Here is an 82792-nt window from a genome sequence, read left to right on the forward strand (position 1 = left end):
TGAAATATCGATGGACCACAAAGCGATAAATATATATTTTTATATTTGTTTGCAGCGTGTATGGCATTATCATAAGTTTCTATCAGGCCTGAATGGCCAAGTATAATAGTTGCTTCAGGGTATCTGAAGGCCAGGTTGGCCACCTGCAGTGTTGATGCGTAAGGGGGACTGCCGTCGTGAAATAGTATAGGTAGGTTATGTTTTATGCATTCTTCAGTAATAAGTGATATCGATGGGTGCGTAATAGGACATCCTTGAAGCCAAGTATGAAGTTTTAAGCCTTTAAAGCCGTAAATTTCCACGCACCTTTTTATTTCGTCCAGGGTTTTGCAACCATAATTAGGGTTTACGGTAAAAAAGCCTATAAACCTTTTTTCATTCCTTTTGCAAAAGTCATGTAAGGCCTGGTTAGCCTCTCTATACTCCCCAATTCCATAAAGGCCACTGGTGGGACTTACCCATATCTTTTCTACTTTACTTTCATCCATTAATTCAAGGGTTTCTTCTACTGTAAGGCCTGGCAGATCTCCATTCCTGAATTTTCCATCTGTCATGTGTACGTGAGTATCTATAATCATATTCCATCACCCGCCTATCAGTTCCTTAATATTTTTATAATATTTTTATAGAAAATCTTCTCCTGTACTTGCTCCGGTAGCTTAAGTTCCAGAATCTTCTTAATTTCATGAGTCTGATGGGATCTGGGCATATTTGAACCGAATATTACCCGGTCTTCGCCGGCAGCTTGAATTAGCCCCAGTATTGCACTGGATAAATTATGTGAGGTATCAAGGTAAATATTTTCCCGGGATTTAGCTGCATAGGCTGTGTCTGTCCAGAAATCGGTGTTCCCTGAATGGCCCATAATAAAATTAACTTTGGGGAAATCATCTGCCAGCTCAGCAAGCTGGAAAGGTTCGGAAGTAACCATGGTGCCTGTATGAAAATATACAGGCACCATATATTCTTCAACTACCTTTATTAAAGGTTTAACAAGGTCACTATTCAGTATGAACCCCTGTAATTTGGGGTTTAGTTTCAACCCGCGCAATCCTTTATCAAGATATTTTTTTAATATTTCAACAGCCTTATCAAGATACCACGGGTTAACTGAAGCAAAACCAATAAATCTGTCCGGATACTTATTAACTAGATCCAGTATATACCTATTTCCTTCTTCATTATATACAGCTATATACTGCTCTATAGGTACAATAACGCACTTTTCGACCTCATTTTGGTCCATCAGCTCAATCAGTTTTTCAGGGTCAAGCGCTTTTTCAAAGCCTTTACCTACATGTACATGGGCATCTATTTTTTTCATATTTTTTATTCCCCGCATATAAATATTTTACTTAAACATATTGCCTTAATCGACATGTTTCGACATATTTCGGGTGGTGCCAGGCACCTTAATTTCCCACAGATATCCACTGCGGTAAGGGTTATCATTCTCACAGGCATAGAGTACTCCATCCTTTGTCATAACAACATGATGGACCTGGTAACATGCCTCTCCATCCTGGTCTATTACATCACCTATAAGCTCATACTTGGTCTTCATGAAATCAAATTTCAGCACTTCACATTTTCCGTCTCTTCCGGTAACTCCATAGGCACAACCATCAGGCCCCACTGCCATTGATGTAAGCCTGCTTCTCCTATCCTTTATTGGTGTAAAAAGGTACATGGATTTCCCTGTCTCAGGGTCTATCCTATGAATAGAACCATTTTTCCCGCTGGCATACATATACCCGTCACCAAGGTTAAAAAGGGCTTCCATTTTTTCGTAACCATATAACCCATCTGCCCTGGTTAAACCGGTATCTAAAAATTCAATTTTTTCCCCCCCTGCCGGAACTCTAAAAAGCCTGTTTGCGTCTTCACCCGCATAAGGCTGCCATGCTCTTGTAAGGCACCAGGTTCCCCAAAGGTTCCCTTTATCGTCAAGTTCAATATTTTCTCCCTGGGCCATGCCTGATATTCCAGTTCCAACCAGCCCGAGATTTTTAACCTCACCTGTTTCCATATTATAAGTTATCAAGTATTCCGGCGGAAAACACTGGCAGTACATGAGATCTCTTTCCTGATCAAGGACCGCAGCTTGTATATATACGTGGGGCATTGGGGTAGCAATTCTTTCAATGTCACCCGTCTTTGGGTTATATTTTATAATAGCACCCCCCGGAGCTTCCCATTGTTTATCAACACAATGAAGAAGTGCAATTGCCCCATAAATGCAGCCATCTTTTTCTCTTTTAAAAAGGGCACGGTGGAACTTGGCATCATATGGTTTTGCTACCCTGCTGTACCCAAGATCCACAAATTTTTCTTCATTACGGTCATACGCCATAAAGATTCCATTTTCATCAAATGTTGTTATCCCTAAATAAACCCGGTTATCATCTTCGTTATAATAGGCACAATCCATGCTTATCCAATCCGATCTCCATTCAGGATTGTTTTTAAAGTCATCATATGTCCATCGGCTTAGTACATTGGAAAACCAGCTTTCCCCAAAATGTCTATCCTTTAGTTTCAAAGATTTTATTTGCATAAATAACCTCTCCTTTAATTTTTATTTTTTTGCCTTATAATGCCAGGCATACTTATCATCCTTATCGGCAAAGAACCTATAAAACTCTTTTTTCACCGGCCAATTTCTGATTTTATCCAAATTATTTATGCACCATTCTATTGATGCTGGTTCACCTTTATCATCAGTGCCTATGAAGCCCTGTTCTAATTCATCAGGATCTGCCAATCTCCATTTTCCATCAACAAACACTTCTGCTACACGATGGCAATTTAATTGTACTAATCTACCCCTCCATCCTGCTGCCTGTGCCAGTTGCACAACAACACAGGCTTGATGGCCACAACGGCCTTCATGAAGCAGTAAAAGTTCGAGGGCATCTGTCACCATTCCTGCCAACCCCCAATCCCCGTCCATAGTAACCTGCAGAGGATTACACCAAACTCCCAGGTACTTGCCAAAGGCAACGGCTTCATTATATGCTTTCACAGCCCAGGGTTTTTCCAAGTCTTCAGGATACGGCTCACTCTGTGTAGCTAAAGAATCCCCTTTAAGTCCTCTGAAGACCAGGTGAGCATCTTTTTCCATAGGTTGCTCGGCTGGAGGATGAATCATCATCCTTTGTACAAAAAAAACAAGGTTCTTAAAACGCTCAATATCATTTGTAGTGTCTTTCCATATATGGTTAATTATATCCTTTAATACCTTATCTCTATCAACACCCTCCAATTGTTTCCTGACGAAATCAAGCTTTTCAGTGCGATACCAAAGTATTGCTTTAAGACTCGTATCATACATGTCTTTTCCTTTACCCATACCTTCGGGCAAAAACCAGGGTTTGATATTACTCCCTGGTGGTGTCCATTCAGGACTATAAACATAATCAAAATCAAAGGTAAACTTTTTTCCCACTAAAGTAACCTCCTTTATTTTATATTGATTTCATTAAAAGCACACACAAGTATGGAAAAACTCAGTACAAGTCATATTGCTGCATTCGACATGCTTCGACATAATTCGGGTGGTGCCAGGTACATTATCCCGTATACATCCAATTCCGGTATTTCAATACGCAAATAGTCTCCATTATCTTCTGCTAGAAGCTTTATATCCTCTTTACCGGGACTCATCCATATAATATCACTCACCTTTTTCTTGGGTTTTATGTTTACTAAAATTCCTCTCCTGGTAACCGGGTGAATAAAAGGAAATACATTAACATACCTGTTCACAATATGCACAGCCTCACCATCTTCTAAAATAGTATGGTTAAGAGAAATCAAAGGCATATTCTTTTCCATATAAACTGAAGGGTTGACAAGAGCTTTCTCCACCGCTAAAGCATACTCACAATCTGGTTTTCTATACCCTGAATGTATACCAATAGGTTTCCTTTTAACAAAATAATCTTTTTCTACATTGTCATTAAAATGTTTCCATCCATTACCTCCCCACTTTTTATTATAGGGTTCAAAATTTTCATCAAATTTACAGCATATACCTGAACTTATAATTTTTCCACCAGAATTTAGATATTCTTGTATGGCATCAAACCAAACTCTAGGCATTATTTCAATGTTTGGTACAATAATTAGCTTATATTTTTCCAACCTTGTGGAATGTTCTTCCTTCTCTACAATTAATATATCATAGGGCAAATTCATATCTTCCAAAAGGGCAGCGCTCATTTTTGAAGGACTTATGGCTTGTGATGACCAGAGATCAGACCTCCAGGAGTAAAGAATGGCAATATCATTGGCGTCCTTCTCTACAGCATAAATATCACGGGCATGTTTAACATAAAAGTTTCTCATAATGGCCTGTGCTTCCTGAAGCTTTTCATCCTCACGTATATGAAAATCCCAGAACTCTGCTTGACCACCCATTGCCCTGCCTTCAGCGCTTAGTACCTGGACCATGCCGGCTACAGGAGCCGATTCAACTGTGCGGGTAACAATATACATGCAGCGCTCACCTTCCCCGATAGCAGTACCGAGACGTAAACTAAAAACATTTGAAACAGGAGGAGCAGTATACCCTTCCTCTGAAAACACCATGTCAAAAACTCCTGACAGGGCTACAGCGCTTTGTTCGGGGATGCCTACATGTCCATTGGATGTAAAAATAATTTTTCTACCTATTTCTTTTTCAAGGCGGCTGCGTATCTCCCTACAAAATTCCACAGCTTTTTCAATACGCCATTCCAAATATCTCATAAACCTTTTGTTATCAACCCGCACCAGATCTTTAGGTACCTGGTTATATCCAATATAATCAAACACTCTCATATCGCCAATTACCGTTTCCTGAATACCCATATCGTCAATAAGTTCACTTCCAAACTTTTCTTTATATGCATCCTGGCAATATTTGCAACGACAATGTATAAATGGAGTATTATTATCAAGAAATACCCCATCGGCACCGGTTTTTCCTACTCGTATTATCAAACGTTCTACAAGAAAATCCCGCCATCCGGGTTTATTTAAACAGGCAAATCTTCGTCCTTCATTATTAAAGGCCCAGGCAAATGGAACCAGTTCAGCAGCCATGGCTTCTATTTCATCCTTTGAAAATGCTCCTTCATCAAAATTGTTTTCATTCTGATAAACAACTACCGGGATACCAACTGCATGTAATGAATCATTATACTCTTTCTCATTACGTACACTTTCCAAAAGCATTTCATTTCTTGCAGGTCCTTTGAAACCCAGGGTACCCTTTCGCCCATAATTATCCATGGCAGTATGATACAGAAGATTACAGGGACGATTTGCAATAGATGGCCCAACAGGCTCTTTTCGTGCTTCATTTATAGTGCTGTTAATATCAAGACTATAGAGCATTGTTCCTCGCCTTAATATTTTCCTGTAATCATCCATAGTTGGGAAATTCCCATCATGCCATAAATCAGGAGATAATCTTAACCCATTATCAAATATTATATCTTTCGTGTCTAAAGGCACGCGTCAACCCTCCATTTCATCAGACTTACTATTTTAGTGAAATTCCATTTACGAAACCCTCATATTAAAAATATAATTTACTGTTTTACACTATTGGAATATCTCTTCACAATTCACCTCTTTAATGGTGTAGTCAGGGTATCCGGAAAAATAGATAAACCTTTTTTCTACAGGCAGAAACATAACACCATAATCAGTATATAATCCATCCTCCCCCTGCTGTCTTATAGCTCCCTTAGAGCTTCTGTCATTGAGAAACATCATCATACCTTCCTCAGTTTTTGGTATAGAGCTAATCAAGGATAGAGCATTCTTATACCTTTTTATTCCATTTGACAATATAGGTTCCTTTTGGGCTGGATTTTTAGCAGCCAGTTCCGAATCCAGTATGTGATTTGTATGAATTAGAAAGCCTCTATCTATCGGCATTATTTCTGCCATACCATTTCCTGTTTTTTCTATTAACGCCATCTCACCCTTTGCATCACCCAAAATAAGGCTGAAACCATAATAGCTCAAATTGATACTCTTTAAGTATGACACTGCTTCTTTAACTGTTTTACATCGTGGAAGTATTGTATGAAGGGCATCAAGAGACATAAACCCATCTTCCCCCGTTTCAACCCCAGGTATACCGGTCATGCCCATCGCCAGGCCGCACTCATTCATTCCCGCAGTAGTCCATATGCTGCCTGCAAAATGGAAATGTATATGTTTATATCCCCTGTCAGGGTGTGTAATCTCTAAAATATTTACTCCTAGCTCTTCTTTGTGGATATCATCGGTCTTGCCTAATACAGGCCTGTTTTCCCGGGTATAAAATCCAATGGAGGTGCAATTTTGAAATTTAGAAAGAAGGCGCCAGGAAAGTATAGCCTTAAAATAGTCATTTTCCGGGATGTTAAGCCCTGAAGCTATTCCACAGCATTCTTCATACCCTTCCGGATAGACTCTTTGGAAAGCATTTTTACAGCTATTTAGTATATCTTCCAGCCTTTTTACTTCATATGCCTCTTCAAGTTCCTGGATTTTTGGGGAAATCCATTTCATAGCAATTGCTTTACAAGATTCTCCTTGCTGTCTTCCACGCTCAAAAGGGGAGCCTTTAGTTTTAATTTGAAGCAATGTCATACACTCCTTTTTGAAATTTTCTTTTTTAATACTCCTTAAAAATTATAACATACATATACCAATTTGTAAACTATGGTTTTGCAAACGGGCGCATTTTCAAATTTTGAAGAAAATGCTGGAAGTAACATTGCGGAAAGTCTTATAGAGCCTGTTAATCCGACGAGGGATAAGCAAATCAACTGTATGAGCAAAATAATTACATTAAAATATTATTAAATTCTATTCAAATTATTTTGCGAGTTTGATTTGCCCCGAAGTGAATTTACAGGCTCTTAAGACTTGGAGCATTTAGTTACTGGAAGCATTTTCTTCATAAAAATAAAATGCACTCTTTGCAAACTTAACAACGCCTGCACTAATCAGCACCTTATTCTAATAAAGTGTGCCCTGGACTTAACAAAGGGATCCATATATTCTCCACATCTCTCTGTAAAAGAACCAAGTATCAGTCCATCTCTTGATACTTCTCTGCAACCTCCTGTAGCATAAATAGAATATGGATCATCAACAAGCTCCTCACTTAACGCATAATCCTCCCAGGTCAATCCGTTATCATAACTGACAATACAGCCAATTCTTTTTCTCTGTTTTGCCACATAGTATAAAGCCTCCTTACCCGGTCGCCTGTCTACGGCAAAAAATCCGTCAAATCCTGCAAGTCTGACTTTATTGCCACCAAGTTCATGTGCCAATATTTCATGGTCTTTCTTCCCTCTTGCAATATCATACCTTATATAATGCTGTTTCCCATTATAAAAATCATCTTTTGGTAGTTTAAAATCCGGATGTGGACTCGCCCTGTACATGAAATGCAACTTGCCATTAACTGCAATAAAGTTGGAAAGCCAGGTATTTAAATCAAATTCTTCATCCAAAGTGATTCTATCACCACCGCCATCTGTATCACTTAAAACCGGAAGCCTTATTTCCGTGCCATCCATGCGCTTCCATGTATAGCCTCCGTCTTCGGATTTCATATAGTATATGCTTAAATAATGGAATGTCTTATGCATATTTGTGGTCCAGGCTACGTGCAATACACCGTTTTCATCCATAACCATATGCGGATACTCAAAGGAAGCTGTTTTACCAATCTCAACTATTTTTGCAGAGTATTTAATATTCCCCTCCACATCGATAGCATGGAAATCGCCGTTGTTAGGTATATAATATAACATCCTTCTTTTTTTATCGTAAGCCATGGCAAATTTCCCACCTGCAGTATTCGGAATGGTTATGCAAAAAGGGTTTTTATACTTTTCTGATGCTTTAAAAATCATAAAACACGAGTTCCATTTCACAAAGTCGGGATATACAAGATACAGGTTATTTTCTTCATCTGTTTCTAATGGAGCAGGGTTTGTGGGATCTATACTATCATAAATAACATGGAAAGTGTCTCCCTGGTCAGTGCTTCTTAGAAGTCTCCAATTCTGTGCTGTATACTTTTCATTTCTTGACCTTATATAAGTAAGAAATATACCGTTTTCATTACTAACAATTTTTTGATTATGGCTCTGAAATGTAGCAAAAGCTGTAGCTTCCTGGTCGAAGCATATTACATCAATTTTTTTCAATTCACATTTAGACATAAATTATATCCCCTTTTTATTTCAACATCTATCTTACGCTTCATATTATATATTTAAACAGTTCATTTATATATAAAATTTCTTAACAGGGTTAACTAATTTCCCTATATCTCTTGACTTTTTATAGCTTTAATAAAATCATCAACATCATAAACAAAGCCAAAACCTACGGCTATTGTCCATAAGGCAAGTTCTTTGCCTAAACCTAACCTTGCAGTTTCCTTATTTTCTACCGCAGTGACCGCCTCACGTATAGTTGAGCACATTATTCCATGTCGATACAGGTGCATAAACCCACCGCTCGAAAACTGGATACACCAGTTTATATTGTAGCCTATATAGATTAGATGATTGATGCCATAATGTTTACACAGCTTAAAAAGCTGTTTTTCATCCAGAACAACTTCTTCATCGCCTTGGGGTTTTTCTTCTTCAGGAAATGCCGATATTTCAGCCATAACCTTATATGATTCAAGGTTGTGTTTACCGGGGAAGCCATAATCCCTTTTAAATTCCCTTAAACGCTGCAATACCGGATCTTGTTCCACCTGCTCAAAACCGGTGCTTTCGCCTACCAAATCTAAAACCTTTTTGTACCCTGCATAATCTTTACAGTACGAACTTCCCGCAGCAACATGGAAGAGTTTCATCCCCGATTCTCTTATTGCTTGTAATAACCCGGGCATTATATTTTTTCCAACATTATACGCCCTCGGTATATATTCGCATGCCCTGAACACTCCTGGAACCTGTTCCATTGTGCCGTAATTTATTGCATGCATAAGCACGACTGCAGTTTTATCCAGGTTTAGCTCCAGGGTCTCTTTTCTCCAGCCGCCATAACCTTCACCAGGTACTTCAAGGGAATAGTCTGCATCAAACTGCTGATAATAATATGTTGGAAGTTTTATAATTTTCATGAGTCAAATTCCTCCTCTTTTCTTAAAGTCCTTTAATCAATATTAAGGCTGCCCTGTAAATTATTTTCTATTTTAGAGCAGCCCTTAAAGCGTTAACCTAAGCGTCAAGAAATATTTCACCTATATAGGCTGGAGCTTAAATTAACGCAAATGATATTGTTGCGTAGCAAATTTGCTTCGCAAATTACTTTTTAGACCTTTCATGTTGTGCTTTTACAATGTCCATAATCTTTTCAATACCCATTTCCCGCAGTTTTTTACCAAATTGTTCATAATTTTCAAGGGGTTCGTCACCAATTATGAATTTAATCTTCATTTCTTGGAGGTAGGTATCAAGGTCTTTACTTACTTGGCTAACTATCCTGTCTTCTTCCTGTGTACGCCTTACATACATCCATGACTGTAATGGTTCTAAATAATTCATTATTTTGTCAATTTCAACCCTGTCATCAGCTAATCGGTACTTATTTGCTACTTTCATACTTTGCCTGTTGGATATATTAAGCCAGCAGCCTATAGACCATAAAGTATCTTGCGGACTCAACCCGTCAGGATTTTTTAGTACAAAATCTGTGTACTTGTATTCATTACCTTCAATTTTATACGATAGGTTTTCAATGCCGTAATTGATTAAGTTGAAGCCTTCTTCACTTGCCCATACAAAATCAAAGAACTTCATGGCCACTTCCGGTTTTTTGCAGAATTTTGTTATTTTAGCTGCTCCGGTCTGGTAATTAAACTGTTTGTAGAATTTTTGCCTTCCATAGGGTCCTTCCAGTATTGCTATTGTATATTCCGCATTTGGATCAGAAGCCTTAACCTGGCTGTACAACCAGCTTTTGCTCCATGGATACCAGGTTATACCTCCTACTTGATTATTGCTTAGACGTGCTACTAAATTATCATAAGACATATTGATAATTTCCCTGTCAAACACATTTTCCTTCCACATCTTATTGGCAAACTGCAGATAAAGCTTCCCTCTTTCCTCTAAATAGTCATACTCTACTTCACCATTATCATTTATACTATAGAAGCCCTGAGACATATGCATATGCCAAATATTTGACAAAAATTCAAAATAATTACTGCTGCAAGCATATACCTCATCTTTCTTGCCATTACCGTTTGCATCCTTTTCCTGGAAAGTCTTTAGAGCTGCCAGGTATTCTTCAGGAGTTTTCGGCACAGGAATATTCAATTTGTTAAGCCAGTCTTTTCTTATCCAGTTTGCCTCAAGAGAAGGAAAATCATCCAAAACATATGGAAACTCATACATCTTGCCGTCCTCAAAGGTCATAAACTTCTTAAGCTCGGGTCTTTCCTTCAGAAGCTTAACAATATTGGGAGTATTATCACCTATAAGGTGGTCAAAGCTTATTACCAGCCCCCTGTCTATAAGGTCAACAAGATTTCCTCCCATGATTATATCCTCGAGTTGTTGCCCTGCCGCATATTTAGTGTTAGCTACAGTATGAAATTCAGACGCTGGGAGGACAACCCATTTAATTTTGATATTAAGCCTTTTTTCGATTTCATCTATTACAGGTAGTTCTCCTGAAGCATAGCTTTTTGGCGTATACCAGTTATCCCATGTAAAAATGCTTAATTCCTCCGGTGGAGTCTTGGTATCTCCTCCTTTATCAACAGCTGTTTTATCCCCAGCTTTTTCCCCATCCTTCTTGGAACATCCTGTAAATGATAGGGAAAGAATCATAACAAGACATAGTAGAATAACTAAAAGTTTTTTCATGATTTTTTCATCCTCCTTAAGATTAATAAATTTTAAATTTACGGTTAAATTATCTTGTTACAATTGCTGTGTTCTTTTCACCCCCTTTCAGTTCATATGTACTATTCCCCCTTTCAGCGATAGCCAAATTATTAATTTTTACCCCTTGATTGAACCTATCATAACCCCTTTTACAAAATATTTCTGAAGAAAAGGGTACACACAAATGATAGGTAATATTGTAATAATTATTGAAGAATACTTGAGTTGTATACCATACGCTGCCCTTTCGTAACTTGAACCGGGTAAATCTCTTTGTACTTCAGCTGAAACCTCAATAAGTATACGTCTTAAGTAAATTTGTAATGGATGCTTACTCGCATCTGAAATAAATATCATAGCAGAGAAAAAGCTATTCCAGTGTCCAACCGCATGAAAAAGTATTAACACAGCCAGTATAGCTTTAGATAGTGGAAGGTATATGCTTGTTAGTATTTTTAAATCACCTGCCCCATCAATTATTGCCGATTCCTCAAGGCTATCTGGTATTGACTGGAAAAATGTCCTAGTAATTATAATATACCATGCGCTTACAGCTCCCGGTATAACTATTGCCCATCTTGTGTTATACATCCCAAGCGTTGAAACTAATATATATAGAGGTATTAAACCTCCTCCAAAAAACATTGTAAAGGATATCATTATCATGAAGAAGTTCCTATGTATGAACCGCTTTTTAGACAAAGGATATGCTGCAATAACAGTCATTATAACATTTATAGTTGTTCCAACAACTGTATACCAAATTGTATTATAATATGACTGCCAAAACATCTTATTTCTAAATACAATTTTAAATGATTCCAACGAAAATCCCTTGGGTAAAAGTAATATATTTTGCTTCATTACTTCTTCTACTGAACTTATCGACATACTAAAAACATATATAAACGGATACAAAGTTATAAAAGCAGCAAAGCTTAGTAAAATATAAATAATTACTTCAATAGCTTTATCAGATAACTTTTTCATTCTCCTCCTCCATTCTTACCATAGAGATATTTCGCTTACCTTTTTACTTATTTTGTTTACTGTTATTAAAAGTATAAAATTCACTACAGAGTTAAATAAGCCTACTGCACTGGCAAAGCTGAACTGTGCATTAATAATACCTGCCCTGTAAACATATGTTTGAATAACGTCTGCAACCTCATAAGTTGAAGGGTTATACATCAATATTATTTTTTCAAAGCCAACATTCATCATTTGTCCCAGAGATAAGATCAACAGTATAACTATTGTGGGTAATATTGAAGGTATAGATATGTTTACAATTTTTCGAAATCTTCCGGCCCCATCTATTTCTGCAGCCTCATATAAATTTGGATCTATTCCGGATAATGCCGCTATATATATTATTGAACTAAAACCAAAACCTTGCCAAATTCCCGATGCCACGTATATTGTACGGAACCACTTCTTATTCATCATGAAATGGATAGGCTCATACCCTAATTTCTCTAATAATATATTAATAATCCCGCCACTTGGAGATAGAAAATTAACTATCATACCAACTACTATAACAGTAGAAATAAAATATGGAAGATAGCTCGCGGTTTGAACAAATCTTTTGAAAAAACCATTTCCGACTTCATTAAGTAATAGTGCAAATATTATGGGTACCGGAAAGCCCCAAATAAGGCTGTAAAAACTAAGCAGAAACGTATTTCTTAATAAACGGAAAAAATACACGGATGAAAAAAATTCCTTAAACCACCTAAACCCTACCCAATTTTGAGTTAAAAAATCGTATAAATTTGAAAAACCTTTAAAGTCTTTAAAAGCAATTAATATTCCTATCATAGGTAAATAATGAAATATCACATAATATATAATAACAGGTAAAAATATTATAAGCAATTGCTTGTTTTTCCCAAGTCTTTTAAAATAAGTATCTTTTTGTGTTGCATTAAATTCTTGTACAGATTTTCTTAATGCTATTCTATTTTGCATAATGATGCATCCTCATCCTTTCCTGTTATCTGGGCAAAAAGAACCCTCCTACGGCTAATGAAAGGCTAATCATACCTATATACCTATTATTAATTCACATCTCAATCATAATCATAATATCTTATGGGAAAAATGTAAACATACTATTAATTTTCGGCATACATTTTTTTACTTCAGGCCTGTAGTCTCGTTTTTAAGCAGTTGTTCTCCCTATATTGAACTGGTGTTTTAAGCTCATACTTTTTAAACACCCTTCTAAATGTAACATCATTTATAAATCCAACTTCTAAAGCTATGTCTTTAATAGTCAGGTTTTCAACGGCTAATAGCTGTTTTGCCTTTTCTATTCTTTTCTTGTTAAGGTATTCTGAAAAATAAAGGCCTGTATTTTCTCTAAAAAATCTACTCAAATAAGAATTTGAAAGGCCAAATTTTGAAGCACAAAGATTTAGGGAAAAATTACTATCAAAACATTTCTTATCTATCTCATCCAGTATGTCTTTAATAAGTGATTGTGCAAAACTCTCATTCTTGCTCTTTATTTCTTCACAAATCCCTCTGTACATTTTTTTAATATAATCCATCATTTCTCCAAACGTATTCAACAGCAAAAGATCCTGCGAAACTATACTGTTGTCCAGGTTAGACAGGTTTAATTCCTGCAAAGCCTTTAAAGCAGTTGCTTGAAGATCATAGAACAAGAATCTCGCAATTGCCAAATCCGGATTTTGTTTTTTAAGGTTCTCTTCTATTATACTGTCAAGAATTTCTTCTATTTTATCAAAAGCAGCAGACTTTAAACCTTCTATCAAAGCAAGCTCCTTATCAAGGGGATAGTAATAATGCAAGTTAGTTTCCCTATTACATATTTCATTATAAGCAATAACACTGCTTTTACCTTTTATAAGTTTGAAGTTCAAAGCTTTTTGGGCTTCTTCGTATGATTGATTTATCCCTTTAAAAATATTATAAGTGTTTCCTATACCTACAGTAATTACAATATCATACTTGTCTTCTATTTCTTCCTTGATTTTTCTCAATATCTGGTTTATATTGGGCTGCTTAACTACAAAATCAGAATCTAGCAAAGCAGACGAGTTGTTAATATTCATAAGTACTGCTATTCTATAACGTTCCATCTCAACAACATAACTTGTGCATTTCAGGGTAATTAAAACACTTTCCAGCATCTCTTTTATAATCAGAATAATTTCAGGCATAACACAGTAGTCCTTTTCATTATTTGCTTTATTATAATTCTCCTTTTTATAATACTCTATTTCAAAAATAGAAACTTTATAATAACTGTACGGTAGAGATATTCCATACTTCAAAAAAATATCTTTCTGGTCTGTGTTGTATTCTACATTTCCCTTCAGTAAATTTATAATAAGATTATTTTTTTGAATATAGTTATACTTTTGCATTTCAAGCTGCATCAAATTTTTCTCATTTCTCAACTTTTTAATACAATTCTCAATAACTTCAAACTCCGATCTACATTCGTGTTTCGAATAACTATAATCGTCGTCTTTTAATATTGTAAATATAATTTTTCTTAGTGGGTCAAGAGATTTTCTTGTAACAAGTAGTACCATAATTAATGCAAACACTATAGCTGAAATAAATACAGCAGTAAATATTTCCTTGAAGTACCCTGCTTTTTGCGTTATTAAGCTCAATGGTACTACAGCAACATATTCCAACTCATTTATATCCGATGGTATATGATATATTATATAATCCAGCCCTTCTATTTTATCCCTGAAAACATTAGTACTTCCCGTATATAAGTAACAATTGCTATTACCCTTAAAGTAAGGCAAATTCCCATGAGATACAACAATTTCATTCTTTTTGTTTAAAATATATATATTAAAATCACCTTTTGAATTAAAACTATTTAATAACTCAATTATACTGTTTGTTTTGGTAAGAATAATTAATGATGCAGCATAACACTTATTATACTTATACGAAGATGCAATACCCTGGATATATGCCATAGAATCGTACCTGCGTCCAAGATACGTAACTTTAAGATTCGAAATTATTTGAGAATCTTTATCGTTTTTTTGTAAAACATCTAAATTAAGCATATCCTTGTTTTCAATTTCAAATATATTATTAAAAAAGTATTCTGCTTCTTCTTTTCCGGTAGGAGTAAGAATTAAACTCTCATTGTCCAAATACACAAATATTTCATCTATAAAACTGTTCACACTTTTAAAGGAAGCCAGTTCTTCAAACATAGTCAGAAAGTCTATCATACTAATTCTGCTGTAATCTATGCCTTCTCTCATATGTATTACTTTATTAAAAAGCCTGTTTCCGCTCAATTGCATATTTAGCTTGTTAAACTCTTCAAATCTATTATCGATACTATTCTTAATACTGTTGATCAAGGTTAAATGAAACTTTTCAGCTTCTTCTTCAATAATTCGGACTGCTGTATAATATATCATTAAACCTATTATGGAGATTGTTATTATGGACAAAGTAAAGTACGCGGTAAACTGTTTTATGAATGTTTTTTGTCCATACAGCTTTTTATAAAGCATCATAAATACCCCCTGAACACCCCTCTGGTCCCCACTTCCAAAAACAAATAAAACACATTAGTACGTTATTAACATATCTAATATCAAATTTTTTAAAAACTATTAGCTATACTACTTTTTATCACCTTACTTTTATAATAATATGTTAGTTTCTATCTGTAAACATATAAAAATTTCCAACATACAATATTTTTATTAAGGCCTATTTAACTGTTCCTTTCTTAAATAATATTTACTAATTTAAGAAAATTAATGCTTAATATTTTTACCTTATCCTCCTCACTTATATTCGAAAGTACAACATTTCCAAGCTGGTGGCAAGGGTCAAAAAATGGAAAGTCGCTACCAAATACTATTTTATCAGCACCAAGAAAATCAACTGTTTTTTCAAAAGCTCCCAAATAGCATCCCGATCCGGCTGTATCCAACCATACATTATCTAAATCCCGTATTGCTTTTAAGATTTCGAGTTCCTGATTTCCATCCCATGCAGACCCATAATGGGCTTGTATAAATTTTATATTATAGTATTTGTCTGCAATAGAACGTAAGTTTTGTGCAGAACCCCATGAGTGGTTCATTATCACCAGTTTTCTTTGGTGTGCAAATTCATATACAGGTATATACTTCTTGCTGTCTGCCGGACAGTCACTTAAGTCAGGATGTAGTTTGATTGCAGTCATATTGAGTTTATCAAAACACCTTTCAAGTTCAGGTATTACATCATTTTGTTCAAAAGGATTGACGCACGCATAGCCTAAAATTCTTCCTTTTGATGATTTTATTGCATCAGCTACCATATCATTTCCATACTTATAATCCACTTCCAGCCCTGCGAGAGAGGAAACACAAATTTTTTCAATTCCTACCCTGTCCATGGTTTTTAATATACCTTCAGCACTACTGTCAGGAATGTTAAACAACTTATAATACCCCAGGTGTCCATGAGCATCTATTATCCTATACTTTCCTATAATTTCCCGTATTTTATTTGGCATCAAAATTAACCCCCTCCAGTAAATTCATGAGGTTTTTCCCAGCTATCATGTCTCTTTCATCTTCTTTAATATTTGCCAGACATACCATTGCAATGGGAGGGTTTGGACTGTAAACAGGCATCCCTGTGCCGAAAATCAATCTACCGGCGCCAAAGTTCCGCACCATCTTCTCTATCCCGTTATTAACAATGTAATATGATGTTTCTAGATACAGGCTATCAAATTTTTTAAACAGAGGATATATATATCTGTCAGCCTTAACACCCATCCTTACTAATACGAAAGGTAATGCCGGGAAGGTTTCACAAAAGTTTTTGATTTGTTCCCAGTTTATTTCTTCAGACCAATGTCTTATTGAAAAATCTATAAACACTGGAATTTTCCTTAATTCAAGTTCAGAAAACAGGTCTTCCCACACCCAGGTATAAAGGGATATTCCATGAAAAGCAGGGAATATCCTTACTGCCCTTATATTATTATCAGCGAGGTACTTTACGAATTCTTCCGGAGAAAGAAATTCTCCCGTATGATGGGGCATTGCTACAGCACATGGGATCAACCTGTCATAGTTTTTAATTTCTTTAAGAAGCATGTCGTTTCCTGTTTGTATATGGCTGTATTTAGCTAATGAGCCAAAAACAACGCATCGTGATATTCCACTTTTATCCATAAAACTAATAAGATCATTTGCTGTGTAAAAACATATACCAGTATTTTTTTTCCATTGTCCCAACATACAATTACTATCAATAAACTCCATTGGCATAGTGCTTATTCATCTCCATTTTTTTCGTATTCATCGAATTCATTGTGAACATGATCTATTCCTTTCTTTAACTTCCTTTCTTTAACCCACCTGTCTATATCGGGTAAATCAAAGTATTTAAGCATACCGGGGAGTATAATGCTCATGATATCGTACCTATCATAATAACGTGATTTTACCAAACTTGTAAAACTTCCTATACCTTCAACTACTTCAAGATCTTTAATGCTTTCATTAAGTGCTGCTGCAAGCTGAGCATATAAACCCTGACGTCCATAAGCATATAAATGTACATCCCCTTTTTTTATCCCCGGGAACTGCTGTACTACTTCAATAGCTCTCAATACATCGTATGTCCTTAAGGTTGCCATGCTATCACCCAACCACATGAGATCATTAACCAATTTGAATATAACCCCGTAAAAATCAAGGGGCGGCATAGAACGGAAGGAATTAGGTAAAATGTTTCCTACTCCTGATGTATCAAGAACCATTACAGCTCTTCTTAAGTTACAAGTGTCTCTTATCCATTTTATATGAGGTTGTATTTGGGTAGTACCTCCATCCCATACAGCAATAGTTGCAGGAAGATCCTCTCCAATAAATTGATAATCTCTAAACAAAACTCCATAGTTAAATATACCCTCTTGTGTCCACCACATGCTTGCCTGCACAACCAATTCATCAACTTGGGTAACCATTAAATGACGACAATTATATTCACATGGTTTCCTGTTATAATAGACTTTTTCCTTTAGCCATTTTATGGCCATTTTTCTGCGTTGATCTTCAGGTATAGTTTCCCGCTGCTTCTCTATTTCATCAAGGCGGTTACAGTTCCCATGGTATATAAACCTTGCACCCTGCATTTCACCGCGGACCTGACCTGAGTTTGTACACCATAAACGGGAAGACTCTATTGGTCTTATTTCTTCATCTTCCTGTAATATAGGTAAAGTTTTTCTGCTTAGAAGATGCTTTGAAAAAAATTCTGCCGCTTTTTTGGCCATGGATTGAGTATACTTATGCGGTGAATTATCTTCAAACAATTCTATATTATCAATTTTCCCGTACATCTCCCAGAACCGTTTAGCTCTTTCAACTGTCCACCTGGTCCCTTCAATAGGAAAATAGTCGGATGTTGCCGCTAACACAAGAACAGGTTTTGGTGCCATGGAAATAATCATGTCTTCGTGATCAAAACCGTATACAGACATTCCAGGCCATATGTGTTCCGCGTCAGCAGGCCCCCCTGTATATAAATGAGCTATTCTGCTAGTTATAAACGTTGCAGGAGCTGCTGCAGCAATTCTTGGATCACATATCATCATGAGAGCAGTTTGTGTCCCTCCTCCTGAATTACCAGTAACTCCTATCTTGTCGGGATCAACTTCAGAGCGTGTACAAAGGTAGTCTATCCCCCTCATGGCATCGTGCAAAAAATAACGGGCACTGGCATCTCCTACAGGCCAACATTGTATCCCCGCATAATCATGCTCATAAATTCCCCATCTTACTGTTGTGCTATTAATAGATTTTTCGTAGTAGCTGAACCGTTCACCCTGACCTATTGGATCTTGTGCCAACACCACTAATCCTGCACGTACTAAGTATTGGCATACAATCTGATATTCATCTTCGTGTTTTGCCCGTTCATGATGCCCGCAAAGAAAAAGCACTGCACCTACTGGATATTCAACTCCATCCGGTACATAAAGATTTGCTGTTACAAATACCTTCGGCCGAGACTCAAATATCACTTTTTCTATTCTGAAACCATTACAATGTATGACGCCTGTTATTTGCGGGTTAAGAGGTGTGTCACTAGGAGGAAGGCCTCCCAGTGACTCTATAAGCTTTTCTCGTATAAAAGCTTTTCGTTTCTCAAGCTCATCTATGTTATTGATTGCATCCCGGATGGCATTACCTGTACTGGCTGCTTCTTCAGTCAGTTTATATATAACAGACCGTAACTGGTCTTTTACATCATAAAACCCGATACTAGGTGAATACTGTTCCAGCTCCTGTACTGTCATTTTTCTTTCTCTCCTCTTTTAAGCAAATTCGCTTCGATCCCGGAACTATATCAGGTTTATACTCCTTCCGCTTCTAGCTACATCTTGGGTTTCAACACCATACTTCTTCTCATATTCCTTTAATTCATCTACATTCCTTACAACCTTGTGGTAGGCTTCAATATACTGGTTTAAAAGCTCCCTGCATGGCTTTTCAAATCTTGGAGCCATCATAAATGCATGCTCTCTAAGATATTCTGTATTGGGAAGGCTTACCTTCTCAGTAGGATATTCCACTTTTACATGAGGACATCTCCCGGGGCAACCCTTTCCATAAGGTGTCTTTTCAAGAAAGAGAGGCGCTTCATGCAGGCGTCCGTATCCTATTGCTCCCACTACCACGCCTTCGGCTTTTAATGCTTTTAGGAAAGTCATTAATGACACTCCTTCAAGTTTAGTCTCATCATACCTGGCATAGTGATAACTATGCTGTCTTACGCCTCCCGGATATGTTCTCTGAGGGATAATACATTCTATATCCTTTATACCTTCCTCCAGATACCTTGCATTTTCTGACCTTATTGCATTTTTCTCATCAAGATATTTTAATTCGGTATTGACTATTGCTATACCTAAAGGATGTACCCTGTGCTTAAATCCTAATGACGTAGTATACTTCCTGTATTCCGAGTCTTCCGGAAGTCCGCTTACCCGTTCATAATGTCCTAACGCTACTGCCCTTTCGTAATATTCATGGTTATTGGTTACCAGCACGCCTCCTTCACCGGCTGCCAGGGTCTTGCTCCCCTGCAAGCTGTAACATCCTACATCTCCAATTATGCCTACTTTCTTACCCTTCCACATTGTACCATGAGCATGGGCACAATCTTCAATTACACGCAAGTTGTTTTCCTTTGCTATTTTCATTATCTCATCCATGTTTGCCGGATTACCCCATACATGGACTACCATTATCGCCTTTGTCCTGGGAGTTATTTTCCTCTTTATATCTTCAGGGTCAATACAATGAGTGTCAATGTCTACATCACAAAACACAGGTATCCCATGGGATGCAACAATAGGAGCTACAGTAAATATCCAGGTAAAGGAAGGTACTATTACTTCATCTCCAGGTCCAACCCCTACCGCAAACAGCGCTTCGTGGAGAGATGATGTCCCGCTGTTTACAGCTAATGAATATTTTGCCCCGATGTAGTCTCCAAAGTTTTTCTCAAATTCCCTTACAACCGGGGATGTGGAAATTTCACCTTTTCTTAATAGTTCTACTACTGCATTTATTGCCTCTTCAGATACCAGCGGCAGGCTTGCTGTTGATGAATCAATTTTCACTGCCTTTTCTCCGTTTAAAATTGCTAACTTAGCCATTTTCAACACTCCTCGTTAGTAGAATAACTTTTTATCGTATGACTTTTTAATACCTACTCAATAAACTTAATAATTTAATGCTAATCTCATAATACTACATCCAGCAATGTACTGTAAACAAACATTAATTTTATACATACATTATTTTCATTCATAATTTTCATTCATACTTTTATTTGTTTTAAATCAAATACAAGCTTAATTAAGCAAGTTTAGGACAATGTGCATTTTATTTTTATGAAAAAAATGCTTCCGGTAACTAAATGCTCCAAGTCTTAAGAGCCTGTAAATTCACTTCGGGGCAAATCAAACTCGCAAAATAATTTGAATAGAATTTAATAATATTTCAATGTAATTATTTTGCTCATACAGTTGATTTGCTTACCCCTCGTCGGATTAACAGGCTCTATAAGACTTTCCGCAATGTTACTTCCGGCATTTTCTTCAAAATTTAAAAATGCGCCCACGACAATTGTGATTATTGCAAAAATTAATATTATATATTATACTTGTCTTAAATTAATGTTTTTGGTTTAACATTTTTAGTTGTATTAAATAAGAGGTGCAAATATGAAAGATAAGGGTAGTTTAAACTTAATAAGGGAAATTAATACCTCAATTATATTAGACATTCTAAAAGAAAAGGCGCCCCTTTCTAAATACGATATTTCTAAGCTTACCGGCTTAAGTGCTCCAACTGTCTCAAATATTGTAAATGATTTAGTTAAAGTTGGTTTTGTTAAAGAGACCGGTGTGGGAGAATCAATAGGAGGAAGGCCACCTTTGCTTCTTGATTTAAATTTGGAAGGCGGTTTTATTATAGGAGTTGATATAGGGTCTGATAACATAAAGGCAATTGTTGTAGACTTTTTAGGGAATATAATAGCCAAATCGGAAATACAAGTAAATCCTGATGACAGTGAATTTATTGTTTTGGATAAAATAACGCTGGCCATTTCAACTATAATTGAAAAGTCAAAAAAAGATAGGTCGCTTTTTCTTGGAATGGGAATGGGAGTAGCTGGAGAAGTAGATTCTCTTAATGGTATAATTAAGCATGCCAGCAGACTTAAATGGCATAATGTTCCATTAAAATCAATTATAGAGAACTCTTTTCGTATACCGGCTTATATAGATGAAAATGTTAAACTTCTGACCTTTGCAGAGCAGTGGTATGGTGCAGGGAAAGGCTATAATAATATTGTTTGTATAAGGGTCGGAGATGATATTGGTGCAGGTATTATAATTGACGGCAAACTTTTTAATGGAAGCAGCGGCAAGGCAGGTGTCAATATTGGCCACTTGATTGTAAAAGCCGATGGCCCCAAATGTGAATGTGGAAATTCAGGGTGTTTGCAATCATTAGTTTCGAGTAATGCAATTATATTACATGCAAGAAATTTGATAAAAACATATAAAAACAGTTCACGGGAAAGAATTAATAGTACAATGAGTAACAAAACTGCTAATATATCATTATTGGAAAACTATATGAATAACCAAGATAAGTTATCTGTAGAAATTATAGCTAAATTAGCTAGAGAAGGAGATAAAATTAGTATTCAAATAATGAATGAAACCAGCAAATATCTGGCAATTGCCATATCAAACATTGTCAATTGTCTGGACCCGGAAATTGTTATAATAGGAGGAGGTATAGCTGAAGCTGGGGACGTTTTGTTTAATCCCCTTCAGGAATACCTTAAAAGCATAATTAAGTTTGCAACTCCATCCTTTAAGGTAGTGAAATCAAAACTTGGAGTGGATGCCTTTGCAATGGGTGCAGCTACAGCAGTACTTCACCAGATTTTCCAGTCACCCGGTAAGTTTATAGAAGTAAAGAATTATTAATTTTCCTAATTAATTTCCCTATAAGCCTCAGCTGCTTCACTTAAAGTAGACCCGATAAGTTTTACGCCGATTTCATTGCCAAATCTTCTAATTTCTTCTATCATTCTCTCCATTGTCTCCCTGCGGAAATTCCTGGGATCCGAATAATCAAAAATATTGTGTGTAAGTGGAACAAGGACTTTTAAGGAAAGTTTTTCATCTACTTGCCTTTTCATAACTTTCCTTATAATAAACCCATGATTTTTTGCGTCAGTAAACTCAACACGCAGATCCTGAGGGTGTAAACCGCCCCAAACCATAGTTTCCCAATCTACTGAAATAGGTATCTCTACAATATCAAGTCCACCTTCCAGCATCCTATTGTAAGGGTTTGCATAATGGACAAACAAAGGCGCCCCAGCCCAATTTGAAGCTGCTGATGTCAGCTTTCTGCCAGGAAAAGACGAACTTGAATGCCTTAAACCAGCTTTATACATTGCCTGAAAAGTATAGTCGTTTGCACTTCCAAAACCTGTCCGAACTGATACAGGACGTATACCTAGTATTTTTTCAAAGGATTCAATTGCCCTTTCCATTATCTCCAGTTGGACCTCCATTGAGTATGTTCCCATATATCCACTGGGATAACCCGACTCATCAGGGTGTAAATGTAGTGCAAGTTCATGGCCAGCTTCATGTTTTTTGATAAGAAGGTCCGGCATATACTTTATCTCCTCAGGCATTAAGAAAAGAGTTCCCTTCCAACCAACATCTTCAAGTATATTGCAAAACCCTTCTATTGCACGTTTTCCCAAATCAATATTGTTAACTTCTTTTCTGCAACTTTCACAATCTATAGTCCAGCATATGTAGAAACTCACCAAACATACCTCCTTAAACTTCTTTTTGATACATTAGTTAAGTCTCACATCTTTATAAATAGAGTCTTTACAGATAGAGACTTAACTAATGCAATCTATTATTCTACTTTCTCAATTCAGCTATAGTTTCTTTTATAGCCCAGGCAATATAGTCAAAATCTTCATACTGCATTCTGGCAAAAACAGGCACATTAAATAACTGTCTCATAATTTTAGCTGTTATGGGAGTATCATCTCCATTATATCCTCTCTCCTTGAATACTGTCCACTTATATACAGGTCTGTAGTGAATTGTAACTCCAATTTTGTATTTTTCTTTCAATATTTTTATAAACTCCTCTTTAGGTTTGCCTACCTTTTCGTCGTTAAAAAGAAGAGTATATAAATGATATACATGTTCATAACCTTCAGGCACATAAGGTGTGGTTATTTCTTCTACATCCTTTAACTTTTCACTTAAATATTCTGCAAACTTTTTCCTTATGCATGCGTTTTTATCTACTTTCTTTAACTGGGTAAGCCCAACAGCGGATTGCAGTTTTGTCATTCTATAATTGCTCCCCAATTCTACCACATCATCAACAGGACCGTATTTAAACCCAAAAGACTTTATTCTTTCCAACCTGGTAAAATACTCTTCGTTATTCGTTGTTATAGCTCCACCTTCTCCTAATGTAGACATATTTTTATTGGACTGGAAACTAAACACTGACATATCGCCAAAACCGCCAATTTTTTTGCCCTTATATTTTGAACCTACTGCATGTGCCGAATCATATATTACTTTTATTCCATATTTTTTTGCCAATCTTTCAAATCCTTCTATATCAGCTGATAGTCCTGCAAAGTGTACAGGTATTACAGCTTTAGTCCTTTCAGTTATTTTTTCTTCTACCTTTGCCGGATCCAGGTTATATGTTCTTGGATCAATGTCGGCAAATACTGGCTTTGCTCCTTTAAGTAAAATGCATGTAGCAGTACAAATAAACGTAAGCGGTGTTGTTATTACTTCATCTCCTGGTCCTATATCCAATATTTGTAATGCCAGGTCAAGTCCTGTTCCACAGGAATTTACTGCACTTGCATATTTACACTCTTCATATTCAGCAAAAGCCTTTTGAAATTCAGTTTCCTCCGGAAGACGGAAAAATCCCTTTGCTTCTGTAACACAAGGATTAAGTATCTTCAAGACAGCATCAATATCATCCTGCTCGTATATAGCACCAAGACCATACCATGGTAAATTTCTGATTTTCATAACATATGACCTCCTGTTTAAATTTTAAATTTCTGTTTAATTTTTTTTATTTATTTATTTAACTTTTTAACTTTCTCTTTATTTAATTTAAGGTAATTTATCTAAATACAGCTATACAGCTAATTTATCTAAATTCTATATCTCAACCTTTCTCCCTGTAATTGCAGATTCTTCAACAGCCGCCAAAATCCTGTTGGTTTTATATCCTTCTTTTCCGGATACAATGGGTTCTCTGCCCTCAACTATTGCGTTTACAAAATCGTTTATAAGAGGATAGTGTACATTTTGATGGTTTTGTATCATAGTATTTGTAATTTCTTTCCCAAGCCCTTTTATTATCCGTGGATTCAATTGGACTTCAATATTTTCACTATCGCATGGTGCCAGTTTTACTCTTCCTAACGTACCCAGTATTTCAAATTCATCAGACCATAACTTGCTGTTCCAATTAAAACTTGCTAAACAGTGGGCGCGGTTTTCCATTTCCATAATAACACTGCATGAGTCTTCTACTTCATAACTATGAGTTTGAGTGGTCATAATACTGCAAACAAATTTAGGCATACCAACAAGATCAATCATCATATCAAACTTATGGCTGCCCATATCCCATAAAGGCCCGCCTCCTGCTTTAGCTTTTTCAACCCTCCATGCCTTAGGGTCATTCTTATCAGGATTATACCAGGTATGGTATAAAATCCTTATCTGTATGATGTCTCCTATAATGCCTTCATTAATTATCCGTTTTACTTCTTCAAGTTTTGGGAAAAACCTTCTAAAATATGCTACCCCAAGCTTTACATTTTGCTTTTCAGCTTCTTTAATTAGTTCTTCACATTCACTATTTTTCAAAGCCATAGGCTTTTCAACAAGGACATGTTTCCCCCTTTTTAGTGCTTTAAGAGCGGGTCCATAATGCAGAAAAATAGGTGTAGCAACATACACTGCATCTATTTCCTTATCTTCCAACATTTCATCAAGATCCAGGTACCTTTTTTGCACATTATGTTTTTCTCCAAAACTGTCCAATTCATTTTTGTACGGACTCATAACAGCCAATAGCCTGCTTTGAGGCTGGCTTTTAATTGCCGGCGCAACTCTTTTATTGGAAATGTCTCCACATCCTATCAATCCCCAATTTACCATAAACTAAACCTCCTATAACAATAATTTGACTTTATAATTAATCATTAAAAAGTTAGTATCAATAGCTACCTGTTCAATGTAACGCTTTATCATGTGCTTTGTTGCAATACCTTGCCTTATTATTGCCTTATTATCATATTTCTCTAACTCTTGTAATTATTTTGTTTAACCCCCGGAAAAACTCATCGAATACACCTGCAATAGCAAGAGCAATTTCTACTTCCTTCCCTTCTTCCCATGTACCCGGCGTAAGTCTTGAAAACTCAAGAGTTGCCTCTGCTTCCGGAGGAGTAAGAATATCGGGCACAAGTTTTGGTATAATAGCATCTATATTTTCAACTTCTTCCCCACTATACAGTTTCCAGAAAACCTTGTACGGTGTCCTGTAAAACATGTTTCCAATACGTTTTAATTCGTTTTGAATTAACCATATACTATCAAAATATTCCGGAGCGTTAGCATAAAACCTTAAACGCCCCTTCATTAGCCTGCAAAACCTGCTGCTATCGAATATTAAAAGTTGTGGCTGAATTGGGACACTGGCTAATTCTTTTTTCCAATCTTCTATATTATCTTTGCTCTCCTTAGGTACTAATGTAATATAATCACGTAATATCCCTTTTACTATTTGAAGTGCTTTAAATAACCTACCCTCCAATGCGGATAATTCAGGTTCTTCATATAATTCAGGCACTTCATAATGTTTTCCCAGAGCATAAAATATCTCATCGATGACGGTTGTAACCTCAGGCTCTAAAAATACTTCTTTTGCCATTCTCAAAGATTCCAGTTTACCTCGTATTGTCCTTTTTAATACTATTGACACTGCAGATTGTACAGGTGGCGTAAAATAATGCATCATCCTGCTATGAAGCGGGTACTTGCTCTCAAAAGCACCCAGGTTTATTGCCGGGTCTATTCCACGTATATAAGGGCCATAATATGAAATAAACTTTTTTAAATGGAAGTATTCGTCTTTTTCACACCAAGGCTTTCTGGAAAATTCCATATTTGAACGTTCAAGCTCTTTTTCATTACTACACCTATATATACTCCATTGTCTGTATTCAGGGTAATATGTAAAATCGTCCGTATATTCATCCCAGGTAAGATTTATGCCAGGTAAATGTTCCAGTATACGGATCCATTTAGGAAACCTTTTGCACAGGTCTAAATGGATTTCCCCAACTGCAGTTGACATAGCACACCAGTCATCTACAGTCATACTATTAGAACAAATAAATCTTGTATCAAAATCGCTCATGCCTGGAATCAAATCCTCAAAAGTCCATTTACCGGCTATAGCTTCTATTTTGGGAATATCCCTTTTACACTCAGTATAATAAGTTTCTATAAAGTCTTTAAAATCATTTTCCGGGCATGGTTCAAAAATTATTGACAATATAGCCAAACCCCTTTATAAAATTCTGGTTACAAGATATATTACTAGTTATAAACCATATTATATTTTATATTAATAGTGTTAACTTTATTATAGTGTTAACTTTATTATATCTATTAAAAAAGTATGTGTCAATATATATAATTATTTTTTGTACATAATTTATACATAATTTTTATACATAACCTACATATCACCTTGTCATATTAGTTTACTACATCATTTTATCTGCCAGCTTCTGAGCTTCAAGAGCTGCTTTGGTGGATTTTAATGCATCTATGGTATCCACTACAGGCTTATGACTACTGTCCTTTATGCCCTTAAAGAAGTCTTCTGACATTGTAAAATTCCTGCTTTCTACCGGCACTTCCATAGGGGCTTTAGTATCGGTGCATAGAATTACTTTCGGGTCTAAAGTAAATACTTCAATCTGTCCTTTGGTGCCCACTATGAAAAATCTGCAATCACCATGCAGCGGGAAAGCATCGGGAGTAAGCCAGTCTACTCTAATAAAACCTGTGCTTCCATCGGTCATTTTGAGTAATACCTCACCATTATCCTCAAAGTCCTTAAATTGCATAAATCTTCTATTTGAATGTGCTGCTCCAATTATTGATTCAACCTCTGCACCTGTAAACCACCTGAATACGTCAATATCATGCACTGACAGGTCATTGATTATCCCGCCGTATTGCTCTCTATTAAATACCCAGTCAGGTCTTGAGGCCGGATTTAACCTGTGTGGTCTGAATGAAACACAATTAACTATTTCCCCTATTTCACCGGCTTCAATAAGCTTCTTTGCAGTATAAAGGGGAGGATTGTACCTTTCAGTAAGCATAAAATACAGCTTGGTTTCTGCCTTGTTTTTTATAAACTCCTCTATTCTCTCCAAATCCTCAATTGTGGTAACCAATGGTTTATCAGCAATAACATGTTTTTTTGCTTCCATTGCTTTTAATATAATATCCGCCTTTGTATTGTTTACAGCAGCTGTAACAATAACATCAGCATCAGTCTTTTCAAGAAGCTCATCAATATTAGAATACGCGGCGGCATTAAACCTTTCCTTTCCCATTTCTCTAAATTTGCTGTTTTCATCGGCTACGCCAACAACTTTAATGCCTTCAATTTTTAATGCTTCCTCCATAAATCCATATACATGGAAATGTGCAAGACCGGCAATTCCTATCTTAAAATTCATTTTCATCTTCTCCTTTCATTTTTCATTTATTAGCAAATTCGTTTCATGCTTATATAGGCGAGAAACTTCTTAATGCCCGGGTTAATTTAAGTTTCCAGTATTTGCTTTATTTGCTCCCTTTGTGATTCACTTAAAACAATTTTCCCAGCTTGGGCATTACTTTCCAACTGCTCCGGTGTTGACGAAGAAGGTATGACAGGACCCATGCTAGGTAAAGTGAGCATATAAGAAATTGCAAGCTGATTTAGCTTTATTCCCCACTCTTTTGCTAATTCTGCCAGCTTCCTAACTTTTTCATGGGTTATCTTGTCCTGATAAACCGATTTGTCACCCTCATCATATAGCCTGTCGCCAGGACCCACTTTTTCAATATCCAAATATCTTTCTGTCAAAAGTCCTCTAGCCAGGGGGCTCCATGCAATGTAAGATATACCTGACTCTGCCGCATAAGCTAATGTCCCTTTTTGTTTTTCATTTTCACCGTTTAAAATGTCAAACTGATTTTGTACAGCAATAATTCTGCATCTTATAGACATTTTTTCTTCTACCATCTTATACATTGATAACTGCACTGGTGTAAAATTTGATACCGCAAAATAACGTATCAGGTCCCGCTTTACTAAATCCTCTATTGCAGCAAGGCTTTCTTCTATTGGAGTAATTGGGTCGAAAGCGTGAAAATAAAGTATGTCTATGTATTCCAACTGAAGCCGCTTAAGACAAGCATAAACCGAATCAAGAATGTTTACTCTGGAGAGACGGCTATGGTTCGGTGTTATTCCATCCATTCCACCAAATATTTTTGTTGCTAAAACAATATTTCTTCTCTGGTCGGGGTTTGATTTAAACCATTTTCCTATAATCCTTTCAGAATTTCCCGTACCATTATTATAACGGTTAGCTGTATCCCAAAAAGTAACTCCTAACTCCAAGGCCCGGTCAAAGATTTTAAATGCAGTCTTTTCATCCACCCTGGATCCGTCCCCTGTTTCGGGATAACCGAATTTCCACGTGCCTAATCCAATGTTAGAAGCTCTCAAACCTGATTTGCCTATTAGACGGTAAGGCATTCCGTTAAACTCTTCGGTTGACCATGGTATACCCTGTGCCATGTTACCCCTCCTTGTATAATAGTTCTTGTACACTATAGCACTTATATAACTATTCAGTTACAAATTACCACATGAAGATAGCTTTGTCAAATAAAATTTTACTCAATAACTTAATATTTACTTTTCAATAGATTATGATATCATTTAATATAATTAAAGAGAGTTTGAGAAAAAATCAATGGAGGCAACAATGATATACTTTACATTCTTTGCATTTTCGATATTGAGGGGTCTTAATGCAATAGCTGTTAAAATGGCCCAGAAAGGGCATATAAAAAATTTGCATGATTCCATTTATTTTACTATACTTTTTTCATTTTTCCAGCTTGTTTTTATTTTCCTGATTCCTCCATGGTATAAGTATACATTCAGGCCGGATATGTTTCTATACCCGGCCTGCTTTGCCATATTTTATTTAATTTCCTACATACTGCTTATTAGTTCCCTGAAGGAAGGCCCAACATCCCTGACTAATGTAGTATACAGTTTCCAGTCAATTGTGCCTATAATAGTAAGCCTCATCCTGTGGAAAGAAAGCATGGGTGTATTTCAAGTTATAGGCCTGGTTTTATTTACTATAGTTTTGATATTATTCAACAAGGGTTCTTATAATGAAGGAGCCGAGTCCCGGAAAATAAGCCTTAAATGGGTTTTATTAGCCGGTTCCAGTACCCTTGCAGTAGGTATAGCTGTAATATTTACAAAGCAGTATATGTTGACATATGATGGTTTTATTAAAGAATATTTAATCATATATAACCTTATTGTAGCAATACTAGGTTTACCATACTTAACTGCCTTGGTCCTTATGAAAAAGCAAAACTTCCCTTTTAATAGTAAGTTTTTACTTTATACTGCTTCACCTGCCCTTATAACTGATATAACCAATATGATTTATATGTTTTACATAACAAAGTTCAAGTCTGCCTTATTTTTCCCTCTAATGAGTATACTTAATATAATTTCCGTAGTAATATTCAGCCGGATTATTCTAAAAGAAAGCGTTTCAAGGACTGCTTATGCAGGAATAATACTAAGTTTTGCAGCAATTTATCTATTAGGAACTAAATAAATTCACAATCAGTAGATTTTCTATTATAATATAAATAGAAAAATTATAGTATAATCAAGCAAAGAAAAATGGGAAAGGTGAATGCTTTTTTATGATGGCCAAGGTTAAACAAAACGACAAATATCAAGTTTTCATGAATAAAGCCAGCGAAGTATTTAAAAAGTCAATCCCTTTTAAAATTTATAATTTATCTAATAAAGAAATATCCGGAACTAATATACACACCCATGATTACATGCAAGTATGGTATGTTAAAAAGGGATGTTTAGAGCATTTAGTAAATGATAAAAGCCATCTTCTTGTAAAAGGTACTATTTTTGTACTCCCCCCTTTTGTACCTCATCAGGTCAACCTTGCTTCGGAAGAGGAGGTAAATATAATTGGCTGTGAATTTGTAACAGATTTTATTAATCAAAATATAACATATGACACAAATAACCCGTATATAAATTCCTCTCTTTTCGATTTTGCCTACCTACAGCCTTTTCTTGTATCTACTGAAGATATCAAGCCAGGACTCCTATTAAGTGGCAGCATTCAAAATAAGGTGGAATCTCTATTCGATGAAATGTTGTATGAATTTAACCATGAGCAGAAATATTTTGAAATTAACATAAAAGCAGACCTCCTAAAGCTTCTTGCCATTATATCCAGAGAATATGAAAGGGAATATATAAAACAGGGTAGTGAAAAAACCTTTGAATTGTTTGAAAAATATAGAGATGCAATAAATAAAACCATAATTTATATAAATGAAAATTACAATGAAGACTTAAGCCTGGAAGATGCCAGTAAAATGTCCATGATGTCCCAGGCATACTTCAGTTTTATTTTCAAACAAATAACAGGTAAAACTTTCGTAGAGTATAAAAATGCTCTCCGCATTGCTAAGGCAATAGACCTCATGAATGACAAAAATATGTCCATTACCGATATCTGTTATGCCATAGGATTTAACGATACCGCCTATTTCAGCAAAATATTCAAAAAAGATACCGGCATGTCTCCCAGGCAATACAGGAAGGCATTTCTCCCAAAGTAACTTGCCACAGATGCAAAGTATCTTATCGCAAGTTAACAGGGGTATATTCCGGTAATTTCTTTTCTATAAATTTTATGTTAAACTTTGCAAACCTTTGAAGGCCTTTTTCAATTTTTATTTCAGGCCAGCCGTCACCAATTAAAGGCATTGCATAACGTATAAAATCATCGGTAACATCCACGCCGTCTTTGGTAATCCAATGGGAAGGCATATATCTTACTGAGTTTGCAACTTTCTCTAAAGGCACCTTGTCAAAAACAGCTTTATAAGTAGTTCCTGGAGCTCTCAAAATCGTAGCCATCCATCCTGTCCCTTCATTTATACCTATTTCTACAGCTTTTTTCCCAACCTCATATGCTTCTTCAATATCTACTTTAGATGCATGAATAGAAACAGATCTCTGGAGAACACCCGGCACCTGTCCCGTTACATTTCCTCTGGCATTAAGTCCTACGCTATTTAGATAGTTTACTACTTTTTGGGCTACGGTTGTTTTACTGGCACCATATTCAATGTGTCCAAAGCCGTCATAAGATTCTCCCAAATCACCCGCATCGAATCCTTCGTTAACTACTACAATACAGCGTCCGGTTTTTTTAAGCTGCCTGTTTACATTCTCAGCAAGTGACTCAAGTGTATGATGGGATTCTGCCATGTATAGTTGGAGAGGTATTTCCCTATCAGGGTCGCCAAGCCTTGCAGCTGCAGTAATAAAGCCGGATTTTCTTCCCATAGCTTGTAACACTGAAACACACTCGGAAACACTTATCCCCTTATTTTCCTCATTAACATTTTGTATAAGATATGCCCAATATCTTGCAGCGCTTCCATAACCGGGCGTATGGTCAATAATAGTAAATTCTTCGTCACCTATATCATTGTCAATAGTTTTCGGTACTCCAGTTACAACAAGCTCAACACCCTTTTCTTGTGCAAGCTTTGAAACTTTACTAGCAGTATCCATTGAATCATTGCCGCCAATGTAAAAGAAATAACCGATATTATGAGCCTTTATAACCTCGATAATACGTTCAAAATCCTCCCTTTGGTTTTCTTTTAGCTTATATCTGCAGGTTCCGATTACACCGGCAGCAGGAGTATAGCGTAAAAGTTCAATCTCTTCCCGGGGCTGGGATGAAATATCAATAAGTTCCTCAAACAAGACACCCTCAATACCATGCCAGCCGGCATATACTTTACCGATATGGTCAGAGTAAGAAAAACACCCATCAATTACTCCCTGGAGGGATGCATTTATTACTGGAGACGGTCCTCCGGATTGTGCAACAAGGGCGTTCTTTTTCATTCTTCACTCCTCCTTCATATACTTACAAATAATTTTACTGAGTATGTTCTACTTTAAAGTTAACGCCTCTATTTCTTTCTACATTATAGCATAAATTTTTATCTTTTTGCTTTATCCCAAAAAACACAAACACTATGATTAAATCAAATATAAAAGTTATTAAATACAGCAATTGGAAATTGCCATACTGGGAAACCGCATTACTTATCAAAGGCAGATGTCCCAGTAAATATCCTCCCAAGACAGGAGCCAGAATTGTTCCAAGCCCATAAACTGCGCCAAACCATGATTCATAAATAGTTCTATTATCTTCCGGCATAAGGTCGTACCTATAATTTAATAAGGCAACGTTAAAACCTCCATTTCCAATTCCTGACATTATAGAGGCTATAAAAAGCAGGAAGTATGTTTGTTTAGTTAAAAAAGCATATACAAGGACCTCTGCGATTATAAAGAATGCGCCTACTCTCAATACAAATTTTATGCCCTTTTTCCACTCAATTTTACTCCAAAAGTTTGTGCTTACAATCATAAAAATATAAGACAAAACTGTTATGGAAGATATAAATTTATAATCAAATTCCATATACCTTATAAGGTATAACGGCGTATATGAAACAGAGGTAAACAATCCCAGGTAGAATAAAAGCACGAATATAAGATATTGCCTGTATTCCTTATTTTCCCACGGCTCAAAAATCTGTTTGGAGTTTACCCTTTTGTTACCATTTACCGAGTTCTCCGGTTCTTCAATGTTAATCAATATCACAGCATCAATTATAGATAAAACAAGGCTTGTCACAAATACTATAAAAAATCCGACGTAGCTTTTATTTAAAGCATCCAGAATGAACCCCATAACTATGGTAAACAATGTAAATGATATCCTTAGCCAAAACATCCTGGCATATATGAATTCCTTCCGGGTATCTTTAGGTACTGTATTCATCATCCAGACAACATTGCCGGTACTAAAAAAGCTCCATAAGATATTTCCCGTGATAACCATAATTGTCAACACAAATAATGTTATTTTATTGTTGTAAATAATAAGAGGCAAAAATATAGTTGAACAAACCAATAGGCGTGAAAGAATGTTGAAGGTTATTATTATCTTTTTTCTTCTTTTCATTCTTTCAAAAAGCAATGAAGAGGCAAGGGCTACTACTGAAGCCCAGCCTAATGAATTATTCAGAAGTCCCGTTAAAAAGTCCGAACCTCCGAGTAATACTATATATCCCGAGAGGAATATTCCTGACGTAAGGACTATTGCAGCATTTATTACAACTCCGTCAAGTATAAATAGTTTCTGGACGCGACTACGTTTCTTATATCTATTTAAATAAAAACTTCTAAATATTGTACTTACCTTGATTCGTTCTAAGTATTGGAGCTTCTCCATCTTAAAAAGCTAGTTTTCCCCCCTGCATAACTTCTCAATTGCTGACTTTCATCTCTAACCTCTTACCTCTAACTTCCAACTTCTCACCTTCCACCATTAAATTGGTACCAATTTAAGAGCATTTCCTGAGTAAATTTTGTCTAATACTTCTCGAGGAAGCCCCAGGCTGTTAAGAAACTCCTGGTGTCTATTATCAAAATAGTCTCTTGCATAAAGCACTCTATCTTGAAATTCAATTAAAAATTCTTTTGCAAATTCAGGGTCTCTGGACAAGGCATTACAGCCCGAACCTGCCGAAAGGTCACAATAAAGATTGGGGTATTTTCTTAACATATCAATAAGCTTTCCTCCAGGCAGTACTTTTCCTTTTGGATAAGGTTCCTTATCATATTTATCATCCCCGGATATATGTGCCCAAAATCCAGGGGCATGACCAAGAAATATGGTTTCAGGACAAGCCTTTATTGCCCTTTCAAAGGCATCAATTCCCCCGCCGTACCACCAATTGGGCCTGGGATATTTTCTTCCTGTATCAAATTCATAGTCTATATGTACTATAACAGGAAGTCCTTTTTCACCGCAAAACTTATATATTCTTATTGCATCAGGATTATCATACATCATACGAAGTTTCAACTCACCGTAAACACGAACTCCATAAATCTCGATTGCAGCTCTTAATCTATCTATTGCGTCAGGTTTTCTCGGATCGGGAGCAAATCCAAGGACAAACTTATCAGGTGCTCTTTCAACATAAGACAGACACCTTGCAAAGGATATGGGTCCACCAGCATTAGCTGCATCTACATTAATACAATAATTGTATGAAGGGTCATACTCATCCGGAGGGCACTCCCAGGTTAACAGCCATGTTTTATCAATATTATATTGTTTCATGTTCTCAAGAAATCTTTCAAGATTGTGTCCATGCCAATCAGCATGATTATGGGCATCAATTATCATAAATCTATACACCTCCTGATTTTATTTTTCATTTGACCAATTTTATTTCACTTGAATTCATCATTTTAATAAAATTACTTTCATGTTCTGCATAGGCTTTATATGATGAAGTACTTCCATTTGGCCTATATTCAATTTCACGCCTGAAAGGCGGTTTCAATTCTAGTAATTGGAAAGATTCTTTGTTTTCAATAAACCTTCTTAATGCCCTTTCTGCCCCTTCTTTTATTAATTCACGGGCTTTCTCAGGATGAAAATGTACTGCAGCCAGATTCCTGTTCCTGTACCCTTCAGTATCATAATTATCGCCTGTCCCAGGCGTTAATCCCCTCTTAACAGCTACTGTCTCTATACCTTTAATAAGTGCAGCAGCCTCTTTTGTAAATGCCTCATCTCCCGCAGCAAATATTGACCTTACTCCCAGGTAAGCAGCACACATGGCAAGTTGGCCAAATTCACCAACAGATATACCGTTTATCTTGTAGTCCAGTACATTAAACCACCCAGTATGGGCCATGTGAGCATATTCAGTACCTGCCTTTGCATGCTGTCCTACCCATGCTACAGCGTCAAAATCTTTAGTTAAGGTAAACGGCCAGGGGCCAGGAAAACCTCTTACATACATCGTCCTATTATCCAGCAAAGATTGTGTGATCCCCCCATATCCATGACCATCTGCCACATATATTTCTGTAGCTCCTGCTGCATAAAAGCCTTCAACAGCAGCATTTACTTCCAAAGTAAGGAGCTTCTTCCCCTCTTCATAGTACCTTCCAGCCGGAGTTACCCAATCGTCATGGTTTAAAACGCCACAAACTCCTTCCATATCAGTCATTATGAAAATTTTCATATAATATTGCCCCCTCATATTATTTGTTTTTTCGATAAAAACTTAAATTTCGGTAATTGCTTATATTCATGTCTCAATGCTTATATTAACACTGGTATCGCAATAAAGCAATATAAAAAAATTAAAAAACTGCAGGATACGTAATCGTTCCTGCAGTCCGGCTTGATATTTTGGTCATTAATGCTTTCAAATGTATTATTTGTTCAGAATTTCCATGGCCTCTGCACGGTAGGAATCCATGACATAAGGTATCTTTGTGACCTTGGCGCATTCTTCGGTCAAGGACATCAAGTCATCTCTCGACATGGAGGCTATGTTAAAGCATCTGGCGCCAGCCATCAACTGTTGTAATCCAACCTTGAGCTTATCGACATAACTGTATACTCCGATAGCACCAAGAGGAATATTCTTTATTTCAGACCCACCGACAATATCTTTGACCTTTTCATAGCAGACAAATATTTCTTCAGGCGTTGTACCGAACTCACTTACTGTCTTTGGAAGATCATTTTCCTTAATCCATTTCTCTATATTCTTTCCGACCATACCAGGGATCATAAGGGCACGTCCCATACATACAGCCTTGACAAACGGTGCACCGAGAGCCAATGCCTTGAATATTCCGTCTTCAGAGCTGAAACCACCTGCAAATGCAAGGTTTGGCACTCTTTCTCCCTTATCGTCAAGTATCTTGGCAAATTCATACGAGGCTGAATGCAGGTAAATGGATGGTACACCCCACTCTTCCATCATTCTCCACGGGCTCATTCCGGTTCCACCGGGAGCGCCGTCGATTGTCAGAAGATCGATTTTTGCCTTGGATGACCATTTAATGGCCATAGCCAGTTCACGCAGGCTATATGCGCCCGTTTTTAACGTTATTCTCTTAAAGCCCAGCTTGCGGAGCCTTTCCACCTCAGCATAGAAACCTTCCTCGTCGATAAATCCGAGACGGCTGTGGCGCTCAAATTCCTTGATGGCGCCATCTTTAAATGCGAGCTGGTTAATCGGATCGGAAGGGTCGGGAGTTACAATATACCCTCTCCTTTGAAGCTCCAACGCTCTTTCAAGAGAGTTGACCTTTATTTCTCCGCCTATACACTTGGCACCCTGTCCCCATTTCAATTCAATGGTTTCAATTCCATGTTTCTCAATAATATATTCAGCGACACCGAAACGCGTATCTTCAACATTCATCTGAATGAGAATTTCGCCATAGCCATTATGGTAACGCTTATATACTTCAATTCGCCTGTCTATATCAGGGGCTTTCCTGATTTTCATATTGTTGTCCAGTTCAAGCTCTGGATCGATTCCACAAACATTCTCACCACAAACTATTGTAATGCCTGATATGGCTGCGCCGACGGCAAAATGTTCCCAGTTCTTTCTTGCAATTTCAGTTGAACCCAGTGCGCCAGTGAATACAGGGACACTCATTTTTACCTTCGTGTCCCATCCGTATTCGGTTTCGGTGTTTACATCCGGGAATAGAGCAGTATCCGGATTTGCCTCCACTCCTTCAGGCAGTCCCCTACCTCCGAGTGCATATCCATGAATGTTCAAGTGAGAATAATCGACAGGATAGTTCTTGTCCCCACCCGCCGTTATTTCACCGTAAGGTCCCGGATAAATCAATTCTCTGCCGCGGAAAGTTGCCTTGAATACCTCACAGCCTCCCCTGCAACCGTCAACACATCTTGAGCACAGGCCGCTCATGGGAACCACACTCTTAGAACGATTGAAAGTCCTTGTAGAGTCATTTGCATTAGGTGTTTGAAGATTCATATTTATACCCCCTTGTAATTATTATGCACTTCATTATGCATTTACCTTTAATGAATCCAAACTAATAAGAAAGAAATATTTATCCTGAATTATAACATGAAAAAGTGGAATATGCAAGATTAATTTGTTGAAATTGCATTTTATATCATTCAAGATGTATCTTATATATCTTTAAAGCAGGATATATTGCAGTTGACAAAATTGTTGCAGATTTTGCAACTTATCTCCAATTTGCAAGATTTTATGCATTATGCATCATTTTCATGCAAGTAAATTATTTAACCTGGGTATCCACCTTATAAGATATATACAAGATGTAGTATTAAAAAAATTTTTATATAGAAATACCTTGTTTCGAAATTGTTATATTATATCTTATAAAACGCACGGATAAATCGTTAAAACCGTAATATTCATCTGCAAAAAACATGTGCCCAGACATTTCACCGGTAAAAACAGCATTAAGCTCTTTCATCTTTGCTTTAATTAGCGAATGGCCTGTTTTATAAAATACAGGTTTCCCGCCCAATCTCCCAATTTCTTTTACTAGTAAATCTGAATGGGCGCATTTTATTTTTATGAAGAAAATGCGCCCATTATTCGTCCAGTTAGGATTGAACCTGAACAGCTTTAAAGGCCTTTGCTCGCCATGTTCGGCATACTCATTATTTACACGAAACCTTCATCCACTTGGCATCATTGGCCTCATCGCTAGTCTTCACGTTAAGTGTTGAGCTGTCTACTAAGAATATATATGAAGTGGTTATAATTCTTGTGTGCGGATCTCTGTCCATATCTCTCCAGGTATAGTTACTGTCAAGTTTAAGTTGGCAATTTTCTTTTTCATTTTTCATCCACGTATTATGGAAAAACACCTCTCATTTTCTTTGCCTTCACAAGCCTTTCAAGAGCTACCATATATGCACCCATTCTTAATGTTGTATTTTTTTCTTTTGCCTTTTCCCAAACTTCATTAAAAGCTTGAATCATTATTTCTTCAAGTCTGGAATTAATTGTTTCTTCATTCCACAAAACAGCCTGATTGTTCTGCACCCATTCAAAATATGATACTGTAACACCACCTGCATTGGCTAGAATATCAGGAACAACAACTATTCCTCTTTCTTCAAGTATCTTATCTGCTTCAACAGTTGTAGGACCATTAGCCGCTTCTACAATAATTTTTGCTTTAAGCTGTTTTGCAATTTTCTCAGTTATCTGGTTCTCCAAAGCTGCAGGTATAAGTACATCAACGTCACATGTTAATAATTCCTCATTTGAAATACGCTTTATATTACCACCGGCAGGGTAACCTTCCAAAAGGTTTCTTCCACCATTGCTATCTATATATTTCTTTATATCAATTATATCCAGCCCGGATTCACAATACAGTCCGCCTGAAACATCACTTACTGCAATAACTTTACTCCCTAGGTTATAAAGAAGCTTTGCTACCGTCCCTCCTACGTTTCCCATACCCTGTATGGCAATTCTCGCTCCTTCTATTTGTATACCTATATGTTTAAGAATTTCTCTGGTTATATACATTACACCTCTTCCTGTAGCCTCTTTTCTCCCTAATGAACCACCAATCTCGACAGGTTTACCTGTAACCACACCATGTACGGTATATCCTTTAAACATACTGTAGGTATCCATAATCCATCCCATTATTTCCTCATTGGTGTTTACATCAGGAGCAGGTATATCCTTTTCCGGACCAATTAAAGGAAGAATCATTGCAGTGTATCTTCTCGTAAGTCTTTTGAGCTCATTCTTCGAAATTTCCCTAGGATCAACTTTTACAGCACCTTTAGCTCCTCCGTAAGGTAGATTTACAACGGCACATTTAAAGGTCATCCATGCAGCAAGCGCCTTTACTTCGTCCAGGTTAACATCCGGGTGATACCTTATCCCTCCCTTGCAAGGTCCTCTTGAACTTGAATGCTGTATCCGGTACCCTTCAAAAACCCGTATCGACCCATCATCCATTTCTACAGGTATGGAAACTTTCAACTCTCTTTCCGGGTTTTTAAGCGCCTCATAATCTCTCGGTTGAAGATTTAACATTTTCGCTGATTTTTCCAATACTTCAAGCATCTGTTCATATGCATTGTACTTTCGGTCATTCATGTGAATATCTTACCCCCTTAGAATTCTAAATTGTCTGCTAAAAAAATTTTTCTAAAAAATTTTCTAATCGAGATAATTATATTACTTTAAACGGTAATAATCAATCTTTTTTGAAAAAATTTATTCATTAAAAAAATAAGCGCCCCTTAAAATGAAAGTCAAATTGCATTTTTGCACTTATCACTTAAGGGGCTTTCTCTTATTCTTTTTACAAATGTTATAACTAAGAGATTTCCTAACTAATAGATTTCCATATACATTTCTGAGCTAACGTATACTTGCTACCGACTTTCTTATTATAAGTGAAGGTTCAAGTATTATTGAAACATCCTCATATTCATTAGATTCAAAACTTTCTAAAAGCATCTGGCAAGCCAGTTTCCCTGTCTCGAAGGCAGGCTGGTTTACTGTAGTTAGTGGTGGATTTACCATACAAGAAACTTCAATATTGTCGAAACCTACAATCGAAACATCCTCAGGTACACTGAGTCCATTATTGATAAGCTCCTGGATTGCTCCAAATGCAGTCATATCATTTACGGCAAAAATAGCGCTGGGCCTTTTTTCAAGCTGTAAAAACCTTTTTACCATTCTTTTCCCATTTTCAAATTCATACGTGGCATTTTCGTATTCCTCTTCCCTTTCACCAACTATAATATTTTCTTCCCTTATTTGTATATTATTTTTTAATAATGCCAGTTTATAACCCTCCAACGTATCTCTCCTGCTTACCTTCGTAAGGGGTGAAGTTATAAATGCAATATTCCTGTGTCCTTCATTAATAAGGTATTCTGTAGCTATTAGACCTCCTTTCACATAATTAAAACCTACCTTGCTGCACTTTAGTCCTTCAATATCCTGGTCTATGGTTACAATTTTTAATCCTTTCTTCTGCATTTCCCATAGAAATTTGCCGTTATCCCCTATAGAAGATATTATTATTCCCTTTACCTGCTTCTGATACAGTGTTTCTATGTACTTCTTTTCAGTAACAGGATCCCTAAAGGAATTGCATAGTAATATATTATAGCCCTTTTGCCTGGCTTCCAGCTCTATTCCAAGGATAATTTGAGGATAAAAAGGATTGGATATGGTAGGTATTATCACTCCAATATCCCTGCTATCGTTTTTCTTGAGCATTCTCCCCACCATATTCGGTGCATAATTAAGCTTTCGCGCTGCATCAAGTATTTTATAGCGCGTCTCTTCTTTAACAGGATACCCGCTGCCGCTAAGCACTCTGGAAACGGTAGCTGTAGAAGTACCTACTTCCTTTGCAATATCATATATTGTAGTCTTTTTATTTTCCGTTATATTTCTTCTGCCCATTGTCACTGCTCCAAATCATATACGAATCAGCATTTAGTAGTAATCGTTTACTATATTAAGTTTACATCAGAATTACTAAAATGGCAAGTAATATAACAAGCAATATAACAAGCAATATAAAATAATAAATCCATTTGAACCGGAAGACTAATTACCTCCCATACATTCAAACGGATTTTGTATTTGTGATTCTGCAACGAACTGATTCTACAACTCACAACCAGCCGGTAAGTTCCGCAAGAAGCCGTGTATATTCAACAAAATTGGGCCATGATATATCAGGAGGGACGCCATGGTCACAACCGGGTATAAATCCTCCATCTTTTAATAGTGGAGGAACCACTCTCATAACTTCATTTACCATATCCTTTCCACCCTTTGCGATAGCTCTTTTATCAATTCCTCCTGTATAAGCCATATTCTTGCCGTAAAGCCGCCTGTATTCTACTATATCATTATAAGCTGCAACTTCTATAGGATCACACACATTTATTCCGGACTCAATCCAGATAGGTATTAATTCTCCAACATATCCGTCAGAGTCCATGTCAACTATAGGACATCCACTTGCTTTTATTTCTTTAACCCAGCGTTTATACGTCGGCATAAGGAATTCACGGGTCATGGCCGGTGAAATCATACTCTTTGCCTTATATGCCATATCTTCCGATATATGAACTTTGTCCAGTTTTACCTTATTAATAAAACGGGCCATTACCTTTGAAACAAATTCAGTCCAAAATTCAATCATTTCATGGACAAAATCAGGCTCCTCAATAAATTTGATACACAAGTTTTCAAATCCAAGCCATTCCCTCAACTGCCAGAAAGGCCCATTTACATTTATTCCTACAACGTAATCCCTGTCTTTAAGCTTTTCACAGATTTCATCAAGATTTTCAGGTAAACGTCCGGTGGTATCGGGATTATAACGTTTTTTCATTTCCTCCCAGTCTTCCCTGGTTTCTACCGGAAACTTGTGCCATTTCCTTGTGACAAAATCTTTGGCTGACCTTATATATGTATAGTCATATTTGTCGGATATTTCAGTTATCGCGCCCATCCAGTCCTGTACAATATAGTGCCCGTCTTTATGTTCTAATACCTTTTCTTCGAATTGAGGAATCATCTTAAAGTCTACATTCAAATATACCCTATCAGCTTTAGCCGGTTCAGGCAAGCCCAACATATCCATCAAAGCATCGTAGTAATTTACCCCTTCAGGCAAACCCTGATTGTGCCATGCAGCTAACGTAGATTCTCTCGGTCCCCCAGGCTGTAACGGAATTTTGTCAGGGTTGCCGAAAAGCAGTGTTTCAAGGTATCTCTCCCTCTCCGTCATTTTCTTATTAGACCACTCTCTCATCTTATTCAAACCTCCTATTAGCAAATTATTAAAAAACCTTAGATAACAGGTTATTTATGTTTCCTCTTCTCTGCTAATTAGGTTATAATATCTTAAATATAAATGTCTTAACTTATATTGTCATATTTAAAAATATTAACATTTCTTGCTGTAAGAATTTTATATAATTCAGGTAATTCTACAGGTTATTCTACATGTAGTTAAAATAGAGTTAAAAATAAAAATAAGGCAGGCATTTTTAAATGACTGCCTTAGTAAACTTGAAACTTTAAAATCACGCGTGGGCAACGTTATCCATTAACTTTCTATTTAATTACACTCCGGCTCCAATGGACCTGCCAATTCTTTCAGGAAGAACAGCTTACCGGGCAACGTAGGCATAAAGCTTGATGGAACCCAAATATCCGGGCCGTATCTTAGAGTTACCCAAAGAGAAACTCCCTGCCACATCATGCCTCTTCCCAATGTACCGTCGCAACCGCCGATAATCTTATCCGATTGCAGGAATAAGCCTGGTCCGATAGTATTTGCACGACACGGTACCAATGTTGTCCTGCTCTTGAAACTGGTTATAGCATTTTGCTCTATTGTAAGCGGATGAAGTTTTGCGGCAATCCTGTAGGTTTGTTTTTTCCATTCATCTTCACAACAAAACTCTGCTGCAAAATGAGGTTCCCAAAATGCTATATGGAATACACGACCTATTCCAAATACAGTTACAAGTTTTGCACCTTCTGCTCTTAATTTTGCAATTTTTTCGGGGTATGTAGGTAAATTGTCCTTAGTAGCAAAATTCCTTTGAGATATAGGTACAGTTAAATCCCCCAAAGGACCATACAATGCCCCTTCCATTGCATTCTGGAATGCTCCTGGATTTGTAGGCTCCAGGGTATTACCTTCCGAATCACTCCATTCGTCCATGTTAAAACCGTATACATGGGAGCAATCTATGTTCCACTCCTTCAAAAAATAAACCGTCCAGCGGTACATCCCCATAGGACCTACAGGAAGGATTAAAGCAAGTTTTCTCCCCTCTTCTTTTGCCCTCCTTATCTCCATAGCAATCTCATGTCCCATCATCATATCAAAATCATAAATGTTGTCACAGGGGATCGGTGTGAAATCCTCGTTCCAAAAAGCCTGCCTTTTTATTATTTCTTCGGGTGGGTTAGAACAACATTCATCAATTTTTTTCATATCCCACCCGGCAGGGAAAAACCCCTCCAACAGTGAACCCTTAACTGTATCCAAAAAATTCATGATACAACCTCCCTTAAACATTATTTATCTGTTTAAGTCTATTATAAGGTTAAATGGGGATTATTTCAACTTGTAAAAATATTCATTTCAAACTACAAGATATTCTTTAATGTTGTAAAACTCCAGTCCCAAGTCCTTTTTATCCCATTGATTATCGGTCCCAACAATAGCACAGTTCAAAATTTTAGCTGAAGATATTATCAAAGCATCAGGCATTTTCAATCCTGTTTTACTCCTTATATTAGCAGCTTCTATGGCTATCGATTTATCAATATCAATCAAATCCAAATTGGGAAAGGTATTCAAAAAGCTTGTTATCTTATCAATTAGTAGGTTGTTACGCAGTTTCATTGGTTTAACTAAAATCTCTGCTACTGTAACAACCGATATAGCTCCCTCTACTTCTCCTTTTTCAACAATTGAGAATACTTCTTTTGAAAGGTCGCCAAATACTTCATTCCCTTCTAAAAAATATATAACTACATTTGTGTCTATCATTATTTTTTCCCTTTTTCTTAGTTCACCAGTAAGAGATTTCAATCCCATGTTTCCCTCTCTTCCTTAACATAAGCATCGATTTCTTCAACAGTATTGCCGTAGGTCCCTTTAGCCACGCTGTAATAATGCTCAACATAGTTATCCGGCTCGGGAGTAATAATGATCTTGCCATCTTTTATCTCCATAAATAACCGGCTTCCCTTTCTTACCTTAAGCTCACGACAAATTTCTACCGGTAAAGTGACCTGGTTTTTACTAGATACCCTTACACTATGCATTTATCCTTACCTCCTCTAAATATTCCTTACATTTTTATTATAAACTTTTATTAATATTTATCAATAGTTACTTTTCTTAGTTCATACTCATCCACTCCATCCATTATGGCCGTAAAGTTGTCCTTCCAGCGGTCTTGAGGCACATCCTCGGTAATACCTATAATAAACCCATTGCCTGGGTCCGCTTGTTCAATCAATTCTATAGTTTTACGCTTAATCTCTTCAAGAGAATTCAAATGCCATGCACTTGGCCAGTTTATCCATAAGACTTTCCTACCAAATATACTGCGGGCTTCTTTGACAGGAGGACTCATACCGGGGTCATAAGCTTCAATATAATCCAGATCCGTTTTTGCAATAGCCTCCATTATTATTGTGTTGTCAGCATCAAAATGACAGCCTATAAGTTTTCCCTTTTTATGCATTATCTCAGCGGCTTCATTATAATGAGGGATATAATACTTTTCAAAGTTTTCAACTCCTATTAACTGGGGTATTACATTCCCGCCATAATTGCAAAACTCTAAGGGTCCATTTGCTACAACCGGATATATTTTTCTGGCTACTTCAACCAATGCGTTATAAAGTTCAAGTACCTCCTCTCATGATATGAGTTCTGCAATAGCTTCAACTTTTGAAAAATCGGCATTTGGAGGTACATTGTCCGACATTCCCAGGATAAAGCCTTTTCTTTATGCTGATTATAAAAAAAGTGAAGAAAATGCACCATGATTTCCTTCACTTTTGTCTAATTCTTCATTCAAACCTTTATACCCATAGCTTTATACCATCTTAATAAGGTCCTTAATACGGAACATTTTCTTTTCCTTTATACTCTTATTGGCACATATACCTATCATAATGGATTTTACACCGTCATAGGAACCTGCGCAGTGATTCAACGGATCGGGAAGGTTACCCCTAAATATCATTTCACGCAATCTCTCGTCTCCTCCGCCATGCCCTCCTGATGCTTTTGGCACATCATAGGTAACTACTTCGCCTTTTCTGTTGAATAACTGAATCTGGTAAATGGACTCACGAGCTTTATGGCCACTGTGGTATTCCGCAGCTTCCAATCTGCCATTAGTACCGTTAATACTAATCTTCCATCCTTCATAGGGACTATATGCTATTAAGGAATACGTAAGAATAGTGCCTTTATTATATTTTACAGTAACCGACATTGAGTCGTAAATATCTATTTCCTCATCAAATACACACCTGTCACGGAAATATCCGTCTTCTTTTTCAGCTTTGAAATAAAACTCCTTCATATGGGGGTCTTCATGGTATTTAACAGCAAACTCACATGTCTTTGCGTATTGGCATGTGCTGCACCTTTCTCCCCTGTTTTCCCTGGTAGGTCCATAAAACCTTAAATTCCCATTAGCATATATCTCCTCCGGTTCTTCTTCAATCCACCAATTTACCAGGTCAAAATGGTGAGTGGCTTTATGTACCAGGAGTCCTCCCGAGTTTTCCATCCGTCTGTGCCATCTTCTGAAATAGTCGGCACCATGTTTTGTATCAAGGAGATATTCGAAATCCACACTCAATATCTTTCCAACTGCACCTTCCTTTATCAACTCTTTCACTCTTGTAACATAAGGTGCAAACCTGTAATTAAATGTTACTATAACCTTTTTTCCCGTCCTCTTTTCCGCCTCAAGTATTGCATTACATTTTTCATCATCAATGGTCATTGGCTTTTCAGTTATTGCGTCACACCCATATTCCATGCTTTTTATAATATATTCATGGTGGAACCTGTCTACAGTAGTAATTATTGCAACATCAGGCTTAGCTTCTTTCATCATTTGGTCATAATCGGTATAAACAGGAATATTGGTGTCCGTATTCTTTTGAATGTATTCAGCCCTTGTCCTGTTGATATCAAATATTCCTACAATTTTAGCAACATCCTTAAAGTCATTTACAAGAGGTTTGGCAAACATACCTAAAGCTCTTCCGCTTGCGCCCACCAATACATATTTTTTCATTGTTTCAACATCTCCTTTTAATTTAGGATAGTATGTTTTATTAACCTGTTCAATGTACCTTACTATTTGTCTTTAATATCTGTTTTATTATAACATAATCTTTTTCCCTTTACTTTATAAATCTTGTTCTATATAATTAAAATAATATATCAATATTGCTTTCTATATAGGAAGTAATCCGGGGAGGGGGGAGAATTATCATGAGAGAAAATAAAATGCAGGCCATTTATTCTCCGAATATTTTCGGCAACAGTTTTTATGTAGAACATGTAAAGTCACTTTCAAAAACCAGTATGAAAATTGACCACTACCATGACTTCTATGAACTATATTTTTATCTCGGTGATGGAATGCGCTATTTTATTGGAAACAAAACATATTATGTAAAAAAATATGACCTGGTTTTAATAGACAAGTTTACTTACCACAGGACATCATACAAAGACAAAGGTACTAGAGAAAGAATGTTGGTCTACGTTACTGAGGATGTGCTTAATATTATTGATGATGAGAACATAAAACAAAAAGTGATAGATTTATTTAAGAGGAAAAAAATATCTTTTTATGATAGTTTTAAAAAGCATATTTTAAATACATTTATGAATAGAATATTACCTGAGTACCATAATAACTTGAACTCTTCCATAGGTAATCTCCAGTCTAAGCTATTGCTGGTTGACCTGTTATTGGAAATTGTTGAGCTGTCAGAAAACGGCGAGGTTTTTGAAGATAATAATATTGCAAGTCCTCACGAAAAAAGAATATCAGACATAGTGGATTACATTAACTCAAATTATAGTAATCACATTTCTTTGGATGAACTGTGTAATTTATTTTACATAAACAAGTATTACCTATGCCATATTTTTAAAGATATTACAGGAATGAGCATTATAGAGTTTATAAACAGGAAAAGATTGGCTGAAGCAAAAAAGTTGCTCAAGTATACCGACTACAGCATAACAGATATTTCCGATATGGTGGGTTTTAACAGCGTTAGTCGTTTTATAAGTCTATTCAAAAAAAAGTATGATTTAACCCCTAAAGCTTTCAGGAATAGTGGTGAATATCGTGCCAAGTAGAAACGAGAATAAGTATTTAGATATTACAAAAATTAATGATTTTACTATTAGTTACCATGATAGTAAAGTTACAAGTCCGTTATCACTAGAACATTATCATGATGGCTATGAAATTGATTTTTTTGTAAAAGCAAATATTCAAATATTTGTGAAAAATATAAAATATGAAATAAATGACGGCGATGCATTATTTATAAGTGAATATGATGTCCACCGGGTTGTATACAATCTTGGTTCCCACTATGCAAGGTATGTAATTAATTTTCAAAAGCAATTTATTCTAAATCTTTTGAAGGTTTTAAATATGGAAGAGCTGTTGAGTGAAATTGAAAAAAAACAATATAAAAAACCTGTTATGACCTTAAATCAGAAAAATGAATTGGAAGAACTGTTTAAAACATTGAACCGTCTTAATAGTAGACCAAATTCTTCACAAATGCAAGATGCAAACAACAGAGCTCTAATTAAATCATACCTGGCTATTTTACTTATCCGTTTCAATGAAATATTGAAAAGCAATAAATGGATACCGGGGCTGGAAAAGAAAGATTCCCAGGTAAGGGAAATTATTCATTTTATCGACTCAAATTTTATAGAGCAAATTACCCTGGAATTATTAGAAAAAAAGTTTTATCTAAGCAGGTATTATATAAGTCATATATTTAAAGAAATTACCGGATTTTCAGTTGTGGAGTATATTCAGTACAGGAGAATAATTGAAGCACAAAAAATGCTGAAATTCACTGACATGGAAATAATCGATATAGCCCATGATTGTGGTTTTAATAATATTCAGCATTTTTATCGTGTTTTTAAAAAGATTGCAAAAGTTACTCCCCATCTCTACAGGAAATACCGTTAAAAATAACGTTAAGAATATTGTTAAGAATATTGTTAAAAAAGCAAACTCGCTTCGGTTAAGGATAAGAGATTTAAGTGGGGGGGGGGGTTAAAATCCCCCACAGAAGCGGAAGTCTTCTTGATGCTTAGGTTATTGATGTTTAGGTTAACTTCTTGATGCTTAGGTTAAAGTTTTAATCTTCAGGTTAAAATTTTCGCTCAAGGAACCTCCGGAAATTGCCTCCAAACAGGTTCTCCACATCCCTTGTTATTTCCTTTTCTTCAATAACCCATCCCGTTGCAAGGATGTCACTGTATTTATCAAATAACACATCTGCTATTATTTTCCTTGAATGTGCCCACTTATATATTAACTGGTCCAATACTCTTGCATCGGAATGCTGGGGTATAGTTCCCGTACCAAGAAGTTCAAAACGCATTCTGGTAATCTCTTCAATAAGGCTTGGGTTGTTTAAGAACCACCAGCATCCAAATATTAGCAGATTTCTGAATTTTCTCGCAGCAACACATAATTCATGCTGATTTTCCCGGGCAAGCATGGTAACCATAAACTTGTTATGAGGGTACTTAGAGCAGAGATACTCTATTGTAGATATATCACTCTTTCCAACACTGTCCCCTCCTTCACGCAAACCAGGGTTAACAAGCTTTTTAACCCCTATCATCATAGCAAAAGGTACATTCTTCTCACGGGAAACAGGTATTATGCATTCTTCAACTATTTTTGCCCTTGGCGAATCCTCCGGCACTTTAAATTCAGGAGGTAGAGAAGCCGCCATATACACAGCACCCATTTTGTCTATCCACTCTTCAAGGAAACGCCTTATTTCTTTTAAAGTAACTTCATCTAGCTCTTGGGAAACATTATAACCCCATTCTCTCATTCTGGTACAACTATATTCCCATTTATTCAATAGGGGGTCTATCCTCAAAGCTGCCTTAAATCTTGTGTCACCTTTATAACTCTTAAGCCACACTTCCCTTTCTTTATCAACAAACGGGTCATTTGTCATAATAACTTCATTTACACCGGATATTTCGAAAACCTTACCAATATAGTCCTCAAGCCGCATATCTCTAAAATACTCCCTATAGCTTTGAAGGTCACGGCCAGCTACATCAAGCCCAAGCTTGTCCAATACAGTCAGGACACCTCTGCAGGCTTCACTATATGGCGAGTTTTTAATAAAAAGCGTATCCCATATTAAATCAGCCTGTTGGGTTTTTGACATTCTCCAGAATTCGTCGTATGAAATGTCAACCAGGCGCATTGTCTCTGCTATTAGGTAATGGTAATTAATTAGTTCATCTACACCCCAAAGAAGCAAATCCCCAAAGTCCTGTGAAAACAAATGGGTATGTACGTCAGTTACTTTGACATTGTCAACTGCTCTGTCAATAGTTTTTCTTAAGTCATATGTATTTTTTATTTTCATAGTTTTCAAACCTCCCTGTCTTTGCATTTTTTATTTTTTATTTTTTACTTTTTAACTCTTTAACTAAATAGTTGTAATTTACAGGCCAATTGGAATGATCTGACTCCAAGCCCTCCTTTCCTGAGCATCCTTGCATTCAACCCGCACAATTCGATCGGTGTCTTTTATAATATAGGTTCCCTCCGTAATTAATCCATTTTCTTGGCGGTATATCCTATCCCTGCAGTAAAAAGTATCTGTCATAAAAGCAATAAACTCGACCGGAGAAGTTTCAACGTGTATTCTATCTTTAGATACGTAAATTTGCTTTATTTCAGGCCCCTGGGAACTGTAAAAATTTCCTCTTTTTATGTTTTTAATTATGTAATTCTTTTCCAGGCTTTCACTATTCACCATTATGTAGCCACCGAATAAATCCCTGCTGTAAAAATGAGTATCATCTGCTGCAAATATGTGGGGATATATTCCCTTTGATGCACATACATCTATATAGCATGTTGAATCCCCCCTATTTGACATAAAATCGGATACTGTGTTCCATATTTCAATACCTAAACATCCGTCCAATTCCATTATGTCTTTGTACGTAAGAAGAGACCAAAAAGGATGGGCAAGAATTGCCAGGCCATTATTCCGGATAATACTATCTACAATATATTGGGGAGTTAATTCCGTACCGCCTGGTTCCAATATGCTTTCTATTGAAGTTTTATCATCTAAATCAATCCCAACAATATGCCAGGCCCTTCTTGAATCATAATCGTTTATATCAAACTCTACTCCGCTTATTAATAAAAAATCTTTTTCAGTTTTTCCTTTATACAATTTCCTATGATCGGTTATGGCCAAAAAACTGTATCCGGCATTTTTATACATTTCTATGCATTCATCGGGATCAGCCAGGCCATCTGATAACTTTGTATGTGTATGAAGGTTCCCTTTATACCATTTATTATGCGTATTGAATATTTCCACCAAGCATTTCCTCTCCTTTATCATTATTCGCTTTATTATTGATTCTTTTTATTTTTCTACAATTCATTTTTTCTACAATTTATAAACTATAATACCATATAATTATTGTTATTACAATTTATTAAATAAATCAATAAATCAACTTCAATTTGCAATATGAGAGTGCAGCAGCATGTACAAATTGAAATAAGCATAAAGAATCGAGACGTTGCTGCCGTTAAGCGAACGGTCTGCTTATGAAATTGCACATGTTGCTGCACATTACAAATCGAAGCTAAATAAAAAGAGACTACCTTTTATTTTATCCAGGATAGTCTCTTTTAATTATCGCCGTTTTTATATTAACTTCATAATTGGTGTGGTATAAAATGTTATAGCAAGCAAAGCGTCACCGTCTTACATAACAGTATTATATTTTAATACTCCCTTGAAAGGGGATTTTGCCTGTGGCACTCCTCTATTACTGCAATTTGTTGTCTTACCTCCTGAGGTGTTATTTCCAGAGGTGCTCCTTCAGTAAGTGTTTTATACAGCATATTATAGAAAGCTTTTGCCATCGTGTTAAAAAGGTCTTTCTCTTCTTCCGGTACATTCCAGCTTTCTTCGTACCATTTCAGGGTTTCTCCGCAATATGCCGGCGTACCGTCGGGTTTCTCCAGGGGTTCGGTTATCAGTTGCTGTTTTGGCGCCTCTTCCTCTTTAAAGTATTTCCAATCAATATGGGTCATGGTTCCCTTCAGTCCTCCCCGTGTACCCTGTACATTATAAGTAAAACAAGGGTACGCACAACAAGAAGATATCTCCAAATCAATTACTGGACGACCTTTACCCTTTAAAATTAGTTTTACGTAATCTTCCGCATCACCGAATGTATTACATCTGTCCATTATACAATAGACTTCAGGCATTATATCCGTACCAAACAACTGAAGTGCTTGGTCAAGGGGGTGGGGGCCGGTATTTAAAAGGTTCCCTCCATAATTTTTCTGCATGCATTGCCAGTCCCATCTCCGCGCAAAACCGTTAAATGCAATGCTTATTTGAACAATTCGTCCAAGTACCCCTGAATCTATAACTTTCCTTACCTGTCTGAAGTATGGCGCAAAGCGGGATTGCTGGTAGATGGCAAACACTTTCCCGGATTTTTCTGCCGCATCTATCAACATATCTACTTCTTCAACTTTCCTGGCAAGGGGTTTTTCACATAGTACATTAAAACCTGCATTTAATATGTCAAGAGTAATGGGAACATGAAGGTGGCTTGGTGTAGCATTAACAATCAAGTCAATGTCATCACGCTTTAATATTTCTTTATAGTCTACGTACGACTCACAGCCATATTCTTCTTCTGCCCGTTTTCTTCTCTGTTCAATAGGATCGGTAACCGCAACAATCTTATACTGTTCAGGAACCTGTTTTAAGTATGCGCCATGGATATCTCGACCGCTTCTTCCCTGCCCTAATATTGCTACTCTTATAGTTTTCATAGATACCCGCCTTTCTAATTCTAATTACAATTGTTAATAATTATAATTATTTTAGGAATAGTTTTAAGCTCTATCTTGCAACCCTTTCTTTTTATTATTGTAGTAAATGACACTAATAAATTCATTGACAAATTAATAAAATACTTGGACTTTCTTATAATCCGGATTTGGTTTCCTTATAATCCAAGTCTATCCAAATGCTTTCCAATATGTCTCTTAAGGCTGGAATAATAGTCTTCTTCATATTCATGCAGTGTGCTGTATATATCATCCTTAAAAGCAAATTTCCCGTTAGGTTTTTTTGCCTTTAGTATCAGCCCGTAAGTAATATGCATAACCTGCCTTGAATCATCCTTGTCCATGAGGTCCGGAAGCTCTTCATCTTTAAGTGTGTCAATATCAGGTATTTTTGACGGGTCACCGCTTATATGATAATATTTTTTAGCCTCACAAAGATTTTCCAGAGCAAACTTGTGCATTCTCCTGTACAGGGAGGGATTTTTTGCTGCAATCACCCTTACAGCTTCAAGCCAGTTTGTACCTGCTGTCTTCAAGTGATATTCAGCCCCGGTAGTTTTGCCGATGATTGGGAATACTGCAAATTTATCACTTCCTGAATGGACGCTTATTTTATATCCAAAAGTCTGCGCTATTTTTACATGCATAGTAAACTCTTTTTTAAATTGCTCAATGTCTCCTATGTAATCAATCCCTTTTTGAAACTCTCCGCAAAACCTTGGGGCAAGGCTTGTTATTTCCACGCCTCCGGCAATTAATTCGGAAGCGACAAAATAATGGGATTCCGGTGTAGTAGAAGTCAGGGTTTCGTCAACAGACATTTCAAAATCAATATTTCTACCGCAATTTTTTATAATCCGGTTATATATATCTATTGTATATTTTACTGCCTTTAAATATACCAATACAATTTTCTTGAAATCCTCCCGGTTAAAAGTCACTGTAGTGCCGTCCTTTAGTCTGAAAGACTTTCCCGTGTATTTTGATTCAAGCCGTTGCCTTTCCCTTTCTTCAATTTCCATATATTTATTATCAACTTCAATCGGCGAATAAGCAGCAGCTTTATTATCTATATGCTCAGAACAGTCCAGGGTTATCATTGTGAACCCGTTATCAAGGGCCATTTCAACTTCTTCAGGAGTTTTCAGGTGGTCTCCGTCTGCCCCGAAACCTGACGTATATCCCTCCTGGAAAACAGCCCAGGATGCTGCACATAACACATCCTTATATGTCCGCCCTGTTAGGTTAAGTTCACGGATGGACTGCTGGGCCAGTACAGGAAACACGGGCATATTTTTTATAAGGCGTATGTGTCCTGGGGATGCAAGGCCTAGTCTATCTCCAAGACCAATAGTAGTTTTTTTGCCTTTATGATTTGTGGGCCTGGTATATGGGAACATCCTCATAATAACATCGCAGTTCTTATTATTCATGTCACATATTTTAATAGGTTTACCATTAACTGCTGTTTCAATCCCTTCAAAGTCATCATAGAAACTGTTTTTACCATATAATATTAGTGATTTCTTAATATTGTCCCGTGCTATAAACAGCCACCCGCCGGCATAAGTATTTATTGATTCCGGGTATACTCCATACTCCTGGAATTTTTCCTCTGCTTCTTTTTTTAGTTTAGTTATTATTTCTTTATGCTTTTCTTCCGAACCTGGTTTTTCTAAATCTAAAACCTCACCATCCAAAAAATTACAAAATTTTTCCCAATTCATTTTAAATCCTCCAATTCTAATCTTGTTCTAATCTTGCCACACCTGATTTTCTCGCAGTTTCTGCAACTGCAGCTGCAACAGTTTTTCCTACCCTTGGATCAAATGGGACAGGTATAATATATTCCTCACTTAATTCTTCATCGCTTACTAGAGATGCAATAGCTTTCGCTGCGGCAATTTTCATCTCATCATTTATGTCTCTTGCCCTGACATCCAGAGCTCCCCTGAATATTCCGGGGAATGCAAGTACATTGTTAATCTGATTGGGAAAATCCGACCGGCCTGTCCCTATTACCCTAACTCCTGCTTCTTTCGCTTCTTCAGGCATTATTTCGGGCACCGGATTTGCCATAGCAAATATTATCGGGTCTTTTGCCATGCTTTTCACCATGTCTCTTGTAACTACGCCCGGAGCAGATACCCCTATAAACACATCAGCGCCTTTGATTACATCCTTCAGCATTCCCTTCTTTTTATAGGGGTTGGTTACCTTTGCCATTTCAGCCTTTTCAGAATTAAGGTTATCCCTGCCTTCATATATCGCGCCTTTTGTATCACAAAGGACAACATCCTTCAGTCCTAAGTTCATCAGAAGTTTTGTTACTGCAATACCTGCAGCACCTGAACCGTTAACAACAACAGAAATATCACTAATATCCTTGTTTACTATTTTCAGTGCATTTATCATAGCTGCAAGGGTTACTACCGCCGTACCGTGTTGGTCATCATGAAATATGGGTATATCACATTCTTTTTTAAGTTTTTTTTCAATTTCAAAGCACCTGGGAGCGGATATATCTTCCAGGTTTATTCCCCCAAAACTTCCCGATATTAATTTAACTGTATTTACAATCTCGTCTACATCCTTTGATTTTATACACAGTGGAAATGCATCAACGTTGGCGAAGGTCTTAAAAAGTACACATTTGCCTTCCATAACAGGCATTCCTGCTTCCGGCCCGATGTCTCCTAATCCCAGGACAGCAGTACCATCGGTAACAACTGCTACAAGGTTCCATCTTCTCGTATATTCATAGGACAGGTTGATGTCATTCTTTATTGCAAGGCACGGCTCCGCAACTCCCGGTGTATATGCCAGGGATAGGTCCTTTTTATTAGATACTTTAACAGTACTTATTACTTCAATTTTCCCTTTCCATTCTCCGTGCAGCCTCAATGATTCCTGTTGTATTGACATGTGTTATCTCCCTTTCCTTTGTTTATTCCTTAATATGGACAATTTCCTTGCTGTTTTTCCTACATTAATCTTATCATATATCATATTTTATAATAATTCCTCCAGTTCCTGTATTCTTTCCATACCTTCCACTATTTCTATTTCCAGATCGAAATGCCGTATTTCTCCCGGTTTAATAAATTGCAGCACTCCATCTTTCCTGGCCTTTGCCCTGCCTTCTACATGGCAGTTGCATGGCTCTATACCAAGCACATATTCACCTTCTCCCATTTGCTTCCATTGAGTCATATTATACAACTGGTTTTTATTAAACCATATTGCCACGCCAAGTTGCTGTATTGGATTAATTAACGCGGCAAAAGTCCTACCTTTTTCATCAGCCTTTAAGTCATGGTAAAAAACCTGTTCATTATACCCCGGGGTAGGCAGCTGAAACTTGTTATAGCTGTCAATACCTTTAGCCGCCTCCTCATCTCTCGGGACTACATTAATTGAAGGCGCAAGCAGATAAGATTTACTGGAAAGCAGAGGATAACCAAGGTTAAAATGGTAAATAAGCATCAAAGGTTCTTCTCTAAATCCGTAATTTTCCACGGTATCATTTACGTATATTTTATTCTCTCCATAATATGTACTTATTTCCCTATGCAGTACTATATTCTCCGCGAAAACCCTCGCTTCCCTTACTTTGCCCCCGACTTTCATTACTACAGTACCTTCAATCCATTCAGTACCTGAATATACCTCCTCTGCAGGTGTATTTGATATCCTGCCGTGCAATCCCAGCTCTTCGCCTGCATCTTTACAGGGTGCACCCGCATACCTCAAGCCGCATGTAGTTAAGAGGCCGCCAAAAAAGCTCCGTAAAAACTCAAGTTTTTCCTCATTATAGTATTGTGGAGCAACTATGCCTGTTTTAGAGATATAACTTAAATTAACCCCTTTATACGTAAGGTAGGAAATATCAAGCCCCCTGTCAGGTAATACCGTGAACTCCAGGCCTGTGCCGTTTTTAACATCAACAGCTGTCACCCCGTCGGCTTTACCGCCAGTAAAACGGTAGTTCTTCACTCCAAACAGTTGCGAAGTATCTCCTATGTATTTTAAAATCTCCCTTCGGTCTAAATTATTTTTATACAATAAAACCACCTCCTAGTAAATTTTATTTGTCACATAATTCAATGTTATAGATAATTCGGTATTATAACATAATTCAATGTTATAATTACTTATTCTATTCATCATTACGCCTAACGTTGGAAATGCCGTACTCAAGGTCTGTATACAACATGGCTACTAACCTTTGCTGCATAATTGTAAGTACCGATGTTATAAAGGAAATTATGAAACTGAACATAAGATTATTAGTAGTGTATGTTGCAATAATAAATATTAAAAGCAATGGAAAGAAAAGAGTTAGGTTAAACACGACATATATAGCAAATATTTCCATCTTCCTGCCATAACTTAAATTCCTGCTTGTATTAAAAGCTTCTATAACTCCAATGTTTTTATCCAGTATATAACAAATATTAAACATAAACATAAAATAGAATACTATGCCGGGTATAATAAGCAGGAATAATCCGGTAATAATTATAGCAACAAAAGCAACGTATGCTATAATTATTTTATAAAATTTGCCGAGTACATGGTTTATGCAACTCTTAAAAGGACATACTTCTCCTTTTAATTCTTTTAAATAAGCTTCAAGGTATACTGTAGATGCAAGGTTGAGGACAATAAAGCTGATGGCGTTGTAAAGGACATTTAAGTATACGGATTCTGCCAGCATGTCGGATACTATTGTTCCTGAAAAACCTGTAAATAGAATTACAACAAATATTACCGGGGTCAAATTTTCATTCTTCAATTCATAAAACTTTAATGAGTTTAATATATAGTGCTTAATATTTCTTAAGTTTCTAGGCTTCCTGCCCTTGAACATTGCATCTACCTCCAAGTATTTATTTGCATTACTCCTTAATCAAAGAAGTACATATATACATATAAATATACTAATACAAATTTAAAGAATATTCAATCAGGAATGAATTTTAAGGGCGCATTTTATTTTTATGAAGAAAATGCTTCCAGTAACTAAATGCTCCAAGTCTTAAGAGCCTGTAAATTCACTTCGGGGCAAATCAAACTCGCAAAATAATTTGAATAGAATTTAATAATATTTCAATGTAATTATTTTGCTCAAACAGTTGATTTGCTTATCCCTCGTCGGATTAACAGGCTCTATAAGACTTTCCGCAATGTTACTTCCAGCATTTTCTTCAAAATTTGAAAATGCGCCCTTTTCAAGATATGGAGTTTGTAGAATTTGTTCAGCTAATTTTAAAGGTATTCCACTTGCCTAGGTATATACTACACCACCTTAACTATCCTGAACATATCGTCCAGCACATACCAGTTTTGAGGGAAGGGTTCTCCCAGTACCCAATAGCTTACCCCACGCAAACCAAATTCGTTTACCAGGAGGTATTTCGCCTGGACACTGCGCGCATCTTCAAACCATACCACATGCCTTACACCCTGGGCATCAGTATAATTAAAGTAAGGTGATTGTGTCTCAGTATTATATTGAATTGTCACTCCATACCTGGCTGCGAGTATAACTGCACCCTGAGGGCTTACCCTTCTTGCCCATGGTCCTCCGGGCATGTAAGGTAGAATCCAATCGTAGCCATAGAGAGGAACACCCATCATAATTTTGTTTCTTGGTATAACAGAAACGGCATATTGAATTACCTGCCTTACCAGATTTATAGGAGCTACTGCATATGGAGGTCCTCCGGACCAACCCCATTCGTACGTCATAATTATAACAAAATCAACAATTTCTCCATGAGCGCGATAGTCATGGGCACCATGCCACTCACCTGTTACATAATCTGCAGGCTTCGGCACCAAGGCTGTAGAAACTACATAATTCAAAGGATGCAATGCATCTACCACTCTCCTTAAAAAATTGTTGTACAGTTGCCTATCCCCTGGTGGAATTCTTTCAAAGTCTATATTAAGCCCATAATAGCCTTTATTTCTCATTGTAGTTATGACATTATTTATTAAAGTCTGTTGGATTGATTCATTGCTCAGTATTGTATGGGCCAGATCACTGTCAAAATTGCCTCCCCTGAAATTGGTAATTACCATCAAAGGTGCAACTCTTTGCTGTTTAGCCTCTTGCAGAATTGTCTCATCTCTAATCTGTACTACTGTTCCGTCTTCCCTTGCCTGGTAGCTGAAAGGACTTATATAGGTCAGATACCTTCCTACTTCATTTATAATTTGTCTTTCAACATCGCTTGTAGTAGGTTCAATATACCCGTTAACTTCAACTGTACCATATAATTTTGAAAATTCAGGTATTCTAAGGACCATACCCGGGTATATCAAATTCGGATTAGTTATATTGTTTAACTCTACAATGCTGTTTACCGATACATTAAATCTCCTTGCAATAGACCACAGAGTATCCCCGGGCTGTACCCTGTATGCTCTCTCTGTTGTTGGAATAACAAGTGCCTGGCCTACAACCAGATATGGTATTTGATCTAACCTGTTCACTTCACTTATTCTTTGCATACTTACTCCAAATCTTCTTGAAATCGACCATAATGTATCTCCAGGCCTCACTACATATATAGTCAATGGATTCACCTTCTTTATAAACCAATAGTTTTATTCAATAGTTTTATTCAATAGTTTTATTCTTTTAAACATCTTCATAAACAGTATATTCTCCTCAAACTAAAATGTTTACATAAGAAATAAAATGTTTTAAACTTAACCACCCTGAAATAAATTATAAAAACTTGTATAATTATTTATCGAATTTGTTGTATAATAAAAATTAATAAAACTGTATAATACAATAAAAAAAGTAAAATACCATTATACGGCAAATTATAAAAATATGATACTGGGGTGAACATAATTGAAGCATATTGTCAGTGTGAGTTTAGGTTCCTCTACAAGAGACCATAGAGTTGAAACTGAATTTTTCGGTGAGAAGTTTTTAATTGAAAGAATAGGGATGGATGGGGACTATAAAAAGTTCATTGATACAATAAAAAGCCTTGATGGAAATGTAGATGCAATAGGTATAGGCGGAATTAATATATTTTTACCTGTAAGAAACCGGACCTATACAATCAGAAGTGCACTACCACTGGTAAAAGTAGTTACAAAAACCCATGTGGCTGATGGTTCATGCTTAAGAAATACTCTTGAACCTTACGCTGCATATACCGTTAATAAAAGAGGTATTGTTGATTTTCCCGGGAAAAAAGTCATGATTACATGCGCAGTTGACAGGTATGCTCTTTCTGAAGCTTTTGTCTCATTAGGATGCAGCATTATCTGCGCCGACCTCATTTTTGTCCTTGGCATACCCTTTGTTTTAAAATCACTCGACAGTTTGGACAGGCTTGCAAGAATGTTTGCGCCGGCCATAACCAAATTGCCTTTCGATATGTTGTACCCGACCGGCCAAAGAGAAGAAAAGGTTGAAGACCCCATCAAATTTGCCCGGTTTTATCAAGAAGCGGATATAATTGCAGGGGATTTTAATTATATCAAAAGGTATATGCCTGATAACCTGAAAGGTAAAATAGTTATTACAAATACCGTCACTAAAGAAAATGTTGAAGAACTTGGAACAAGGGGTGTATCTCTCCTGGTAACTACAACCCCGGAATTTGAAGGGCGTTCCTTCGGCACAAACGTTATGGAAGCACTTATCGTGGCTATATTAGGGAAACCCGCCGAAAGAATTACAAGGGAAGAATATATAAGCACCTGCGCAAAACTAGGCTTCGAGCCAAGGGTGGTGAAATTTTGATGTGTACCTGGCACCGCCCGAATTATGTCGATTAATGTCGAATATTGTAAGATAGCTTGTGCTGGGGTTTTCCATAGACTTGTCCTGGGTTCTTCCATAATTGTCTGTGGTGCTATTATAAAGATTATAAGCCTGCCGTTCCTTAATTGGAATTGGAACCGGCAGGCTCTATTTGTTATTCGTCAGGGTATTATTCTTCAGGATAGTTCTCCCTTGGTGCATAATGGGTGTGAAGCAGTTCATGGGCCTTATGGCTTCCAGGTTCTCCTAAATACTCTTTATAAAGCCTTTGCACATGTGGGTTTTCATGTGACTTCCTTATGGGCATATTCTTGTCTTCTTCATATATTGCTTTAGCCCTTTCTTTCCTTATATCTATCCAGCTTCTGACTTCAGAAAGCTGTATAGGCTGGCCACCGCCATTTACACAACCGCCCGGGCAAGCCATTATTTCAACAAAATGGTAATCTGCCTCTCCTGCTTTTATTCTATCAAGAAGCTTTCTGGCATTACCCAATCCATGAGCAACAGCCGCTTTTAATTTAAAGTCGCCAATTTGAATTTGAGCTTCTTTTATACCTTCAACACCTCTAACATCAGTATATTCTATATCCTCATGAGATTCTCCTGTCAATATGTCTGCCACTGTCCTTAAAGCTGCTTCCATGACTCCACCTGTTGCACCGAATATAACACCTGCTCCAGTTGCTTCTCCCATAGGCTCATCAAAGGTGCTGTCAGGTAAACCTTTAAAATCTATACCTGCTTCCCTTATCATCCTGGCGAGTTCTCTTGTAGTTAATACAACATCAACATCCGGATATCCTGTAGCTGCCAGTTCCGGTCTCCTGGCTTCAAACTTTTTAGCAGTACAAGGCATAATAGATACTACAAATACTTTCGACGGATCTATTCCCATCTTCTCTGCATAGTAAGATTTTAAAACCGCTCCAAACATTTCATGCGGCGATTTGCAGGAAGAAAGGTTGTCAAGGAATTCCGGATAGAAATGTTCACAGAACTTTATCCATCCAGGGCTGCATGAAGTTATTAAAGGCAGTTTCCCACCATTTTTAATCCTGTTTATAAGTTCGGTACCTTCCTCCATAATAGTCAAATCTGCTGCTGTATCAGTATCAAATACCTTATCAAAGCCCAAATGCCTTAACGCTGATACCATCTTTCCGGTTACTCTTGTGCCAATAGGCATACCAAACTCTTCCCCGAGGGCTACCCTTACAGCAGGAGCAGTCTGGACAACTACATGGAGATCATCGTTTGCCAATGCACCCCATACCAGTTCTGTACTATCTTTTTCCCTGAGGGCACCAACAGGACATACATTAATACACTGGCCGCAAGTAACACAGGGCACATCGTTTAATGATCTATTAAACACAGATGAGACTATAGTGTCAAAACCTCTCTCAACTGTATCAATAGCCGCTACTTTTTGTATATTCTTGCACATGCTTACGCAGCGTCTGCACAATATACATTTATTAGGATCCCTCACGATTGAGGGAGAAAAATCGTCCAAAGGCATTCTGTGGGTTTCTCCATTAAACCTGATATCTTTAACATTCAATTCTTCAGCCAGTTTTTGCAGTTCACAGTTACGGCTTCTTACACAGGTAAGACAACTTCTGTCATGGTTTGATAGAATAAGCTCTAAAGTAACTTTCCTTGCCTCTCTTATAGCAGGACTTTGAGTCCTAATTACAAGTCCCTCCGATACAGGATACACGCATGCCGCCTGAAGGCTCCTGGCTCCTTTTATTTCTACTACGCACATCCTGCATGCTCCTATCTCATTAATATCTTTTAAGAAGCAGAGGGTAGGGATCGATATATTTGCTTGTTTTGCAGCTTCAAGTACGGTAAAGTTTTTAGGTACCTGAATTTTCCTATCATCTATTGTAATGTTTACCATTTCCATAACTTGCGCCTCCTTCCATTACACATTCTTAAATATGGCCTTAAATGGACATTTTTCCATACAGGTTCCACACTTAATGCACTTATCCTGGTCTATGACATAAGGTACTCCCCTTTGTCCGCTAATACATTTAACAGGGCAGTTCCTAGCACAAATTCCACAGCTCTTGCAAAGTTCAGCATTAATTACATAATGCATCATTGACTTACATACACCTGCAGGACACTTCTTGTCCCTTACGTGCGCCTCATACTCATCCCTGAAATACCTTAAAGTACTCAATACAGGGTTTGGTGCAGTCTGGCCCAGACCGCAAAGGGCCGATGCCTTAATGTTCTTTGCAAGTATTTCCAGTTTCTCAATATCTCCTTCTTCACCCTTGCCCCCGGTAATCCTCTCTAAAATCTCCAGCATCCTCTTTGTACCAATACGGCATGGAGGACACTTTCCGCAGGATTCATCAACCGTAAATTCGAGGAAGAACTTTGCAATGTCAACCATGCATGTATCTTCATCCATTACAATGAGTCCGCCCGAACCCATCATAGACCCTAACTGGACAAGCGTGTCATATTCTATGGGTGTATCAATGTGACTTGCAGGAATACATCCTCCGGAAGGACCTCCTGTCTGGGCTGCTTTAAATTTCTTACCGTTGGGTATTCCACCGCCAATGTCATATATTACTTCCCTTAGGGTTGTACCCATAGGTATTTCAACAAGGCCAGTATTATTGATTTTACCGCCTACTGCAAACACTTTCGTACCCTTGCTCTTTTCGGTACCAATAGAAGCAAACCATTCCGGACCTTTTAATATAATCACAGGTATGTTTGCATAAGTTTCAACATTGTTCAACAGTGTAGGTTTCTGCCATAATCCCTTTACAGCCGGGAAAGGAGGTCTTGGTCTTGGTTCACCTCTTTTTCCTTCTATTGAAGTCATAAGAGCTGTCTCTTCACCGCAAACAAAAGCCCCTGCTCCTAATCTCAATTCAATATCGAAAGAAAAACCGGTACCAAAAATGTCCTCACCCAACAGGCCATACTCTCTCGCCTGTTTTATTGCAATGTCCAGCCTCTTTACTGCTATAGGATACTCAGCTCTAACATAAATAAAGCCTTGGTTCGCACCAATGGCATATCCTGCAATTATCATTGCTTCAATAACAGAATGAGGGTCTCCTTCAAGAATACTTCTATCCATGAATGCACCAGGATCACCTTCGTCTGCATTACAGCATACATATTTTATATCATCCTGACTTTTAGCGGCAAATTCCCATTTAAGTCCTGTGGGGAAACCTCCGCCGCCTCTTCCTCTTAAACCCGACTTCTTTATGGTATCGATTACTTCTTCAGGTTCCATTTCAGTCAAAACTTTTGCCAATGCCTTATAACCGTCATAAGCTATATATTCGTTAATGTCCTCGGGATTAATTATTCCGCAGTTTCTTAATGCTATCCTCAATTGCCTTTTGAAGAAATCTACTTTTTCGAGAGACTTAGCGGAAGTATCCTCTTCTGTCTGTATATCACTCAGTAAAAGCCTCCTTACAATTCTTCCCTTAAGCAAGTGCTCTTCAACTATTTCTTTAACATCCTCAGGTTTGACCATTGTATACATGGAACCTTCAGGATAAACTACAACAATAGGACCTTGGGCACATAAACCGAAACATCCTGTCTTTATCACTTTAACTTCATTCTCAAGTTTGTTATTTTTTAACTGCACCTCAAACTCTTCTATGATTTTTCCTGAATTTGATGACGTACAACCAGTACCTCCACAAACTAGTACATGCGACCTATATATTTGCATTTGCAACCCTCCTTCACACATTCGCTTATTTATTCTTTTCTTCAGCTCCAATGGTATAGTCAAGACAAACCCTTCCATTTACAATATGCTCTGCTACTACCCTGGCAGCCTTTTCAGCAGTCATTTTTACATAGGTAACTTTTTCCCCTTTTTCATCAACGACTTCCACTATAGGTTCTAGCCTGCATGCACCAATACAGCCGGTCATAGTAACCTTAACATCGTTAATGTTCCTCCTCTTAAGTTCCTCTAAAAATGCATTCATTACCGGCCTTGCGCCTGCTGCTATACCGCAGGTAGCCATTCCCACAACTACTCTCATCCGTACATCTTGATTTCTTACACTCATTTGTTCAAGAGCTTTCTTTCTAATTGCTTCCAACTCAGTTATGGATTTCACTTAATACACCCCCAAATATCTCCAATATTCCTTCATTAATATACTCTTTAATCCACATAAGAATCTCAACATCATCAACCGGAATTTCCCCTAATTGTGCCTTAACTTCCGAAAGCTTAAATACAAATCTTTCTTTTGTATTACTTAACTCAAGCTCAAAGTCCAATTCAGGATTTGCAGCTATCAAATTCATCATCGTTTCGGATACATCTCCCAGAGGCAGCCTGTCTATATGCGATATCTTAAATGTTGCTGTTACACAAGTACCTCTACCCTTTTCCGATTCTATAATCAGCCCGCCCCCGGCCCTTCCGGTAGATGCTTCTAACAGAGGAATTCCCAGACCCACTTTCCTGTTCGTCCTAGTTGTCACAAAGGGATTTATTACTTCTTTCACCAGTGGTTCTTCCATTCCATGACCATTATCTTTAATCACGACCTTCATATGGTCTTTTTCTATATCGGCAAGTATTTCAATAACTATTCTTGTAGCCTTTGCCCTAATTGAGTTTTGTACTATATCCATCAAGTGCAATGACAAATCCCTCATTTATGCCAACCTTCTATGCAGGTATTTCCATTTGTTTGTATTTTTCAATAATTCTCTCTATATCTTCGGGTTTTAATCTGCCGTAAACCTCACCATTAATCATAATAACAGGAGCCAATCCGCAAGCACCGACACACCTGCAGGCTTCTAATGAAAACAGTCCGTCTTCAGTGCAATCCCCTACATGTATGCCCAATTTTTCCTGAAGCTTTTCAAGTATTAAATTTGCTCCTTTTACATAACATGCAGTTCCCATACATACCTGAATATTATATTTGCCCTTGGGTTTGAGAGAAAACTGCGTATAGAAGGTTATTACCCCATATATTTCAGAAAGAGGTACACCCAAACCTTCAGATATTTTCTTCTGTACGCTCAACGGTAAATACCCGTATACTTCCTGTGTCTCATGAAGTACAGGAATTAGAGCACCTTTTTGGTCTTTATGCTTTTGTATAATTTCCAGCAATTTCTGCTCCCTTTCATCAACACATCCGCCGCAGCATTTGCCTCCGTCCATAATTAATACCTCCTAATTAATTTTAACCGCTTTGTTGTTTTATTTACCTATTGTTTACAAGAGTAAACAACTGTAATATTAAAACAGTGTCATATACACACTGTTTATGTATGTTAAGTATTTAACAAACTATGTCTCAATTATATCAGATTTTTGTTTAATATTCAATAAGTTTTAAAAATTTTTGTATACTTGCATATGCTAAAAAGCAAATAATTTAAGGTTTTCCCAAAGGGCATCAAGTTTTTTGTATACACAAATAAAGCCTTGGAAACGTTTAAAGTTACTTATTATACTTAAGCCTGTTTATTAAGCATATGATATCCTTTTTGTCAAGTTCAATAAAAGTTTCCCGCTCAAGAATATCTCCCAGGTTATGAGCATCCGATGATTTTATAACTCTGAATTTTTTCAGTTGAGGATTTGTTTCGAGATATTTATCAAGATCACACACCCGTGACACTTCTAGGCAATTTATGCTTATTTCATTCGGAACCATACCAAGATTTGATATTATGCTGTACGAATCCCTATCTATATGGGCGGGTATCATAGCCCCATTTAATTTTTCAATTATATGAAAAGCTTCTTCCAGGCCTATATCGGCTGCTATTAGAAGCATTCTTTTTAATTTTTTTCTAATGTTGTCATTTTCGTCCACGATTATTTGTTCACCAAATATATCCTCCCTGTTTTCCAAAGGAGGCATAGCCTTGTAAACCACATCCTGCATTTTCATAGCTTTTTCAATATCAGGGAAAAGGCATACTACATGTACCTCTTCTCTAGTCTCAAGCTCCATTCCAGGTACTGCCAAAATCCCTGCTTTTTCTGCGCACTTCAACACAGCTTCTGCATTCTCTACCGAATTATGGTCTGTAACAGCAATAATATCCAGACCTTTAATAACAGCCATCTTTACAATATTATTAGGGGTCATATCATTCTCTGCACATGGCGAAAGAGAGGAATGAATATGCAAATCAATGTAATATTTCATGAGCCCTCCAGCAAATTTCATATGCGCTCATTTCTGAACTTAATACAACAATGTTTTCTTCCGAGGCTTTTTTTATAGTTGCCTCTTCTACTTTTATCCCTTCCGGTACAATTATGCATGGAATTTCCAACAATACTGCCACCGCAACTGTATTCAAGTGGGTCTGTACCGTTATCCAGGCATCTCCCTTATTTGCATGGGACATAACCCAGCTCAAAAGGTCGCACACATATACGCCGGTTATTTCTCTTTCTAATCCTTTATCTCCAGTTAACACCCTCATATTTAATTCTCTGGCAAATTTTTCAACATTCACAAACACAACACCTCGAACTTAACAACCACTGCACTAAAGTACAGGGGTTATGTCATTTTAATGGCAGATAATTTTAAAAGCTCTGGAAGCTTATTTTAACTTTGAACTTTTATTGCCATCCTTGTCCAATACAGGAGGCATTTTTGCCTCAAGTTCTGCCATCTGTACTGCTAGACTCCTTACTCTTTCTCTTAGTTTAAATATGCAGTCGGTCTCATTTGCATTGCCTCGTACAATATCTTCCGCCAATGCCCTGCAGCTCGGTGCTCCACATGCACCGCAGTCTAAGCCGGGGAGCTCATCGTTTAACTTTTCAAGGGTTTCCAGTTTCTTAATAGCCCTAGTCAAATCTTCATCCAGCTTCATGATAGGCCTGTGTTCAATGTCTCCTGTCCATAAAAAGTTTTCAAATTTATCTTCAACAATACCGGAATCAACATCAGTAACAGCTGTACCGGCAGTAGCATAAGTCCCAGTATCGGCAACAGCAGCAACAACAGCAACATCAGTATCACTGGTAATACCAGTATTAACAAGCATCTTTTCCGCTTCTTCCATATGTTTTTTTAACCTTCTCCTTGACAAATAGGCATTTTCTACAGTTAAGGGACCTCCCAAACATCCTCCTGTACATGCCAGTGCTTCTACAAAATCTATGTCTTCCAGCCTTTCATTCTCAATTTCCTCAAAAATTCTTATCACATTGTGGATACCATCAACTGCAAGGTAATTTTCTATTCCTAAAGCAGAGCTTTCCCCTCCGGAGCTGGCCCAGCGTATACCCTCCATCCCTGCTTGTTCAAGGGTTTCATAAACTTTTCCATCTTTCATGGCATCAAGTAACTTAAGGTAAATATCCTTCATGGATATTGCCCCATCCACCAACGACTTGTCCGTTTCATAGGGGGCTTTCACACTTGTAACCTTTGCAGCACAAGGAGTAATAAAAAAAACACCCACATCCCCTTCTTTGAAGCCATATTGTTTTTGGGCCTTGGCCTTTGCCATTCGTGCAGCTACTTCCATAGGAGATGCAATTCTCAAAATGTTATCAATAAGGTTTGGGAACCTTACCTGGATTAATCTTACAACAGCAGGGCAGGCAGATGAAATAATAGGTTTTTTATAATTACCTTTTTTTATAAACTTTTTTGTTGCCTCAGTTACAAATTCTGCAGCTTTTGCTACTTCATAAACGTCATCAAAACCTATAAGCTTTAAAGCAGATAATATCCTTTTTCTTGAATATGTTAAATTAAACTGCCCGTAAAGAGCTGGGGCAGGCAAGGCTATCTTATATTTAAAGTTTTTAAGTATTTCCATGGAGTCTGTTATGGCTTTTTTGGCATGGTAGGGGCAAACCCTTATACATTCACCACAATCTATGCATCTTTCTTTTATTATGCGAGCTTTGCTCTTTCTAACCCTTATAGCTTCTGTGGGACATCTTTTTATACAATTAGTACATCCTCTGCAGGTTTCTTCGTCCAGCGTTACAGAATGAAAGTAATTCTGCATTTACCTCACCTTACTAGTTAATTTATATGTATTTCAATAGTAACAGTAGTACCCTTTCCTAATTCAGTATCTATCTGAAGCTTGTCTGAATACTTTTTCATATTGGGAAGTCCCATGCCTGCTCCAAAACCCATTTCTCTTATTATGTCGGGAGCCGTAGAATATCCTTCTTGCATTGCAAGCTCTATATCCGGAATTCCAGGTCCCTTATCCCGAACCCTTATAGTGATTTTTTTACTGTCTATTTCTACCTCTGCAACACCTCCATTAGCATGGATAACAGCATTCAATTCTGCCTCATACATTGCAATAGAAGTTCTCTTAATAATATCAGGTCTAATTCCCAGTTGGTTAAGCATCTTTTTTACATTACTTGAGGCCTCTCCTGCAAGGGTAAAGTTGTCTCCCGGTATATTATAGCAAAGTTTTACAGATTCATTGTCCAATCCATCCATCCCCTCCGGTAATGCCTTGTGAAAAAAGTTTACCGCAAGCTATAAACATGGGATACTCGGTTGTCAACAAAATTATACTTCTTTCCCTTGCCATACCGATTATAGAATCTCCCGGCTTTTTACCCCTCACAAATATGATAACTTTTATATCCATCATCTCCGCTGTTCTTATTACCTGGGGGTTGACCAACCCGGTAAGTAATATGTCCTTATCACCGGCATAAGCCATAACATCACTCATTAAATCAGAACCGCAGGCAGTTTTTACATCAAGTTCCAGCTCCTGTTCTCCAGTTAGGATTCCCGCATTAAGTATTTCAATTATTTCTTTTATTCTCATACACCTAACCTCTTTTTAGCATTAAGTCAATTTGTTGTCTCCTTCTTTAGTGTAATTATAGTGTAATTATAACACATTGTTAATGAATTAACAAGCCTGTAATCTTTTTGTCAATTCTTTGAAATCCTGTTTCAGTGAAGTATACAACTTTTTATATATTCTATAGTATCCCAAATATATCTCATATAAGGAAGTATCAGCCTTTTGCCTGCTCACTACCCTAATCGCTTCATCACAAGCTTCTTGCACACTGCTGTAAATACCTGTGCCGACCCCCGCAAGCAAAGCTACTCCAAGGGCTGGTCCTTCGCTGGAATTCACTGTAGTAATATCAGTGCCAAACACATCTGCCTGCATCTGCCTCCATAATTTACTTTTTCCTCCCCCACCTGAAGCCCTTATCTCAATAGTGTCAACACCCATTTCTTTTATAATTTCAAGGCAATCTTTAAGGCTGTAGACCACTCCTTCCATGATAGCCCTTATTAAGTGAGGTTTTTCATGACTCGCAGACAATCCAAAGAATACACCTTTGGCATCAGGGTCAAGGTGGGGAGTCCTTTCACCCATAAGGTACGGCAGGTATATTAAGCCATTACAACCCGGAGAGATTCTTTCCGCCTCTTTATCCATTAAAATGTAAGGGTCTATGCCCATTAATTCTGCAGTTCTTTTTTCTTCAATACAGAAATTGTCTCTGAACCATTTAAGAGACAGTCCTGCTCCCTGTGTTACACCCATAATATGCCATGTGTTTGGAATGGCATGACAAAAAGTATGCACCCGTCCTTCAGGGTCAATACTTACTTTATCGGAGTAGGCAAATACTACACCCGACGTGCCTATAGTAGAAGAAATAACCCCTGGCCTTACTATACCGTTACCCACAGCACCTGCCGCCTGGTCACCTGCTCCCCCTACCACCGGTGTACCCTCCTTAAGACCTGTCAGGTTTGCTGCTTCTTTTACAACTGTACCTGTTATTTCCTGCGACTCATACATTTTGCCTAGCATAGATCCATCAATACCCAGCTTTGAAATGACTTCATCACTCCAGCATCTGTTGGAAATATCCATAAATTGCATACCACTGGCGTCTGTAACTTCTGTAGCAAACTCCCCTGTTAATCTGAAACGTATATAGTCTTTAGGAAGTAAAATTTTCCTTATTTTTTCAAATATGTGTGGCTCATTGTTTTTTACCCACATTACTTTAGAGGCTGTAAACCCTGTTAATGCAGGGTTTGCAGTTATTTCTATTAACCTCTCTTTTCCTATTAGTCCCGTTATCTGTTGACATTCGGCTGCACTTCGCTGGTCACACCATATTATGGCTCTCCTCAAAACCTTATAATCCGCATCCAGAAGTACTGCGCCATGCATCTGTCCGGAAAGGCCAACACCTTTAATATCTGCCGGATTGACACCACTTTTTGTTATCACTTCCTTTATTGAGGTATAAGTTGCTTTCCACCAGTCTTCCGGATCCTGCTCAGCCCAACCCACATTAGGTTGATACATTGGGTATTCTTTTAATGAACTTGCTATAGTTTGTCCCTTTTCATCAAATAAAACCGTCTTTGTACCTGAGGTTCCAATATCAATACCCAGTAAAAATGCCATACCTCTACCCCCTTTGTTAAATTTATATGCCGTCGGTTTTAGAAGCAGCTACCTCCGATAAATTCCCTTAGTATAGAATTGTTAGGTATTTCATATATATCAGTAATTGGAAGAAAATAGCTTAAGAACTCTTTTAATCTTTTTGCTTCAGAATATTCAGGGTAAGAGTCGTCAATTTTAGACAGTAATGGTTCGGCAAAAATTTTTAGCACGCCATGTTCGTATTTTAAGGAAGAATTAAACATAACATCTGCTTCTTCCTGAAAAGGAAATATATTTCTCTCTTCTCCACGTCTTACAGAAGGCCATCTTTTGATAGTTTCTACAGCACTGCTTCCCCTAAACTTATGGTCTCTTACTATTCTTCTTATTAGCCTTGTATCTGTAGTAGGCACCCGGTTATGGTCATCAATATTCATTGATGTAATAGCGCTTATATAAATTTTGAATTTATTTTCCCGGGATATGGGTGCGGTCAATTTCTCATTAAGGGCATGAATTCCTTCAATAACCAACACCTGGTCTTCTTCCATCCTGACTTTTCTTCCCACAGGTTCTCTTCTACCAAGAGGGAAATTATATATGGGTACTTCAACTTCAATACCGTTTAGCATTTTTATTAAATGGTCATTAAATAAATCAATATCAACAGCTTCCAAAGCCTCAAAATCCAACTCCCCGTTTTCATCCAGGGGTGTTTTGTCCCTATCAACAAAATAGTCGTCCAAGCCGATTATAACAGGTCTTACTCCGTTTACCCTGAGCTGTATAGCCAGTCTGTTGGAAAAGGTAGTCTTGCCTGACGAAGACGGTCCCGCAATTAGTACAACTTTTTTCATATGGTTACTTCCGGTAATCATGTCTGCTATTTCGGCTATTTTTTTCTCATGGAGTGCCTCGGATATTCTTATAATATCTCTTATTTTACTGTTTTTAACAACATCATTAAGGGCACCGACACTCTCAACTCCCAATATCCGTCCCCATTTCCTGTTTTCGTTGAATATTGTAAACAGTTTTTTTTGTTCCTTAAACTCCGGTAACACATTAGGCTGGGTTTTGTCAGGGAAAAGGAGAACGACGCCCGGTGGATAATATATTAAATCAAATAAGCCGGTATAGCCTGTATCCGGGGCCATATAGCCATAAAAATACCCCTCAAAGCCATCACAGCTATAAATAGTTACATGTGGCTTCTGCCTGTCTTCTATCAAGTGGAGTCTATCAATCCTCCCGTTTTCCTTTAATATTTCCCTGGCATCCTCAATAGGCACAACCAGTTTTCTGAAAGGCATACGGGCGTTTATAATCTCTCTCATCCTTTCTTTGATAAGCCCTACATCATTCTCTTTCAGTTCTTCATCTCCCTTTATTTCAAAATATAACCCCTTACTTATGGAATGGTTGATTATTACCTTTCTTTCAGGGTAAATGTCATTTACTGCTTTAATTAGTATAAAAGTAAGGGTTCTTCTGTAAATACGCATGCCGTCATCAGTAGTAAGGTCAATAAACTCAACTTTACAATCACCTTTCAGCCGATAGCTCAATTCTTTTATATCGTTGTTTACTTTTGCAGCAATTATGGTAGAAGTATAATTCTTTTGGAATTCTTTACTCAACTCCAGCAGTGAGATGCCTTGGGCAACCTTTTTACTGCTACCGTCAACAAAAGTAATAGTGATTGTTGTTTCTTTTTTCATAAATATGCACCTCCATATGCAGAGTTGGTTTTGGGAAGAGGTTAATGAAAGCCCGATATTCTTACTATCGGGCTTTTAATTACATTCTTTTTGTAAGTTCGCTTAAGTTTTTACCTATACTAGCAGCCTTTTCACTATCTGGTTCACAAGTCTACCGTCTGCCCTTCCTTTAATTTTTGGCATAACAGCCTGCATTACTTTACCTATATCTTTTGCCGATCTCGCTCCGGTATCCTGAACGGCTTGTTTGATAATGCCTTCAAGTTGTTCTTCTGTTAATTGTTCAGGTAAATACTGCGTTAAAATTTCAATCTCTCTTTTTAACTTTTCTATTAAATCATGCCTTCCGCTATTTTCGTATTCAGGTAAAACATCTTTCTTCTGTCTTATTTGCTTTGCTATTACCTCAATAATACCATCATCGTCGAGGGTGACTTTTTGGTCTTTTTCAACCTGAAGCACTGCAGACCTTACCATTTGGACAGCATCTTTCCGCACGGTATCCTTATCTTTTATTGCAGTTTTAAAATCTTCCAATAATTTCTCCTTAAGGGACATATTTGATGCCTCCTTATCTGTATTTCCTTTTTCTTGCAGCTTCAGATTTCTTTTTTTTCCTTACACTTGGTTTCTCATAGTGTTCCCTTTTTCTTACTTCGGCCAATACTCCAGCTTTGGCACATTGCCTCTTGAACCTCTTTAGGGCACTATCAAGTGATTCATTTTCTCTAACCCTTACTTCAGACACGTATTTCCCTCCCTCCGATGATGTGAATTGTGCTGAATTTATACTGTTTTTTATGCTATAATTATTATTTCAAACATTGCATAGCACAGTTTTATTATATCTTATTTTAGAAATCAAAGTCAATAACGCATGGATACATATTTTATTTTAATATATTTTTTGTATTATTTCTCCATAATTATTTCCAAGTCCTAAGGCTTACTTACATTCTTATATTATTTTGGGTCCAAGGGTTACTCCACCTATCAAATGGTAATGTAGATGTTGCACAGTTTGACCTGCATCAGCACCGCAATTATTTACAAGCCGGTATCCTTTTTCATAAATACCCATTTTCTTTGCCACTTCATTGACCGCAAGGTGGATATCCATGAGAATATTTGCATTACTGCTGTTAATATCCTTCATACTGGCAATATGGATTTTTGGGACTATTAATACATGTACCGGAGCAACAGGCTGAATGTCTTTAAATGCAATCACCTTATCATCTTCATATACAATTTGCGAAGGTATTTCCTTATTAATTATTTTACAAAAAATACAATCTGCCATAAAATAAAACCTCCCTAATATTCCGGATATTTACTAACCCGGTTTGTTGTCGCTTGCATCCTTATAAGCAATTATTACAAGCACAAAAAGTCTAACTATTGCACAAGTTGGCTTTTAATTACTTCAACCGCTTGTTGCAATGCTTCATCAATTCTTGACGAGTCCCTCCCCCCTGCTTGCGCCATATCCGGTCTTCCGCCGCCTCCACCCCCGATGATTTCAGCAGTCTTTTTTATAAGATCTCCCGAGTGAATGCCTTTTTTAACAGCATTCTTTGTAGCAGCAGCAACAAAATTCACTTTTCCATTATAGTCTGACGCAAGGATAATAATCCCATCTGTAAACCGGCCTTTCAGGATATCAGCCGTATTTCTTAAAGCCTCCATATCCATTCCGCTAAACTTTGCTGTAACAACACTTGTACCATTTATTACCAATGCATCTGATATTATTTCATCAATCCTGGACATGACAAGCTTAACCTTTAACTGTTCAATTTCCTTATATGCATTTTTGACCTCAGCCATAAGATTCTCAACTTTCTTTACCGAATCCTGGGGTGTTGTTTTCAGCGCTTCTGCAATGCTGTCTAAAAGTGCCTCTCTTTCCCTATAATATTTTAATGCATAATGGCCGCTTGCTGCTTCAATCCTCCTTGTACCTGCAGCGATTCCCGTCTCGCTCAATATCTTGACCAATCCAATTTTAGCAGTGGATTTCATATGGGTACCACCACAAAGCTCCATGCTATAGTCCCCTATTTTTACTACGCGGACCCTCTCTCCATACTTCTCTCCGAACAGAGCCATAGCCCCAAGGTTTTTTGCTTCATCAAGCCCCATTTCTTCCACATAAACAGGCATATCCTCCAGGATCTTTAAGTTCACTTCATCCTCTATGCGCTTCAACTCATCTTCTGAAACAGGCTCGAAATGTGTAAAGTCAAATCTCAACCTTTCAGCTTCAACCAGGGAGCCTGCCTGTGCAACATGCTCACCCAGTATATTGCGGAGGGCTTTGTGTATTAAATGAGTTGCTGTATGGTTTCTGGCAATTGACTCTCTTCTTGCAACATCAATTCTTGTCTCTCCCCTTTGCCCTTTTTCAACATATCCTCTCACAACTTTGCCATAGTGAAGATATATTCCATCCGTCGTTTTTTTACAATCCTCAACCCTAAGCAGCCCCGTTTCCGTTTCAATAAAACCGGTGTCTCCTGTCTGTCCGCCGCTTTCTGCATAAAAAGACGTCTTGTTAAGTATAATTGTTGCGCTCTCACCCTCGAAAACCATCTCTACCGGCTCATCATTTTTAAGTATATACAGTATTTCAGCTTCGCAATTAAAATACTCATAACCACAGAACCTGCTTTCAAAAGTCCTGTCAATTTTAAGGGACAGTCCCTGTCCCCATGCCGAACCTTCTTTCTTCTTCAGGGCTTCACGTGCTTTAGCTTTTTGGGCTTCCATTTCTTTTTCAAATCCTTCTTCATCAATTACAAGCCCATTTTCTTCGGCAATTTCCCTGGTCAAATCCAACGGAAAACCATATGTGTCATGAAGCTTGAATACAAGCTCTCCTGGTATCACCTTTTCGTTGCTTTTCATCATGTCCTCAATATAATCACCAAGAATTGACAATCCCTGGTCTATGGTGAAGTTAAACTTTTCTTCTTCTACCCTGGCCACCTTCTTGATGTATTCCCGTTTTTCACCGAGCTCAGGATATGCACCTTTCGACTCCATAACGACAATATCTACTAAATCGGTCAGGAAAGGCTTTTCTAAGCCAAGGAGCTTTCCATGCCTTGCTGCCCTTCTTAACAGCCTTCTTAAAACATAACCCCTACCTTCGTTTGACGGAAGAATTCCGTCGGATATCATCATGGTTATGCTGCGTATATGGTCCGTAATTACCCGTATTGAAACATCAGTCTTATAGTTTTTGCCATATTCCGTCCCCGCCACTTTACATACTGAATCTAATATGTTCCTTATAGTGTCTACTTCAAACAGGCTATCCACATCCTGCATTATACAGGCAAGCCTCTCAAGGCCCATACCTGTGTCAATGTTCTTTTTTTGTAGAAGCGTATATGAACCGTCTTCTTCTTTGTTGAACTGGGTAAATACAAGGTTCCAAAACTCTATATACCTGTCACAATCACATCCTACTTTACAATCAGGTTTACCGCACCCCTTTTCAGGTCCTCTGTCAAAATATATCTCTGAGCAGGGACCACATGGACCTGTGCCGTGTTCCCAAAAATTATCCTCCTTGCCCATCCTCACAATTCTTTCGGCAGGAAGCCCGATATCTTTGTTCCATATTTCAAAAGCCTCGTCATCATCAACATAAATTGAAACCCAAAGCCTTTCTCTTGGCATTTTCAAAACCTGGGTTACAAACTCCCATGCCCATGAAATGGCTTCTTTTTTGAAGTAATCACCAAAAGAAAAGTTACCAAGCATTTCGAAGTAAGTGCCATGCCTTGCTGTCTTTCCCACCCGCTCAATATCAGCAGTCCTTATACATTTTTGGCAGGTGGTAACCCTATTGCGCGGCGGTTTTAATTCACCGGTAAAATATGGCTTCAACGGGGTCATACCTGCGTTTATCAACAGTATGCTCGGGTCATTTTCAGGGATAAGGGAAAAACTTGGCAGCCTGAGGTGGCCTTTGCTTTCAAAGAAATTTAAATATTCTTCTCTCAGTTCATTTAATCCAATACTTTGCATTATCAAAAACCTCGCATTAGTAAACTTAACTTTAGTGCTTAACAATAATAACAATAAGTTTAACAATAATATATATTAGTGTAAATTTTGTGTCAAGAGTGGGTTGCGTTATCACACCAACGTTTCAATAGCTCTTCTCACTATAATCCTCAGTATAGCTGTCGCAGGTACTGCAACAAGCATCCCGGTAATACCAAAAAACTCCCCCCCAATAAGGACAGCCATTATTGTAGCTACAGGGTGGAGTCCAACCCTCCCCTCAACAATTTTTGGGGTGATTATAACATTATCAATTTGCTGTACTGCAACAAACAAAATTACCGTCCATACTGCTTTTAACGGCGAATCAACCAGTGCTATCGCTACTGCCGGAATTGCCCCTATTATTGGTCCGAAATAGGGTATTACATTTGCAATTCCACCAATCAAGCCCAATACCAATGGATATTTTACCTTTAACAGTATTAGTCCGACAACTTCCATAAACCCTATGATCAGTGCCGTTAGAAGCTGTCCCTGGATAAAGTTTAACAACACAAAATGAATTTCCTTTCCTGTTAACGCTATGCCTTTCCTCCACTTTTTAGGAATAAGTGAAAGAACTATAGATTTAAAGAGGTCTGAGTCCTTAATAAAGTAGTAGGCAATAACCATTGCCAAAAGAATATCGAATATTACTGTCAGCGTATCTACCAGTCCTGCCAGGGCTTTCTTTAAATTGCCAACAATATAGTTTTGGATCACTTCCGTACCTGTATCGATTTCTTTAAACATCACTTCCTTTATTTCATCAGGCAACCTGCTCTTCCGAACAGAAGAAATTATATTGTTGAATAGTTTTTGGTATTCAGAGATTATATCAGGTAATGCGTTTATAAGTTGTTTTGTATTGTCTATTAATTCAGGAACAATAAAAACAATAATAACTGCAGAAACCAGAAGTATACCCGAATATACAAGTATTATCCCTGTTGTACGCGGTATTTTCTTTTCTTCCAGCTTTATAACCAAGGGATGCACAAGGTACGAAATTACTATTGCTAGGAAAAATGGACTTATGATCCGTCCGATTTTTCTCCTGTAGTTATAAACAAACAGTAACACCAATATTAAAATAATTAATAGAATTGCAAGAAACAACAACTTCCTTTTTGACAACATGTCATTTCACCTAATAATCATAATAATATTAAAGACTGGATATATATGAAATCCAGTCTTTCTTGAGGATTTGAGAGCAAATTTTATCTCACGATTTAATTGCCAAATTACCTGAAAGCATCCACAACATCACTAATAATGTTGCCGGTTCTTCTTAAAAAGTTTCTTCCTGCCCTTATCATTCTTTTCTTATTCCTTCTTTTCATTATATCAGGCTCCATCATCATGCTGATGGACGCTCCCAATATACTCCCCACTATTAAACCTTTTGTAAATCCATTTAACATTACTGTATATCCTCCTTTTTATCAAATTTAGTACCAGCACTATGGCAAATAAATTTTACTTTCTCCGAATAATTTATTTTTTATTCCCCCACCTGTATCTATTATTTCTTCAACTGCATCATTATCAACTAATAAACCATCTTCTCCAAATTCATACTTTCCAATGAGCGGTATTATTTTTCTCCCCTCCATCAGATCTTGAAGTATTCCGTCTGATATCTCAACCCCTTCAATATTTCCCGTCCTATAATCAAATAGGACATCCTTCACTACTCCCAGCTCATTTCCCGATTTTGAATAAATTTTTGTGTCTTTTATTTCCTTTAATTGCTCACTGCATCCAATTTTTAATGTTTTTTTAGTTTTACTTTTATTATAATTTTTATTACCCTTTTTATAACGGTATTGCTCTATCCTTTTTTCATTTTCTTTATTAATTAGTATTCCATCACTACTTATTTCATTAATATCTTCAAGCATTATCAGCCCCGTACCGGATTTACCCTCCATTTTTTCAATTATAACTGCCTTTACTTGTTTTTCTTTACTGTTATAAACAACATCCTTTACAAAACCAAGTTCTTTTTCGCCAGGTATAACAATTACCGGTAAGCCAATAATTCTTCTGCTCTTTTCCAATAATATCCCCCATAATCAACTTTCTTATTTTAATCATAATTTTTGCCTAAACATAATTTTATTATTTCACATTTTAAAAAATAAATTCATATATTGGATACTTTAATATTCCTGGTATTTCGGTGTTAAGCAGAATTTAAGTTAAATGGAATTTATTTGACTGGAAGTTAAATTTTCTGTAAAATGTCTTTAAAAAGACTTCATATTAAACTTAAAAGCGAGGTATGATGTATGATAAATTCAGAATTAAATAATAAATTTGAAAGTGTTGGGGTTTTACTTCCTGAAATCTTATTACCCGCAGAAGGGGTTGATTTATACAAATGGTCAGTGATAGCTTGTGACCAATATACTTCTCAGCCTGAATACTGGGAAAAGGTTGAAAAAACAGTAGGAGACGACCCTTCTACCTTAAAGCTTATACTTCCTGAAGTTTTCCTTGAAAATAACGATGTTGAGGAAAGAATAAATAAAATAAACATTACAATGAAAAAATACCTCGATGAAGGAATATTATGCCCTCAAAAACCCTGTTTTGTATATTTAGACCGGGAAACACCCCGTGTTAAATCCAGGAAAGGCTTACTTCTTGCAATTGATCTTGAAAAGTATGACTATAATAAAGGTTCAGAAACCATGGTACGTGCAACAGAAAAAACTGTTATTGAAAGGCTCCCTTCAAGGGTAAAAATCAGGAAAAATGCCATCGTCGAAATTCCTCATATACAGCTTTTGATTGACGATCCCGGTATGACAGTAATTGAGCCCCTGTCAGAAAGCATTGGAAACTTAAAGAAAATTTATGACTTTGATTTGATGATGGGAGGAGGGCATGTAACAGGTTACAGAGTAGATGATTATGAAATAATCAAAAGGATTGTATATTACCTGGAAAAACTTGCTAGTCCCGCAAATTTTTCTATGAAATATAATACAAGCCCTGAAAAAGGAGTGCTTCTTTTTGCAGTTGGCGATGGCAACCACTCCCTGGCTTCAGCCAAGGTCCATTGGGAAAATATAAAATCCGTATTGCCTGAGGAACAGCGAATGTCCCATCCCGCCCGTTATGCCATGGCAGAGGTTATTAATATCCACGACAGTGGCTTGATTTTTGAGCCCATCCACAGGGTTTTGTTTAACGTAAACCATGAGAATTTACTTAATGAAATGCTCCACTATTTTGAGAGTTATTCGAATGTAAGTCTTAAAACATTTGTTTCAATTGAAGATTCCGAAAGGGAGCTGGAATTAATCAAGAAAAGCGCAAAGGGCTGTCACATTATCCCATTTGCTTACAGTAAAGGCCGTGGTGCCGTTATTATTGAAAAACCACGACATAACCTTGATGCAGGCACTCTGCAGGAATTTCTTGATTATTACATTTCAAAAAATGAGAAAACAAAAATAGATTATATTCACGGGGAAAACGTTGTTTCATCAATTGCACAAAAAGAAGGCAATTTCGGCTTTTACCTTCCTCCAATAAATAAACACCGGCTTTTTAAAACGGTTATTTCCGATGGGACGCTTCCCAGGAAGACTTTTTCCATGGGTGAAGCTGAGGAAAAGAGGTATTACCTTGAGTGCAGGAAGATAATATAAGAGAAACATCTTTTATTTCTGTGCGTTTGGGTCAAATCCCTGGTCAGTCGTAAAAGCTATTATTTCCTTATTTGTACAAAATCTAAGTAAGTGAAAATAAAAAACTCCTGACAAATCCAAATATCAGATTTATCAGGAGCTATTATCTACGACTACTTTCTGCCGTAAGAATTAACGACGAGCTCCATCGTCTTATTTAATTTCATAATGAATTATAACATACAGATTTTGTAAAATCAATATAAATTTTGTGTAAATTTTGTGTATAAATTTTATGCAAAGCTAACTGCGATAAAAAAATTTATTCTTGCAGACTACACCAAAAAGTGTTATACTAACTTAAAGGGATCGGGAGTTTGACAGTTAGTTGCTGAAAATCAATTATCAAAAAGTCTGAAACCCATTGAAAAATGGGCTTTTTTTATGCAAATAATCTGTCAAATTTATAAAATTTTTTTGTTGTACGGTGTTGTACTATTATGTATTTTATGTTATAATGAATGTATAATACATATGGGGGGAAGCGTATACATATGAAGCTTAATTATGATAAAAAATCCAAGGATCCCACCTACTTTGTACAGATCGGTATCCGAAACGGGAAGAAAGTTACAACTAAGAATGTCGCAAGAATCGGTAAACACTCGGAACTGCTTAAGATCACTGATGATCCTCTTGCTTACGCAAAAGAACAGGTTAAAAAGTACAATGAGGAAGTAAAGAAAAATAACAAGGTTGGTATGGAGATACATCTTGATTTCGCCCAAAAAATCAGATCAACAGATGAGGCTGCTTCTGCCAGTACATTGAAAAATATTGGTTATCTATATTTGCAAAGGCTTTACTATCAACTTGAAATTGATAAATTTTTCAATAATATAACAAAAAACAGAAAAATCACCTTCAATCCTGACCTTGTCAACAGGTTTATAACCTATTCAAGGATTCTTGATCCTGATTCAAAACTCGGAAGCTATGAAAAGCTGAATACCTTCTATGAAGAGCCTGTATTTGATTATCAGCATATCATGAGAACAATGGATCTGATGTATGAACACTACAACGAATACATCGAACACCTGTTTAAGGCAAGTGGAAAGATTCATAAACGCAATACTGCCGTCTGTTATTATGATTGTACCAATTTCTATTGTGAAACGGAAAGCCAGGATCCAGACTATGTAGACGAGGTTACCGGGGAAGTCTTTACAGGACTTCGTCAATATGGTTTTCCCAAAGACCATAAACCTAACCCTATTGTTGAATTGGGATTATTTATGGACACTAACGGTATTCCGATTTCCATGTGCATAGCACCCGGTAACACAAATGAGCAGACAACTGCCATTCCACTTGAAAAAGAGCTTATCAAAATGTTCGGAGACGAGAGGCGAAAATTCATATATTGTGCTGATGCAGGTCTGAGTTCCTACCACATAAGAAACTTTAACTCCATGGGAGGCAGAGCCTTTGTTGTTACGCAGTCAGTTAAAAAATTATCCGATGCCCTGAAGGAGGCTGTATTTAATGATTGCGATTACAGACTTCTTTCTGATGATTCCCCTGTAAGCATTGAGATGCTGAAAACCTTCGACAAAAAAGATGAAAAGAACCGATTTCTATACGAAGACAAGGCTTATAAAATCATTGAAGCAAACACTTTGCTTGATGTAGGAATTTATGAAGATAAAATTCTTAATAACGGAAAAACAAAAAAGGTAAAATCAAAGGCCACCCTAAAGCAGCACGTCATCGTTACATTTTCAAGAAAAAGCATGGAATATCAACGTTTTATCAGAAATCGTCAAATTGAAAGAGCAAAGAAGATTCTTGAGAAAATAGATCCTGAAGAATACAAAAAGGGACCTAATGATGTTACCCGGTTCATCAAGAAAGTGGGACATTCAAAAGATAAATATGAGTTGGATCTTGAAAAAATCAGAGAGGAAGAAAAGTACGACGGTTTTTATGCTGTTGCTACAAATCTGGATGATAATGTGAAGAACATACTCGCCATCAATGATCAACGCTACAAGATTGAAGATTGCTTCAGAATACTCAAGACAGATTTTTCATCAAGGCCATATTTCCATCACATAAGAGAAAGAATCATTGCTCATTTTATGATTTGTTATACAGCACTTTTGATTTTCAGGCTGCTTGAAGTCAAGTTGAACAGGTTTGATAAAAATACACATTTTACCACGAGGAATATCATTGAAACCCTGCAGAATATGCAGGTAGCCAACATCTCGGATCTTTGCTATTCTTCACAGTATACAGGTTCAAAAACATTAAGCGCATTAGAGGGAGTATTTACCCTGGGATTAGACAAGCAATATTACCTGCCAAGGGAACTTAACAAAAAATGCAGAAAAAATTTTATAGGGAACAATCTCATACAACATTCTTGAAAAACAGTAAAGAGGCATAAACCTTGAAATTTCAATGTTTATTGCCTCTTTTATATTCTTTAACTGTCAAACTCGGGATAAT

70 protein-coding genes and 1 pseudogene (1 of these 71 running past the window's edge) are annotated in these 82792 nt (G+C 37.1%); 8 read left to right on the forward strand and 63 right to left on the reverse strand.

The genetic code is table 11. The features are described 5' to 3' along the window. The 16 genes from HPY74_00225 to HPY74_00300 form a co-directional block, all read right to left on the reverse strand. Positions 1 to 578, reverse strand: the 5' portion of a protein-coding gene (locus tag HPY74_00225; protein ID NSW89104.1) for an amidohydrolase. Its footprint begins 178 nt before the window's first position; 578 of the gene's 756 nt are visible here — the first part of the coding sequence; the start codon lies at positions 576 to 578; its stop codon lies beyond the left edge, outside the window. 17 nt (positions 579 to 595) lie between these two features. Continuing rightward, positions 596 to 1324: an amidohydrolase family protein gene (locus tag HPY74_00230; protein NSW89105.1), complete on the reverse strand. Its 729-nt coding sequence runs from the start codon at positions 1322 to 1324 to the stop codon at positions 596 to 598. 45 nt (positions 1325 to 1369) lie between these two features. Next, entirely contained in the window at positions 1370 to 2557 is a 1188-nt protein-coding gene (locus HPY74_00235) for a hypothetical protein (protein ID NSW89106.1), read from the reverse strand. Positions 2558 to 2578: 21 nt separating this feature from the next. Next, complete coding sequence (locus HPY74_00240) at positions 2579 to 3448, reverse strand: hypothetical protein (GenBank protein NSW89107.1); 870 nt, start codon at positions 3446 to 3448, stop codon at positions 2579 to 2581. Between the two features lie 71 nt (positions 3449 to 3519). Next, positions 3520 to 5502: a beta-galactosidase trimerization domain-containing protein gene (locus tag HPY74_00245; protein NSW89108.1), complete on the reverse strand. Its 1983-nt coding sequence runs from the start codon at positions 5500 to 5502 to the stop codon at positions 3520 to 3522. A gap of 90 nt (positions 5503 to 5592) precedes the next feature. Continuing rightward, positions 5593 to 6627 (reverse strand): hypothetical protein, encoded by a 1035-nt coding sequence (locus HPY74_00250; GenBank protein ID NSW89109.1) that lies wholly within the window; start codon positions 6625 to 6627, stop codon positions 5593 to 5595. Positions 6628 to 6992: 365 nt separating this feature from the next. Next, positions 6993 to 8225, reverse strand: a complete 1233-nt coding sequence (locus HPY74_00255) for a BNR-4 repeat-containing protein (GenBank protein NSW89110.1) — start codon at positions 8223 to 8225, stop codon at positions 6993 to 6995. A 104-nt stretch (positions 8226 to 8329) separates the two neighbouring features. Then, on the reverse strand, positions 8330 to 9145 hold the full coding sequence (locus HPY74_00260) for a hypothetical protein (GenBank protein NSW89111.1): 816 nt from the start codon (positions 9143 to 9145) through the stop codon (positions 8330 to 8332). A gap of 184 nt (positions 9146 to 9329) precedes the next feature. Then, positions 9330 to 10898: an extracellular solute-binding protein gene (locus HPY74_00265; GenBank protein ID NSW89112.1), complete on the reverse strand. Its 1569-nt coding sequence runs from the start codon at positions 10896 to 10898 to the stop codon at positions 9330 to 9332. 138 nt (positions 10899 to 11036) lie between these two features. Next, positions 11037 to 11909 (reverse strand): carbohydrate ABC transporter permease, encoded by an 873-nt coding sequence (locus HPY74_00270; GenBank protein ID NSW89113.1) that lies wholly within the window; start codon positions 11907 to 11909, stop codon positions 11037 to 11039. Between the two features lie 15 nt (positions 11910 to 11924). Further along, positions 11925 to 12893, reverse strand: a complete 969-nt coding sequence (locus tag HPY74_00275) for a sugar ABC transporter permease (GenBank protein NSW89114.1) — start codon at positions 12891 to 12893, stop codon at positions 11925 to 11927. A 173-nt stretch (positions 12894 to 13066) separates the two neighbouring features. Further along, a complete protein-coding gene (locus HPY74_00280; protein NSW89115.1) occupies positions 13067 to 15457 on the reverse strand; it encodes an AraC family transcriptional regulator in 2391 nt (796 codons plus the stop codon). A 218-nt stretch (positions 15458 to 15675) separates the two neighbouring features. Further along, positions 15676 to 16452: an amidohydrolase gene (locus tag HPY74_00285; protein ID NSW89116.1), complete on the reverse strand. Its 777-nt coding sequence runs from the start codon at positions 16450 to 16452 to the stop codon at positions 15676 to 15678. Beyond that, on the reverse strand, positions 16442 to 17218 hold the full coding sequence (locus HPY74_00290; protein NSW89117.1) for an amidohydrolase family protein: 777 nt from the start codon (positions 17216 to 17218) through the stop codon (positions 16442 to 16444). Before HPY74_00290 ends, HPY74_00285 begins: the two co-directional genes overlap by 11 nt. A 5-nt stretch (positions 17219 to 17223) precedes the next feature. Then, complete coding sequence (locus HPY74_00295; GenBank protein ID NSW89118.1) at positions 17224 to 19254, reverse strand: acetylxylan esterase; 2031 nt, start codon at positions 19252 to 19254, stop codon at positions 17224 to 17226. A gap of 45 nt (positions 19255 to 19299) precedes the next feature. Beyond that, positions 19300 to 20619, reverse strand: coding sequence for a DegT/DnrJ/EryC1/StrS family aminotransferase (locus HPY74_00300; GenBank protein NSW89119.1), 1320 nt, complete (start codon positions 20617 to 20619; stop codon positions 19300 to 19302). Positions 20620 to 21189: 570 nt separating this feature from the next. Between HPY74_00300 and HPY74_00305 the strand changes: the two genes are divergently transcribed. After that, positions 21190 to 22470 (forward strand): ROK family transcriptional regulator, encoded by a 1281-nt coding sequence (locus HPY74_00305; GenBank protein NSW89120.1) that lies wholly within the window; start codon positions 21190 to 21192, stop codon positions 22468 to 22470. Positions 22471 to 22475: 5 nt separating this feature from the next. Here HPY74_00305 and HPY74_00310 read toward each other — a convergent pair whose 3' ends face one another. The 6 genes from HPY74_00310 to HPY74_00335 all read right to left on the reverse strand — a co-directional run bounded on the left by HPY74_00310 (position 22476) and on the right by HPY74_00335 (position 29452). Beyond that, on the reverse strand, positions 22476 to 23330 hold the full coding sequence (locus tag HPY74_00310; GenBank protein NSW89121.1) for a polysaccharide deacetylase family protein: 855 nt from the start codon (positions 23328 to 23330) through the stop codon (positions 22476 to 22478). A gap of 103 nt (positions 23331 to 23433) precedes the next feature. Then, the gene (locus HPY74_00315) at positions 23434 to 24588 is read right to left on the reverse strand and encodes a DegT/DnrJ/EryC1/StrS family aminotransferase (GenBank protein NSW89122.1); all 1155 of its coding nucleotides are present in this window, start codon (positions 24586 to 24588) and stop codon (positions 23434 to 23436) included. A gap of 135 nt (positions 24589 to 24723) precedes the next feature. Continuing rightward, positions 24724 to 25734 (reverse strand): Gfo/Idh/MocA family oxidoreductase, encoded by a 1011-nt coding sequence (locus HPY74_00320; GenBank protein ID NSW89123.1) that lies wholly within the window; start codon positions 25732 to 25734, stop codon positions 24724 to 24726. A gap of 133 nt (positions 25735 to 25867) precedes the next feature. Beyond that, a complete protein-coding gene (locus HPY74_00325) occupies positions 25868 to 27136 on the reverse strand; it encodes a hypothetical protein (GenBank protein NSW89124.1) in 1269 nt (422 codons plus the stop codon). A 214-nt stretch (positions 27137 to 27350) separates the two neighbouring features. Beyond that, positions 27351 to 28340 carry a Gfo/Idh/MocA family oxidoreductase gene (locus HPY74_00330; protein NSW89125.1) on the reverse strand — a complete coding sequence of 330 codons (990 nt, stop codon included), beginning with the start codon at positions 28338 to 28340 and terminating at the stop codon, positions 27351 to 27353. An 86-nt stretch (positions 28341 to 28426) separates the two neighbouring features. Continuing rightward, positions 28427 to 29452, reverse strand: coding sequence for an aldo/keto reductase (locus HPY74_00335; protein ID NSW89126.1), 1026 nt, complete (start codon positions 29450 to 29452; stop codon positions 28427 to 28429). A gap of 190 nt (positions 29453 to 29642) precedes the next feature. Between HPY74_00335 and HPY74_00340 the strand changes: the two genes are divergently transcribed. Both HPY74_00340 and HPY74_00345 read left to right on the forward strand, forming a co-directional pair. Then, on the forward strand, positions 29643 to 30524 hold the full coding sequence (locus HPY74_00340) for a hypothetical protein (GenBank protein NSW89127.1): 882 nt from the start codon (positions 29643 to 29645) through the stop codon (positions 30522 to 30524). A 91-nt stretch (positions 30525 to 30615) separates the two neighbouring features. After that, positions 30616 to 31566, forward strand: coding sequence for a helix-turn-helix transcriptional regulator (locus tag HPY74_00345; GenBank protein NSW89128.1), 951 nt, complete (start codon positions 30616 to 30618; stop codon positions 31564 to 31566). A gap of 22 nt (positions 31567 to 31588) precedes the next feature. Here the strand turns inward: HPY74_00345 and HPY74_00350 are convergent, their stop codons facing one another. The 14 genes and pseudogenes from HPY74_00350 to HPY74_00415 all read right to left on the reverse strand — a co-directional run bounded on the left by HPY74_00350 (position 31589) and on the right by HPY74_00415 (position 46742). Further along, on the reverse strand, positions 31589 to 32872 hold the full coding sequence (locus tag HPY74_00350) for a diphosphate--fructose-6-phosphate 1-phosphotransferase (protein NSW89129.1): 1284 nt from the start codon (positions 32870 to 32872) through the stop codon (positions 31589 to 31591). 34 nt (positions 32873 to 32906) lie between these two features. Further along, entirely contained in the window at positions 32907 to 34274 is a 1368-nt protein-coding gene (locus tag HPY74_00355; GenBank protein NSW89130.1) for an MFS transporter, read from the reverse strand. Positions 34275 to 34370: 96 nt separating this feature from the next. Beyond that, a complete protein-coding gene (locus HPY74_00360) occupies positions 34371 to 35237 on the reverse strand; it encodes an amidohydrolase family protein (protein ID NSW89131.1) in 867 nt (288 codons plus the stop codon). A gap of 28 nt (positions 35238 to 35265) precedes the next feature. Then, a complete protein-coding gene (locus tag HPY74_00365; protein NSW89132.1) occupies positions 35266 to 36087 on the reverse strand; it encodes a M55 family metallopeptidase in 822 nt (273 codons plus the stop codon). A gap of 195 nt (positions 36088 to 36282) precedes the next feature. Further along, positions 36283 to 37875, reverse strand: coding sequence for an FMN-binding glutamate synthase family protein (locus HPY74_00370; protein NSW89133.1), 1593 nt, complete (start codon positions 37873 to 37875; stop codon positions 36283 to 36285). A 394-nt stretch (positions 37876 to 38269) separates the two neighbouring features. Continuing rightward, positions 38270 to 38455 (reverse strand): annotated as a pseudogene (locus HPY74_00375) (phosphomannomutase). 281 nt (positions 38456 to 38736) lie between these two features. Continuing rightward, positions 38737 to 40008 carry a Glu/Leu/Phe/Val dehydrogenase gene (locus HPY74_00380; protein NSW89134.1) on the reverse strand — a complete coding sequence of 424 codons (1272 nt, stop codon included), beginning with the start codon at positions 40006 to 40008 and terminating at the stop codon, positions 38737 to 38739. Between the two features lie 267 nt (positions 40009 to 40275). Beyond that, complete coding sequence (locus HPY74_00385) at positions 40276 to 41337, reverse strand: LacI family DNA-binding transcriptional regulator (protein NSW89135.1); 1062 nt, start codon at positions 41335 to 41337, stop codon at positions 40276 to 40278. Positions 41338 to 41551: 214 nt separating this feature from the next. Then, the gene (locus HPY74_00390; protein NSW89136.1) at positions 41552 to 42703 is read right to left on the reverse strand and encodes a hypothetical protein; all 1152 of its coding nucleotides are present in this window, start codon (positions 42701 to 42703) and stop codon (positions 41552 to 41554) included. A gap of 309 nt (positions 42704 to 43012) precedes the next feature. Further along, positions 43013 to 43963 (reverse strand): glucosamine-6-phosphate isomerase, encoded by a 951-nt coding sequence (locus HPY74_00395; protein ID NSW89137.1) that lies wholly within the window; start codon positions 43961 to 43963, stop codon positions 43013 to 43015. 87 nt (positions 43964 to 44050) lie between these two features. Continuing rightward, on the reverse strand, positions 44051 to 44509 hold the full coding sequence (locus tag HPY74_00400) for a PIN domain-containing protein (GenBank protein ID NSW89138.1): 459 nt from the start codon (positions 44507 to 44509) through the stop codon (positions 44051 to 44053). After that, entirely contained in the window at positions 44500 to 44739 is a 240-nt protein-coding gene (locus HPY74_00405; protein NSW89139.1) for an AbrB/MazE/SpoVT family DNA-binding domain-containing protein, read from the reverse strand. Before HPY74_00405 ends, HPY74_00400 begins: the two co-directional genes overlap by 10 nt. 50 nt (positions 44740 to 44789) lie before the next feature. After that, positions 44790 to 45314: a hypothetical protein gene (locus HPY74_00410; protein ID NSW89140.1), complete on the reverse strand. Its 525-nt coding sequence runs from the start codon at positions 45312 to 45314 to the stop codon at positions 44790 to 44792. A gap of 207 nt (positions 45315 to 45521) precedes the next feature. Then, on the reverse strand, positions 45522 to 46742 hold the full coding sequence (locus HPY74_00415) for a Gfo/Idh/MocA family oxidoreductase (GenBank protein ID NSW89141.1): 1221 nt from the start codon (positions 46740 to 46742) through the stop codon (positions 45522 to 45524). Between the two features lie 200 nt (positions 46743 to 46942). Between HPY74_00415 and HPY74_00420 the strand changes: the two genes are divergently transcribed. Next, entirely contained in the window at positions 46943 to 47824 is an 882-nt protein-coding gene (locus tag HPY74_00420; GenBank protein NSW89142.1) for a helix-turn-helix transcriptional regulator, read from the forward strand. Then, on the forward strand, positions 47814 to 48686 hold the full coding sequence (locus HPY74_00425) for a helix-turn-helix transcriptional regulator (protein NSW89143.1): 873 nt from the start codon (positions 47814 to 47816) through the stop codon (positions 48684 to 48686). The genes HPY74_00420 and HPY74_00425 overlap by 11 nt, the downstream gene beginning before the upstream one ends. A 184-nt stretch (positions 48687 to 48870) precedes the next feature. Here the strand turns inward: HPY74_00425 and HPY74_00430 are convergent, their stop codons facing one another. The 8 genes from HPY74_00430 to HPY74_00465 all read right to left on the reverse strand — a co-directional run bounded on the left by HPY74_00430 (position 48871) and on the right by HPY74_00465 (position 59189). Further along, complete coding sequence (locus HPY74_00430; protein NSW89144.1) at positions 48871 to 50121, reverse strand: glucuronate isomerase; 1251 nt, start codon at positions 50119 to 50121, stop codon at positions 48871 to 48873. A gap of 78 nt (positions 50122 to 50199) precedes the next feature. After that, positions 50200 to 51099, reverse strand: coding sequence for a hypothetical protein (locus HPY74_00435; GenBank protein NSW89145.1), 900 nt, complete (start codon positions 51097 to 51099; stop codon positions 50200 to 50202). 413 nt (positions 51100 to 51512) lie between these two features. Continuing rightward, positions 51513 to 52583, reverse strand: a complete 1071-nt coding sequence (locus HPY74_00440) for a Gfo/Idh/MocA family oxidoreductase (protein NSW89146.1) — start codon at positions 52581 to 52583, stop codon at positions 51513 to 51515. 176 nt (positions 52584 to 52759) lie between these two features. Beyond that, positions 52760 to 54328 carry a hypothetical protein gene (locus tag HPY74_00445; protein NSW89147.1) on the reverse strand — a complete coding sequence of 523 codons (1569 nt, stop codon included), beginning with the start codon at positions 54326 to 54328 and terminating at the stop codon, positions 52760 to 52762. A 16-nt stretch (positions 54329 to 54344) separates the two neighbouring features. Next, a complete protein-coding gene (locus tag HPY74_00450) occupies positions 54345 to 55526 on the reverse strand; it encodes an NAD-dependent malic enzyme (GenBank protein NSW89148.1) in 1182 nt (393 codons plus the stop codon). 87 nt (positions 55527 to 55613) lie between these two features. Continuing rightward, on the reverse strand, positions 55614 to 56666 hold the full coding sequence (locus tag HPY74_00455; GenBank protein ID NSW89149.1) for an aldose 1-epimerase family protein: 1053 nt from the start codon (positions 56664 to 56666) through the stop codon (positions 55614 to 55616). A gap of 94 nt (positions 56667 to 56760) precedes the next feature. Continuing rightward, positions 56761 to 57474, reverse strand: coding sequence for a hypothetical protein (locus HPY74_00460; GenBank protein ID NSW89150.1), 714 nt, complete (start codon positions 57472 to 57474; stop codon positions 56761 to 56763). A 428-nt stretch (positions 57475 to 57902) separates the two neighbouring features. Further along, on the reverse strand, positions 57903 to 59189 hold the full coding sequence (locus HPY74_00465; protein NSW89151.1) for a glycoside hydrolase family 18 protein: 1287 nt from the start codon (positions 59187 to 59189) through the stop codon (positions 57903 to 57905). A 286-nt stretch (positions 59190 to 59475) separates the two neighbouring features. Here HPY74_00465 and HPY74_00470 point away from each other — a divergent pair, with 286 nt between their 5' ends. Further along, the gene (locus HPY74_00470; protein ID NSW89152.1) at positions 59476 to 60381 is read left to right on the forward strand and encodes a quinate 5-dehydrogenase; all 906 of its coding nucleotides are present in this window, start codon (positions 59476 to 59478) and stop codon (positions 60379 to 60381) included. A gap of 190 nt (positions 60382 to 60571) precedes the next feature. Here the strand turns inward: HPY74_00470 and HPY74_00475 are convergent, their stop codons facing one another. The 19 genes from HPY74_00475 to HPY74_00565 form a co-directional block, all read right to left on the reverse strand. Then, positions 60572 to 62320 (reverse strand): iron hydrogenase small subunit, encoded by a 1749-nt coding sequence (locus tag HPY74_00475; GenBank protein ID NSW89153.1) that lies wholly within the window; start codon positions 62318 to 62320, stop codon positions 60572 to 60574. A gap of 18 nt (positions 62321 to 62338) precedes the next feature. After that, on the reverse strand, positions 62339 to 64141 hold the full coding sequence (nuoF, locus tag HPY74_00480) for an NADH-quinone oxidoreductase subunit NuoF (GenBank protein ID NSW89154.1): 1803 nt from the start codon (positions 64139 to 64141) through the stop codon (positions 62339 to 62341). Positions 64142 to 64166: 25 nt separating this feature from the next. Beyond that, positions 64167 to 64541 (reverse strand): (2Fe-2S) ferredoxin domain-containing protein, encoded by a 375-nt coding sequence (locus tag HPY74_00485; GenBank protein ID NSW89155.1) that lies wholly within the window; start codon positions 64539 to 64541, stop codon positions 64167 to 64169. Beyond that, positions 64525 to 65091, reverse strand: a complete 567-nt coding sequence (locus tag HPY74_00490; GenBank protein NSW89156.1) for an ATP-binding protein — start codon at positions 65089 to 65091, stop codon at positions 64525 to 64527. Before HPY74_00490 ends, HPY74_00485 begins: the two co-directional genes overlap by 17 nt. Before the next feature lie 13 nt (positions 65092 to 65104). Further along, a complete protein-coding gene (gene nuoE / locus HPY74_00495; protein ID NSW89157.1) occupies positions 65105 to 65611 on the reverse strand; it encodes an NADH-quinone oxidoreductase subunit NuoE in 507 nt (168 codons plus the stop codon). Between the two features lie 283 nt (positions 65612 to 65894). Beyond that, on the reverse strand, positions 65895 to 66611 hold the full coding sequence (locus HPY74_00500; GenBank protein ID NSW89158.1) for a PHP domain-containing protein: 717 nt from the start codon (positions 66609 to 66611) through the stop codon (positions 65895 to 65897). Beyond that, a complete protein-coding gene (locus tag HPY74_00505) occupies positions 66595 to 66894 on the reverse strand; it encodes an AraC family transcriptional regulator (protein ID NSW89159.1) in 300 nt (99 codons plus the stop codon). Before HPY74_00505 ends, HPY74_00500 begins: the two co-directional genes overlap by 17 nt. A gap of 123 nt (positions 66895 to 67017) precedes the next feature. Continuing rightward, entirely contained in the window at positions 67018 to 68445 is a 1428-nt protein-coding gene (locus tag HPY74_00510) for a 4Fe-4S dicluster domain-containing protein (GenBank protein NSW89160.1), read from the reverse strand. 17 nt (positions 68446 to 68462) lie between these two features. Further along, entirely contained in the window at positions 68463 to 68900 is a 438-nt protein-coding gene (locus tag HPY74_00515) for an ATP-binding protein (protein ID NSW89161.1), read from the reverse strand. After that, positions 68881 to 69240: a hypothetical protein gene (locus HPY74_00520; protein NSW89162.1), complete on the reverse strand. Its 360-nt coding sequence runs from the start codon at positions 69238 to 69240 to the stop codon at positions 68881 to 68883. The genes HPY74_00515 and HPY74_00520 overlap by 20 nt, the downstream gene beginning before the upstream one ends. Before the next feature lie 87 nt (positions 69241 to 69327). Then, a complete protein-coding gene (gene xylB / locus HPY74_00525) occupies positions 69328 to 70863 on the reverse strand; it encodes a xylulokinase (GenBank protein NSW89163.1) in 1536 nt (511 codons plus the stop codon). A gap of 38 nt (positions 70864 to 70901) precedes the next feature. Continuing rightward, positions 70902 to 72566: a nucleoside kinase gene (locus HPY74_00530; protein ID NSW89164.1), complete on the reverse strand. Its 1665-nt coding sequence runs from the start codon at positions 72564 to 72566 to the stop codon at positions 70902 to 70904. Positions 72567 to 72680: 114 nt separating this feature from the next. Further along, a complete protein-coding gene (locus tag HPY74_00535) occupies positions 72681 to 73124 on the reverse strand; it encodes a GatB/YqeY domain-containing protein (GenBank protein ID NSW89165.1) in 444 nt (147 codons plus the stop codon). Positions 73125 to 73137: 13 nt separating this feature from the next. Then, positions 73138 to 73314, reverse strand: a complete 177-nt coding sequence (locus HPY74_00540) for a 30S ribosomal protein S21 (GenBank protein NSW89166.1) — start codon at positions 73312 to 73314, stop codon at positions 73138 to 73140. A gap of 210 nt (positions 73315 to 73524) precedes the next feature. Beyond that, complete coding sequence (locus tag HPY74_00545; GenBank protein NSW89167.1) at positions 73525 to 73869, reverse strand: histidine triad nucleotide-binding protein; 345 nt, start codon at positions 73867 to 73869, stop codon at positions 73525 to 73527. Positions 73870 to 73964: 95 nt separating this feature from the next. After that, the gene (alaS, locus tag HPY74_00550; GenBank protein ID NSW89168.1) at positions 73965 to 76607 is read right to left on the reverse strand and encodes an alanine--tRNA ligase; all 2643 of its coding nucleotides are present in this window, start codon (positions 76605 to 76607) and stop codon (positions 73965 to 73967) included. Between the two features lie 111 nt (positions 76608 to 76718). Then, entirely contained in the window at positions 76719 to 77768 is a 1050-nt protein-coding gene (locus tag HPY74_00555) for an AI-2E family transporter (GenBank protein ID NSW89169.1), read from the reverse strand. Positions 77769 to 77875: 107 nt separating this feature from the next. Next, positions 77876 to 78055 carry a YtxH domain-containing protein gene (locus HPY74_00560; protein ID NSW89170.1) on the reverse strand — a complete coding sequence of 60 codons (180 nt, stop codon included), beginning with the start codon at positions 78053 to 78055 and terminating at the stop codon, positions 77876 to 77878. A 39-nt stretch (positions 78056 to 78094) separates the two neighbouring features. Next, positions 78095 to 78694 (reverse strand): PRC-barrel domain-containing protein, encoded by a 600-nt coding sequence (locus HPY74_00565; protein ID NSW89171.1) that lies wholly within the window; start codon positions 78692 to 78694, stop codon positions 78095 to 78097. A gap of 231 nt (positions 78695 to 78925) precedes the next feature. Between HPY74_00565 and HPY74_00570 the strand changes: the two genes are divergently transcribed. Together HPY74_00570 and HPY74_00575 are read left to right on the forward strand one after the other, a co-directional pair. Beyond that, positions 78926 to 80296 (forward strand): DUF1015 domain-containing protein, encoded by a 1371-nt coding sequence (locus HPY74_00570; GenBank protein ID NSW89172.1) that lies wholly within the window; start codon positions 78926 to 78928, stop codon positions 80294 to 80296. Between the two features lie 533 nt (positions 80297 to 80829). Next, the gene (locus HPY74_00575) at positions 80830 to 82710 is read left to right on the forward strand and encodes an IS1634 family transposase (protein ID NSW89173.1); all 1881 of its coding nucleotides are present in this window, start codon (positions 80830 to 80832) and stop codon (positions 82708 to 82710) included. Positions 82711 to 82792: the final 82 nt, after the last annotated feature.

The organism is Bacillota bacterium, assembly GCA_013314855.1.
GTDB lineage: Bacteria > Bacillota > Clostridia > Acetivibrionales > DUMC01 > Ch48.

Bases quoted from the DNA above. Each gene is read 5' to 3' on its own strand.
- HPY74_00230 (NSW89105.1), bottom strand. From the start codon at position 1,324: ATGAAAAAAATAGATGCCCATGTACATGTAGGTAAAGGCTTTGAAAAA.
- HPY74_00235 (NSW89106.1), bottom strand. From the start codon at position 2,557: ATGCAAATAAAATCTTTGAAACTAAAGGATAGACATTTTGGGGAAAGC.
- HPY74_00255 (NSW89110.1), bottom strand. From the start codon at position 8,225: ATGTCTAAATGTGAATTGAAAAAAATTGATGTAATATGCTTCGACCAG.
- HPY74_00260 (NSW89111.1), bottom strand. From the start codon at position 9,145: ATGAAAATTATAAAACTTCCAACATATTATTATCAGCAGTTTGATGCA.
- HPY74_00265 (NSW89112.1), bottom strand. From the start codon at position 10,898: ATGAAAAAACTTTTAGTTATTCTACTATGTCTTGTTATGATTCTTTCC.
- HPY74_00270 (NSW89113.1), bottom strand. From the start codon at position 11,909: ATGAAAAAGTTATCTGATAAAGCTATTGAAGTAATTATTTATATTTTA.
- HPY74_00275 (NSW89114.1), bottom strand. From the start codon at position 12,893: ATGCAAAATAGAATAGCATTAAGAAAATCTGTACAAGAATTTAATGCA.
- HPY74_00280 (NSW89115.1), bottom strand. From the start codon at position 15,457: ATGATGCTTTATAAAAAGCTGTATGGACAAAAAACATTCATAAAACAG.
- HPY74_00285 (NSW89116.1), bottom strand. From the start codon at position 16,452: ATGCCAAATAAAATACGGGAAATTATAGGAAAGTATAGGATAATAGAT.
- HPY74_00290 (NSW89117.1), bottom strand. From the start codon at position 17,218: ATGCCAATGGAGTTTATTGATAGTAATTGTATGTTGGGACAATGGAAA.
- HPY74_00295 (NSW89118.1), bottom strand. From the start codon at position 19,254: ATGACAGTACAGGAGCTGGAACAGTATTCACCTAGTATCGGGTTTTAT.
- HPY74_00300 (NSW89119.1), bottom strand. From the start codon at position 20,619: ATGGCTAAGTTAGCAATTTTAAACGGAGAAAAGGCAGTGAAAATTGAT.
- HPY74_00305 (NSW89120.1), top strand. From the start codon at position 21,190: ATGAAAGATAAGGGTAGTTTAAACTTAATAAGGGAAATTAATACCTCA.
- HPY74_00315 (NSW89122.1), bottom strand. From the start codon at position 24,588: ATGAAAATCAGAAATTTACCATGGTATGGTCTTGGTGCTATATACGAG.
- HPY74_00320 (NSW89123.1), bottom strand. From the start codon at position 25,734: ATGGTAAATTGGGGATTGATAGGATGTGGAGACATTTCCAATAAAAGA.
- HPY74_00330 (NSW89125.1), bottom strand. From the start codon at position 28,340: ATGAATTTTAAGATAGGAATTGCCGGTCTTGCACATTTCCATGTATAT.
- HPY74_00335 (NSW89126.1), bottom strand. From the start codon at position 29,452: ATGGCACAGGGTATACCATGGTCAACCGAAGAGTTTAACGGAATGCCT.
- HPY74_00340 (NSW89127.1), top strand. From the start codon at position 29,643: ATGATATACTTTACATTCTTTGCATTTTCGATATTGAGGGGTCTTAAT.
- HPY74_00345 (NSW89128.1), top strand. From the start codon at position 30,616: ATGATGGCCAAGGTTAAACAAAACGACAAATATCAAGTTTTCATGAAT.
- HPY74_00350 (NSW89129.1), bottom strand. From the start codon at position 32,872: ATGAAAAAGAACGCCCTTGTTGCACAATCCGGAGGACCGTCTCCAGTA.
- HPY74_00355 (NSW89130.1), bottom strand. From the start codon at position 34,274: ATGGAGAAGCTCCAATACTTAGAACGAATCAAGGTAAGTACAATATTT.
- HPY74_00360 (NSW89131.1), bottom strand. From the start codon at position 35,237: ATGATAATTGATGCCCATAATCATGCTGATTGGCATGGACACAATCTT.
- HPY74_00365 (NSW89132.1), bottom strand. From the start codon at position 36,087: ATGAAAATTTTCATAATGACTGATATGGAAGGAGTTTGTGGCGTTTTA.
- HPY74_00370 (NSW89133.1), bottom strand. From the start codon at position 37,875: ATGAATCTTCAAACACCTAATGCAAATGACTCTACAAGGACTTTCAAT.
- HPY74_00380 (NSW89134.1), bottom strand. From the start codon at position 40,008: ATGAATGACCGAAAGTACAATGCATATGAACAGATGCTTGAAGTATTG.
- HPY74_00385 (NSW89135.1), bottom strand. From the start codon at position 41,337: ATGGGCAGAAGAAATATAACGGAAAATAAAAAGACTACAATATATGAT.
- HPY74_00390 (NSW89136.1), bottom strand. From the start codon at position 42,703: ATGAGAGAGTGGTCTAATAAGAAAATGACGGAGAGGGAGAGATACCTT.
- HPY74_00395 (NSW89137.1), bottom strand. From the start codon at position 43,963: ATGAATTTTTTGGATACAGTTAAGGGTTCACTGTTGGAGGGGTTTTTC.
- HPY74_00400 (NSW89138.1), bottom strand. From the start codon at position 44,509: ATGGGATTGAAATCTCTTACTGGTGAACTAAGAAAAAGGGAAAAAATA.
- HPY74_00405 (NSW89139.1), bottom strand. From the start codon at position 44,739: ATGCATAGTGTAAGGGTATCTAGTAAAAACCAGGTCACTTTACCGGTA.
- HPY74_00415 (NSW89141.1), bottom strand. From the start codon at position 46,742: ATGAAAAAATATGTATTGGTGGGCGCAAGCGGAAGAGCTTTAGGTATG.
- HPY74_00420 (NSW89142.1), top strand. From the start codon at position 46,943: ATGAGAGAAAATAAAATGCAGGCCATTTATTCTCCGAATATTTTCGGC.
- HPY74_00430 (NSW89144.1), bottom strand. From the start codon at position 50,121: ATGAAAATAAAAAATACATATGACTTAAGAAAAACTATTGACAGAGCA.
- HPY74_00440 (NSW89146.1), bottom strand. From the start codon at position 52,583: ATGAAAACTATAAGAGTAGCAATATTAGGGCAGGGAAGAAGCGGTCGA.
- HPY74_00445 (NSW89147.1), bottom strand. From the start codon at position 54,328: ATGAATTGGGAAAAATTTTGTAATTTTTTGGATGGTGAGGTTTTAGAT.
- HPY74_00450 (NSW89148.1), bottom strand. From the start codon at position 55,526: ATGTCAATACAACAGGAATCATTGAGGCTGCACGGAGAATGGAAAGGG.
- HPY74_00460 (NSW89150.1), bottom strand. From the start codon at position 57,474: ATGTTCAAGGGCAGGAAGCCTAGAAACTTAAGAAATATTAAGCACTAT.
- HPY74_00475 (NSW89153.1), bottom strand. From the start codon at position 62,320: ATGGAAATGGTAAACATTACAATAGATGATAGGAAAATTCAGGTACCT.
- nuoF (NSW89154.1), bottom strand. From the start codon at position 64,141: ATGCAAATATATAGGTCGCATGTACTAGTTTGTGGAGGTACTGGTTGT.
- HPY74_00490 (NSW89156.1), bottom strand. From the start codon at position 65,091: ATGAGGGATTTGTCATTGCACTTGATGGATATAGTACAAAACTCAATT.
- nuoE (NSW89157.1), bottom strand. From the start codon at position 65,611: ATGGACGGAGGCAAATGCTGCGGCGGATGTGTTGATGAAAGGGAGCAG.
- HPY74_00500 (NSW89158.1), bottom strand. From the start codon at position 66,611: ATGAAATATTACATTGATTTGCATATTCATTCCTCTCTTTCGCCATGT.
- HPY74_00505 (NSW89159.1), bottom strand. From the start codon at position 66,894: ATGAGGGTGTTAACTGGAGATAAAGGATTAGAAAGAGAAATAACCGGC.
- HPY74_00510 (NSW89160.1), bottom strand. From the start codon at position 68,445: ATGCAGAATTACTTTCATTCTGTAACGCTGGACGAAGAAACCTGCAGA.
- HPY74_00515 (NSW89161.1), bottom strand. From the start codon at position 68,900: ATGGATGGATTGGACAATGAATCTGTAAAACTTTGCTATAATATACCG.
- HPY74_00520 (NSW89162.1), bottom strand. From the start codon at position 69,240: ATGAGAATAAAAGAAATAATTGAAATACTTAATGCGGGAATCCTAACT.
- xylB (NSW89163.1), bottom strand. From the start codon at position 70,863: ATGGCATTTTTACTGGGTATTGATATTGGAACCTCAGGTACAAAGACG.
- HPY74_00530 (NSW89164.1), bottom strand. From the start codon at position 72,566: ATGAAAAAAGAAACAACAATCACTATTACTTTTGTTGACGGTAGCAGT.
- HPY74_00535 (NSW89165.1), bottom strand. From the start codon at position 73,124: ATGTCCCTTAAGGAGAAATTATTGGAAGATTTTAAAACTGCAATAAAA.
- HPY74_00545 (NSW89167.1), bottom strand. From the start codon at position 73,869: ATGGCAGATTGTATTTTTTGTAAAATAATTAATAAGGAAATACCTTCG.
- alaS (NSW89168.1), bottom strand. From the start codon at position 76,607: ATGCAAAGTATTGGATTAAATGAACTGAGAGAAGAATATTTAAATTTC.
- HPY74_00555 (NSW89169.1), bottom strand. From the start codon at position 77,768: ATGTTGTCAAAAAGGAAGTTGTTGTTTCTTGCAATTCTATTAATTATT.
- HPY74_00560 (NSW89170.1), bottom strand. From the start codon at position 78,055: ATGTTAAATGGATTTACAAAAGGTTTAATAGTGGGGAGTATATTGGGA.
- HPY74_00570 (NSW89172.1), top strand. From the start codon at position 78,926: ATGATAAATTCAGAATTAAATAATAAATTTGAAAGTGTTGGGGTTTTA.
- HPY74_00575 (NSW89173.1), top strand. From the start codon at position 80,830: ATGAAGCTTAATTATGATAAAAAATCCAAGGATCCCACCTACTTTGTA.